97 protein-coding genes and 1 tRNA gene (2 of these 98 only partly in view) are annotated in these 115,343 nt (G+C 71.6%); 47 read left to right on the top strand and 51 right to left on the bottom strand.

Annotated elements, in window-relative coordinates:
• From AC21LY_RS11750 to AC21LY_RS11830, 17 genes are all read right to left on the bottom strand, one after another.
• Positions 1–566 carry the 5' portion of a protein kinase family protein gene (locus AC21LY_RS11750; RefSeq protein WP_489046650.1) on the bottom strand. 55 nt of this gene lie to the left of the window's left edge, so 566 of the gene's 621 nt are visible here — the first part of the coding sequence; its start codon is at positions 564–566; its stop codon lies off the left edge, out of view.
• Positions 567–582: 16 nt separating this feature from the next.
• Positions 583–1,254, bottom strand: coding sequence for a serine/threonine-protein kinase (locus tag AC21LY_RS11755; protein ID WP_489046651.1), 672 nt, complete (start codon positions 1,252–1,254; stop codon positions 583–585).
• Between the two features lie 44 nt (positions 1,255–1,298).
• The gene (nirD, locus tag AC21LY_RS11760) at positions 1,299–1,706 is read right to left on the bottom strand and encodes a nitrite reductase small subunit NirD (RefSeq protein WP_489046652.1); all 408 of its coding nucleotides are present in this window, start codon (positions 1,704–1,706) and stop codon (positions 1,299–1,301) included.
• Positions 1,703–4,234, bottom strand: a complete 2,532-nt coding sequence (gene nirB, locus AC21LY_RS11765) for a nitrite reductase large subunit NirB (RefSeq protein WP_489046653.1) — start codon at positions 4,232–4,234, stop codon at positions 1,703–1,705. The genes nirD and nirB overlap by 4 nt, the downstream gene beginning before the upstream one ends.
• Before the next feature lie 124 nt (positions 4,235–4,358).
• A complete protein-coding gene (locus AC21LY_RS11770; protein ID WP_489046654.1) occupies positions 4,359–6,038 on the bottom strand; it encodes an NTP transferase domain-containing protein in 1,680 nt (559 codons plus the stop codon).
• A complete protein-coding gene (locus tag AC21LY_RS11775; RefSeq protein ID WP_489046655.1) occupies positions 6,025–9,798 on the bottom strand; it encodes a bifunctional nitrate reductase/sulfite reductase flavoprotein subunit alpha in 3,774 nt (1,257 codons plus the stop codon). Before AC21LY_RS11775 ends, AC21LY_RS11770 begins: the two co-directional genes overlap by 14 nt.
• Before the next feature lie 106 nt (positions 9,799–9,904).
• Positions 9,905–10,780 carry an ABC transporter permease gene (locus tag AC21LY_RS11780; protein ID WP_489046656.1) on the bottom strand — a complete coding sequence of 292 codons (876 nt, stop codon included), beginning with the start codon at positions 10,778–10,780 and terminating at the stop codon, positions 9,905–9,907.
• Positions 10,777–12,087, bottom strand: a complete 1,311-nt coding sequence (locus AC21LY_RS11785; protein ID WP_489046657.1) for an ABC transporter ATP-binding protein — start codon at positions 12,085–12,087, stop codon at positions 10,777–10,779. The genes AC21LY_RS11780 and AC21LY_RS11785 overlap by 4 nt, the downstream gene beginning before the upstream one ends.
• The gene (locus tag AC21LY_RS11790) at positions 12,084–16,547 is read right to left on the bottom strand and encodes a non-ribosomal peptide synthetase family protein (protein ID WP_489046658.1); all 4,464 of its coding nucleotides are present in this window, start codon (positions 16,545–16,547) and stop codon (positions 12,084–12,086) included. The genes AC21LY_RS11785 and AC21LY_RS11790 overlap by 4 nt, the downstream gene beginning before the upstream one ends.
• Positions 16,544–22,036, bottom strand: a complete 5,493-nt coding sequence (locus AC21LY_RS11795; protein ID WP_489046659.1) for a type I polyketide synthase — start codon at positions 22,034–22,036, stop codon at positions 16,544–16,546. Before AC21LY_RS11795 ends, AC21LY_RS11790 begins: the two co-directional genes overlap by 4 nt.
• 220 nt (positions 22,037–22,256) lie before the next feature.
• On the bottom strand, positions 22,257–22,475 hold the full coding sequence (locus tag AC21LY_RS11800; protein WP_489046660.1) for a biotin/lipoyl-binding carrier protein: 219 nt from the start codon (positions 22,473–22,475) through the stop codon (positions 22,257–22,259).
• A gap of 16 nt (positions 22,476–22,491) precedes the next feature.
• Positions 22,492–23,853: an acetyl-CoA carboxylase biotin carboxylase subunit gene (locus AC21LY_RS11805; protein ID WP_489046661.1), complete on the bottom strand. Its 1,362-nt coding sequence runs from the start codon at positions 23,851–23,853 to the stop codon at positions 22,492–22,494.
• An 8-nt stretch (positions 23,854–23,861) separates the two neighbouring features.
• On the bottom strand, positions 23,862–25,436 hold the full coding sequence (locus AC21LY_RS11810; protein ID WP_489046662.1) for an acyl-CoA carboxylase subunit beta: 1,575 nt from the start codon (positions 25,434–25,436) through the stop codon (positions 23,862–23,864).
• Positions 25,433–27,649: an acetate--CoA ligase family protein gene (locus tag AC21LY_RS11815; protein ID WP_489046663.1), complete on the bottom strand. Its 2,217-nt coding sequence runs from the start codon at positions 27,647–27,649 to the stop codon at positions 25,433–25,435. The genes AC21LY_RS11810 and AC21LY_RS11815 overlap by 4 nt, the downstream gene beginning before the upstream one ends.
• Positions 27,650–27,687: 38 nt before the next feature.
• Positions 27,688–28,383, bottom strand: a complete 696-nt coding sequence (locus AC21LY_RS11820; RefSeq protein WP_489046664.1) for an SDR family NAD(P)-dependent oxidoreductase — start codon at positions 28,381–28,383, stop codon at positions 27,688–27,690.
• A complete protein-coding gene (locus AC21LY_RS11825; RefSeq protein WP_489046665.1) occupies positions 28,380–29,258 on the bottom strand; it encodes an ABC transporter permease in 879 nt (292 codons plus the stop codon). Before AC21LY_RS11825 ends, AC21LY_RS11820 begins: the two co-directional genes overlap by 4 nt.
• 29 nt (positions 29,259–29,287) lie before the next feature.
• Positions 29,288–30,112: an SDR family NAD(P)-dependent oxidoreductase gene (locus AC21LY_RS11830; protein ID WP_489046666.1), complete on the bottom strand. Its 825-nt coding sequence runs from the start codon at positions 30,110–30,112 to the stop codon at positions 29,288–29,290.
• Positions 30,113–30,396: 284 nt separating this feature from the next.
• On the opposite strand from AC21LY_RS11830, the gene AC21LY_RS11835 reads away from it, so the two are divergent.
• From AC21LY_RS11835 to AC21LY_RS11855, 5 genes are all read left to right on the top strand, one after another.
• On the top strand, positions 30,397–31,224 hold the full coding sequence (locus AC21LY_RS11835; protein ID WP_489046667.1) for an ABC transporter ATP-binding protein: 828 nt from the start codon (positions 30,397–30,399) through the stop codon (positions 31,222–31,224).
• Positions 31,225–31,226: 2 nt separating this feature from the next.
• Positions 31,227–33,911, top strand: coding sequence for an alpha/beta fold hydrolase (locus AC21LY_RS11840; protein WP_489046668.1), 2,685 nt, complete (start codon positions 31,227–31,229; stop codon positions 33,909–33,911).
• 18 nt (positions 33,912–33,929) lie between these two features.
• Positions 33,930–34,760, top strand: coding sequence for an alpha/beta fold hydrolase (locus tag AC21LY_RS11845; protein WP_489046669.1), 831 nt, complete (start codon positions 33,930–33,932; stop codon positions 34,758–34,760).
• On the top strand, positions 34,757–35,566 hold the full coding sequence (locus AC21LY_RS11850) for an SDR family NAD(P)-dependent oxidoreductase (protein WP_489046670.1): 810 nt from the start codon (positions 34,757–34,759) through the stop codon (positions 35,564–35,566). Before AC21LY_RS11845 ends, AC21LY_RS11850 begins: the two co-directional genes overlap by 4 nt.
• Positions 35,567–35,635: 69 nt before the next feature.
• Positions 35,636–36,547, top strand: a complete 912-nt coding sequence (locus AC21LY_RS11855; protein ID WP_489046671.1) for a LysR family transcriptional regulator — start codon at positions 35,636–35,638, stop codon at positions 36,545–36,547.
• Between the two features lie 128 nt (positions 36,548–36,675).
• On the opposite strand, the gene AC21LY_RS11860 is transcribed toward AC21LY_RS11855, so the two are convergent.
• Positions 36,676–37,806 (bottom strand): ABC transporter substrate-binding protein, encoded by a 1,131-nt coding sequence (locus tag AC21LY_RS11860; RefSeq protein ID WP_489046672.1) that lies wholly within the window; start codon positions 37,804–37,806, stop codon positions 36,676–36,678.
• A gap of 214 nt (positions 37,807–38,020) precedes the next feature.
• On the opposite strand from AC21LY_RS11860, the gene AC21LY_RS11865 reads away from it, so the two are divergent.
• Positions 38,021–38,998, top strand: a complete 978-nt coding sequence (locus tag AC21LY_RS11865) for an NADPH:quinone oxidoreductase family protein (protein ID WP_489046673.1) — start codon at positions 38,021–38,023, stop codon at positions 38,996–38,998.
• 30 nt (positions 38,999–39,028) lie between these two features.
• On the opposite strand, the gene AC21LY_RS11870 is transcribed toward AC21LY_RS11865, so the two are convergent.
• Positions 39,029–40,198: an epoxide hydrolase family protein gene (locus AC21LY_RS11870; protein ID WP_489046674.1), complete on the bottom strand. Its 1,170-nt coding sequence runs from the start codon at positions 40,196–40,198 to the stop codon at positions 39,029–39,031.
• A gap of 270 nt (positions 40,199–40,468) precedes the next feature.
• Here AC21LY_RS11870 and AC21LY_RS11875 point away from each other — a divergent pair, with 270 nt between their 5' ends.
• From AC21LY_RS11875 to AC21LY_RS11885, 3 genes are all read left to right on the top strand, one after another.
• Positions 40,469–41,458: a PDR/VanB family oxidoreductase gene (locus AC21LY_RS11875; protein ID WP_489046675.1), complete on the top strand. Its 990-nt coding sequence runs from the start codon at positions 40,469–40,471 to the stop codon at positions 41,456–41,458.
• A gap of 8 nt (positions 41,459–41,466) precedes the next feature.
• Positions 41,467–42,705 (top strand): cytochrome P450, encoded by a 1,239-nt coding sequence (locus AC21LY_RS11880; protein ID WP_489046676.1) that lies wholly within the window; start codon positions 41,467–41,469, stop codon positions 42,703–42,705.
• Positions 42,706–42,789: 84 nt separating this feature from the next.
• The gene (locus tag AC21LY_RS11885) at positions 42,790–43,515 is read left to right on the top strand and encodes a fibronectin type III domain-containing protein (RefSeq protein ID WP_489046677.1); all 726 of its coding nucleotides are present in this window, start codon (positions 42,790–42,792) and stop codon (positions 43,513–43,515) included.
• Positions 43,516–43,549: 34 nt separating this feature from the next.
• Here the strand turns inward: AC21LY_RS11885 and AC21LY_RS11890 are convergent, their stop codons facing one another.
• Positions 43,550–44,479 (bottom strand): LLM class flavin-dependent oxidoreductase, encoded by a 930-nt coding sequence (locus tag AC21LY_RS11890; RefSeq protein WP_489046784.1) that lies wholly within the window; start codon positions 44,477–44,479, stop codon positions 43,550–43,552.
• A gap of 142 nt (positions 44,480–44,621) precedes the next feature.
• On the opposite strand from AC21LY_RS11890, the gene ettA reads away from it, so the two are divergent.
• The 14 genes from ettA to AC21LY_RS11960 all read left to right on the top strand — a co-directional run bounded on the left by ettA (position 44,622) and on the right by AC21LY_RS11960 (position 67,154).
• Positions 44,622–46,295, top strand: coding sequence for an energy-dependent translational throttle protein EttA (ettA, locus tag AC21LY_RS11895; protein WP_489046678.1), 1,674 nt, complete (start codon positions 44,622–44,624; stop codon positions 46,293–46,295).
• Positions 46,296–46,490: 195 nt separating this feature from the next.
• Positions 46,491–50,711, top strand: coding sequence for an NAD-glutamate dehydrogenase (locus AC21LY_RS11900; protein WP_489046679.1), 4,221 nt, complete (start codon positions 46,491–46,493; stop codon positions 50,709–50,711).
• 177 nt (positions 50,712–50,888) lie between these two features.
• Positions 50,889–51,017, top strand: coding sequence for a thiopeptide-type bacteriocin (locus tag AC21LY_RS11905; protein WP_489046680.1), 129 nt, complete (start codon positions 50,889–50,891; stop codon positions 51,015–51,017).
• A gap of 80 nt (positions 51,018–51,097) precedes the next feature.
• Complete coding sequence (locus AC21LY_RS11910; protein WP_489046681.1) at positions 51,098–52,066, top strand: hypothetical protein; 969 nt, start codon at positions 51,098–51,100, stop codon at positions 52,064–52,066.
• On the top strand, positions 52,063–52,620 hold the full coding sequence (locus AC21LY_RS11915; protein ID WP_489046682.1) for a hypothetical protein: 558 nt from the start codon (positions 52,063–52,065) through the stop codon (positions 52,618–52,620). Before AC21LY_RS11910 ends, AC21LY_RS11915 begins: the two co-directional genes overlap by 4 nt.
• A complete protein-coding gene (locus AC21LY_RS11920; RefSeq protein ID WP_489046683.1) occupies positions 52,620–55,025 on the top strand; it encodes a lantibiotic dehydratase in 2,406 nt (801 codons plus the stop codon). The genes AC21LY_RS11915 and AC21LY_RS11920 overlap by 1 nt, the downstream gene beginning before the upstream one ends.
• Positions 55,022–56,605, top strand: a complete 1,584-nt coding sequence (locus AC21LY_RS11925) for a hypothetical protein (RefSeq protein WP_489046684.1) — start codon at positions 55,022–55,024, stop codon at positions 56,603–56,605. The genes AC21LY_RS11920 and AC21LY_RS11925 overlap by 4 nt, the downstream gene beginning before the upstream one ends.
• Positions 56,602–58,401 (top strand): YcaO-like family protein, encoded by a 1,800-nt coding sequence (locus AC21LY_RS11930; protein WP_489046685.1) that lies wholly within the window; start codon positions 56,602–56,604, stop codon positions 58,399–58,401. The genes AC21LY_RS11925 and AC21LY_RS11930 overlap by 4 nt, the downstream gene beginning before the upstream one ends.
• 14 nt (positions 58,402–58,415) lie before the next feature.
• On the top strand, positions 58,416–59,639 hold the full coding sequence (locus tag AC21LY_RS11935; RefSeq protein WP_489046687.1) for a hypothetical protein: 1,224 nt from the start codon (positions 58,416–58,418) through the stop codon (positions 59,637–59,639).
• Positions 59,639–60,580 (top strand): lantibiotic dehydratase C-terminal domain-containing protein, encoded by a 942-nt coding sequence (locus tag AC21LY_RS11940; protein WP_489046688.1) that lies wholly within the window; start codon positions 59,639–59,641, stop codon positions 60,578–60,580. The genes AC21LY_RS11935 and AC21LY_RS11940 overlap by 1 nt, the downstream gene beginning before the upstream one ends.
• Positions 60,577–61,638 carry an LLM class flavin-dependent oxidoreductase gene (locus AC21LY_RS11945; protein WP_489046689.1) on the top strand — a complete coding sequence of 354 codons (1,062 nt, stop codon included), beginning with the start codon at positions 60,577–60,579 and terminating at the stop codon, positions 61,636–61,638. Before AC21LY_RS11940 ends, AC21LY_RS11945 begins: the two co-directional genes overlap by 4 nt.
• Positions 61,639–61,660: 22 nt before the next feature.
• Positions 61,661–62,572 carry an ABC transporter ATP-binding protein gene (locus AC21LY_RS11950; protein ID WP_489046690.1) on the top strand — a complete coding sequence of 304 codons (912 nt, stop codon included), beginning with the start codon at positions 61,661–61,663 and terminating at the stop codon, positions 62,570–62,572.
• Positions 62,569–63,348, top strand: coding sequence for an ABC transporter permease (locus AC21LY_RS11955; protein ID WP_489046691.1), 780 nt, complete (start codon positions 62,569–62,571; stop codon positions 63,346–63,348). The genes AC21LY_RS11950 and AC21LY_RS11955 overlap by 4 nt, the downstream gene beginning before the upstream one ends.
• Before the next feature lie 71 nt (positions 63,349–63,419).
• Positions 63,420–67,154 (top strand): nSTAND1 domain-containing NTPase, encoded by a 3,735-nt coding sequence (locus AC21LY_RS11960; RefSeq protein WP_489046692.1) that lies wholly within the window; start codon positions 63,420–63,422, stop codon positions 67,152–67,154.
• 53 nt (positions 67,155–67,207) lie between these two features.
• Here AC21LY_RS11960 and AC21LY_RS11965 read toward each other — a convergent pair whose 3' ends face one another.
• Positions 67,208–68,212 (bottom strand): fructose-bisphosphatase class II, encoded by a 1,005-nt coding sequence (locus AC21LY_RS11965; RefSeq protein WP_489046693.1) that lies wholly within the window; start codon positions 68,210–68,212, stop codon positions 67,208–67,210.
• Positions 68,205–69,596 carry a dihydrolipoyl dehydrogenase gene (gene lpdA / locus AC21LY_RS11970; RefSeq protein WP_489046694.1) on the bottom strand — a complete coding sequence of 464 codons (1,392 nt, stop codon included), beginning with the start codon at positions 69,594–69,596 and terminating at the stop codon, positions 68,205–68,207. Before lpdA ends, AC21LY_RS11965 begins: the two co-directional genes overlap by 8 nt.
• 196 nt (positions 69,597–69,792) lie before the next feature.
• On the opposite strand from lpdA, the gene AC21LY_RS11975 reads away from it, so the two are divergent.
• Complete coding sequence (locus tag AC21LY_RS11975) at positions 69,793–70,428, top strand: 2-C-methyl-D-erythritol 4-phosphate cytidylyltransferase (RefSeq protein WP_489046695.1); 636 nt, start codon at positions 69,793–69,795, stop codon at positions 70,426–70,428.
• 305 nt (positions 70,429–70,733) lie between these two features.
• Here the strand turns inward: AC21LY_RS11975 and AC21LY_RS11980 are convergent, their stop codons facing one another.
• The 13 genes from AC21LY_RS11980 to AC21LY_RS12040 all read right to left on the bottom strand — a co-directional run bounded on the left by AC21LY_RS11980 (position 70,734) and on the right by AC21LY_RS12040 (position 81,758).
• On the bottom strand, positions 70,734–71,477 hold the full coding sequence (locus AC21LY_RS11980) for an IspD/TarI family cytidylyltransferase (protein WP_489046696.1): 744 nt from the start codon (positions 71,475–71,477) through the stop codon (positions 70,734–70,736).
• Positions 71,478–71,520: 43 nt separating this feature from the next.
• Positions 71,521–73,173, bottom strand: a complete 1,653-nt coding sequence (gene ptsP, locus AC21LY_RS11985) for a phosphoenolpyruvate--protein phosphotransferase (protein WP_489046697.1) — start codon at positions 73,171–73,173, stop codon at positions 71,521–71,523.
• A gap of 1 nt (position 73,174) precedes the next feature.
• Positions 73,175–73,447 carry an HPr family phosphocarrier protein gene (locus AC21LY_RS11990; RefSeq protein ID WP_489046698.1) on the bottom strand — a complete coding sequence of 91 codons (273 nt, stop codon included), beginning with the start codon at positions 73,445–73,447 and terminating at the stop codon, positions 73,175–73,177.
• A gap of 79 nt (positions 73,448–73,526) precedes the next feature.
• Positions 73,527–74,864, bottom strand: a complete 1,338-nt coding sequence (locus AC21LY_RS11995; RefSeq protein ID WP_489046699.1) for a 2-oxo acid dehydrogenase subunit E2 — start codon at positions 74,862–74,864, stop codon at positions 73,527–73,529.
• Positions 74,864–75,892 carry an alpha-ketoacid dehydrogenase subunit beta gene (locus AC21LY_RS12000; RefSeq protein WP_489046700.1) on the bottom strand — a complete coding sequence of 343 codons (1,029 nt, stop codon included), beginning with the start codon at positions 75,890–75,892 and terminating at the stop codon, positions 74,864–74,866. The genes AC21LY_RS11995 and AC21LY_RS12000 overlap by 1 nt, the downstream gene beginning before the upstream one ends.
• The gene (locus tag AC21LY_RS12005) at positions 75,889–76,899 is read right to left on the bottom strand and encodes a thiamine pyrophosphate-dependent dehydrogenase E1 component subunit alpha (protein WP_489046701.1); all 1,011 of its coding nucleotides are present in this window, start codon (positions 76,897–76,899) and stop codon (positions 75,889–75,891) included. The genes AC21LY_RS12000 and AC21LY_RS12005 overlap by 4 nt, the downstream gene beginning before the upstream one ends.
• Before the next feature lie 28 nt (positions 76,900–76,927).
• Complete coding sequence (locus tag AC21LY_RS12010; protein WP_489046702.1) at positions 76,928–78,220, bottom strand: NAD(P)H-dependent oxidoreductase; 1,293 nt, start codon at positions 78,218–78,220, stop codon at positions 76,928–76,930.
• 80 nt (positions 78,221–78,300) lie between these two features.
• The gene (locus AC21LY_RS12015; protein WP_489046703.1) at positions 78,301–78,702 is read right to left on the bottom strand and encodes a PTS glucitol/sorbitol transporter subunit IIA; all 402 of its coding nucleotides are present in this window, start codon (positions 78,700–78,702) and stop codon (positions 78,301–78,303) included.
• Positions 78,702–79,076 carry a PTS glucitol/sorbitol transporter subunit IIB gene (locus AC21LY_RS12020; protein WP_489046704.1) on the bottom strand — a complete coding sequence of 125 codons (375 nt, stop codon included), beginning with the start codon at positions 79,074–79,076 and terminating at the stop codon, positions 78,702–78,704. The genes AC21LY_RS12015 and AC21LY_RS12020 overlap by 1 nt, the downstream gene beginning before the upstream one ends.
• Before the next feature lie 71 nt (positions 79,077–79,147).
• Positions 79,148–79,714, bottom strand: coding sequence for a PTS glucitol/sorbitol transporter subunit IIB (locus tag AC21LY_RS12025; protein ID WP_489046705.1), 567 nt, complete (start codon positions 79,712–79,714; stop codon positions 79,148–79,150).
• Between the two features lie 10 nt (positions 79,715–79,724).
• Complete coding sequence (srlA, locus tag AC21LY_RS12030) at positions 79,725–80,345, bottom strand: PTS glucitol/sorbitol transporter subunit IIC (protein WP_489046706.1); 621 nt, start codon at positions 80,343–80,345, stop codon at positions 79,725–79,727.
• Positions 80,346–80,382: 37 nt separating this feature from the next.
• Positions 80,383–80,775, bottom strand: coding sequence for a transcriptional regulator GutM (locus AC21LY_RS12035; RefSeq protein ID WP_489046707.1), 393 nt, complete (start codon positions 80,773–80,775; stop codon positions 80,383–80,385).
• A complete protein-coding gene (locus AC21LY_RS12040; RefSeq protein WP_489046708.1) occupies positions 80,775–81,758 on the bottom strand; it encodes a sugar-binding transcriptional regulator in 984 nt (327 codons plus the stop codon). The genes AC21LY_RS12035 and AC21LY_RS12040 overlap by 1 nt, the downstream gene beginning before the upstream one ends.
• 259 nt (positions 81,759–82,017) lie before the next feature.
• Between AC21LY_RS12040 and AC21LY_RS12045 the strand changes: the two genes are divergently transcribed.
• The 5 genes from AC21LY_RS12045 (at position 82,018) to AC21LY_RS12065 (ending at position 88,511) form a co-directional block, all read left to right on the top strand.
• Entirely contained in the window at positions 82,018–82,725 is a 708-nt protein-coding gene (locus AC21LY_RS12045; RefSeq protein WP_489046709.1) for an HAD family hydrolase, read from the top strand.
• 9 nt (positions 82,726–82,734) lie between these two features.
• A complete protein-coding gene (locus AC21LY_RS12050) occupies positions 82,735–86,139 on the top strand; it encodes a pyruvate carboxylase (RefSeq protein ID WP_489046710.1) in 3,405 nt (1,134 codons plus the stop codon).
• On the top strand, positions 86,136–87,239 hold the full coding sequence (lipA, locus tag AC21LY_RS12055; protein ID WP_489046711.1) for a lipoyl synthase: 1,104 nt from the start codon (positions 86,136–86,138) through the stop codon (positions 87,237–87,239). Before AC21LY_RS12050 ends, lipA begins: the two co-directional genes overlap by 4 nt.
• A gap of 202 nt (positions 87,240–87,441) precedes the next feature.
• Entirely contained in the window at positions 87,442–87,870 is a 429-nt protein-coding gene (locus AC21LY_RS12060; RefSeq protein ID WP_489046785.1) for an acyl-CoA thioesterase, read from the top strand.
• Complete coding sequence (locus AC21LY_RS12065; protein ID WP_489046712.1) at positions 87,867–88,511, top strand: DUF8185 domain-containing protein; 645 nt, start codon at positions 87,867–87,869, stop codon at positions 88,509–88,511. The genes AC21LY_RS12060 and AC21LY_RS12065 overlap by 4 nt, the downstream gene beginning before the upstream one ends.
• Here the strand turns inward: AC21LY_RS12065 and AC21LY_RS12070 are convergent, their stop codons facing one another.
• The gene (locus AC21LY_RS12070) at positions 88,512–90,110 is read right to left on the bottom strand and encodes a glycoside hydrolase family 13 protein (RefSeq protein ID WP_489046713.1); all 1,599 of its coding nucleotides are present in this window, start codon (positions 90,108–90,110) and stop codon (positions 88,512–88,514) included.
• A gap of 12 nt (positions 90,111–90,122) precedes the next feature.
• On the bottom strand, positions 90,123–90,527 hold the full coding sequence (locus tag AC21LY_RS12075; protein ID WP_489046714.1) for a globin: 405 nt from the start codon (positions 90,525–90,527) through the stop codon (positions 90,123–90,125).
• Between the two features lie 83 nt (positions 90,528–90,610).
• Here AC21LY_RS12075 and AC21LY_RS12080 point away from each other — a divergent pair, with 83 nt between their 5' ends.
• The 4 genes from AC21LY_RS12080 to AC21LY_RS12095 all read left to right on the top strand — a co-directional run bounded on the left by AC21LY_RS12080 (position 90,611) and on the right by AC21LY_RS12095 (position 93,540).
• Positions 90,611–92,017, top strand: a complete 1,407-nt coding sequence (locus AC21LY_RS12080; protein ID WP_489046715.1) for a sensor domain-containing diguanylate cyclase — start codon at positions 90,611–90,613, stop codon at positions 92,015–92,017.
• Between the two features lie 132 nt (positions 92,018–92,149).
• The gene (locus AC21LY_RS12085; protein ID WP_489046716.1) at positions 92,150–92,740 is read left to right on the top strand and encodes an HNH endonuclease; all 591 of its coding nucleotides are present in this window, start codon (positions 92,150–92,152) and stop codon (positions 92,738–92,740) included.
• A gap of 64 nt (positions 92,741–92,804) precedes the next feature.
• Complete coding sequence (gene ctaJ / locus AC21LY_RS12090; RefSeq protein ID WP_489046717.1) at positions 92,805–93,071, top strand: aa3-type cytochrome oxidase subunit CtaJ; 267 nt, start codon at positions 92,805–92,807, stop codon at positions 93,069–93,071.
• Positions 93,058–93,540, top strand: coding sequence for a DUF5130 domain-containing protein (locus AC21LY_RS12095; protein ID WP_489046718.1), 483 nt, complete (start codon positions 93,058–93,060; stop codon positions 93,538–93,540). Before ctaJ ends, AC21LY_RS12095 begins: the two co-directional genes overlap by 14 nt.
• A gap of 100 nt (positions 93,541–93,640) precedes the next feature.
• Here AC21LY_RS12095 and AC21LY_RS12100 read toward each other — a convergent pair whose 3' ends face one another.
• The 4 genes from AC21LY_RS12100 to AC21LY_RS12115 form a co-directional block, all read right to left on the bottom strand.
• Complete coding sequence (locus tag AC21LY_RS12100; RefSeq protein ID WP_489046719.1) at positions 93,641–95,149, bottom strand: MFS transporter; 1,509 nt, start codon at positions 95,147–95,149, stop codon at positions 93,641–93,643.
• A 97-nt stretch (positions 95,150–95,246) separates the two neighbouring features.
• Positions 95,247–95,672 carry a TA system VapC family ribonuclease toxin gene (locus AC21LY_RS12105; RefSeq protein WP_489046720.1) on the bottom strand — a complete coding sequence of 142 codons (426 nt, stop codon included), beginning with the start codon at positions 95,670–95,672 and terminating at the stop codon, positions 95,247–95,249.
• Positions 95,669–95,902, bottom strand: coding sequence for an antitoxin (locus tag AC21LY_RS12110; RefSeq protein WP_489046721.1), 234 nt, complete (start codon positions 95,900–95,902; stop codon positions 95,669–95,671). Before AC21LY_RS12110 ends, AC21LY_RS12105 begins: the two co-directional genes overlap by 4 nt.
• A gap of 47 nt (positions 95,903–95,949) precedes the next feature.
• Positions 95,950–96,276 carry a YchJ family protein gene (locus tag AC21LY_RS12115; protein ID WP_489046722.1) on the bottom strand — a complete coding sequence of 109 codons (327 nt, stop codon included), beginning with the start codon at positions 96,274–96,276 and terminating at the stop codon, positions 95,950–95,952.
• A gap of 96 nt (positions 96,277–96,372) precedes the next feature.
• Here AC21LY_RS12115 and AC21LY_RS12120 point away from each other — a divergent pair, with 96 nt between their 5' ends.
• Positions 96,373–96,834 (top strand): nuclear transport factor 2 family protein, encoded by a 462-nt coding sequence (locus AC21LY_RS12120; protein WP_489046723.1) that lies wholly within the window; start codon positions 96,373–96,375, stop codon positions 96,832–96,834.
• A 55-nt stretch (positions 96,835–96,889) separates the two neighbouring features.
• Here AC21LY_RS12120 and pepN read toward each other — a convergent pair whose 3' ends face one another.
• Positions 96,890–99,457 carry an aminopeptidase N gene (gene pepN, locus AC21LY_RS12125; RefSeq protein ID WP_489046724.1) on the bottom strand — a complete coding sequence of 856 codons (2,568 nt, stop codon included), beginning with the start codon at positions 99,455–99,457 and terminating at the stop codon, positions 96,890–96,892.
• A 182-nt stretch (positions 99,458–99,639) separates the two neighbouring features.
• On the opposite strand from pepN, the gene AC21LY_RS12130 reads away from it, so the two are divergent.
• Positions 99,640–100,269: a mycothiol-dependent nitroreductase Rv2466c family protein gene (locus tag AC21LY_RS12130; RefSeq protein WP_489046726.1), complete on the top strand. Its 630-nt coding sequence runs from the start codon at positions 99,640–99,642 to the stop codon at positions 100,267–100,269.
• A 25-nt stretch (positions 100,270–100,294) separates the two neighbouring features.
• Here AC21LY_RS12130 and AC21LY_RS12135 read toward each other — a convergent pair whose 3' ends face one another.
• Positions 100,295–101,512 (bottom strand): M48 family metallopeptidase, encoded by a 1,218-nt coding sequence (locus AC21LY_RS12135; protein ID WP_489046786.1) that lies wholly within the window; start codon positions 101,510–101,512, stop codon positions 100,295–100,297.
• Positions 101,513–101,816: 304 nt separating this feature from the next.
• Between AC21LY_RS12135 and AC21LY_RS12140 the strand changes: the two genes are divergently transcribed.
• The 6 genes from AC21LY_RS12140 to AC21LY_RS12165 all read left to right on the top strand — a co-directional run bounded on the left by AC21LY_RS12140 (position 101,817) and on the right by AC21LY_RS12165 (position 105,698).
• Positions 101,817–102,299: a ribose-5-phosphate isomerase gene (locus AC21LY_RS12140; protein WP_489046727.1), complete on the top strand. Its 483-nt coding sequence runs from the start codon at positions 101,817–101,819 to the stop codon at positions 102,297–102,299.
• Positions 102,300–102,322: 23 nt separating this feature from the next.
• Entirely contained in the window at positions 102,323–103,186 is an 864-nt protein-coding gene (locus AC21LY_RS12145; RefSeq protein ID WP_489046728.1) for an Fpg/Nei family DNA glycosylase, read from the top strand.
• 82 nt (positions 103,187–103,268) lie between these two features.
• A complete protein-coding gene (locus AC21LY_RS12150; protein ID WP_489046729.1) occupies positions 103,269–104,288 on the top strand; it encodes a PE-PPE domain-containing protein in 1,020 nt (339 codons plus the stop codon).
• A gap of 17 nt (positions 104,289–104,305) precedes the next feature.
• Complete coding sequence (locus tag AC21LY_RS12155) at positions 104,306–104,581, top strand: DUF3618 domain-containing protein (protein ID WP_489046730.1); 276 nt, start codon at positions 104,306–104,308, stop codon at positions 104,579–104,581.
• Positions 104,582–104,592: 11 nt separating this feature from the next.
• Positions 104,593–104,973: a hypothetical protein gene (locus tag AC21LY_RS12160; RefSeq protein ID WP_489046731.1), complete on the top strand. Its 381-nt coding sequence runs from the start codon at positions 104,593–104,595 to the stop codon at positions 104,971–104,973.
• A 53-nt stretch (positions 104,974–105,026) separates the two neighbouring features.
• Complete coding sequence (locus tag AC21LY_RS12165) at positions 105,027–105,698, top strand: hypothetical protein (protein WP_489046732.1); 672 nt, start codon at positions 105,027–105,029, stop codon at positions 105,696–105,698.
• Here AC21LY_RS12165 and AC21LY_RS12170 read toward each other — a convergent pair.
• Both AC21LY_RS12170 and AC21LY_RS12175 read right to left on the bottom strand, forming a co-directional pair.
• Positions 105,689–106,345, bottom strand: coding sequence for a hypothetical protein (locus AC21LY_RS12170; protein WP_489046733.1), 657 nt, complete (start codon positions 106,343–106,345; stop codon positions 105,689–105,691). The two genes, AC21LY_RS12165 and AC21LY_RS12170, sit on opposite strands and share 10 nt — an antisense overlap.
• Entirely contained in the window at positions 106,342–106,917 is a 576-nt protein-coding gene (locus AC21LY_RS12175) for an HhH-GPD-type base excision DNA repair protein (protein WP_489046734.1), read from the bottom strand. The genes AC21LY_RS12170 and AC21LY_RS12175 overlap by 4 nt, the downstream gene beginning before the upstream one ends.
• A 100-nt stretch (positions 106,918–107,017) precedes the next feature.
• On the opposite strand from AC21LY_RS12175, the gene AC21LY_RS12180 reads away from it, so the two are divergent.
• Complete coding sequence (locus tag AC21LY_RS12180) at positions 107,018–107,809, top strand: crotonase/enoyl-CoA hydratase family protein (RefSeq protein ID WP_489046735.1); 792 nt, start codon at positions 107,018–107,020, stop codon at positions 107,807–107,809.
• Positions 107,810–107,866: 57 nt separating this feature from the next.
• Here AC21LY_RS12180 and AC21LY_RS12185 read toward each other — a convergent pair whose 3' ends face one another.
• Positions 107,867–108,544 carry a response regulator gene (locus AC21LY_RS12185; RefSeq protein ID WP_489046736.1) on the bottom strand — a complete coding sequence of 226 codons (678 nt, stop codon included), beginning with the start codon at positions 108,542–108,544 and terminating at the stop codon, positions 107,867–107,869.
• Positions 108,541–109,731: a sensor histidine kinase gene (locus AC21LY_RS12190; RefSeq protein ID WP_489046737.1), complete on the bottom strand. Its 1,191-nt coding sequence runs from the start codon at positions 109,729–109,731 to the stop codon at positions 108,541–108,543. Before AC21LY_RS12190 ends, AC21LY_RS12185 begins: the two co-directional genes overlap by 4 nt.
• Positions 109,732–109,906: 175 nt before the next feature.
• Between AC21LY_RS12190 and AC21LY_RS12195 the strand changes: the two genes are divergently transcribed.
• Positions 109,907–110,059, top strand: coding sequence for a hypothetical protein (locus tag AC21LY_RS12195; protein WP_489046738.1), 153 nt, complete (start codon positions 109,907–109,909; stop codon positions 110,057–110,059).
• A 64-nt stretch (positions 110,060–110,123) separates the two neighbouring features.
• Positions 110,124–111,620, top strand: a complete 1,497-nt coding sequence (locus AC21LY_RS12200) for a cytochrome P450 (RefSeq protein ID WP_489046739.1) — start codon at positions 110,124–110,126, stop codon at positions 111,618–111,620.
• Between the two features lie 45 nt (positions 111,621–111,665).
• Here AC21LY_RS12200 and AC21LY_RS12205 read toward each other — a convergent pair whose 3' ends face one another.
• Positions 111,666–112,466 (bottom strand): crotonase/enoyl-CoA hydratase family protein, encoded by an 801-nt coding sequence (locus AC21LY_RS12205; protein ID WP_489046740.1) that lies wholly within the window; start codon positions 112,464–112,466, stop codon positions 111,666–111,668.
• Between the two features lie 96 nt (positions 112,467–112,562).
• Here AC21LY_RS12205 and bla point away from each other — a divergent pair, with 96 nt between their 5' ends.
• Together bla and AC21LY_RS12215 are read left to right on the top strand one after the other, a co-directional pair.
• Positions 112,563–113,474 (top strand): class A beta-lactamase, encoded by a 912-nt coding sequence (gene bla / locus AC21LY_RS12210; protein ID WP_489046741.1) that lies wholly within the window; start codon positions 112,563–112,565, stop codon positions 113,472–113,474.
• A gap of 109 nt (positions 113,475–113,583) precedes the next feature.
• Positions 113,584–113,657: transfer RNA gene (locus AC21LY_RS12215), tRNA-Gly, on the top strand.
• 95 nt (positions 113,658–113,752) lie between these two features.
• Here AC21LY_RS12215 and AC21LY_RS12220 read toward each other — a convergent pair.
• From AC21LY_RS12220 to AC21LY_RS12230, 3 genes are all read right to left on the bottom strand, one after another.
• The gene (locus AC21LY_RS12220; protein ID WP_489046742.1) at positions 113,753–114,370 is read right to left on the bottom strand and encodes a hypothetical protein; all 618 of its coding nucleotides are present in this window, start codon (positions 114,368–114,370) and stop codon (positions 113,753–113,755) included.
• Positions 114,367–114,636 (bottom strand): tyrosine-type recombinase/integrase, encoded by a 270-nt coding sequence (locus AC21LY_RS12225; protein WP_489046743.1) that lies wholly within the window; start codon positions 114,634–114,636, stop codon positions 114,367–114,369. Before AC21LY_RS12225 ends, AC21LY_RS12220 begins: the two co-directional genes overlap by 4 nt.
• A gap of 87 nt (positions 114,637–114,723) precedes the next feature.
• Complete coding sequence (locus AC21LY_RS12230; RefSeq protein ID WP_489046744.1) at positions 114,724–114,861, bottom strand: hypothetical protein; 138 nt, start codon at positions 114,859–114,861, stop codon at positions 114,724–114,726.
• A gap of 219 nt (positions 114,862–115,080) precedes the next feature.
• On the opposite strand from AC21LY_RS12230, the gene AC21LY_RS12235 reads away from it, so the two are divergent.
• On the top strand, positions 115,081–115,343 hold the 5' portion of the coding sequence (locus tag AC21LY_RS12235) for a hypothetical protein (RefSeq protein ID WP_489046745.1). The gene runs 199 nt beyond the window's last position; the window shows 263 of its 462 coding nt (coding positions 1–263); its start codon is at positions 115,081–115,083; the stop codon falls past the right edge of the window.

Below are 115,343 nucleotides of genomic sequence, written 5' to 3' on the forward strand. Positions count from 1 at the left end.
GCGAGCGCCGCCCCGAGCGTGACGGCGAGCCTGCCGTGCCCGGCATCGCGTGCGGGTGCGGCGGTGTCCGGTGGGTGGACGACGGGCGCCGGAGCAAGGGCCTCGGCGAGCGCGCGGGCGAAGTCGGCGGCCGACGGGTACCGGAACGCCGGGTCGCGGGAGGTCGCCCGCGTGAGGACCGCCTCCAGCCCCGGGCCGAGATCCGGCCGCGCCTGCCGGGCGTTGGCGATCCCGTAGGAGTTCGGCGCGGCCCCCGTCAGGAGTGTGTACGCAGTGCTGGCCAGCGAGAAGACCTCCGAGCGTGCATCCGGCGCCGCGCCGGCGAAGACCTCGGGGGCGGCGTGCGCGCCCGTGGCCGGGACGCCGCCGAGTGAGGCCGGGGAGAGGAGCACGATCCGGCCGTCCGGGGTCAGCGCGATCGCGGCGGGGCTGAGCCGGCCGTGCGGATGCCCTGCGGCCGCGTTCCGGTCGACCTCGTCCGCCACCGTGGTGACGACCTGCACGACCTGACTCGCCGCGAGCGGACCGGTGTCGCGGATGCGGCCGCCGAGGTCGCCCTCTGTCATCGGGACATCCTCCGGATCAGGAGCCACTGAGGAACAGCGCCATGAAACCGGCGGCGGCCAGCACCACCAGCAGCAGGAAGATGATCGGCAGAGCCGCCTCGGGGATCTCGAATCGCCGGGCCCCGCTCTGCGGTACCGGTGGCGGGGGGACCGCGGCCGCGAGCCGGGCCTGAAGGACCGGTGCGGCGGACCGCACCGGGATCGCCGAGGGCTGCGCGGGCTCGTCGAGCGCGTCCGCCAGCGCCGCGGCGAAGTCCGTCGCCGTCGCGAACCGGAGCTCCGGCGTGCGCGCCGTGGCCTGGAGCAGCACGCCGTCGACGCTCGGCCCGAGGTCGGGCCGGTCGCGCCGCACCGTCGCGAACCCGTACGGGTTCGGGGGATGCCCGGTCAGCAGCGTGTACGTGGTACTGGCGAGGGAGAAGACCTCGGAGCGGGCCGTCGGGGCCGCGCCCGCGCGGACCTCGGGTGCGGCGTACGTCGCCGCCTCGTCCGCGTTCGCCTCGTCCGCGAGGCGGGCGCCGGCAGCGTCGAGGAGCAGCACCGCCGGCCCGAGTCGTCCGTGGGGCGCGCCGGACGCGACGCGGGCGTCGACGACCGGGGCGATCGCGTCCATCAGAAATCGGACGTCGGCCGCCGCGAGCGGCCCGTGATCCCGCAGTCGAACGGAAGAGTCGCCGTGACCGGCCATCGTCTACTCCTTCAGCTGTCAGGAGCAGAGTAGCGGTGCCGGGATCAGCCGGCGCCGGGACCGGGGCGGAAGCCGAACCGGACCTCCGGCGAGTTCGCGACGTGGACCGTCCCGTCGAGGGCGATCCTGGTGCCGTACACCGGGATCGACACACCGGGCACGTCCAGGCAACGGCCGTCGAGCAGGCTGAAGGCCTGCTTCTTCAGCGGCGACTGCACCACCGGGAAGCCGCCCCGGTCGCCGACGATGCCGCGCGAGAGCACCGCGGCCCGCCCGATCGGGTCGATGTTCCCGACCGCGCGGATGCTGTCGTCGGCCAGCCGGAACAGGGCCACCTGGGCACCGTCCGGTAGCAGGACCGCGACCCCGCGCAGGGGCTCGAGCCGGGCCGCGGGGCAGGCCGCGGTCCAGTCGCGCGTCCATCTGTGCAGGTCGAAGGGGGTCGTCGTCATGCCTGCTCCTTCCGCGGGGGCATCGAGGGGGTGGGCGTGCCCAGCAGGATCGGGACCTTGCGGCCGTTCTTCTCGCCGAACTCGACGGTCGGATCCGGGGCGCCGGGGGCGTTGACGAAGGAGACGAAGCGGGCGAGCTTGTCCGGATCGTCGAGGACGCCCTTCCACTCGCAGCCGTAGCCGTCGACGTGCCGCTCGACGGCCGCTTCGAAGTCGGCGTTCAGGCCGAGGGCGTCGTCGACCACCACCTCCCGCAGGCGGTCCATGCCGAGGGCCTCCAGCCAGGGCGCCGTCCGCTGCAGCCGGTCCGCGGTGCGGATGTAATACATGAGGAACCGGTCGACGTACCTGACCAGGGTCTCCCGGTCGAGATCGCCGGCGAGGAGCTGCGCGTGCTTTGGAGTCATACCGCCGTTGCCGCCCACGTAGAGGTTCCAGCCCGACTCGGTGGCGATCACACCCACGTCCTTGCCGCGCGCCTCCGCGCACTCGCGCGCACAGCCCGAGACGCCCATCTTGATCTTGTGCGGTGAGCGCAGGCCGCGGTACCGCAGCTCCAGGTCGATGGCCATCTGCACGGAGTCCTGCTGGCCGTAGCGGCACCAGTCGCTGCCCACACAGCTCTTCACCGTGCGCAGCGACTTGCCGTAGGCCTGACCGGATTCCATGCCCGCGTCCACCAGGCGCCGCCAGATCAGCGGCAGCTGGTCGACGGTGGCGCCGAACATGTCGATCCGCTGGCCGCCGGTGATCTTGGTGTACAGCCCGAAGTCGCGGGCGATCTCACCGATCGCGATCAGTTGCTCGGCCGTCACGTCGCCGCCCGGCATCCGGGGTACGACCGAATACGTGCCGTTGCGCTGGATGTTCGCGAGGAAGTGGTCGTTGCTGTCCTGCAGCGACGCCTGCTCGCCGTCGAGGATGTGATCCGAGCTCGTGGACGCGAGGATCGAGGCCACCGTCGGCTTGCAGATGTCGCACCCGGTGCCGGAGCCGAACCGCTCGATCAGCCCGGAGAAGGTACGGATGCCGCTGGCTTGGACCAGCTCGAAGAGCTCGGCCCGGGACTGGGAGAAGTGCTCGCACAGCGACTTCGAGACGGCGACCCCCTCCGCCTCGAGCAGCTGCGAGAGCAGCGGCACACACGAGCCGCAGGAGGTGCCCGCGCCCGTGCAGCCCTTGAGCTCCGCGACGGTGCAGGCACCGTCGGCGATGGCGGAGCAGAGCGCGCCCTTGCTGACGTCGTTGCACGAGCACACCTGTGCCGTATCGGGGAGCGCGCCCACGCCGATCCCGGGCGAGCCGTCGCCGGCCGGTGCGATCAGGGAGACCGGGTCGCCCGGCAGGGCGGACCCGACGAGCGGCCGGAGGACGCCGTACTGCGAGGCGTCGCCGACGAGCACACCGCCGAGCAGCGTCGACGCGTCGTCGGAGAGGACCAGCTTGGCGTAGGTCCCGCCGATCGGGTCGCTGACGACGACGTCGAGGGCGCCGGGCGTGATGCCGAGCGCGTCGCCGAAGGAGGCCACGTCGACGCCGAGGAGCTTGAGCTTGGTGGACGTGTCCGCGCCGGGGAAGAGCGCGTCGCCGCCGAGCAGACGGTCGGCGACCACCTCGGCGCTCGCGTACCCGGGGCCGACGAGGCCGTAGCAGCGGCCCTCGATGGCCGCGACCTCGCCGATCGCGTGGACGGCGGGATCGGAGGTGACGCAGGACAGGTCGGTGCGGACGCCGCCGCGCTCGGCGATCTCCAGGCCCGCATCGCGGGCGAGCTCGTCGCGCGGGCGGACGCCGGCGGCGAAGACCACGGCGGCCGCTTCGACGACGCTCCCGTCCTTGAGCGTGACCGCGAGGCCGCCGTCGGTCGGGGCGATGTCGGTGGTGCCGGAGCCGAGCGAGACGTCGATGCCGAGCGCCGAGATCATGCGCGCCAGGTGCTCGCCGCCGCCGGCGTCGACCTGCTGCGGCATCAGCCGGGGGTTGACCTCCACCACGTGCGGCCGCAGTCCCAGGGCGCGCAGGGCGTTCGCTGCCTCCAGGCCTAGGAGGCCGCCGCCGACCACCACGCCGACGGGCTCGGCCGAGCCGGCCAGTGCTGCTTCGGCGCAGGCGCGCAGGGCGTCGAGATCGTCGAGGGTGCGGTAGACGTGACATCCCGGCAGGTCGTGTCCGGGGACCGGCGGGACGAAGGCGAAGGAGCCCGTGGCCAGGACCAGCGCGTCGTAGGGGATCGGGCCGCCGTCCGTCGTGACGGTACGCGCGGCGCGGTCGATGCCGGTGACCCGCGTGCCCAGCCGCAGCTCCACCAGCGGATCGCCGGCGTAGTCGTTGCCCGCGAGCGACAGCGCGGAACGGTCCCAGGCCCCGACGTAGGACGAGAGCCCGACGCGGTCGTAGGCACCGTCGGCCTCCTCGCCGAGGATCACGATCCGCCAGGTGCCCGCCTCGTCGCGGGCGCGGAGCGCCTCCACGAACCTGTGGCCGACCATGCCGTGCCCGACCACGACGACGGTGCGCTGCGTGCTCATGGAGCTCTCCTCTCGCCGGAATCCGTTGACACCGAATCTAAGGAGGCGGTGTTGCGGGGCTGTGCCGCCGTGTTGCCCCGCGGTCACGCCTTCCGCACGGCCCACGGCGCGGCGCCGTGAGGATTCAGGCGAGGCGCTCGACGAGGTCGCCCGGGCGCGCGAGCGGGGGGATCAATGCGATCGCGCGGCGTCCGACGGCGTCGCGCAGGTGGGGTGTCGCGATGGTCGCCGGTGCGTGCCACCGCCCGAGCCCGTCGGGTTCGACGGGGAGCATCCGCCACCGGTCGTCCGGATTGGCGTCGGCGAGGACCAGCAGCTCGGTCGCCCGCGGTGCCCGCCGGAGCAGCGCCCCGCGCACCGGTTCCGCGAGGAGCGCGGCTCCCAACACGGCGGCCATGGGATTGCCTCCCAGTCCGAGGACGGTCGGGCCGCCCGGCACCGTCGCGACCAGGAGGGAACCGCCGGGGCGCACGGCCACGCCGTCGACGAGCGGTGTCGCGCCGGCCGCGGCGAGCGCGCCCCGCAACTGGTCCGCCGCGCCGCGGCCCGTGGCGCCGATGATCACGACGACGTCCGCACCGTCCGGCCGGAGCGCGGCGCGGAAGGACCCGGGCTCGTCCCGCAGGTGCGGGCCCCGCGCGACCTCCAGCCCGGCGGCCTCGAAGACCGCGGCCACGGGGGCCCACGCGGTCTCGGGCAGGCCCGCCCGGCCCGAGGCCCCGACCTCGTCGCCCGAGGTGTGCAGGCGGACCCGCACGGGCCCGCGCACGGTCCCCGAGTGCACCCCGGCCGCGGTCGCCAGGGAGATCGCCGCCGGATCCAGGGCGGTGCCGGCGGGGGCGAGCGACGCGCCCGTGGGCCACGCGGAGCCCGCCCGCCGCACGTCGTCACGCGCGGGGTCCGTGCAGTTCAGAAGGCCCTCGACGGTGACGATCTCCTCGTCCCGGACGACCCGGCCGGCCCCGTCGGGCAGGCGCGCGCCGGTGGCGATCCGCACCGCCGTGCCCGCGGTCATCGGTGGCGCGGCGTGACCGGCGAGCGCGGCACCGTCGACGGGGCGCCACGGCGGTGGTCCCGCGACGGCCCAGCCGTCCATCGCGGACTGATCGAACGGTGGGAACGGCGCGGCCGCGACGAGCGGCTCCGCGAGCACCGCACCGGGGACCAGCGGCCCGGGTGTCGCGGGGAGGGCGGGGAGGGCCCCGCGGAGGAGCCGGCGGACGGCGAGGGGAGAGGACTCGGCACGGCGCAGATCGTCCGGGGTGTCCACGTCGGCGAGGGGCAGGCGCAGCCGGGGCGCGTCCGGCGGGACGACCGCCCGCACGGGAGCCCCAGCGGCACTGCCGAGTCCGGCGAGGGCGGTGCGCAGGGCGGCGGCATCCCACACCGCCAGGAGGTACTGGGGGCGCCCGTGCGCGTCCTCGGCGAGCGCCACCGGTGCGCCGGTGGCGGCGCGGTGTGCGGCGAGCCGGGCGAGGCTCGACGGTTCCACCTCGGGGAGGTCGGCCGCCACCACGGCCACGGTGCGCGCTGCGGCCGGGACGGCGGCCAGCCCCGCGGCGATCGCCGCGAGCGGGCCGCCGCCGGGCGGATCCTCGCGGACGACGGTGACGTGCTCGGGGACCGCACGGGGAGGTCCGACCATGACCGTCGGCGCCCCGGCGGCCGCGTCGATCGCGGCGTCCAGCAGCCGCCTGTTGCCGACCACGAGCTCGGGCTTGTCCCGCCCGAGGCGCCGGGCCCCGCCGCCGGCGACGACGATCACCGCGTCAGTGGACGCGGTGGGATCGTCAGTAGACGTCACGCACGTATCTCCGTTCGGCGGACAGCGCGGCCACGTAGGCGTCCGCGCTGTGCGGAGCCATCTGGCCCTGCTCCGCGACGATACCGCGCAGGGCCTCGTCGACGTCGCGGGCCATCCGCGCGGCGTCGCCGCAGATGTAGACGTGCGCGCCACGCCGGATCCACTCCCAGACCTCGGCGGCGCGCTCGCGCAGGCGATCCTGCACGTAGACCTTCCGGTCGGTGTCGCGGGAGAAGGCGGTGTCGAGCCGGGTGAGCACGCCGCCGGCGCGGAGGGCGCCGAACTCGGACCGGTAGTAGAAGTCGGTGTCCTCGTGCTGTTCGCCGAAGAACAGCCAGTTCGGTCCCGTCGCGCCGCTGCGACCCCGGTCGTGCAGGAAGGCGCGGAAGGGAGCCACGCCCGTGCCCGGGCCGATCATGATCGCCGGCGCGGCTCCGTCCTCCGGAGGGAGGAAGGCGCGGGTCGGCTGGACGAAGAGGTCGATCTCGTCGCCCGGCTCGAGGCTCGCAAGGTGCGACGAGCAGGTGCCGCCGCGGCGCCGCCCGGCGTGCTCGAAGGAGACCACCGAGACCGTGATCGAGACGCGGTCCGGGTGCTCCCGTGGGCTCGACGAGATCGAGTACAGCCGCGGGGTCAGGGGCCGCAGCAGGGTCTCCCACTCGTGCGGCGCCGCGCGCACCGGGTGTTCGGCGAGCAGGTCGAGCAGTTGCCGGCCCCAGGCCCAGCGCGCGAACGCCGTGGGGTCGTCGAGGATGCCGCGCAGCTCGGCGCAGTTCCCGTGGTGGCGCCCGAACGTCGCGGGCCCGTCGAGGAGGTGCCCGGGCGGGTCGCAGCGGTCCGCGACGAAGCGCAGCAGGTCGGGGGTGATCCGGGTGAGGTCCCTGCGCTCCAGGTCGACGGTGCCGCGGTCGATCCCGGTCCGGGCGCAGAACTCCTCGATCACGGCGCCCGTGTTGCGCGGCCACACGCCGAGGGCATCGCCGGCGCGGTAGGGCAGCGCCGCCGCGGGAAGCTCGAAGGTGAAGCGGCGCACGTCCTTCGCCGAACCCGCGCCGGAGAGACGCTCGGATTCCAGCAGCCGCGTGCGTAGCGGCGTCGCCCGCGACGGTCCCGAGGCCGTCGGCGGGCGCTGCGGTGGGGCCGCATCGGGATCGAGCGCGGAGAGCACGGTGCCCAGCCACGCGGTGGCGGTCGCCGCGTAGTCCGGCTCGCACGAGGCGCGGGGCGCGAGCCGGGAGGCGCCGAGGTGCTCCAGGCGGGCGTCGAGCTTGCGGGCGAAGCCGCAGAAGTCGGCGTACGACGGGTCGCCGAAGCCCAGAACGGAGAACCGCAGGCCGTCGAGGTCGCCGGGTTCGGCGGCGGCCAGGGCGTCCCACAGCGCGACGCCGTTGTCGGGCGCGTCGCCGTCGCCGGTGGTGGCCACCAGGAAGAGGACGGTGCCGGTCAGGTGCGCGGGCGTCACCCGCTCGCCGCCGGCAACCGACGCCGTCATGCCGGCGGCGCGCAGCGCGGTGGCGCAATCGTCCGCGTAGGCCTCGGCGGTGCCGGTCTGGGACGCCCAGACGACGGTCACCGTCGTCCCCTGGCCGTCCGGCTCCGGCGCCGCGGTGACCGGGATCCCCGGTTCGCCGGTGGCCTCGGACGGCAGCGCCGGGAGCGGGGCCAGGGCCACGGCGCTGATCTTGAGCTCGGGTTGCAGGGATTCGGGGTCGACGGCGTCGTTGGTGACGGCGTTCACCGCCACCTCCTCGCCGAAGGCATCGCCGAAATGCATGGGGGCGAAGCACACCCCGGGCCGGACCGCGGCGTCCACCGCCACGGGCAGCGTGGCCCTGCCGCGGCGGCTGGAGACGCGCACCCGCGTCCCGTCCGCGAGTCCCATCCGCGCGGCGTCGTCGGGGTGGAGCTGGAGGAAGGGCTGCGGGTTGAGGCGATTGAGCTTCGCGACGCGTCCCGTCTTGGTCATGGTGTGCCACTGGTGCGCGAGGCGGCCGGTGGTGAGGACCATGGGGTACTCGTCGTCGGGCAGTTCCGCGGGCGGCAGGTACGGGCGGGGGAGGAACCGGGCGCGGCCGGACGGGGTGGGGAAGACCGGGCCGCGGGTGGGATCGTCCGTGTCGATGTAGCGGATCGGGTTGCGGTCCGGCCCGCCCGGCGCCGCGGGCCACTGCACCGGGCCCCGCGCGAGCCGCGCGTGGTCGACGCCGCGCACGTCCCAGCCCGTGCGCGGATTGTGGAAGGTCTTGAGCTCGTCGAAGACCGCAGCGGCGTCGGGGTAGTCGAAGTCGGCGCCGTACCCGAGTTCGGCGGCGACCAGGCAGATCAGCTTCCAGTCGGGGAGGGCGTCGCCGGGCGGCGGGGTCGCGGCCGCCGTCCGGGCGAGGGAGCGCTCCGAATTGACCATCACGCCGTCGGTCTCGGCCCAGAGCGCCGCGGGCAGCACCACGTCGGCGTACGCGGACGTCTCGGTGTGTGCGTAGGCGTCCTGCACGACAACCAGTTCGGCGGCTCGGAGCGCGTCGATGACGGTGCCGCGGTTGGCCATCGAGGCGACGGGGTTGCTGCAGACAATCCATGCCGCCTTGATCTCGCCGGCGGCGAGTGCGCGGTACATCTCGACGGTGCCCTCGCCGGCATCGGCGCGGATCGTGCCCTCGGGCAGGCCCCAGAGGGCCTCCGTGCGGGAGCGGTCACCGTCGTCGAGGACGGACCGTTGCCCGGGCAGGCCCGGTCCCATATACCCCATCTCGCGGCCGCCCATCGCGTTCGGCTGGCCGGTGAGGCTGAACGGGCCCGAGCCGGTGCGGCAGATCGCGCCGGTGGCGAGGTGCAGGTTGCACAGCGCGACGGTGTTCCAGGTGCCGTGCGTGGACTGGTTCAGGCCCATCGTCCACAGGCTCGTCCAGTTCGCGGCGCCGCCGATGAGCTCCGCGGCGCGGGCGATATCGGCGGCGGGCAGGCCCGTGATCTGCGCGACGCGCTCCAGCGGGTAGTCCTCGAGGAAGGCGGGCATCGCCTCCCAGCCCTCGGTGTGGGCGGCGATGAAACCCCGGTCCAGGGCACCGTTCTCGGCCAGCACACGGAGCAGTCCGTTGAGCAGCGCGAGGTCGGTACCCGGGCGGATCGGCAGGTGCAGGTCGGCCTTCGCCGCCGTGGCGGTGCGCCGCGGGTCGACCACGATGAGCTTCGCCCCGGCCTTGACGCGGTCCAGCATGCGCAGGAACAGGATCGGGTGGCAGTCGGCGATGTTCGCGCCCATGACGAGGAGGACGTCGGCGTGGTCGAGGTCGTCGTAGCTGCCGGGCGGGCCGTCGGCACCGAGGGACTGTTTGTAGCCCGTGCCCGCGCTGGCCATGCACAGTCGCGAGTTCGACTCCAGCCACCTCGTGCGCAGGAAGCCCTTCGCCAGCTTGGTCGCGAGGTACTGCGCCTCCAGCGTCATCTGCCCGCTGACGTACAGGGCGATCGCGTCGGGTCCGTGCTCGTCCCGGATCGCGCGCAGGCGCCGCCCGGTGGCGGCGATCGCCTCCGCGAGGCCGACGGTGTCCCGGGGCGCGTCGCGGTCCTCACGCAGCTCCGCGTGCGCCTGTCTACCGCCGGCCGTGAGCAGGTCGACGGTGGTGGCGCCCTTCGTGCACAGCCGTCCGCGGTTGGCGGGATGGTGCTTCGTGCCGACGGAGCCCGTCACGGCGCCGCCGCGCACCTGAAGGGTGAGGCCGCACCCCACCCCGCAGTACCCGCACACGGTCTCGACATCCATGCCGCCACCGTGCCCGCGGGGTGTTTCCGCGCGCGGGCCGGGCCGTTACGGCGGTGTCACCGGCTGCGCACCCGGCGGGTCGCGGGGACGTGCGCGCGCTGTCGGACTACCCGATCCGGCGGCCGATCCGCCAGGCGCCGAGCAGCACGAAGACGGCGAACAGAGCGACGAAGACGAGCCACACCACCCACTCCGAGACCTGAGCGGTCCCGAGGTGGGGCAGCAGGCCGTACTCGGCCTGGACGGTCTCCCGCGCCGGGCCGGACCCGCCGGTGAGAGCGTTGAGCGGGCCGGCGGTGAACGGACCGCGCATGAGGGCGGCCGCGGGGTTGAGGGGCAGCACGTTCATGAACGTGACCACGCCGCTGGGCAGCGCTCCGACGGTGATGTACGCGCCGGCCAGGAAGCCGCCGGCCGTTCCGACGATGGTCGCGAGCGAGGTGAACACCGCGTTCGACGTGATGAACGTGACGACGAGGCTCCAGATCGCCGAGTACAGCAGGCAGTAGCCGATCAGCTGCGCCAGCACGTGCACGAGACCGCCGATCGACAGGGCGGCGGAGTACGCGAGCCACAGGTACAGGTCGGCGGCGACCAGGACCACCAGGCTCAGCGCCGTCGAGACCAGGAAGGCGCCGAGCAGGTAACTGAGGATCATCTGGATCCGGCTGATCGGCGAGACCAGGAAATCGCGGAAGACGTTGCCCACGCGGTCGTTGACGAAGACGACGAGAGCCGACAGGCTGGTCGTCATCGTGGTGATCATGACCAGGTTGGCGATCACCCACGCGTAGACGAAGGCGTCGACGTCCCCGGCACTCGCCCCCGGCAGCGACTTCGCCAGCGCGTCGGTCTGCACGCCGCCGAGGAAGGCGGTGAACAGGACGAACAGGATGATCGGCGAGAGCAGCGAGAAGAAGACCGCCGCCGGGTCTCGGAAGAAGACCACGATGTTGCGCCGGGTCAGGTGGTAGAGCGTCATTGTCCGGTACCTCGGGTGATGTTGAGGAAGACGTCGTCCATGGTTCCGTGGCGGAACTCGAAATCGGTGATGTCGGCGTCGAAGTCGCGCAGGATGGCCATGGCCTCCCGGCTCGAGTCGACGGTGATCCGTCGCTCGTCGTCCGTGCGCACCACACCGGTCGGGAACCGTTCGTCGAAGCGCCGCGGGTCCGCCAGGCTGACGCGGAGTTCGTCCCTCGCGTGCGCGCTCCGTAGCTCCATGGGCGTGCCCGTCGTGACGATCCGGCCGTGATCGATGATCGCGATCCGGTCGGCGCGTTCCGCCTCCTCCATGTAGTGCGTCGTGAGGAAGACGGTGAGCTGGAGTCGCTTCTGCAGGTCGAGGATCGTCGACCACACGCGGTCGCGCGAATCCGGATCGAGCCCGGTGGTGGGCTCGTCGAGGAACAGGATGCGGGGCCGGTGGATCAGCGCGCGCGCGATGTCCGCGCGCCGCTTCTGCCCGCCCGAGAGCGCCTTGTAGGGGCGGGTCAGGAACTCCCCGAGGTCGAGGAGGGAGGACAGCTCCGTGATCCGCTCCCGGGCGGCGCCGCCGTCGATCCCGTAGAAGGCGGCGCGCAGCGCGAGGTTCTCGCGGACGCTCAGCGCGGGATCGAGCAGCGACTCCTGGAAGACCACGCCGATCGCGCGGCGGATCTGAAGATCCTGCTCGCCCACCTGCATTCCCGCGACCAGGATCTCGCCGGAGGTCATGGCCTTGAGCGTGGTGATGCAGCTGATGGTGGTCGACTTGCCGGCACCGTTGGTGCCCAGGAAGGCGAACGTGCTGGCGGCCGCGACGTCGAAGGACAGGTCGTCGACGGCGCGGACGTCGCCGTAGGTCTTCACCAGATGGCGCACGCTGATCACGGGCGGTGCCGGGGCTACCGGCGGAGGCGTCGCCCGGACCTGGGCGGGTGCCATCGGCGGGACCACCGGCGGAGCGACCGTCGGTCCCGCGGGAGGAGCCACTGTCGGGACCACGGGCGGGGCCGCCGGCGGCGCCGCGGGCGGCGGCGGGGGTGCCGCGACTGCCCGCGGCGCCGGAGGACGGACGGCCTGCGGCCGGGGGGCGGGGAGGGCCGGGCGTGCGACCGGCCGGCGGATCTGTACGGGCGCCGTCTGCGACCGGCGGGCCGCGGCGAGCCGGGCCGTCCGGGCGGTGATCGGCTGGGCCGTCGAGCGGGCCGACGGTGCCGCCGCGTCCGGCTGCGGGCCGGCGATCCGGCGCCGGCGCAGCGACGGCGCGGGCCGGGCGAGCGGCTCGCGCGATCCGGGCGCGGTCATGACGCGGCGCTCTCGACGAGGTCCCGCGACGGCGGTTCGGGGATGTACCCGCGCTCGATGAACCACTCGAAGTACCGGCGCAGGAGCGCACCGTCGATGGGCGGGCAGGTGATGTCCGTCCTCGCCAGCCCGATGTCGACGTTGGTGGTGTCGAAGCTGGCCTCGGGCATGTTGTCGAGCGGCGTCGCGGAGAGGAACGGAGCGAGCCCGCCCGCCGCCTCGTCGCCGGTGTGCTCCGCCAGGTCGGCGACCCGTTCGCACCACTGGCCGAACGGGATCCGCGCACCGTCGTAGCCGTAGTCCGCCATCCAGCGCACCAGATCCGGCACCGCGACGGTCTCCGGCGAGACGACGTGGAAGGTGCGGCCCGACAGGCCGTCGTCGCGTGCGAGACGCGCGATCGCGCCGACGACGTAGTCGACCGGGGTGATGTCGGTCGACATGTCCATCACCGGCGCCGCCCCCAGGGTGATGCCGATGCGGATCGTCTGCCAGAGGAAGTCCGAGAACTGGCAGGCGCCGGTGACGCTGTGCCCGGAGACCCGGCCCGTGCGGTAGACGTAGGTCGGGACCCCGCGCCGGCGCGCCTCGAAGAGGAGTTGCTCGCCGACCCACTTCGACTGCGTGTACCCGAAGGTGTACTCCAGGTTCTGGATCGGATCCCGGTCCTCCTCGGAGAAGACCGTGCCGTCGGGGTAGGAGAACCGGGAGAAGACGTACGTGGTGGAGACGAAGTGGACGGGCTTGACCGGCCCGTCGCACGCCAGCGCCAGGACCTGGACCGTACCGTCCACGTTGGCCGCCTTGAGCGTCCGGTAGGGACGCAGGAAGTTCACGTCGGCGCCGCAGTGCACGATGCCCTCGACGGTGCCGGCCAGCGTCGCCCAGTCCTCGTCGCGCAGGCCGAACCGCGGCCGGGTCAGGTCGCCGGCCACGGGCACGATCCGGTCGCGGTACCGCTCCGACCAGATGCCGTACCCGGTCATCGCCGCCTCGATCCGGTCCAGGGCCGCCGCGGGATCGGCCGCGCGGACGAGGCAGTGCATCGTGGCGCGGGAGGTCTCGAGCAGTTCCGCGAGCAGGAACGCCCCGACGAAGCCGGTCGCGCCCGTGACGAACAGGTGCCGCGGGTCGGCCGCGCCGTGCACGAACGCCCCGGGGGCGGGACGGATCTCGTCCGGGAGCACGGCCTCGTCGGCGAGCACCAGCGGATTCGCCGGGCCGGCGCCGCCGGTCTCGATGACCGACGCCAGCCGCTCGATCGTGAGCTCGCCCGCGAACAGCGCGGGGAGCGGGACCACCATCCCCAGCTTCTCGCGGACCCGGAAGACCAGCTTGGTGGCGAGGAGGGAGTGACCGCCCAGGAGGAAGAAGTCGTCGCGCACGCCCGGCGGGGCGTCGAGCCCCAGCAGGTCCGTCCACAGCGCTGCCAGGTCCCGTTCGAGATCGGTGCGGGGCGCGACGGATCCGGCACCGCCGGTGGTCGCGACGAGGTCGACCGCGGCGCCGCTGGTGTTGCCGAGCGCCTTCCGGTCGATCTTGCCGTTCGGCGTCTGCGGGAACGCCCCGACGGTGACGAACGCCGTCGGAACCATGTACGCGGGCAGGGCGTCCCGCAGCGTGGTCAGGAGCACCGCCGCGTCGCCCAGGTCCTCGGGCGCGCACTCGAGATAGGCGGTCACCGCGGTCCCGGACGGGTCGACGGCCGCGATGGCCCGGATCCCGGGAAGCGCCGCTTCGAGGGCGCTCTCGATCTCGCCGAGCTCCACCCGGAAACCGCGCACCTTGACCTGGGTGTCGATGCGGCCGCCGAACTCGATCCGCCCGTCCCGGGTGCGCCGGACGAGGTCTCCCGTTCGGTACGCGCGCAGGGCGGTGCCGGGCAGTTCGACGAACCGCTCGGCGGTCAGCTCCGCGCGGTCGTGATAGCCGAGGGTCACGCCGTCTCCGAGGATGCACAGTTCGCCGAAGACACCGTCGGGGACGGGGGAGTGCCCGGGGTCGGTGACGACGATGCGCGTCCCCGCGATCGGGTGACCGATCGGGATGGCGCCGCGGTCGACGTCCTCGCGCCGCACCCGGTGCACCGTCGACCAGATGGTGGTCTCGGTGGGGCCGTACATGTTCCACACCTCGGCAGTACCCGCCAGGAGGCGGCCGGCGAGCGCCGCCGGCATGGCCTCGCCGCCGCACAGGGCGCGCAGTCCCGCGCGTCCGGTCCAGCCGGAATCGAGCAGGAGGTGCCAGGTGGTGGGCGTGGCCTGCATGATCGTGACGGCGTGCCGGTCCATCAGGTCCGCGAGCCGCGCGCCGTCGCGGGCGTCGTCGCCGTCGGCGATGACCACCCGCGCCCCGGTCACGAGCGGGAGCAACAGCTCCAGGACCGCGATGTCGAACGAGGGGCTCGTGACGGCCAGCAGCGTGTCCCGCGCCGTCATACCGGGCTCGTCGCGCATCGCGGCGAGGAAGGTCATCACGTTGCGGTGCGAGACGCGCACGCCCTTCGGCAGGCCCGTCGAACCGGACGTGTACAGCATGTACGCGACCCGCTCGGCCGGTTCCGACGGTGCCGCCGGGAGGTTGTCGACGGTGCCTGCGTCGTCGATGTCGGGGGCCGTCGCGACGTCGATCCACGGCAGCGCCAGGCCGGGCACCGACGCCAGGTCGTCCGCGGTGGTGACCAGCGCGGGGATCCCCGCGTCGGCGCAGATGAAGGCGAGGCGATCGGCGGGGTACGCCGGGTCGAGCGGGACGAAGCAGTACCCGGCGCGCAGGGTGGCCAGCATCGCGATCACCACGTGCGGCGAGCGCGGCAGCAGCAGGCCGACCGGGGTCCCGGCCGGAGCGTCGAGCCGGCCGCGGATGCGGGTCGCCAGCGCATCGGCGCGGCGCACGAGCTCGGCGTAGGTGATCGCCTCCTCGCCCGCGACGAGGGCCACCCGATCGGGTGCGGCCTCCGCGGCGGCGAGGACCATGTCCTCGAGGGCGTCGAACGCGGTGCCCTGCGGATCGGGCGCGGTGACCGGGATAGGCGAGGAAGTCAGGGGCAGGGAATCCACGCGTGGGCCGTACGATTCCGTACTCACCAGCGCGCCGAGAACGGCCAGGAAGGCGTCGATCAGCGCATCGCCGGTCGCCTCGTCGAACAGGGCGGCGGCCACGTCGAGCGTGCCGGTCATCCCCTCGGCGGTCGTGGTGACATTGAGCAGGACCTCGAACTTGGCGCACCCGTTGAACAGGTCCCGCAGCTCCATCTCCTGCGCGCTCCGGTCCTCCTGCACGTTCAGGATCGCCTGGAACAGCGGCGGGCGGGCGGGATCGCGGGGCAGGTCGAGGGCGCCGAGCACCCGGCCGAAGGGCACGCCCTGGTGCCGGAAGCCCTCGCGCACAGTCTCGTTGACGCGGCCGAGGAAGTCGCCGACGGTGTCCTCGGCGCCCGGGGCGAGCGCGAACGCCAGGGTGTTGAGGAACGGGCCGATGACCCGCTCGGTGCCGCTGCGCGATCGCTGCGCCACCGGCACCCCGATCACCACGCCGTCCTGCGCGGCCCAGCGGCTGAGCACGATCGCGTACGCGCCGAGCACCACGACGAAGGGCGTCACGCCCCGCTCGGAGCTGAACGCGCGCACCGCGTTCGACAGCTCGGCGGGGAACTCGAAGGGCGTCCGCCGGCCGCGGAAGTCCTGGCGGGCGGGCCGGGGCCGGTCGGTGGGGAGCGTCAGTGCGGCGGGCGCGCCCGCGAGCGTCTTCGTCCAGTAGGCGAGGTCGGCGTCGTCGGCGTCGGTCGCCGCCCGGTCCGCCTCCCAGAGTGCGACATCGGCGTACTGGAAGGGCACGTCGGGCAGCGCCTGCAACTGACCGATCAGCCGGCCGGTCGCGAGCCGGCCGATCTCGGAGAACAGGATCCCCGTCGAGTAGCCGTCGCCCACCATGTGGTGCAGGGTGATCTGCACCCACGACCGGCCGTGGTCGGTACGGGCCAGGGTGGCCCGCACGAGGGGATCCCGTGCGATGTCGAACGGTGTCCGCGCGTCCTCGTCGAACAGGCGCCACATCTCCGCCTCGGAGACGCCGGACTGGACGCGCAGTACCGGCCGTTCCGGCGGCGCGACCCGCGCCACGGGCTCACCGTAGCGGTTCTCGAATCGGGTGCGCAGCACGGGGTGCCGGTCGATCACCTCGGCCAGGCACTCGGTGAGGACGTCGACCGGGACGTCGATCGGCAGCCGCGCGGCGCCGGACATCACGTGCATCGTCGTCCCCGGGTGGAACTGCTCCAGGAACCACATGTTCTCCTGCGTCGCGGAGAGCGGGGCGTCCTCGCCCTCGCGGACGCGGGCGGTGATGGGTTCCTCGGCCGGCCGGGGCACCCCGTTCGACGGTGCCTTCCCCAGCTTGGCGAGCAGGGCCCGGCGTTGCTCGGGGGAGAGCGCCGCGAGGCGGTCGGAGATGTCGGTCATGAGCGGGCCTCCGGGGCTGAGTCGGACGGTGCGGTCTCCGCGAGAAGCGCGGCCAGCGCGTCCGCATCGAGGTCGGCGAGCATCGACGCCAGGTCGTCGACCTCGTCGTCGCCGGACGGGAGGTCCAGCGAGGCGAGCACGTCGGCGGCGATGGTCGCGACCGTCGCGTTGTCGAGGATGGCGGCGATCGCGGGCGCGGTGCCGAACTGCTGCTCGAGCCGGATCCGCACCTCGGTGGCGAGCATCGAATCCATGCCGAGCCGGTTCAGCGGCTCGTCGTCGGGGACGTGCGCCGCGTCCAGTCGCAGGACGCGCGCGAGCGTCGACCGCACCCCGTCGAGGGTGATGGCGGGCCGGTCCGCGGGGTCCGCGGCGGTCAGGCGTTCCTGGATCGAGACGTCGCCCGCGCCGTCGTCCTCGCCCGCGCCCAGATGCACGATCAGGGTCGGCGTGAGCGCGTAGTTCGCGATCACGGTCGGCCAGTGCGCGGAGACCACGCCCTGTTGCACCTCCGCGGACGCGAGCAGCTCGCGGAGCAACCTCATGCCGGTGCCGGGATCGATCAGGTCGATACCGCGCTGCTCGTAGAGCTCGCGCAGGCCCAGGGTCGCGATCATGCCGGCGTCCCACGGTCCCCAGTTGATCGACAGCGCGGGCAGGTTCTGCGCGCGCCGGTAGTGCGCGAGCGCGTCGAGGAAGGCGTTGCCCGCCGCGTAGTTGCCCTGACCGGGAGAGGGGATCACCGCGGAGATCGACGAGAACAGCACGAAGGAGTCCAACGGGTCCGCGGCCGTCGCCTCGTGCAGCGCCCATCCGCCGAGCACCTTCGGCCGGACCACCCGGTCGACCTGCTCCGGCGTCATCCGAACCAGGATCTGATCGTCGACCGCGCCCGCGGAATGGATGACGCCGCGCAGCCGTGGTGCCCCGGCGCCCCGCACCCGCTCCAGGCATGCGGTCACGGCAGCGGCGTCCGTCACGTCCACGGCCTCGACGTGGACCACCGCACCCGCCGCTTCCGCGGCGCGGACCGCGGCGACCGCGCCCTGCAGCGCATCGTCGGAGAGCGAATCCCAGGTGTCGCGGCCGGGCAGGCCGGAGCGGCTGGTGACCACGATGTGCCCCGCGCCCTGTTCGGCGAGCGAGCGGATCACGAGCCTGCCCAGCGCGCCGAGACCGCCGGTGACGAGGTAGGTTCCGTCGGCCCGCAGCCGAGCCGGAATCCGGCCTCCCGAGCGCGGTGACGGGGTCAGCCGCGCGACCAGCCGCTCACCGCGGAAGGCCACCTGGTCCTCGTCGGTGCCGGCGATACCGAGCTCGCCGACCAGGCGGTCGATTCCGCGCTCCAGAGTGCCAGGGGTGAGGTCGTCCGGGTCGAGGTCCACCAGGCGGGACTGCAGCCCGAGGATCTCGTGGTGCAGGACGCGCCCGACGCCGAGGATCGGGGACTGCAGCAGTCCGGCCTCGGTCATCCCGTCGATCGGCTGGGCGCCCGCGGTCACGAGGAACGTGGGGGCGGCGATCTCGCGCCGGTCCAGCTCGGCGGCGAGGTGCACCACGGAGAGCACGCTGTCGTGCGCGGACCACTGCGGCAGGTCGCCGACGGTCCGGTCCGGGGCGAGCGACCACAGGTGGACGATGCCGCGCAGCCCCTCCTCGGGCACCACCCGATCGAGCAGCGCGCCCAGCGCCCGGCGGTCGGCGGGGTCGAGCGCACCGTCGGACGACCGGCCGGGGGCGGCGAGCGGCACGAGGACGGGGGTGCCGCCCTCGGCGGCGAGGCGCTCCGCGAGGCGGTCCGCGACCCCGGCGCCGTCGGCGAACAGGAGCCAGGTGCCGGCGAGCGAGGAGCGCGGCGCGTCGTCCGCCGGCTGCGGCTCCCAGTGCTGTTCGTACACCCAGTCGGTGCCGACGCGACGGGGCGCCTCGGCGTCGTCGAGCACACGGACCGTGAACCCGGTCACCTCGACCAGCACCCGGCCGTCCTCGGCGGCGAGGGTGACGTCGCCCTGGATCAGGTCCGGAGTGGCGGGATCGGCGGGCCGGGCCGTCGCGACGGCGTGGACGGGGCCGTCGGGCCGGTCGTGGATGACGATCCGGTCGACCCCGACGGGAATGATCCGGGCGTCACCGTCGCGCTGGAGTGCCAGCGGCAGGAGCAGCTGGAAGGCGGCGTCGAGCACGCTGGGCTCGAGGATCGGTGCCCGGTCCGCCACCGGCTCCGCGGCGACCGCGCGGATGCGGGCGCTCGCCGCACCGTCGCCGATGCGGACGTCGTGCAGCAGGCGATAGGCGGGCCCGTAGGCGAAGCCGCCGTCGCGGAACTGCTGGTACAGCCGCTCCTCGTCGACGGGCGACAGCGCCGCCCCGTCCGCGTCGAGGTCGATCCAGGTGGCGACCGCGGGCGCGGGCCGGAGCGTCGCGGTCGCGTGCCGGGTCCAGCGCTGCGCCTCGGGCAGCCGGCCGTGGATCGTGATGCGCCCGGAATCGGCGTCGAGGCTGGTGTCGAGCAGGTAGCTGCCGCCGCCGTGGACGAGCGCGGCCTCGAAGGCGATGTCGACGAGGGTGCAGGTGCGTGCGCCGTACTCGTCGCGGGCCACCTCGGCGGCGATCTCGACGTAGCCCGCACCCGGGAACAGGGTCGCGCCGTGCACCACGTGGTCGCCCAGGGACCGCGGCGCGGTGCCGTCGAGGATCCGCCGCCAGGCGGGCAGCGCACCGTCCGCCCTGTTCCCCAGGTACGGCTCGACGGTCTGCGCCAGCCGGTTCCGCCGGCCGGACGCTCCCTCCGACCAGAACCTGGTGCGCTGCCACGGGTAGGCGGGGAGCTCCCGCATCGGGGCGGGCGGCGCGAGCGGGGTCCAGTCGATGTCGATGCCGCGGACCCAGAGCTCGGCCAGCGCCGCGGCGAAGGAGTCGGCGTCGGCCCCGTCCCGGCGCAGCGAGGCCGTGCTGGTGATATCGCGGTCGAGCGCGGACGCGGCGTCCACGACGGCGCGGCCGAGGACCGGTGCGGGGCCCAGCTCGAGGAAGGTCACGGCCCCGTCGGCGAGCATGGCCTCGGCGGCCGCGCCGAACCGGACTGGGCGGCGGATGTTGCGCCACCAGTACTCGGCGTCGTGCGGCTGCGAGCCGTCGCCGGCGACCCGGGCGCCGGTCACCGTCGAGTAGAGCGGCACGGTGGGGGCGCCGGGCCGCAGGTCCGCGAGGGCGGTGCGGACCTGAGCCTTGAGCGGGTCCATTGCGCTGCTGTGGTAGGGCACGTCGCCGGGGACCAGACGAGCGAAAACGCGCTCGTCCGTGAGTCGTTCGGCGATCGCGTTCAAGACGTCCACGTCGCCCACGAGCGCGACGGACTCCGGGGCGTTGATCGCCGCCAGCTCGACGGTGCCCGCAGCGACCTCAGGAAGTCGCCGCGCCGCGTCCGCACCGAGCGCAACGGCGAGCAGGCGTCCGCCGCCGCTGGCCGTGTGCTGGATGCGCGCGCGGTTCACGATCACCGTGATCGCGTCCTCGAAGGTCAGTGCGCCGGCCGCGAGCGCCGCGGCGACCTCGCCCGCGCTGTGTCCGACGATGAGGTCCGGGCGGACCCCGAAGGAGTCCCACAACTGCGTGAGGGCGTACTGCACCGCGAAGTTCGCGATCTGCGCGACGACCGACTCACCCATCCGCGAGTGCTCCTCGCCCGCAAGCAGTTCCGCGGTCAGCGACCAGCCGGTGAGGGGGGTGATCGCCGCGTCGCAGCGGTCGACGGCGGCGCGGAAGACGGCGTTGTCCTCGATCAGGCCGCGGGCCATGCCCCACCACTGGGGTCCCATGCCGGTGTAGACGAAGGCAAGCGGCCGGGCGTCGTCCTGGGCCTGGCCGGTGCGGATCCGCGCGTGCGGGGTGTCCGCCGCGGCGGCGCGCAGGGCCTCGGAGGTCGACGGGGCGTCGCCCGCGAGCACCGCGAGCCGGACCTGGCGGTGCGCGCTGCGCCGGTGGGCGAGCGCGGATGCGAGCGTGGGTACTCCGTCGTCCAGGCGATCACCGTACGCGCCCGCGAGGGCGCGGATCGCCGGCTCGCTGCGCGCCGCGAGGGGCAGGACGAGCGCGATGCCGCCGTGCGCCGGGCCTGCGGATTCAGGGCCGGCCGCGGCCGGGGTTCCGGAGGGCGCGGTCTCGAGGATGGCGTGGGCGTTGGTGCCGCCGAAGCCGAAGGAGTTCACGCCGGCCCGGAGGGGACCGTCGGCGGGCAGCGGCGTCGGCCGCGTGGCGACCCGGATGTTGAGGGCGTCCAGGTCGATCGCCGGGTTCAGCTCCTCGAGGTGCAGGTGCCGGGGGACCCGCCGGTGGGACAGCGTCAACGCGGACTTGATGAAGCCGACGACGCCCGCGGCGGCCTCGAGGTGGCCGAGGTTGGTCTTCACCGAGCCGATCAACAGGGGCTCCGCGGTGCGGCCGACGCCGCGGTAGATCTCGCCGATGGCGTTCGCCTCGATCGGATCCCCGACCGGGGTGCCCGTGCCGTGCGCCTCGACGTAGGAGACCGACTCGGCCGAGACGCCGGCGTTGACGAGCGCCGCGGCGATGGCGCGCTGCTGGCTCTCGCCGTTGGGCACGGTGATGCCGTTGGTGCGGCCGTCCTGGCTGACGGCGGTCCCGAGGACGCTCGCGTAGATCCGGTCACCGTCGGCGAGCGCCCGAGCGAGGGGCTTGAGCACGACGAGTGCCGCGCCCTCGCCGCGGACGTAGCCGTTCGCGGCGGCGTCGAAGGCGCGCGAGGTGCTCGTCGGGGAGAGGAAGCCACCGGTCGAGGCGGCCACGGTGAAGTTGGGGGAGAGCATGAGGTTGACGCCGCCCGCGAGCGCGAGGTCGCTCTCGCCGTTCCAGATCGACTGGCAGGCAAGGTGGATAGCGACCAGTGAGGACGAGCACGCCGTGTCCACGGACATGCTCGGTCCCAGCAGGTCGAAGGCGTGGGAGAGCCGGTTCGAGAGCATCGTCATGACCACGCCGGTGGCGGTGTGTGCGGCCACCGTGGGCGCCTCGCCGGTGTCCGACGAGAACTGCATCTGGCTGTAGTCGAGGGTGAATCCGCCGGTGAAGACGCTCGTCTGCGATCGTTCGAGGTCTTCGGCGCGCAGGCCCGCGTTCTCGAACGATTCCCATGCCACCTCGAGCAGGAGCCGCTGCTGCGGGTCCATCGAAGTGGCCTCGATCGGGGAGATCCCGAAGAACGCGGGGTCGAACTCGTCGACCGGGTCGGTCAGGAACCCACCGCGACGCACCCGGCTCTTGCCCGGGGCGCGGTCCGGCTCGTAGAAGCGGTCCGTGCTCCAGCGATCCGCGGGAATGTCGACGATGGCGTCGCGCTCCTGCTCGAGCAGCTCCCAGAAGTCGTCCGCGGAGCGGACGCCGCCCGGGAGCCGGCACCCGATCCCGACGATCGCGATCGGCTCGCGCGCGCTCTGCTGCACCGGTTCCCGCTGTTCGATCCGTCCCCGCACGGTGTTCCCCCGAAATCTCCCGATCGTGCTGTTCCTCCGGCCGCTCTCCCCGCGGCTTGAGGTCCTCATGATTCCCATCGGCCCTTAAAGCGGGCTTGTTACCCGCCAGCCTCCGAGTGGCGCTCCGGGCGCGGGTGGGACTGTTCACGGTAGATCCCGCAGCAACGGGGTCGTATCCGGGGGTGGGAATGCAACGACGAGGAGACGATCGGGGGACGGGTCAGCTCGGATCGATGTCGACGAGGGGATCGCCGGCGTTCACCGATCCGCCCTCGGTGACGTGCACGGCCACGACCGTTCCGTCGCACTCGGCGAGCACGGGGATCTCCATCTTCATCGACTCGAGGATCGCGAGGACGGCGTCCTCCTCGACCTGCTGGCCGGGTTCGACGAGCACCTTCCACACGTTGGCGGCCAGGTCGCTGGTGATGTTCTCCATGGGTGTCTTCTCTCTTCTAGCTGGGGACGGGGGCGTTGGCGCGGACGCGGCTGATGATCGCGGTATCGAAACCGCCGGCGCGGAACTCGGGATCCTCGACCAGTTGCTGCAGGAAGGGCAGATTGGTGGTGACCGGCCCGACCCGCACCTGCGAGAGCGCCGACCGTGCGGCGGCGAGAGCGGACTCCCGATCGGCCGCGTGCACGCAGATCTTGGCGATCAGCGGGTCGAAGTGCCGGCTCACCTCCAGCCCCGCGCGGTACCCGGCGTCCACCCGGACGCCGTCGCCGCTCGGCATCGACCACTCGTCGATCGGCCCGGGGCTGGGGAAGAAGCGCACCGGGTCCTCCGCGCACAGCCGGAACTCGATGGCGTGGCCCTGCGGCGCAGGGGCGAAGCCGGGTGTGGTGGTCCCCGTCCATGCGATGCTCAGCTGTTGCTCCACCAGGTCGACGCCGTAGACCAGTTCCGTCACGGGGTGCTCCACCTGGATGCGGGTGTTCATCTCGAGGAAGACGACGTCGCCGGTCGCGGTGTCTAGCAGGAATTCGACGGTGCCGGCGTTGCGGTAGTCCACCGCCGTCGCGGCCGCGACCGCCGCCGCGCGCAGCGCGTCGCGGACCTGCGGCGAGAGCCCCGGCGCGGGGCACTCCTCCGCGATCTTCTGATGTCGCCGTTGCACCGAGCAGTCGCGTTCGCCGAGCGCGACGGTGCCGTCCGCCGTGCCGAGCACCTGCACCTCGACGTGCCGGGCGGACTCGATGAACTTCTCGACGAAGACCCGGTCCGAACCGAAGCTGCGCTCGGCCATCGAGACGGTCCCGTCGTACGCCTTGCGCAGGGCGTCGGCGTCGCGGAGCACCGTCATCCCGATCCCGCCGCCGCCCCCGGAGGCCTTGAGCATCACGGGGTAGCCGAGCCGCTCCGCCGCCTCGACGGCCTCGTCGGCCGAGGTCAGGACGTCGCCGGCGCCGCCGCTGACCGGTACCCCGGCCGCGGCGACGAGGTTGCGGGCACGGACCTTGTCGCCCATGGCGGTGATCGCGTCCGGGCTCGGCCCCACCCAGCGCAGCCCCGCGTCCTCGACCGCGCGCGCGAACTCGGCGTTCTCGGAGAGCAGGCCGTACCCGGGGTGCACGGCGCCGGCGCCCGTGGACAGTGCGGCCTCGATGATCCGCGCGGCGTCGAGGTACGCCTTGATCGGCAGCTCGGCCGGGATCTGCACGGCGACATCGGCTTCGGTGACGAACGGCATCTGCGCGTCGACCTCGTGGTACACGGCGACGCATTCGATGCCGAGGCGCTGCGCGGTGCGCAGGACACGCAGGGCGATCTCGCCGCGATTGGCGATGAGCAGGCGGGAAGGGAAGGTGGACATCGGTACCCCTAGTAACTCGTGGGCCAGGTGCTGAGCAGGTGTTCTCCGACGCCGCCGGTGCGGGTCAGATCGTTGTCCTCGAGGGCGCGTGCGAGGAAGTCGCGGGTATCGGCGGGGTCGATGACGTCCTCGACGCCGTAGACCCGAGCCACGTCGTAGCCGGTGCTCTCCTTCGCCATCCCGGCGAGCTTCTCGGCGTACAGCTCGGGCTCCTGCTCGGGGTCGATCCCGTACACCACCCCGACGGCCGACCGCGGGTCCATGAAGCTGGCCTCAGCGGACCACCACGCGACCGTGCTGTCGGCCGTCCAGGCGCCGCCCATGTTGACGTAGCCCTGCCCGTAGTTCTTGCGCATCATCACGGTGAGTTTCGGGACCGTGGCCAGGGAGAGCGCGTTCATCCAGTTGATGACCTTGCCGACGATGCCGGCGCGCTCGCCCTCGATGCCGATGAGGAAGCCGGGCTGGTCGACGAGGTGGATGATCGGGATGTTGTACGAGTCGCACAGGACGATGAAGCTGGTCGCCTTGAGGCAGGCCTGCGCGTCCATCGCGCCGCCCTTGAACAACGGGTTGTTGGCGATGAATCCCACCGGCCGGCCGCCGATCCGCGCCAGCGCGGTCACCAGTGACTTGCCGTACCGGGCCTTGATCGGGAAGACCGAGTCCAGATCGGCGATGATCTCGATCACCTTGCGCACGTCGTAGACCTTCGAGCGCTCCACCGGGACCAGGTCGTGGAGCGCTGCACCGCGCCCCTCGGAGCCCTCGGGGACGGGGGCGATGGGCGGAGCCTCCCCGTTGTGCCGCGGCAGGTAGCTCAGGAAGCCCTTGACCAGGTCGATAGCCTGCTCGTCCGTATCGGCGACGGCGTCGACGAATCCGGTCACCTCGGAGTGCAGCTTCCAGCCGCCGAGGGTCTGGCCGTCGACCTCCTGGCCGGTGGCCCGGGAGACCAGGCCGGGGCTGGAGACCGCCATCACCGCCCCCTTGCGCATCACGGCGAAGTCGGAGCTCACCGTGTGCCAGGCGGCTGAACCGAAGGAGTAGCCGAAGCAGGCCGAGACCCACGGGCTGCGGCGCTTGCGGAGGAAGCGGGTGCGATCGCTCGCATTGCCCATGCCGGTGCCGCCCATCGCGTCCGGCATCCGCACGCCCGTCGACTCGGCGAGATAGACCAGCGGCATGCCGGACCGGTCCGCGAGGTCCTTCATCGCGCCCATCTTCTTGTTGCTCGAGGACCCCGAGGAGGCGCCCTTCACCGTGAAGTCGTAGGCGATGACGGCCGCGCGCTGACCGTCGACGTCGCCGGTGCCGGTCACCTTGCCGTCCGCGGGGGTCTGGTGCCGATCGGCCTCGTTCGGCGAGGTCGCGAACAGTCCGGTCTCCCGGAACGTGTCGGGGTCGAAGAGCCGCGCCACGCGCTCGCGCGCGTTCAGCTGGCCCTTCTCCGCGCGGGCGGCGAGCTTGCGTTCGCCGCCCATGGCGCGGGCCAGCGCTGTCCGTCGTTCGTGTTCTTCGCGGTAGTCCTGGGACATGCCGTCGTCCTTCTTCGAGTCGGGGTGCGTCGGGGAGTCCGTCACGCGGGGTTGAGTGCTGCAGCCGGGACCGGCTGTGCGGTGCGGAGGTGGTCGAGTACCGCGCGGCCCGCGGTGGCGGCCGCCTCGACGGAGCCGAAGACCGGCAGGCCGAGCGCGACCGAGCGGTCGGTGTACTCCCGGATCAGCTGGTCGATGTCGGCCTTGCCGTCACCCTTGAGCACGAGGTAGTGCAGGCACTCGGGGTGCGCCGCGGCGGCGTCCGCGATGGAGTCGATGACCCGCCCCATCACGTCGCCGTACGTCGCCGACAGGTTGCGGTGCACGATGCCCACGTTGAAGTGGGAGATCACCATCGCGGGGGTCACGGCGGGGATCGCGATCCGAAGGATCGCACCGGCCACACCGCCCTCATCGACCGTCAGGGTCGGAGCGGGGGTGTCCAACGGGTTCGTCAGTCCGTTGCCCGGCGGCAGGCCGATCGCCTCGATGCGCTCCTGCGTCGCGGTGGGGAGCTCCGGAAGGACGACGTCCAGCCGGGCGAGCACGTCGGCGGCGAGAACGTTGGCGCCGCCTCCGTTACCGAAGAGGATCGCACCGTCGCCGCTGGGTGCGGGACGGCCCTCGACGGCCTGGAATGCGGTGAGGGTGTCGAGGAACTCGTCGAGCGAGTCCGTGAGCGACATGCCGCACTGCCGCCCGACCGCCGGCCACAGGCGATGGTTCCCGGTGAGCGCACCGGTGTGGCTGGACGCCGCGCGGGAGCCGTTCGCGGTCCGTCCGCCGGCCAGCAGGACGATCGGCTTGGTGGTGGCTGATCGCCGCACCACCTCGAGGATCTCGCTCGCGTAGCCGAGGGACTCGAGGTAGAGCCCGATCACGCCGATGTCGTCGTCCTCCAACATGGCGGCGACGATCTCGGCGGGCCGCAGATCGGCGCCGTTGCCGATGCTGGTGACGCTGTGGAACCGGACCCCGCGGGCGGCGCCGAGTCGCAGCACGTCCACGCTGAGGCCGCCGCTCTGCGAGACGATCCCCACCCGCCCGGGCTCCAGGGGCGCGTTCGGGATGAAGCTGAACCGGCCGACGGAACTGTGGGTACCCAGGCAGTTGGGGCCGAGGAGCCGGGTCCCCTGCGCGCGCATCCGCTCGACGAGCTCGCGTTCCCGCTCGGCACCGTCGGCGACCTCGGCGAAGCCGCTGCTGATGACCTGCGCGAAGCGGACCTTCCCCGCGGGCGCGGTGAGGGCCTCGGTGACGGCGCCGCCGGGCAGGGCCACGTACGCGTAGTCGACGGTGCCGGCCACGTCGGCGAGGGAGCGCGCCGTCGGGATGCCCTCGATCTCGTCCGCCGTGCGGTGGACGGGGACGACGGTGCCGCGGAACCCGGCGGCGGCCAGGCCCCGGATGAAGGCGTTCGCGGCGTTGGGTCGGTTGCCGCTGGCACCGAGCACGGCGATGATCTGCGGCGAGTAGAGGGCGCGCAGGTCGGGGACGCCGGTCGTGGCGCGGGTGGCCGGGTCTCCGGCGCCGGCGGCCCGGGGCCGGAGGACGAAGCGCGCGTCGACGGCGGTCGCACCGTCGGTGGTCACGATCACCGGGTTGAGATCGATCTCGGTGACCTCCGGGGGGAGGGACGACAGCAGACCGCCGGAGCCGGCGAGCCGCTCGATCAGGTCGGTGAGCGCGTCCAGGTCCGCGGCCGCGGTGCCGCGTGCTCCGCGGAGCAGGGGAAGTGCCCGCAGCTCCCCGAGCATCGCGGCGATATCGGCGCGCGAGAGGGGCGCGACGCCGAAGGAGACGTCCGCGAAGACCTCGACGAAGACGCCGCCCAGACCGACCATCACGGCCCAGCCCACGTCGTCGGAACGGACCGCGCCCACGACGACCTCGTGGCCGGGCGCGGACATCCGCTCCACCAGGAAGCGGTCGACGACGTGCCCGTGCGCCGCGACGGAGGATTCCATCGCCGCCGCCGCCGCGAGGATCTCGTCCGGCGCGAGTCCGACGCGGACGCCGCCCGCGTCGGACTTGTGGATCAGCGTCGGCGCCACGGCCTTGAGCACGAGCCGTGCGTCCGCGGCGGGGTTCAGCGCGGCGACCGCCTCGGCCGCGTTCCGGGCGGCGCGTCCCTCGGGTACTGCGATCCCGTGCGAGCGTAGGGCTGCTTTCGCCTCGGGCTCGCCGAGTACGGGGTGGCCGGCCGCGACCGCGTCGGCGACGGCGAGCGGGAGCGGGGAGTGCGCCTGATCGAGCACTGCGGTCTCCTTCGAATCGGGTGGGTGGTGGTGTGAGGTCAGTGTTTGGTGGCGCCGCCGTCGACGACGAGCGTCTGTCCGGTGACGAAGGACGCGCCGGGGGAGAGGAAGAAGCGCACCGGCCCGACCAGGTCGTCGACGGTGGCCGGGCGCTTGATGGCCCGATCGGCCACGATGTGGTCCTCGCCGGTCATCAGGTCGCCCGTCATCGGCGTGCGCACCAGGCCGGGGGCGATGGTGTTGACCGTGACGCCCCGCGCCCCGAGTTCCATCGCCAGGCTGCGGGCGAAGCCGATCACCGCCGCCTTGGAGGCGGCGTACGCGGCGACCCCGGCCGGGCCCTTGAAGACGGTGCCCGACGAGAACAGCACGATCCGGCCGTCGTCGGCGATGTGCGGGGCGAACGCCTGACACGTGGCCAGCGTGCCGGCCACGTTCACCTCGAGCACCCGCCGCCAGTCCGCGGAGGGCGTGTCGAGGAACGCTCCCGCGATCATCACGCCGGCGCAGTGCACCAGCGCCTCGACGGCGCCGTCGGCCGCCACCCGGGCGGCGACGTCGGCGAGTTGCATCTCATCGGTGAGGTCGGCGGTGAGGTACCGCACGCCGGGAAGCGGCTGCGCCGGTGCTGCCCGGTCGATCACCACGACGGTGCGGTCGACCGCCAGGTCAGCGGCCAGCCGCGCCCCGATGCCCGACGCGCCGCCCGTCACGACGACGGTGCCGCCACTCATGCCGACCGCCGCTTCACGAGGCGCTCGATGCCGGAGATCGCGAAGTCGAGGAACATCGACATCAGGCCCATGAAGAGCAGGACCGCGAAGGAGTCCGCGACCTGGAAGTTGCTGGTGAGCATGACCAGCCGCTGGCCGAGACCGTAGTACGAGCCGACCATCTCGGACAGGACCGCGCCGAGCACCGCGTAGACCGCGGCGAGCCGCAGCGCGCCTGTGATGGTGGGCAGCGCCGAGGGCATCTCGATCTTGAAGAAGCGCTGGACCGGCGACATGTTCAGCGACCGCGTCAGCTGCATGATGTCGTGGTCGATGCTGCGCAGCGCGCCCAGGGTGGTGGTCAGCATCAGGAAGTAGACGACGCTCGCGGCGACCAGCGCCTTCGGTGCGAAGCCGAGCCCGAACCACAGGATGAAGATCGGGGCGAGGGCGGGGCGCGGGAGCGAGTTCATCAGGGTGAGGAACGGCGTGGTCGCGCGCTCGAGGATCTCCGCTCGGGAGAAGACCACACCGGTGACGATGCCGGCGACGCCGCCGATGGCGAGGCCGGTCATGGCGCCGCCGAAGGTGGCCATCACGTCGGTCCAGAACCGCGGCTCCGAGAGCTGGGTCCAGAAGGCCTTCGCGATCGACCACGGTGAGGAGATGAAGAGCGGGTTGATCCAGTCCTTCGCGGACGCGACCGACCAGACGCCGAGGACGACGACGGTGAAGATCAGGCGCAGCGCCCAGACAGTGGTGGTGCGTCGTCGCCGGCGCGCGCGTTGCTCCGCGAACATCGACGCCTCCATCGCGGCGATCGCGGCGGCGGTGTCCGCGTTGTCGGCGTCGTCGGGGGTGTCACCGGGCCGGAGGGCGTCGGGAGTGAGGGACATGTCGTGCCTTCTCGGTGTGGTCGGATGGGTCAGGACGGGACGTGGGCGCGCAGCGTCTCGATGTCGGCGGGGGAGGCGGCGTGGACGCCGCCGCTCGCCACGATGGTCTGCCCGGTGATGTAGGAGGCCCCGTCGGAACAGAGGAACAGGCAGGCGCGTGCGATGTCCTCGGGGGTCCCGAGCCGACCCAGTGCGACGAAGTGCGCCGCGCGTGCGGCCGTCTCGGATGCTGCGAACCGGGAGGCCTCGGTCACGACGGCCCCGGGCTCCAGGCAGTTGACCCGGATCCCGTCGGAGCCCCACTCCCACGCCATCGTGCGGGTCAGCGAGGCCAGGCCCGCCTTCGCGGCGGCGTACGCCCCGCGCAGGGGGTGTGCGAAGCCGGCGGACGCGGACCCGATGTTCACGATCGCGCCGCCCTGCGCCCGGAGGGCGGGCAGGCAGGCCTTCGCGAGATGGAACGGGCCACTGAGATTGGCCTCGATCGTGGCGTTCCAGGCGTTCGGCGACAGGTCCTCGAGCCGCGCCCCGAAGTTGCCGCCGGCGTTGTTGACGAGGACGTCGATGCGACCGTACTCCTCGAGTGCACGCGCGACGATGGCCTCGGCGGTCTGCGGGTCGCGGACGTTGCCGGTCACGGTGACCGCGCGGCTGCCCGCGGCGCGGATCTGCTCGGCGCGTTCGGTGAGGACCTCCTCCTTGCGCCCGTGCAGGACCAGGTCGGCGCCGGCGCTCGCGAACGCGGCGGCGATCGCGCCGCCGATACCGCCCGTGGCGCCCGTGACCACGACGACGCGCCCGGTGAAGTCGAAGGTGATCCCGCCGGATCCGGCGTGGACTGCGGTGGCTGCCATGGGGCCTCTTTCGAATGTGCGTCGGATCCGGGATGTGTGGTGGATCACGTTCTCCATAACGATCAGCCATCGCCGGTGCTGCGGCAATGGCCCGCCGCCTATCGCCGCGATAGGCGTATGCCGGTGCCCGGCGCCTTGACTTCTGTGGCGCAGATCACGCACGATCGGCACATCGACGCACCGCCGAATCGCCCTCCGTGCAACGGATCCGGGAAACTCGAAGCAGCGTCGACCAGATCCCCGGGGCCAGGCGGTGCTCCGCAGCACTACTTCAGGAGGTACGCGTGGCTTCGCCTGTCGTCCATCAGGTCTCGCACGGAGTCGAGGTCGACTTCGCCCACATCAATCACAGCTTCATTCACGGCGACCACGCGGTGCTGGTGCTCAAGGACTTCAATCTCAACATCCGTCCGTCCGAGTTCATCTCGATCGTCGGACCTTCGGGGTGCGGCAAGACGACGGCGTTGTCGATGGCGGGCGGGCTCGTGGAGCCGCGCTCGGGCAGCGTGCGGCTGGGCGAGAAGTCCGTCGCCGGCGCGTCGGGCGACACCGCCTTCCTGTTCGCCCGGGACGCTGTCCTGCCGTGGCGGAAGGTGCGCGGCAACGTGGAACTGGGGATGGAGGTGCGCGGCGTGCCCAAGGCGGACCGCCGCCGGCGCGCCGATGAGTGGCTGCGCCGCGTCCGCCTCGAGGACTTCGCGGAATCGGACGTGCTGCACCTGTCGCAGGGCATGCGCCAGCGCGTCGCGATCGCCCGGACGCTGGTGCAGAGCCCGCGTCTGGTACTCATGGACGAGCCCTTCGCGGCCCTCGACGCCCAGACCCGCGCGCTGCAGCAGCAGGAGTTCATCCGGCTCTGGGAGCAGGAGCGGCCGACGGTGATCTTCGTGACGCACGACCTGGAGGAGGCGATCCTCCTCAGCGACCGGGTGGTCCTGATGGCCGCCCGGCCGGGACGGATCGTCGCGGACCTGCGCATCGAGCTGCCGCGACCGCGGACGCAGGAGATGCGGCGCACGTCCCCGGAGTTCACAGAATACTTCGAAATGCTCTCCAGCAAGCTGCGGCACGAGGTCGACGCCGCTGACGCCAAGCGCGACGAGGAGGACTGACCGTGACCCGAACCGTACGGACCGGCGACGGTGTCGACGTCGCCTACCGAGTGGTGGGCGACGGTCCCACTCCCGTTCTCCTGCTGCACTCCCTCGCCCTCGACGGGACGTGGTTCGTGCCGATGGCGGAGTCCCTCGGCTCCGGCTACCGCTGTGTGATTCCCGACCTGCGTGGACACGGCCGCAGCGGCGGCGCTGCGGTGGACATCGGCTTGGCGGGCTTCGCCGACGACGCGGTCGCCGTCCTCGACGATCTGGGTATCGAGCGGGCAGCCGTCGTCGGAGTGTCCCTGGGCGGCATGGTGGCGCAGGCACTGGCGGCACGGCACCCCGACCGGTGCTCCGCGGTGGTGCTGATCGCGACCACGGGATCCTTCACCGCGGAGGCGGCCGCGGGCAACGCCGTACGCGCCGAGACGGCCGCGGCCGCCGGCGGCCTGGCATCGCTCGCCGAGTCGACACTGGTCCGCTGGTTCGGCGATCCCGCGACGCGCGGAGAGCGCCTCGACGAGCTCGCGGAACGCGGCCTGCGGCAATTCCTCGCGGGGGATCCGGCGGTACACGCGGCGACGCTGCGGGCCATGCCGTCGGTGCGGGGTTTCGCTGTGCCCCCGTCGATTCCGTCCCTGGTCATCGCCGCCGAGGACGATGCGAGCGTGCCGGCGGCGGCCACCACCGCACTCGCGGAGTCGATCCCCGGCGCGCGCACGGCGACCGTCACCGGCGGGCATCTGGCGCCCTTCGTCGAACCGCAGGCCGTCGCGGACGTCGTCTCGGCCTTCCTCGCCGCGCCTGCCCCCGATGATGCCGGGGCGCTCGAGCGGTGGGTCCGGGGGTGCGCAACCCCCGCGCTCCTGATGACGGTGGCCCACCTGACGGACGATCCGACGGTGCTGCGCGACGACTGGCGCCCCGTGACGGAATCGCTGCCCGCGAGCGGACTGCCGTCCGAGGTCGACGAGGAGATCCGCCGGTTCTGCCTCGACGTCCTGGCCCCGCGCATCGCGGACCGCGCGAACTGGCCCGCCCGTCCCGATACCGCACTGCTCAGCGCGATCGGCGAGTGGGCCCTGGGCCGGCCGGGCGACGAGAACCGGACACTCCTCGAGGCCGCCTTCGTGCCGCCCGGGATCGACCTGCGGGCACCCGACTGGACGGTGAGCGACCTCGTGCCGGACCGTCGCGTGCGTGCCGTCGTCGTGGGGGCCGGCCTGTCGGGCCTGCTCATCGCGCTGCGGCTCAAGCAGGCCGGCATCGACTTCACGCTGTACGACAAGGACGACGACCTCGGCGGCGTGTGGCACGAGAACACCTACCCCGATTGCCGGATCGACGTGCACAGCCACATCTACACCTACTCGTTCTTCCCGCACGACTGGCCCTCGTACTTCTGCCGGCAGGGCGTGATCCACGACTACCTGGCCGCCTTCGCCGACGAGTACGGCATCCGCGAGCACATCGTCTTCGAGACGGAGGTGACGGCCGCCTCCTGGAGCGACGAGGACGGCGAGTGGACGGTCGACACGGTCGCGGCGGACGGCACCGAGCGCAGCGAGCGGGCCGACATCGTCATCTCGGCCGTGGGGCAGCTCAACCGGCCGATGATTCCGCGGATCCCGGGACTCGAGACGTTCGCGGGGCCCGCCTTCCACACCTCCCGCTGGGATCACTCGGTGGATTTCGCGGGCAAGCGCGTCGCACTGATCGGCACCGGCGCGAGCGGCGTGCAGGTGGGGCCCGCGCTGGCCCGCGAGGCCGGACGGCTCACCGTCTTCCAGCGGACCGCGCCCTTCCTGCAACCCACCCCGGAGCTGCGCCGCGACCTCCCGCCGGACGAGCGGGAGGCGCTGCGCGAGCTGCCGCTGTACCGCGCCTACCACCGGCTGTCCATCTTCCTTCCCCGGGTGATCGGCAATCTTGCGACCGCGCAGGTCGATTACGACTTCCCGCCCACGGAGAAATCGGTGAACGCGGCCAGCGAGGAGACGCGGATCCTGCTCACCGACTACCTGCTCTCGCAGGTGGCGGACCGGCCCGATCTCGCCGAGGCGATCGTTCCGGACTATCCCCCGGGCGCCAAGCGCATCATCCGCGACGACGGGACCTGGCTGACCACCCTCAAGCGCGACAACGTCGATCTCGTGACGTGCGGAGTCGAGCGCATCGACGAGACCGGCATCTGGACGTCCGACGGCCGGCACATCGACGCGGACGTGATCGTCTTCGGCACCGGCTTCAAGGCCTCCGACTACCTCATGCCGATGAAGATCACCGGGCGCGGGGGCAAGGACCTGCACGAGACCTGGGGGGCGAACGCCTGCGCGTACTACGGGATGACGGTGCCGGGCTTCCCCAACATGTTCTGCATGTACGGGCCGAACACCGGACTGCTGCTGCACGGCAACGTCGCCTTCTTCATCGAGTGCGCGTCGATGTACATCCTGAGCGCGATCCGGTCCCTCGTCGAATCCGGGCACCGGGGAATGGATCTGCGCCCCGACGTCTACGCCGACTACCGGGACGAGGTCTACGAGGCCAGCCGCCACCTCGTGTGGAGCTGGTCGAAGACCCATAGCTGGTACCAGAACGCGGAAGGGCACTCGACGGTCATGTGGCCGCTCTCCGCGCACCGCTACGTCGCGGGTACGCACGCGGTGAACCCCGAAGACTACGAATACATCCGATAGAGAGCGCAGGAGACGCACATGGTCGACGAACAGACGGTCACGATCAACGATCTGCCCACCCGGTACCTCGCCGGCGGCCCGGACGGGGCCCCGGTCGTCGTCTTCATCCATGAGGGCGGTTTCGGTGCCTCGTCGGACGTCAGCTGGCGGGACATGCTCGAACGGGCCGCCGCCGATCATCGCGTGGTCGCGCCGGATCTGCTGGGGTACGGCGGCACCGCGAAGGTCACCCGCTTCGACGAGGCGCCCTTCGGAATGCGGCTGCGGCACGTCTTCGCGCTGCTCGATCACCTCGGGGTCGAGGAACCGGTGCACTTGGTGGGGCACTGCTTCGGCGGGTCCGTGGTCCTGCGCGGCCTCCCCGACGCCGCGCTCGCGCAGCGGATCGCGTCCGCCACGGTCATCAACGGGACGGGCGGCCCCTACCGCACGGCCGTGACCGCCGAGCTCGGGAAGTTCGACGGCACCGTCGAATCGCTCACGCGGATCGAGCTGCTCAGCGCGGGGGAGTTCGACGGATTCGACGAGTACATCGCGCGCCGATTCGAGCGGGCGTGCGCGCCCGGGCATTTCGCGGCTCTGGCGTCGGCTCGTACGCCCGTGCCGGAAGCCTTGGTGACCCCCCGGCCCGCCGACGACTGGCCCGGTGCGCTCCGTGGAACCTCCACGCCGCTGATGCTCGTCGCCGGCAAGCGCGACGAGTTGCTCGAGCCGGACTGGATGGATCACTTCGCCGAGGTGCGCCCCGACGTCAGGACGGAGTGGATCGACGCGAAGCATTCGCCGAACATCACCCATCCGCAGCAGACGTGGGACCTGATCGCCGACTTCGTCGGAACCGTTCGATGACGGACGACCCGCATCGCCCGGTGCCGCCGGGTGGGGTGGACTACGGCGCCCTCTTCCGGGCCGACGGCCGGCGGTACGCCGTGCTCGGCGCGGGCGCCGGTATCGGGGAGCACGTCGCGCGGACGCTCCACGCGCTGGGCGCCGAGGTGCTGTGCGTCGACATCGACGGTGCCGGCGCGGCCCGGGTGGCGGACGAGCTCGGGGGCCTGCACGTGCAGGCTGATGTGAGCACCGAGGAGGGGGTCGACGCCGTCGCGGCCGTTGCGGAGGGTGAGTTCGGTGGCCTGGACGGCTACGTCGACGTCATCGGGCGGATGACCCGCAAGCCCCTCGATCGGTTCACGCGCGAGGACTGGGAGCGGGACATGGCGGTGAATCTGACCCACGCCTTCCTCGCTGGTCGCCGACTGGGGGCGATGATCGCCGCCCGCGGCACCGGCGGCTCCATCGTGCACGTGTCGAGCCTCAGCGCGGAGCGTGCGGGCACGTACGCCCCCGCGTACGGGGTCGCCAAGGCGGCGCTGAACCTGTGGACCAAGACGCTGGCGGCCGAGCTGGGGCCCGCGAACGTGCGGGTGAACGCGGTCGCGCCGGGCCTGTTCCTCTCGCCGCGGGTCGCCGACCTCGATCCGAGCGGCTCGCTCGCACGCAACTTCGGCGCCCACACCATGCTCGGCCGGCTGGGACAGCCCTACGAGGTGGCGGCCACCGTCGGATTCCTGATGACGCCTGCGGCCGCGTACGTGACCGGGACGACGGTGGCGGTCGATGGCGGTACCGGTGCCACGGATCAGATGGGGCTGTAGTCCGGCTCCCGTTCGCATCGGGGCCGGACATAGGATCGATCGGGCAGGTGTCGGTCTCGGAGGTGGTGGATGAGGTTCGAGCAACTCCGCTACTTCGAGGCGGCGGTGCGGACCGGCTCGTTCCGCCAGGCGGCGCGCGAACTGGGAGTCTCTCAGCCGACCATCACCAGCCAGGTGCAGCGGCTCGAGGAGGATCTGGGCCTGGTCCTGCTCCGGCGGGGTGCCAGCGGGGTGCGGGCGACCGACGCCGCGGAGCGCATCCTGCCGCACGCCCGCGCCGCGATCCGGGCGGAGGTGCTCCTGCGGCAGGAGGCCAGCGCGATCGACGGCCTGCACATGGGGACGGCGCGGCTCGCGACGGTGAACACCGGCAGCATGCTCGTGCTGCCGGCCGTCGTGCGCAAGCTGCACGCGGACCATCCGCGGATCTGCTTCGAGGTGACGGAGGACGGTTCGGGCCCGGTCGCCGAGGGCGTGGTCAAGGGCAGCTACGACATGGGCCTCGTCACCCGGCTGGGTGAGGAGCTCTACGAGCCCGATCATCTGCGCCACATCGATCTGATGTTCGGCCGACTGGTGTTGTGCGTGCCGGACGCCCATCCACTCGCGAACAGTACGACCTTCGATCCCGACGCCTTGGACGGGGAGCGCTTCGTCACCTATCGCGAGGGCAGTGCGCTTCGTGAGGCGTTGGCCCGGTTGACCGCCGGCCGGCGGGCCGACATCGTCTACGTCACCGACGGCGCGGAGACCGCGCAGCGCATGGTGCGGGAGGGCATCGGCATCTCGATCGCCAACACCCTCGCGACGTCGACGGTGAGCGGGAACGGCGTCACGCTGATCCCGCTTCCCTACGACTGGGCGTTCGCGCGGCTGTCGGCGGTGGTGCGCGCCGGCGAGCTGCACAGCCCGATCGTGCAGCTGCTCCTGGCCGAGATGAAGGCGATCGTGAAGAACGGCGGCACGCCCGCGGGTCGGTGAGCCTGGAGCCTCGGGTCCGACATCGGTCTCGGGGCCGACGTCCCGCTTCCCCGGAGACGACGGTTCCCGCCACCCTCGTGGGGTGACGGGAACCCGTGGTGCGCCGCCGCACCCTCACCACCGCACCGTCAGGCGCGGGCCCACTCCGGGACGGCTGTCTCGAACGTGACCTGTCCCTGCTTGATGGTGCCGTTACCGATCGCCACGCCGATCAGCCGGTCGATGCCGTCCCGCGAGACCTTGAGGTTCGGCTTGAAGCCCGCCATCTGCACGTTCACGAAATGCTCGATGAAGCCCTCGGCGATCGCCGGGCTCTTCCCGCCCAGGGCCTCCTTGTTGAGGAGCGCAGCGGCCTTGGAACGGTTGTCCTTGATCCAGTTCGCCGCCGCCTCGAGCGCCGCGAGCCACGCGGTCACGGCGTCCTTGTTCTGGGCGAGGAAGGCCTGGTTCGTCACCAGCCCTCCGATGGGCTGCAGGCGCAGCACGTCCGGCACGCCGTCGGCGCCGAAGTCGATCATGATCCTCCCGCCCGTCTGCTCGGCGATCAGCCGGGCCCCGGTCCAGGACATGCCGACGTAGGCGTCGATCTTGCCGGCCTGCATCTGTGCGATCGCGGGGGTGGTCTGGCCGATGGCGAGCGGTGTGACGTCGGTGTACTGCATGCCGGCCTGCGCCAGCGCCAGCTTGAGCACCGTGTCCGCGCCGGCGCCGATGGCGGTCACGCCGATGGTCTTTCCGCGCAGGGAGCGCATCTTCTCCTCGTAGCTCGCCGACTCGGGCGGCCAGCCGTCTCCCTTCTTCACGACGATCGTGTACGGCGACGTGTTCATCCGCATGCCGACGATCTGCGGACGTGAGCCCTCCGCGGTGTTGGCGAACGCGCCGAGGGTGACGGTCGTGTCCTGGCCGGTCAGGTTGACCTGGTTGGCGACCAGCATCTGCAGCCCCTGGACGCTGCTCGTCGGGTAGAGGTACTGGTTCACGTCGAGGTTGTAGGCGGCGAGGATCTTCTCCTCCAGGGCGACCATGTCCATCAGGTAGGTGTCCAGCTTCGCGGAGGAGATCGTGGCCTTCGTGAGCTTGGGCGCGGCGCCCGCGGACGTCATGCCGCCGGGCGCGCCCGAAGGGCCGGAGCCGCAGGCCGAGAGAACGGTACCCGCGCCGACCGCGACGGCCGAGGCACCGAACATCTGCAGAAGGCCTCGACGCGAGAGGCGCGCAGCGGCGGCGTCCTCGACGAACCGGAAGCGAGCTGACATGGAAGTCCCCTTGATCTTTGACGTTTTCACCCGGCGACCAGCCGGGTGCCCACGAGTGTGCCGTGAGTCACACCGGCCGGGAAGATTCACGGACGTGGCACTGTGATCAGCCGCGGCTATCACCGGCGACTCCGCCTGCCCGGGCGCCCGGGCTTTCACGGCGATAGCCGCCCGAGGGTTCGCCGGGACCGGGCGGCCACCTAGTGTGCACCTCATGAAAGCAGTGCAGATCACAACCCTCGACGGTCCCGGTTCGCTTCGGACGCGCGAGGTTCCGGCCCCGTCGGCGGGCGCGCAGAAGGTCCTCATCGACGTGCACGCCGCGGGGATCTCGTTCCCCGAGGTGCTCCAGTCCCGTGGCCTGTACCAGGTCAAGCCCGACCTCCCGTTCACCCCCGGGGCCGAGGTGGCGGGGGTGGTCGCGGAGGCGCCGGACGGTGCCGGCGTGGCGGTGGGGGACCGGGTGGCGGCCCTGCCCTTCCTCGGTGGGTTCGCCGAGCAGGTCGCCTGCCCCGTGGACGCGGTCTTCCGGATCCCCGATGCGCTCTCCTTCGAGGCGGCGGCCGCCGTTCCGTTCAACTACTTGACGGCGCACTTCGCGCTGCTGCGGCGCGGCCGGATGACGCCCGGTGAATCGGTGCTGGTGCACGGTGCGGCCGGCGGGGTCGGTACCGCCGCGGTCCAGGTGGCGAAGGGCTTCGGTGCGGGCCGCGTCATCGCGGTCACCTCGACCGCGGAGAAGGGCGCGGCCGCGATCGCCGCGGGCAGCGACGACTACGTCCTCGCCGACGGCTTCCGCGACGCGGTGAAGGAACTCACCGGGGGCCGGGGTGTGGACCTCGTCGTCGACACCGTCGGCGGAGACCGTTTCACCGACTCGCTGCGGTCGCTGGCCGCGGACGGCCGGATGCTGGTGGTCGGCTTCACCGGCGGTTCCATCCCGGAGGTGAAGGTCAACCGTCTGCTCCTCAACAATCTCGACGTCGTGGGCGTGGGCTGGGGCGCGTACGCACTGGCCCGTCCGGGCTACCTGCAGGGCCAGTGGGCGGAGATGCTGCCGAAGCTCGAATCGGGCGCGATCGCGCCGGCGATCGGCGAGGTCTACTCCATGGACCGGATCACCGACGCGCTCACCGCCATCGACGAGCGACGGGCCGTCGGCAAGCTCGTCCTGCGCGTCCGGGAGGGATAGCCCGCGGCCGGGCTCCGAGCCGGTGCGCCGTCAGCGCATCGGACGGAGCCCGGCGCGGACCTCCGCGACGAACGTCTCCGGTCGTTCCAGCGCGGCGAAGTGGCCGCCGTGCGCGGGTTCGTTCCAGTAGACGATGTTGGGGAAGCGGCGCCGTGCCCAGTGCTCCGGCGGCCGGACGATGTCGCGGGGGAAGACGCTGCACGCGACCGGCAGGTCCGTGCTGATCCCCGGCGCCTTCCCCCAGCTCTCCCAGTAGAGGCGCGCCGAGGACGCCGCCGTGGCGGGGAGCCAGTACAGCATGATGGTGTCGATCAGCGCGTCCGGCGTGATGACGGTGAACGGATCCCCGTCGCAGTCGCTCCACTGGCGGAACTTCTCGAAGATCCACATCGCCTGCCCCACTGGGGAATCGGTCAGCGCGTAGCCCAGGGTCTGCGGTCGGGTGGCCTGGAGAGCCGAGTAGCCGTGTTCCGTCGTCGCGTACTCCTGCATGGCCGCGAGGGCGTCCCGCTCGCGGGGCGTCGGATCGGCGAGCTCCGCGTCAGTGGGCCGAGCGTTGACCATGGTCAGGTGGATGCCCACGACCGCCGGGTCCCCGGTCGCCGCGATCGCAGCGGAGACGGTCGCTCCCCAGTCGCCTCCCTGGGCGGCGAAGCGTTCGTACCCCAGCCGCTTCATCAGGGTGATCCACGCCGCGGCGATGCGCTCGACGGGCCAGCCCTGCCGTGGTCGCTCGGAGAAGCCGAATCCCGGGAGGGACGGGACGACGACGTGCATGGCGTCCCGGGGGTCGCCCCCGTGCGCGCGGGGATCGCGCAGCGGGTCGATGACCTCGAGGAACTCGGTCACCGATCCCGGCCAGCCGTGCGTCATGATCACCGGGAGCGCGTCCGGCTCGGGCGAGCGTGCGTGCAGGAAATGGATCCCGGCACCGTCGACCTCGGTCCAGTACTGCCCGATCGCGTTGAGCCGGGCCTCGCACGCGCGCCAGTCGTAGTGCCGGCGCCAGTGGTCGACGAGGTGCATCGCCTGATCGAGGGGAACGCCCTGGTCCCAGCCGGGGGCGGTCGCCGCGTCGGGCCAGCGGGTGCGCGCGAGTCGCGACTGCAGGTCGTCGAGATCGGCCTGCGGGACATGCAGTTCCGCACGCAGGACGGCACCGTCGTCGGACGGGCCGGTGCCGGGGGACAGGACGAGCATCGGGGCCCCTTTCACGGGTGACACGTATCCGGCCAGTCTGGCGACGCGGCACCGGGCCGCCAACGTCTTCGTGCCTATCACGCCGATAGCGCGACCGAGCCGCGGACGGGTTCCGGGCCGATAGCCGTCGTCGATCACTGTGCCAAGCCCGGTCGTCTTCCCCGGGGAACCGGCGGTGCCGCAGACTCGTGACGACGGGCGGTCCGACGGTTTCCGCCCTTCCTGCGGAGGTGAATGGCGCGTGAACGTGCACAGCTCGAAGGCCGGTCGATGACGGGCGGCGAAGGTGCGGGCGCGGCGTCGCCGCCGGTCGGCACCCGCATGGCGAGAGTGGTCGGCAAGGACGTCGTCGCCGACGGTGTGGTCCGGCTCCGCCTGAGCGACCCCGAGGGGCAACGCCTGCCGGACTGGAATCCGGGTGCGCACATCGACCTCGTGCTGCCGGTCCGCGAGGGTGAGACGATCGCGCGCCAGTACTCGCTCTGCGGTGATCGCTGGAACGCCGGCACCTACGAGGTGGCGGTCCTGCGGGAGCGGGAGTCGCGGGGAGGATCGCACTACGTCCACGACCGGCTCGCGGTCGGCGACCTGCTGGGCATCAGCTCGCCCCGGAACAACTTCGGGCTCGCCCCCGCCCGCGGTTACACGTTCGTCGCCGGCGGCATCGGCATCACGCCGATCGTCACCATGATCGCCGCGGCGGAACAGCAGGGTATTCCGTGGCGGCTGCTCTACGGTGGACGATCGCGCCGGTCGATGGCCTTCCTCGACCGGTTGGCGGCGTACGGGGACCGGGTCACCGTCTGGCCCGAGGACGAACGGGGCCTGCTCGACCTGACCGTTCTCGACGAGCCCGCGGAACTGTCGAAGGTGTACTGCTGTGGGCCGGGCCCGCTCCTGGACGCCGTCCGCGCCGCGACGGTGCGCTGGCCCGAGCAGGACGTGCGGTTCGAACGGTTCGTGGCGGCGGTGGCCGAGCCGCCGGTCCGCTCGGGGCCGTTCACGATCGAACTGCGGCAGTCCGGCAGGACGCTCACCGTACGGCCCCAGGAATCGATTCTCGATGTGCTCAGCGGCGCGGGGGTCACCGTCGTCTCGTCCTGTCAGGCGGGCGTCTGCGGGACGTGCGAGGTCCCCGTCCTCGCCGGCGTCCCGGACCACCGCGACTCACTGCTCACCGACGCCGAACGAGCCCGGGGCGACCGGATCTTCGCCTGCGTGTCCCGTTCCGCCAGCGACACGCTCGTACTCGACCTCTAGGGGAAATCATGTCGAACTGCCCAGTGACCGGCGCACCGGCCGGCGTCGCCGTTCTCGACGACGACCCGTTCTCGTCCGACTCGCTCGCGGACCCGCAACGCTTCCAGGAACGACTCCGCGAGGCCGGGCCGGTCGCCTATCTGTCGAAGTACGGCGTGTACGCGATCGGCCGGTACCGGGAGGCGCGGGAGGCACTGGCGAACTGGCAGGACCTGATCTCCGGCCGGGGCGTCGGCCTCTACGAGGCGGAGGAGATCCGCGGCGGCATCCTCCAGCTCGATCCGCCGCAGCACGACGCCCCGCGCGAGGTCCTGCAGTCGGTGATGTCCGCGCGGGTGCTGAAGGCGATGACGGAAGACTGCCGGATGATCGCCGAGACCCTGGTGGACGGGCTCTGCGAGCGCGTCGACGAGGACGGCTGCATCGACGTCGACGGATACGCGGAGGTCGCGAAGGTCTTCCCGGTCGACTTCTTCCCGAAGGCCGCCGGCATCGGTGAGGAGGGACGCGAGAACCTCCTGCCCTACGCGGACCACACCTTCAACACGACGGGGCCGCGCAACGAGCTCACCCGGCGGGGTGAGGAGGGCGCCGCGGAGCGCCTCGCCTGGGCCGTGAGCAAGTGCCAGCGCGACGCCCTGGAGCCGCAGGGCTTCGGTGCCGACATCTGGGCCGCCGTCGACCGCGGTGACCTGCTGCCCGAGCAGGCCCCGTCGATCGTCATCACTCAGCTCAACGCGGGCGTCGACACCACCGTGTACGGCATCGCGGGCCTGCTCTACGCGTTGGCGACGAATCCCGATCAATGGGCGCGCCTGCGGGCCGAGCCGCGACTGGCGCGGGTCGCCTTCGAGGAGGCCCTCCGCTGGGAGTCGCCGGTGCAGTTCCTGTTCCGCAAGGCCGAGCGGGACATCGACGTCTCGGGCGTCACCGTTCCCGCCGGCGCGCGGGTCATGATCGCGTACGGCGCCGCGAACCGCGATCCCCGCCGCTGGGACGACCCCGATCGGTTCGATCTCGGGCGGGACCCGTCGGGGCATCTCGCCTTCGGCATGGGCATCCACCAGTGCGTGGGCCAGCACGCGGCGCGGCTGCAGGCCGAGGTCCTGCTCGAAGTACTGACGGAGCGCGTCGAGAGCCTGGCGGTGACCGGCCCGCTCGGTCGGCACCACAACAACGCTCTGCGCGGCTGGGGCGCGATTCCGATGCGGTGGCGTCTGTCCGGATCGAGTAGCGCGGCCCGCTGAGTCGAGTAGTCCGCCACGCTATCGGCGTGGCCGCGGCGTCGGTTGACTGAGGGGACCAGCAGCCGCTCGTCGAAGGACGCCATCATGAGCACTCGGTCAGCCCGGAGCAGTCGTCGTCCCCACGGTGCGCGCGTCCACGTCGCGGCCGCGGCGTTCGGAGCCGTCGTCGTCTGCGGCACGCTCGGCGTCGCGTCGCCCGCGGCGGCCGTGCCGTCGGGCGGTGATCAGGTGCTGTGCGCGGTGGGACAGCCGTGCATCTACAACCTCTACCAAACGGGGACCACCATCGTGATCGAGTGGCGAGGCGATCAGGACTGGGACGGCTACAACTTCCGGTGGAGCCGCTCGGGACGAGCGGAGACGCAGTTCGCGCTGTCCGGTGGCCGTTCCGGGAGTTTTCGGATCAACAACGTGAACCCGGGCATGAGGTACACGGTGAAGGTCCAGGGCTGCGAGACGCACTTCCTGAGCAGTTCGACGTGCTCGCCGTGGGAGGTCGCCTCGATCACCACCCGGCCCGACCTGCCGTACGGCCCCGACACCTGTAAGCAGGGCTTCGTCTGGCGCGAGGCGCGGCCCTCCGATCACGTCTGCGTGACACCGTCGACCCGGAGTGCGACGGCCGAGGAGAACCGGCTCGCGTCGTCCCGCAGGCAGCCGGGCGGCGGCGCCTACGGGCCCGACACCTGTCGGCAGGGCTTCGTCTGGCGGGAGGCGTACACCGGCGACGTCGTCTGCGTGAGCCCGGCGTCGCGTGCGCAGGCCCGTGCGGACAACGCGGCGGCGCCCAGCCGCCGGGTGCTCGGTTGACCCGCTCCCGCGGCCGCTCCCGATCTCCGAGGGATCAGGGTAGGAGGGGCAGGACCTCGGCGTGCAGGCGCTCCATCTGCTCCCGGTCCTCCGCCACGCCGGCACCCATCGGGTTGAGCAGCACCGTCTGTGCGCCCGCGGAGACCACCTCGGCCAGCCCGTCCGCGACCTGCTCGGGCGTGCCGGTCACCGCGACGTCGCCGAACCGCTCGGCGAGCCCGCCGTAGATCCGGCGCAACCCCTCGCCGGCCAGACGGTGCGCCCGGTCGGGATCGTCGTCGACGACGAGGTAGACGCGCTTGCCGATGCGGAATCGGGCCTCGTCCCGTTCCTGGCGGGCGAGCTCGTCCCGGATGGTGGCGACCGCCCCGCGGAAGTGCGCTGTGGTCGACGACCCGGCGCCCATGAAGCCGTCGCCGAGACGCACGGCGCGGGCGAGGGCCTTCGCGGCACCCCCGCCGAACCACAGGGGCGGGTGCGGCCGCTGCACGGGCTTCAACGGGATCGAGATCCCGTCCGCGTCGCGGAAGCGCCCGTGGAAGGTGACCGTCGGGTCGTCCGCCCACGCCGCCTTCATGAGCTCGATGCCCTCGGTGTACGAGGCGATGAAGGTCTCGCGGGCGACGCCGAAGGCGGCGAACGGCCGGAAGTCGCCGCCCGAACCCACTCCGAGGTCGAGGCGCCCGTGGCTGATCCGGTCGACCGAGGTGGCCGCGGAGGCCAGCTGCAACGGATCGTGCAGGGAGGAGACGATCACCGCCACCCCGAGGCGCAACCGGCTCGTGCACGCGGCGGCCCACGACAGCAGTTCGAGTGGAGCGAGCATCGCGGCGCCGCCCACCGTCTGCTCGGACGTCCACGCCGCGTCGAAGCCGAGCTCCTCCGCGCGGACCAGATAGTCGCGGACACCGTCGGAATCGAAGGCGCCGTCGAGGATCTGCGGAATCGAGACGGAGTAGGTCACGGAAGTCATGGCGTCAGGCTACGACCGACGGGGCGATCGCGCGCCCGGTCCGGTGCCCGGCCGTGGAGACAGGTCGGTAGGCTGGTCACGTTTGCCCCCGGCACACCGGTGGGTCGTTTTCGCGTGAGAGCAGGCAGGGACTGTGGCTGAGTTCATCTACACTATGAAGAAGGTGCGTAAGGCGCACGGCGACAAGGTCATTCTCGACGATGTCACGATGTCGTTCTACCCGGGCGCGAAGATCGGCGTCGTCGGTCCGAACGGTGCGGGTAAGTCGTCGATCCTCAAGATCATGGCCGGTCTGGACCAGCCGTCGAACGGTGAGGCCTTCCTGGACCCGGAGGCCACCGTCGGCATCCTGATGCAGGAGCCGCAGCTCGACGAGACCAAGACGGTCAAGGAGAACGTCGAGGACGGACTCGGCCAGACCATGGTCAACCTGCGCCGCTACAACGAGGTCGCCGAGCTCATGGCCACCGATTACAGCGACGAGCTGATGGAGGAGATGGGCAAGCTGCAGGAGCAGCTGGACGCCGTCGACGCCTGGGACGTGGACTCGCAGATCGAGCAGGCCATGGACGCGCTGCGCTGCCCGCCGGGGGACTCGACCGTCGAGCACCTCTCCGGCGGTGAGAAGCGCCGCGTCGCGCTGTGCAAGCTCCTGCTCAGCAAGCCCGACCTGCTGCTGCTCGACGAGCCCACCAACCACCTCGACGCCGAGTCGGTGCTGTGGCTCGAGCAGCACCTCGCGAACTACCCGGGCGCCGTGCTGGCCGTGACCCACGACCGGTATTTCCTCGATCACGTCGCGCAGTGGATCTGCGAGGTCGACCGCGGCAAGCTGCACCCGTACGAGGGCAACTACTCCACCTACCTGGAGAAGAAGGCCGAGCGCCTCGAGGTGCAGGGCAAGAAGGACCAGAAGCTGCAGAAGCGCCTCAAGGAGGAGCTCGCCTGGGTGCGCTCGGGCGCGAAGGCCCGGCAGACCAAGAACAAGGCCCGTCTTGAGCGCTACGAGGAGATGGCGGCCGAGGCCGAGAAGCACCGCAAGCTGGACTTCGAGGAGATCCAGATCCCGACGCCGCCGCGGCTGGGCAACGTCGTCGTCGAGGTCAAGAACCTGGACAAGGGCTTCGACGGCCGCGTGCTGATCAAGGACCTGAGCTTCACGCTGCCGCGCAACGGCATCGTCGGCGTGATCGGACCGAACGGCGTCGGTAAGACGACCCTGTTCAAGACCATCGTCGGCCTCGAGGACCCGGACTCGGGCGAGGTGAAGGTGGGCGACACCGTCAAGCTGAGCTACGTCGACCAGAACCGCGCCAACATCGACCCGAAGAAGACCGTCTTCCAGGTGGTCTCGGACGGGCTCGACTACATCACCGTCGGCCAGAACGAGATGCCGGCCCGCGCATACGTGAGCGCCTTCGGGTTCAAGGGCCCGGACCAGCAGAAGCCCTCCGAGGTCCTCTCCGGCGGTGAGCGCAACCGCCTGAACCTGGCGCTGACCCTCAAGGAGGGCGGCAACCTGATCCTCCTCGACGAGCCGACCAACGACCTCGACGTGGAGACCCTCTCCAGCCTGGAGAACGCCCTGCAGCAGTTCCCCGGCTGCGCCGTGGTGATCTCCCACGACCGCTGGTTCCTCGACCGGACCTGCACTCACATCCTGGCGTGGGAGGGCAATGTCGAAGAGGGCCAGTGGTTCTGGTTCGAGGGCAACTTCGAGGCCTACGAGGCCAACAAGATCGAGCGGCTCGGTGCTGAGGCGGCCCGTCCCCACGCGGTGACGCACCGCAAGCTCACCCGCGACTGATCGCCGCCGCGGAACGACGACGCCCCCGGCCCGCGCCGGGGGCGTCGTCGCGCATTACCCGCCCGTAGGCATCGTCCCGGTCGTAGTGTGGTGCCCGGAGCTCACCGGCTCCGTCACACCTTGGCAACGGCGCCGCGTGCTGACCCCGGCATTTGGCGTGCCCGCTGCCACGATCCCCGCAGGAGGAGCACGCCCGTGGCCCAGTCCGGACAAGATCCGTCCGTCTTCACTCGCGTCGCGTCGGTGGTGTCCGCGCAGCCGCCCGGAAGGTCACCGTCGGACTTCGTGACCTGGTTGTCCGAGGACAACGCCAGGATCCTCGGAGCGCGGGTCGACGGTGCCGGGACCGGCGTGCTCGCCGACCCGGAACCGAACCTGCAGGCCGTGATCGACGTGATGCCCGCACCCGAGCCGGGCGCCGTCTCCGTGGTGGAGCTCGCGCAGCCGCTCGGCGACGCGGCGGGATCCCCCTTCCTGCTGGCCGCAGCACCCGCGGACGGTGGCCCGGTGGAGCTGTTCGCGATGGCGCTGACCGTACTCGGCCTGCACCACAACGTCTTCGGCATCCCCATGGTCGGGGCGAAGATCGAGCGCGTGCTCGCGCGGATCGGCGTGGACCGGACCGACTCGGTGAACCAGCGGCTCATGGAGTACATCCAGACCTACCCGCGCCTGCGCCTCATCGTCGCCGACGAGGACGAGCTGGCCCGCGTCTTCGGCACTCTGCGCGACCTCGGCGACGACGACCTCGCGCTGTTCCTCCGCACCGACAAGCTGGCCCGGTTCGCGCGCGCCCTCGTCTACCTGCCGCGCGACCGGTACACCTCGCGGGCGCGGGGCGTCCTGATCGACGTTCTCGAGGACGAGACCGGCATGCACGTCGACCGGTTCACCGCCCGGGTGACCGAGTCGGCGATCGCGCGCATCCAGTTCGTGCTGCTCCCGCGCGGGGAGGACGCCGTCCCCGTCTTCCGGTCGTCCGACGAGGCCCGGATCCGGGCCCGGCTCGGCGACGTCAGTCGTACCTGGGACGAGGACGTCCTGTCGGCCGCCGCTGCCGCGGGCGTCGACGCCGCCGTCGTCTCCGCCTACCTTCCGGGCATCTCGCCCAATTACAAGGAGGACCAGACCCCCGAGACGGCGCTGCTCGACATCCACCGGATCGCCGCGCTGCCCGAGAAGGGCAGCGACCTCGTCTTCTACGACCCGCCGGCCGGCCGCGGCGCGAACCTCGGGTTCAGCATGTACATGACCGGCGGCCAGGTCACCCTGTCCCAGGTCCTGCCGGTGCTGCAGTCCCTCGGTGTCGACGTGCTGGACGAGCGGCCCTACACCGTCCGGCGGCCCGACGGTGCCCTGTGCTCCGTCTACGACTTCGGCCTCCGGGTCTCGCCGGTGCTGCGTGCGGCGGCCACCGAGGGCGTCGCGGACGCCGATCTGCCCGCGCACCTCGACCGGTTGCGCGGCCTGGCGAGCGCCGGCGCGGCCGCGGTGTGGCGCGGCGAGGCCGAGGTGGACAAGTTCAACGAGTTGATCTTCGCCTTCGGCCTGGACTGGCGCCGGGTGGCGCTGCTGCGCGCCATCGGGCAGTACCTGCGGCAGTGCGGGTTCCCGTACAGCCCCGGCCACATGGCGCAGGTGCTCCTCGAGCACCGCGACGCCGTGCTCGCCCTCATCCGGCTGTGGACCGCCACCTTCGACCCGATCGCCGCCGACACGGACGCGGCGGACGCCGCCGAGGCCGACCTGGCCACCGCCTTCGCCGCGGTCACGAGCCTCGACGCGGACCGCATCCTGCAGGCCTACCTGCACGTCGTCCAGGCCACCGTCCGCACGAACTTCTACGCGGACAAGCCCGTCATCGCCATCAAGCTGGAGCCGGGCCGCATCCCCGAGGCCCCCAAGCCCCGCCCGCGGTTCGAGATCTTCGTCTACTCGCCGCGCGTGGAGGGCGTGCACCTGCGCTTCGGCATGGTGGCCCGCGGCGGCCTGCGCTGGTCGGACCGCCGGGAGGACTTCCGCACCGAGATCCTCGGCCTGGTCAAGGCCCAGGCCGTGAAGAACGCAGTGATCGTGCCCGTCGGTGCCAAGGGCGGCTTCGTCGTCAAGCAGCCGCCCGAGGTCACGGGGGACGCGGCCGCCGACCGGGACGCGCAGCGCGCCGAGGGGGTCGCCTGCTACCGCATGTTCATCTCCGGGCTCCTCGACGTGACCGACAATCTCGGGCCCGACGGTGCCGTGCTCCCGCCCGAGCGGGTCGTGCGGCGCGATGGCGACGACACCTACCTCGTCGTCGCCGCGGACAAGGGCACCGCGTCCTTCTCCGACATCGCCAACGACGTCGCGGCGGGGTACGGCTTCTGGCTCGGCGACGCCTTCGCCTCCGGCGGGTCCGAGGGCTACGACCACAAGGGCATGGGGATCACCGCCCGCGGCGCGTGGGAGTCGGTGAAGATGCACTTCCGCGAGATGGGCGTCGACACCCAGTCCGAGGACTTCACCGCGGTCGGCGTGGGCGACATGAGCGGCGACGTCTTCGGCAACGGCATGCTGCTCTCCGAGCACATCCGGCTGGTCGCCGCGTTCGACCACCGCGACATCTTCCTCGACCCGAACCCCGACGCCGCGGTGGGCTTCGCCGAGCGGCGACGCCTGTTCGACCTGCCGCGCTCGTCCTGGAAGGACTACGACACGAGCAGGATCAGCGAGGGCGGCGGCGTCTTCAGTCGCGAGGCCAAGTCGGTGCCGATCAGCCCGCAGGTCCGCGCAGCCCTCGGCCTGGCCGACGACGTCACGGAGCTGACCCCGCCCGAGCTCATGCGGGCGGTGCTGCTGGCCCCCGTCGACCTGCTGTGGAACGGCGGCATCGGCACGTACATCAAGGCCTCGTCCGAGACGAACCTCGACGTCGGCGACCGCGCCAACGACGCGATCCGCGTCGACGGGAACGAGGTGCGCGCCAAGGTGGTCGGCGAGGGCGGCAACCTGGGCGTCACGCCGCTCGGGCGGATCGAGTTCGACCGCAGCGGCGGCCGGATCAACACCGACGCCATGGACAACTCGGCGGGCGTGGACTGCTCGGACCACGAGGTGAACATCAAGATCCTGCTGGACCAGCAGATCGCGGCCGGCGCCATCGAGGCCGGCGAGCGGCACGATCTGCTGGTCTCGATGACCGACGACGTCTCGCGCCTGGTGCTGGCGGACAACGTCTCGCAGAACACCGCGCTCTCGGTCGAGCGGTCGCTCGCCCCGAAGATGGTGGACGTGCACGCGCGCATCCTGGCGGACCTGTCCCGCAACCGCGGCGTGGACCTGCGGCTGGAGGCCCTGCCGACCCGCAAGGAGACCGACCGGCTGCAGGCCGCGGGTCTGGGGCTCAGCTCGCCGGAGCTGGCGAACCTCATGGCGCACGTCAAGCTCGCCGTCAAGGACGACGTCCTCTCCGGGGACCTGCCGGACAACGACGTGCTCGTCGCACAGCTGCCCGAGTACTTCCCGGACCGGCTGCGCGAGCGCGCCGGCGATGCGGTCTTCGCGCACCCCCTGCGCCGCGAGATCGTCGCGACCCAGACGGTCAACGAGATGGTCGACAACGCGGGCGTCAGCTACGTCTACCGGCTCGCGGAGGAGACGGGCGCCGTCGCCTCCGACGCCGTGCGCGCCTTCGTGGCGGTGAGCCGGGTGTTCGACCTGCCCCGGACGTGGGCGGCGCTCAAGGAGCTGCCCGTCTCGGCGCGGGAGACCGCCGCGCTGCTCTCGGAGAGCCGCCGGGTCCTCGACCGCGGCGCCCGGTGGATGCTCACCAACCGGCCGCAGCCCCTCGCGATCGGCGCCGAGGTCAACCGGTACGCCGACCGGATCGCGGCGATGACCGCGGCGATGGGCGACTGGGAGATCCGCTACGACGCGCAGGCGAGTGCCACCGCGGCCGATGCGATCGCGGCGGGCGTGCCGGAGGAGTTGGCGCAGTCGGTGAGCCGGGCTCTGTACCGGTTCAGCCTCCTCGACGTGGTCGACATCGCCGACATCAGCGAGCGCGAGGACGACGAGGTGGGCCGGCTGTACTTCGCGATCATGCAGCACCTGCGGATCGACGAGATGCTGGGCGCGGTGGCCGGCCTGCCCCGCGGCGACCGGTGGAGCGAGATGGCGCGGCTCGCGCTCCGGGACGATCTGTACGGCGCCCTGCGCGGGCTCACCGTCGAGGTGCTCAACTTCACCGATCCCGCGCAGCCGGCCACGCAGAAGATCGGCGACTGGGCCTCGCACAACGCGCGGCGGCTCGAACGCGTCGGAGCGCTGCTCGGCGAGATCCTCGACCCGGCCGACGGGAAGAGCCCGATCGCCAATGACGAGTCGCGGCTGTCGGTGGCGACCCGCGCCCTGCGGTCGCTGCTGCGCCACGTGGGCTGAGCCCACCGCGACATCCGGACCGGGCGCGCACAGCGTCCGGTCCGGACACCTTTTCACACCCATCTACCTGCGGCGACGCGATCCAGTGATTGCCGGTGCCCCCGAGGCGACGTTGACTTCGTTTCCGGGTACCGGACGGTGCCCGCGCACCGATCACCATCACAGGAAGGCTTCACCATGCAGGATCTGATCGACTTCGATGCCGTCGAGATCATCGACTTCGAGTCCGCTGCCGAGGTGCCCACCCTCGGCGCCTCGCAGGGCTGGATCTGCTGTTCCTCCTCGAGCTCGTCGTCCTGCTGCTGACCCACGGCGGCAGCGCGCGGCCGCGAGTCCGCACCGCGTCCGGCGGCCGCGCGCACCCGAGGACCATCGATGGAGTCGTGATGCATTCCGTGACCGTCCGCCTCGAGGCGGAGGCGCCGCCGGCCGCCCTGGCGCGCCTGTTCGCCCCGATCTCGCAGTGGCTCGCCGCCGAGTACGGCGCCTTCGACCACCAGATCGCGACCGCGCGGCCGGGCCGCGAGGTGCGCCTCGATCTCGTGCCACCCGCGGCGCACGCCGGCACCGTCGTCCCCGCCGTCGAAGCCTTCCTGCGCGCCGAGACGGCCGGCGGGACGGACGGCGCCGTCGAGGTCACCGAGTCCGGGCGCGCGCTCGACCCGCTCGCCGTGCGCTGCACCGCGCCGCTGCTCGCCGCCGCGGCCGAGCGCCCCGGCGAGTCACCGTTGGCGCACGCCGTGCGCGCGCTCCTCGCCGCCACCGACCTGCACCCGGCGGGTGCGGAGCGCGGCCTGGTGTCGCTGCTGTCGCACTACGAGGGCCTGCGGCACGCCGTGCTGTCGGCCGCCGAGCTGACCACCGGGGTCGAGCGCTGGACGGACTCGCACACCGAGTGGCTCGACGCGCTGGCGGGCGACCCGCTCACCGGAGCCTGGCGGTCCGCCCTGCACTGGTGCGCGGGGCACGCCCACCCGGACGGGACCGGGGCGGACGGCGCGAGCACCGACGGCGGAACCGCCGCCGATCCCGCCGCGGGTGCGATCAGCGACTTCCACCACCGGGTGCTGCCCCTGGTGGGGGACTACCGCGAGCCCTGGTTCGAGGGCTACCGCGCCGTGCTGGGCGGCCTGTACGAGCGGGTGCTCCCGCCGCTGGGCGTCGGAGTGCGGCTGCGCGCCGCCGCGGCCGGCGTCGTGGTCGAGCACGCTCGCCGTCGCGGCTGGACCGACCGCGGCCTGTTCGACGTCTTCGACCCCGGCCGGCGGAGACGCACGATCGAGTCGTACCGCGGGCACGTCCACGACGCCTCCGTGCTCGTGGCCCGCATACCGGAGGAAGGGAGAACCGCATGAAGCACGAGGTGGCCGTCGCCTACACCGTGGCACTGGCCGTGATGCTGTTCCTGCTCAACACCGCCTACCTGAGCCTGCAGGGGGCCGGGACGGCCTGGTTCGTGCTGGCCGTGCTCGCGACGATCGTCGTCGCCGCCGCGACGCTGGCGCAGTGGCTGCGGCCCACCCGGCGCCGCGCGGTGCCCGCAGGCGCCGGGGACCGCGTGAACCTGGTCTGGATCGTGGTCTTCGAGGCCGCCGCGATGGGCGCGGGCAACTCGTACGTACTGCGCCACGACGCCGACCCCGGCTGGATGGTCGTGTGGTCCACGGCGGTGGTCGCCGTGCACTTCGTGGCGATGGCCTGGTCCAAGAGCAATCCCGGGTACGGCGCGATCGCGGCGCTGATCGGCCTGGGCGCGCTCGGCGGCGTCGTCGCGGGGTCCGGCCCGGCGCTCAGCGCCATCCCGATCACCGTCCTGTTCCTCGCGCTGGCCGTCTCGATCGCGGTGTCCGACCTGCGCAGCCGGGGCGCCGCCCGCAGGGCGCCCGCACCGGTCTCCGGGGCGCGGTGATGCGGACACCGTTCCCCGGGATCGTCGTCGCGCGGTGGAACACCGTCGCGCCGTGGACCCCTGCGGCCACGGGCGTCGCCCAGTGGACCCTCCGCCGCCGGACCGCGGCGCACACCGTCGACGCTGCCCGCCGGCGCGTCTCGGACCTGCTGTTCGAGGCCGCCGGCGCGCTGCCCGCCGGTGATCCGGAGCGGGACCGCCTCATCGGGGTGCGCCGCCGCGTCCGCGCCGGCCGGGCACTTCCCGACGGTGCGCCCCTCCCGGAATCCGTGCGAGCCGCGGCGGCCGCGCTCGCGGGCGCCGAGGCGCTCCTGCGCGAGCTCGACGACCGGCTCGCCGGGCTCATCGTCCCCGCCCTGGCCGCCGAGCGCGACGTGCTGCTGCAGACGCTCGCGCATCCCGCGCTCCGCGAATCCGCGGTGCTGCAGTCCCCGGACCTCGCCGCGGCGGTGACCGCGTACGTCGACGAGGGGGGTGCCGCCTCCGGCTCGCGCCGCAGGTCCGAGCGCCGGCTGCTCGATTACGCCTACCGCAGCATGCTGCGCACCACGCCCCACGGGCGGCTGACCGCGGTGTCCGTGATCCCGGAGGGGCATTCGTCTGCCGCGGGCGGGGACGACGGTGTCGACCAAGAGCCGCGCACCGTCGCACACCTCGACTTCCACCTGCAGGACGAGCTGCGCGCGGCGGCGCGCGCCGACCGGACCTCGACGGTGCGCGCGGCCGCCAGCTGCCACCGCCTGCCGGACAGCGGCGTGGTGCGCTTCACCCGCGTGGTGGGCGGCCGACCGCAGCGCGTCACCGTCGCCGAGACGGCCCTCGTACGGGACCTGCTCGCGCTCGCCGAGCTCGGGCCGGTCCGCCCCGCGACCCTCGTCGAGCACCTCGCCGCCGCGGGCCACGGCGAGCCCGCGGCGCTGTCCGCGACCGTCGCGTCGAGCGTGCGCAACGGGCTGCTGGTGCCCGCCGCCGACTCGGCCGCGGAGCCCTTCGCCGACTCGTTCGCGCCCGGAACGCCGCTCGGCGAGCTCTGTGCCCGCGTCGCCGCATCGTCCGGCGAGGCCCGCTGCGCGGCGCTGCGCGAGGCGAGCACCGCGGTCTCCGACCGGGCCGCCGCCCTCGGCCAACCGCTGCGTCCGGTGTTCTACGAGGACGCGCTCGGGACCCCCGCCCAGGCCCCCACCGTGCCGGACGACCTGCACGACCGGCTGCGTCCCGCCCTGCGGGCCTGCGCGGTCTTCGACCGCAACCTCGACCTGCGGCTGATCTCGGCCGCGCTGGTCGCGGCCCGCGCCGGCGACGGCCCGATGCGCGTCGTGGGCGGCGCCCGTGCGGTGGTCGAGCAGGCGTACACGGTGCTCAGCCTCGTGACCTCGCGCGCGCTGCCCGAGCGGGAGCTGCGCCGGCTGGTCTCCGCGGACTACGCCGAGCTGGTGCGTTTCCGCCGGCGGATCGAGCAGGAGGTGGCGGCCGCCGCCGAGGGCGACCCCGACGAGATCGTCTTCGAGGCAGGGTGGATCGACGACCTGCTCGCCGCGGCACCGCCCGCCGCGCGCACGGTGACGGACGCGGGGTACGCCGCGTACGCCCAGGTCGACGGCGCTCGGCTCGTGCTGGGCGATGCCTACGCGGGCTCGGGCGCGATGCTGGCGCGGTTCCTGCACCCGGAGATCGAGGAGCACGCCGTCGCGATCGGCCAGTTGCGGGAGGCGATCGCCGGCTGGACACCACGGGTGATCCAGGACGCCGACCTGCACGGTCTGTCCGTGAACCGGGTACCGCGCCTCACCGGCGGATTGATGACCGCCGAGACCTGGCGTGGGCTCACTGCGCGGGTGCGGGCGGACGGGCTCGGGCTGGAATTCCGCGCGGCCGACGGCGAGCCCGTTGCGCCGCTGGTCTTCGGCGCGGGCATGCCGGAGCGGCACCCGCACTGCGCCCGTCTCGTCTCGTGGAACCTGCTGGGCGGGCGGCTGGTGCGGACGCCTCTGCACGCCGTGCACGCGGCGCACCGCGCCGAGCCCGGCCACCGGCGCAGCCCGCGCCTGGTGATCGGCGACGTCGTCGTCGCGCGGCAGCGGTGGACCGGGGTCGCGGAGCTGCGCGACACGGTGCGCGACGCCGGGCGCGACGCCGCGTCGAGGTTCCGCGCCTACACCGCGCTGGCCGATCGCGAGGGGCTGCCCCGGGCGGCCTTCGTCAAACGCGACCCCCTCGTGCGTCCCCTCGAGGCGGGCGCGAAACCGCTGTTCGTGGACGGTGCGAGCGTGCTGTCGGTGACCAGCCTGCCCGAGCGGCTCGGCGACGTCGGCCGCTACACCCACATCGAGGAGTGCCTGCCGCTTGCGGAGCCGGGGCACCGCGTCGCCGAGTTCGTCGCGCACGTGGGTCTGGAGGAGTCATGAGCGCCGCGCGGTACCTGCTCCGCCCCGGCGTGCACGCCGCGGCGGTGCCCGGGCGCGGCGTCTACTTCGGGGGCGGCACCCGCAGGTTCTTTCTCGACGTGCCGCATGGGGTGGTCGAGCTCTTCCGCCGCCACGAGCCGGCGCTTCTCGCGGGCGCGACCGAGGCCGAGCTGGCGGCGCGCGCCGAGGCGGAGGGCGACCGCCCGGAGACGCTGCTGGGCCTGGTCCGCGCCCTGACGGGCCAGGACCTGGCGCGCAGAGTGTCCGTCGCGACCGCGCGCCTGCACGACGAACTGGCCCCGTTCACCGAGCGGCATCCGGGGATCGCCGCCGAGCTGCGCTCCGGGCACCGGCGTCCCGAGGAGGAGCTGGCCTGGCTGCGCGATGCCGCGCGGGCCCGGATCTCCGCCGCCGATCGGGCGGGCGAGGTCGTCGCGCGCACCCTCGCCGAGTGCGGCATCGCGGCCGACCGCATCCGCAGCCTGCCCGCGGCGGACGGTGCGGAGCGGATCGTCGTGGAGGTCTTCGACGACGCCGGTGGCCGGATCGGCCACGGCGTCGCCGATCTCGCCGGAGTCCCCGTCGTGGTGCACGGCGCCGTGGGCGCCGCCGCCGGTCCCGCGGCCGCACGCCGCGCGCGGGGGCGGCACCTCGCCGAACGGCCGGAGCGGGACGGCGAGCACGACCACATCACCGAGCCCGTGCGCCGGGCCGCCGGCGGGCTCGCCGCGGCCGCCGCGATCCGCGCCGCCACCGGTCTGCAGGTGCGGTCGCTCGGCCTGCTCACCCCCGTGCCGCTCACGTACCAGCGGGTCGACCTGACCGCGCCCGACGGCACCGTCGAGGGCCTCGTTGCCGGCCATGCGCCGGCCCGCCCCGACGGCGCCGATCCGCTGCTCGTGCCCGTCCGGCTGGCCGACGGGGCCGACCTGCCGCAGCTGCCGTATCACTGCGCCGCCGCCCGACCGCTGGACGCCGACCGGCACGCGCTCGTGGGCTTCGGCGGGGAGCCCGCGCAGGCCGCCGTCGACGCGCTGCTGGCCGCGTACCGTCGCCACGCCGAACACGGCGCGGGGGAGTCGGAGGGCCGGGGCTACGCGGGACGCACCGGAGCCCACGCCCGGCTCGACGGCTATCTGCGCGCCCTGCCGTACCGCCCGGCCGAGCGCGTCGGGTACGCGGGCCTCGACCTGCCTACGCGCAGGCTTTGGCTCGACGCCGAGCACCGCGCCGGTGCGGCGCCCCGGATCGCGGTCGGGGAGGCCGCGCCGGGCTGGTTCCTGGCGGAGGCCGCGCCGGGCGACGGTCCGCGGGAGGGCGCGTACGGGCGCACCGCGGCCGAGGCGGTGTACTGCCTGCTCGCCGCGGCGCGGCTGCGGGCCCTGGTGGGCGATCTCGCCGCGCGCTACCGGGTGCCCGGACTCGCCACCACCCCGGTCTCGGCGCTGGCGCCCGAGGACGCGGACCGCGCGGCCGACGCCCTGGCAGCGCTCCCGGCGCTCGCGAGGATCGAGCTCGTTCCCGCGCAGGACGATCCGCTGTACGGGCCGCTCCCGATCGCCTGCGGGACGATGCGATGAGCGCGCCGGCGGTGACGCGCACGCGCGTGCCGGACACGATCGTCGGCACCGCAGCGGCCGAGCTGGACGCCCGCTGCCGGGCCGCGGGCGGGCCGGTGCTCCCCGTGCTGCGGGACGGCGGGACGACGGTGATCGGCCCCCTGTACGACGGCACCGACGGCCCGTGCCTGCTCTGCTTCGAGTACCGCCGCCGGCTGCGTTCGGATGCGCCGCACCTCACCCACCCGGCGGTGCGGCTCGGGGGAGGCGTGCCCGGGTCCGACGAGGCCGCGCTGCGCGAGCTCGTGCTGCGCACCTGGGACGGCGAACCGGCCGCCGACGCCTCGCGCACCGTCGTGGTCATCGACGGGGCGGGCGTCCACCGGCACCGGCTGTGGCGGTCGGTGGGCTGCTACCGCGGCCACGACGACGGCGCGCCCGCTGCGGTGCCGGCCACCGACGGTCCGGACCTGACCCTCCTGCGCGGTGACCGGTTCTCCGGCACGGCCGCCCGCAGCGCCTTCGTGCGCAGCCTGGTGGACCCGCTGGTCGGCCCCGTCACGGGCGTCGGCCGGGTCACCGACGCGGCTGCGGCGATGTCGGCGGCCGTGCTGCCGCAGTCGCGGAACGTGGGCTACGGGCGCGGCGCGCGTTACGGCGACGCCGACTTCATCGCCGTGATGGAGGCGTGGGAGCGCATGTGCGGCCACCCCTTCGACGGTGCGCGCGTCCTGACCGGCGCGCAGCTCCCGGCGGGCGCGAGGGTCTTCGGCGAGGCCGAACTGGGCGGCTACCACCCGGAGCAGCTGGCCGATGCGGGCAGCCGGATCGACCCGGGCGCGGAGGAGCTGTGGGTGGCCGCGCACACTCTCGACGGTACCGAGACCGCCTACGTCCCGGCGGAGGTGGCGTTCTACAACTTCACGCCGCGGTACGGGGCGGACTACCACGGCGCGCGGCGCGGCGCGGCCGGAGCGGGCCCCGCGCGGACGGTGCGCTACGACGAGTCGTCGAGCGGGACGGCGCTGGGCTCGACCTTCGAGGAGGCGGCGGTGCACGCGCTGTGCGAGGTGCTCGAACGCGACGCCTTCCTGCGCTTCTGGTACGGGAGCGCCGAATGCGAACGGCTGCTGGCCGATCCGGCGGACGACGAATCGGCGCTGCTGCGCGAGCGGATCGCGCTGGCCGGCTTCCGCTGCGAGCTGGTGCGGCTGCCCGGCCCGACGGCGCTGCCGACGGTGGGGGCGTTCGCCTTCCACCGCACCGGCGGATACCCCTTCGTGCTGTGCGCCGCGGGCAGCGGGCCGCGCTGGGCGGACGCCGTGCGCTCGGCGCTGTGGGAACTGGTGAACCTCGCCGCCGCGCCGCGGCCGCGGTCCGCGGCCGAGACCGCACGCCGGCTCCCGGACCGCTGGGCGGTCCGCACGATCGAGGATCACGTGGACTTCGCCGCCCTGCCCGAGAACGGGCGCGCCGTCGCGGCCAAGTGCCGCGGGCCGCGCGTGGCGGCCGCCCGGCTGCCGGACCTGGACGCGGGGGTCCCCGCGGCCCGCCGCGGCCCCGCCGGCCACGTGATCGCCGCGCTCGCCGCGCAGCTGGCGGAAGCCGGTCTCGGCGCGCCCCACTTCGTGGACCAGTCCAACCTCGAGCTGCGCGACCAGGGTCTGCACGCCGCCAAGTGCGTGGTGCCGGGCGCGCTGTCCATGACCTTCGGGACCGCGCACCAGCGCGTACGCGGCCTCGAGACCCTGCGCGGCCTGGGCCGCGCCGACCTGCTGGAGGGGTGCGCGAGGCTCGCGCCCCACCCGTTCCCGTGAGGAGGACAGATCCCGTGACGACAGCCCTGTACCCCGATCTGGACCGGCTGTGGCGGCTGGGCCCGGGGAAGTCGGCCGCGGTCGCGCCGGTGACGCCCGGACCCGAGACGGACTCGTCGGGCGGCCTCGGCCTGCGCCCCGCCGGGCCGGCCGACGCGGCGCCGATGGACGCCGTCAGCGCGGTGCTCGCGGACCTGCCCTACCCCTCGCGGGCGGCAGCGGTGGCAGGTGACGCGGCCGCGGTGATCGGCGCCGCGCTGCGCGTGCACCGTCTGGAGCCCTCGGGCGAGTACGCCTTCCACGCCGCGCACCCGTCCGTGCGCGCGAAGTACCCGGTGGTGGTGCGCGACCGGCACCGCGGGCTCGTCTTCGATCCGTGGTCGTGGCAGTGGTGCACCGATCCGGCCGGTGCGACCGGCGGCGGCCCCCGGTTCCGGCTGCAGGTGCGCACCGGGCACCTCCCGCAGTTCTACGGCGACCTGCGCCCGATCCTCGCCGATCTCGAGCAGGGCGTCACGCTGCGTCACCTCGCGACGGTGGCCGGCGCCGTCGGCCTGCGCCTCACCGTCGGCACCGACCCCGCGGACGCCGACGGATCCGGCCTCGGCTTCGACCTGGCCCCCGACGTCGCCGGCCCCGACCGGACGGACGGCTGCGCGCGCGATGCACCCACGTGGGGCCGGGTGCTAGGCCGGCGCAGCGCCGGGCGCATGCCGCGCGGCCTGCCGGGCGCCTACCTGGCGGCCTCGCCCGGCCTCCCCGCCGCGGCCCTCGCCGCGCTCCGCGCCGCCCCCGGCGCCGCAGGATCCGGCCCGGGTCCGGCCGACGTCGCGGTCCACGTACTGCACCGGCGGGGCGAGCTCTGGTACCGCGCCGACGGTGCCCCGCTCGCGCCCGCGGCGATGGCGGAGGTCCTCGCCTCGCACGGGCTGCCCAACGCGCCGCGCAACGGCGCCTACCTGGAGCGGGCCGAGCTGCTCGCGTTCGCGACGGCCGACCCCGCTGCCGTCGCCGCCGACCATGGGCCGGACGCGGTACGGCTGTCCCTGGTCCGGGCGGGGTGGCTCGTCCAGGGACTGTCGTACCCCGCCGCCGCGTGCGGGCGGGTGTGCCGGCCCACGCGCAGCTTCGACGATCCCGCCGTCACCTCGCTGCTGGGGCGGCCCCGCCGGGAGCACGTGCTGCTCGCCGCGGTCGTCGGCGTCTCGCCCGTCGCCGGGATCGAGGTGCCGCTGTGATGCGCTCACGTCCGGCGGTCGCGGTCGATGACCGCGGGCCCGACTCCGGGACCGACCTCGGGATCACTGCCGTGCACCTGCACCTGCGCTACTTCGACCCCGTGCTCGAGGACCGTGCCGTGGCGGTGCTGGCGCGCGAGCTGCCGGTCGCCGAGTGGTTCTACCTCCGGTACTGGCAGCGGGGTCCGCACCTGCGGGTGCGCGCGCTCACCCCGGCCGCGGACGAGCGGCTGTGGCCCGCCGCGGTGCGGGCCGCGGCCGTCGCCGAGCGGGCGGCCCGCCCCGGCCACGCGCTCGACCAGGCCGGGTACGCGCGCGCCGTCGCCGAGACCGCCGCGGCGGGCGAGGCCGGGCGGTCGCTCGACGTGCTCCCGCTCCTGGCACCGGGCTGCTACCCGCGGACCTACGTCCCCGAGTTCGACAGGTACGGCGGACCGTCCGCCTATCCGGCCGTTCTCGCGTACTTCGCGATCTCCACGGGCCGTGCCGCGGCGATGATCGGCCGCGGCGTCTCGGGCGTGGCCGCCACGGGCGTCTCCGCGAACCACCGGCTCAGCGCCTCGCTCGACGAGGTGCTCCGGTTCGCCATGGACGTGACGTCCGAGTGGGGGAGCGACGAGGCGCTGCGGATGCTCGAGGAGGGGCACCGCTTCTGGTCCGGCCGGACGGCGTCGCCGGGCGCCCCGGGGCCGCAGGTGGTGGCCCGGGCCCGCGGTGTGCTGGAGCGGCTGGCGCGCGAGCGCATCGCGGGCCCCGTCCGCCGCGGGTATCGCGGGGCGCCGTCACTGGCGCGCGCACTCGGCGGCCTGCCCCCGCTGCGGCGCGCGCGGGTCCTGGTATCGGCGCTGCACACCCACGCCAACCGGCTCGGATGCGGGGGACCCGGAGAGGCCCTCGTCTACGCGATCGCCCTGGAGGCGATGAAGGAGTGGGACCGATGAAGTACGGCGTGTCCTTCCTGCCTGACGTCGGGCCGGACGCGGTGTCCGGCGCCGAGTACTACCGCCGGGCGCTCGCGCTGAGTGAGGAGGCGGAGCGCCGCGGTCTCGAGTACGTGAAGATGACCGAGCACTACCTGCACCCCTACGGCGGGTACTGCCCAAGCCCCCTCGGCTTCCTCTCCGCAGTGGCCGCGCGCACCCACCGGATCCGCCTCATGACCGGGTGCGTTCTGCCCGTCTTCCACCACCCCGTGCAGCTGGCCTCCGAGGCGGCGCAGCTCGACGCGATCAGCGGCGGCCGGGCCGAGGTGGGCTTCGCCCGCGCCTACCTGCCGTACGAGTTCGACTGCTTCGGCGTCGATCTCACCGGCAGCCGGGCCCGCTTCGACGAGACCGTGGCCGCCGTGATCGACCTGTGGGAGCACACCGGGGTCACCCGCCGCAGCGAGTTCTTCGACCTGCAGGACGCCACGGTCCTGCCCCGCCCGACCGCGGAGCGCGGCATCCCGTCGTTGATCGCGGCCGTGCGCACCCCCGAGAGCTTCCGCCGGATCGGGGAGAACGGGCACGGTCTGCTGGTGACGCCGGGCGGCCTGGAGGCGCCGGCCGAGCTGGTGCGGCTCTACCGGGAGGCCTTCACGCCGCGGCGCGCGGCCGTGCCCGAACCGCGTGTGGTGGTGAGCCTGCCGCTGCTGGTGAGCGACCGGGAGGAGGACGTCGACGCGGCGGACGCCGCGCTCGCGCGGTACCTGCGGGTGTGGACGGACGCCGTCTCGGCGTGGGACCGCCGCTCGTCGGCGGACTACCCGAGCTACACCGGCATGGCGCGCTACCTCGAGATGATGAGCGGCACCCAGCTGCGGCTGTCGGGGTCGGCGGTCGTCGGCACCCCCGACGAGGTGGCGGCCCAGATCGTCGAGACCGACGAGCGGTTCGGCGGCCTCGACGGGATCCTCTGGCAGCTCGACTACGGCGACCTGCCGGAGCCGCTCGCCCTGCGCAGCCTCGAGCTGTTCGCCGAGCGGGTTCGGCCGCGCCTTCCCGAACACCTGCGATGAACCACCTGCGATGAACCGACCGATGAGGGAGACAGAGATGGACGATCCGCTGATCATCACCGGGGTCTCGATGGACCGCGGCGGCCGCACCGTGATCGACGGCGTGGGTTTCCGGGTGCGTCCCGGCGAGGTGGTGGCCCTGCTCGGCTCGAACGGTGCCGGCAAGACCACGCTGGTCGACGGGATCCTCGGGGTCACCCCGCTCGCCGCCGGCACCGTCGCGATCCACGGTGAGCCGCCCGCCCGGGCGCGGGAGCGGCGCACCGTCGCCGCCTGCCTGCAGGACGGCGGGCTCCCGCACGACCTGTCGGTGTCCGACGCGGTGCGGTACTACGCGGCCGTCGCGGGCACGGACTTCGACGGTCCCCGGCTGCTCGCCCGGTTCGGGCTGGCCGCGGTGGCGGACCGGAAGGTCGCGGTGCTCTCGGGCGGCGAGCGGCGCCGGCTGCAGGTGGCGCTCGCGACCGCCTCCGATGCGGGGCTGCTGATCCTCGACGAGCCGACGGCCGCGCTGGACGTGGACGCGCGCGCCGTGATCTGGACCGAGCTGGTGCAGCACGTCGCCTTCGGCACCGGGGCGCTGCTGTTCACCACCCACCTGGTGGAGGAGGCGGAGCGGTACGCCGACCGGGTCGTCTTCCTGCAGGACGGCACCGTCGCGCACGACGAGGCGACGGGCGCGCTGCGCGAGCGCGTCGCGGGGCTCGTGGTGGTGCGGGCGCGCAGCGTCGTCGGCGCGACGGAACTCCCGGACCTGCCCGCCGCGGAGCTCACCCGGATGCGCGGTGGCATGCTCGAGTGCCACACCCGGGCGGGTGCTGCGGCGGCGTCCGTGCTGGCCGCCGACCCGCGGTTCACCGCCGTGCAGGCGGCCCCCGCCACGCTCGAGGACGTGCTCTTCGGACGGCACCGCACGGAAGGAGCAGCGGCATGACCGACTCGACCATCGGCGCGCCGGCGCGCCCGGCCCCCCGCGGCCGGTTCACCACCTGGGTCCGGCTGGACCTGCTGCGGGCGGCCCGCGATGCGCGGTTCCTCGCGTTCTCCGTGGCGCTGCCGGTGCTGATGTTCCTGGTCTTCGGCCTGCGCGACGACGTGCGCGAGTACCGCTACCCGGGCGGCAACGCGACGGCCTACGTGATGATCTCCATGGCGGTGTTCGCCGCGGCGATGTCGGCCACGGCGGCCGCGGCGCGGATCGCCACCGAGCGGTGGCAGGGATGGGTGCGCCAGCTGCAGGTGCTGCAGCCCTCGCTGCACCGGTACGTCGCGGTGCGGGTCACGGTCGCGATGGTCCAGTCGCTGGCCGCGGTGGTGGCGATGTTCGTCGTGGGCGCCGGGCTCGGGGCACGGGGCGACGTGGCGATGTGGGTGCTCTCGCCGCTGCTCGCCTGGGCGTCCTCGGCGGTCTTCGCCGCGGCCGGCATCGCGATCGGCCTGCGCATGCGCTCGCAGAACGCCATGCAGATCGCCGGCCCGGGGCTCGCGCTGCTCGCGGCCGCCGGCGGCCTGTTCGTGCCCATCGACTCGGGCCCGTTCGCGGTCTTCTCCCGGTTCACGCCCATGTACGGGATGGGGGCGCTCGCGCACCTGCCGCTCACGCACGGCGATGCGACGGTGCCGCTGATCAACACCGCCGTGTGGGCGGCGGTCGCGGCCGGGGCAGCGCTGTGGTCGGCGCGGGGCCTGGACAGCCGCGCCGTCGTCTGACCGGGCGATGTCCCGTCGCGGCGTCACAGGGACTTGCCCGTCGTGGCCGGCGGCTCCTACCCTGCTTACCTGTGCGAACGAGCGATGCGGCGGCGCCGTGCGGGACGTCGTTCTCCGCCGCGCTACGGGAGCTGTTCGTACTCGCGGGGAGCCCGTCGCTGCGGACCACGGCCGAGAAGATCGGCACCGTCCGCGGCACCCGCATCTCCGCGCAGCGGATCTCCGACTGGCGCAACGCCAACCACCTGCCGAGGGACTTCGCCACGATCGAGCCGCTGCTGCTGTGGCTGACCGTGCGGGCCCGTGACGCCGGTGGCGACGGCCCCGTCCTCTCCATCGCCGACTGGCGCAGGCTGTGGGCCGCGGCCCGCGACGGCGCCGCTGCCGACGACCCGATCACCGAGCCGTACCCCGGCGCGGCGCCGATGACGTCCGCCGCGGCGGGCCGGTTCCGGGGTCGCGGCGCGGAGACCGAGGCCCTCGCGCGGATGGTCGAGGAGTGCCGCGACGCGCCGCCGGCCGAGCGCATCGTGCTCGTCACGGGCCCGTCGGGGGCGGGCAAGTCGTCGCTGCTGGCCGCGGGGCTCGGCGCGGACCCGGAGCGGATCGAGGTGCTCGACGACGCCGGCGCCCTCCTGGCGGCGGGGGCGGACGAGGCGGCGGCGGCGCTCGCGGAGCTCGTCGACCGGCTGTCCGCGACGGACTCCACGGCGGTCCTCGCGGTGCGGTCGGACCAGCGCGCGCTCCTCGAGCGCCACGCGGTCCTCGCCGCCGCGCTCGAGGACCGCGAACTGCGGCTCGGCCCGCCCACGACCACCGGCCTGCGCGAGGCCTGCACCGAACCCGCCCGCCTGGCCGGCGCGCGGACCGACCCCGGGCTCGCGGACCTCCTCATCGCCGACACCGGGCTGGCTGCGGCCGCCGGGGCCGGCGGTGAGCCCGAGGCGGGCGATGCGGCGGGCGCCGACGACCTCCGCGCGGGCCGGCTGCCGCTGTTCGCGTACTGCCTGCGCGAGCTGTGGGACCGGCACGACGGCAGCAGGATCACGCTGCAGGACTACCGCGAGGCCGGGGGAGCGGCGGCCATGATCGCGGGCCTCGCCGAATCGGCGTGGGCGGACCTTCCGCCCGCCCGGGCCGAGGCGGCCCGCGGCGTGCTCCTGTCGATGGTCGCCATCGCGGTCGGCGACGGCGAGTGCGGCGCGGCCGGGGGCTTCCTCCGGCGCCGGCGCCGCTACGACGACGTGGTCGAGGCGGCCGGCGGGGCAGAGGTCGTCGAGGAGCTGGTGCGGCGTCGCATCCTGGTGGCGGGGCTCGCCGACGGGCGCCGGGTGCTGGAGATCGCGCACGACGCGGTGATCACGAGCTGGCCGCGGATGACCGGCTGGCTTGCGGAGGGCGCCGTCGCGATCGGGCAGCGCGACATCGTGATCCACGCCGCGCAGCGCTGGGCGGCGGCGGGACGCGCACCGGGGCTGCTGTACTCGGCCGCGCAGCTCGCGGCGTCGGGCCAGGAGGAGGGCGGCGCGGGCGAGGCGATCCTGCCGGGCGCGGCGCGCGAGTTCCTCGCGCGGTCCCGGCGCGCGGCGCGGCACACCCGACGCCGTCGCCGGGCCGTCGCCGCCGTCGCGGTGGCGCTGGTCGCGGGCCTCGCCGCGCTCACGGCCCTCGCCGTGGACGACCGCAACGAGCTGCTGGCCGACCGGAGGGCCGCGGACTACACCCGGATCTCCGGCGTGAGTGGCGGGCTCCTCGAGGCCGATCCCGCTGTGGCGGGGCGCCTGGCCGTGGCGGCGCGCGGGCTCGCCCCCGGCGACCCCGCGGGGGCCGGGCGCGTGCTGACGGCCACCCTTCGCCCGCTCACCGGCGTGACCGAAGCGCACACCGGCCCCGTCTACGGCGTCGCTTTCGCCCCCGACGGCCGCACGCTGGCCACCGCCGGCAACGACGGCACCGTCCGGCTGTTCGCGCGCGCCGGCGACACCGGGCTGCGCCCGCTCGGCGTGCTCGCCGGGTTCGGCGGCTTCGTCACCGCGGTCTCTTTCCCGGCCCCCGGCGTGCTGCTGGCCGCGGACGGGACGGGGACCGTCAGCAGGTGGGACGTGCACGATCCGGGGAGCCCGCGCCGGACCGGCGGCGTCACGGTCGGACGTGGCGCCGCGTACGACGTCGCACCCACCGCCGACGGTGTGCTGGTGGCGGCACCGTCGGACGACGGCACCGTCACCCTGCTCGACCCCCGCGGCCCCGATCTGCACCCCGCCGGGATCGCCCGGGTCGACGGCGAGCCCCTGCGCGCGGTCGCCGTCTCGCCCGTCGCGCCGCTGATCGCCACCGGGGGCGAGCGCGGCGCCGTGACCCTGTGGGACATCGCCGATCCCGCGGCGCCCCGAAAGATTGGTACGCCCGTACCGGAGCTGGGGGCGACGGTGCATGCGCTCGCCTTCAGCCCCGACGGCACGCGGCTCGCGGTGACCGGCGACGGCGGCGACACCCTGCTCGTGGATCTCACCGGTCCGGCGGGGGCGCCCGCTCGCACGGTGCGTCTGGCCGCCAGCGCCGGGGTGTCGTGGTCGGTGCGGTTCGCGCGCGAGGGGGACCGCCTGCTGCTGGTCCGCGCGGCGGAGGGACAGTTGCAGCGCTGGGACGTGACCGCGCCCGGCGACCCGGTTCCGCGTGAGCCCCTGCCGCAGGGCACGGGCGCGGACCGCCGCGTGGTGGCGGCCGCGGTCGCGCCGGACGGCGCGGTCGCCGCAGGGGCGGCCGACGGCACCGTCCGGTTGTGGCCGGCCGCCGAACCGGGCCCGCGCCAGGAGGGCGGGATCGCCCGCGCCGCCGTCGCCGACGCGCCGTCGGGCTGGGTGGCGGCCACCTCCGGCCGCGCGGATCCCGTGGTGCGGCTGTGGCGCGCCGACGGCGCGGGCCGCCCGCGGGAGGCCGGCGCCGTGCCGCTCGACCGGCCCGGGGCGCGCGTCGCCCTGCGCCCCGACGGTTCCGTGCTCGCGACCGCGCGCGCCGGTTCCGGCCGGATCGACCTGTGGGACACCACGGATCTGCACCGGCTGGCGTCGATCCCCGTCGGGACGCGGTACACCGACGCGCTGGCCTTCACTCCGGACGGCCGGTGGCTGGTGAGCGGTGCCACCGACAGCTCGCTCGGTGCGTGGCGCGTGCCGGACCCGGGCCGGCCTCCGGGCGGCGAGCCCGAGCGCCGGGACCTCGGCGGCTGGCCGTCCGCGCTGATCACCTCGCTGGCCGTCTCCGCCGACCGCATCGCGGTGGGCACCGACGACGGACGGGTGCGGCTCGCCGCCCTCGACGGCGGGGCGCCGGTGGACATCGGCCGGGCGGGCGGCCCGGTGGCGGCGCTCGCCTTCGCGGGTCCCGATCGACTGCTGGTGGGTGCCGAGAACGCCGAGCTCTGGCGGGCCGACGGCGCCGCGTCCCGCCGCACGGACACGCTGCTGGGCGGCCCCGTCCTGGCCGCGGCGCTGCGCGCCGACGGCACCGTCGTGCTGACGACCGAGCGCGACGGCGTGACCATCGGGCAGGTGCGCGGCGACAGCCTGCGGCCCGTGACGACGGGGATCGGGGCGGGGATCAGGCTGCGCCCGTGGGCCGCGGAGGTCGACGGTGCCGCCGGCCCGCGGCTGCTGGTCTTCGACCGGGCGTCCGGCGCGCCCCGGCTGGTCGACCCCGATCCCGGTGCGGCGGCCGCAGTGGTGTGCGCGCGAACGCCCGGCGCGCTCGAGCCGCACCGCTGGGAGCGGCTGCTGCCCGGTGTGGCACCGGTCCCCGGCTGCTGAGCCCGCGGGCCCCGCCGTCGGCTAGTTCCGGGCGAGCCGGTGGATGAGGGCCCCTACGCCGTTGCGCTACCCCGATTCGGGCCGCCATCGGGCGCTTTTCGTAGGCGGTGGACGGCACGAACCATTCGCACCGTTCCGGTACTCGACCGCGACATGATCGAGTGTGTATGTGCGTTCTCGCCATGGACGCGCACGCCGTTGCATACGGTTCCGTCGGTCACGCCGGTGGCGGCGAAATGGACCTCGTCGCCATCGATCAAGTCGCGGGTGGTGAGGACGTCGCCGAACCGGCGGACTGCACCATTCGCGGGAGCCGACACCACTTGGGCGTGGACCTCGCCACCCATGCACCGCGCTGCGGCGGCCGCGAGCACTCCTTCGGATGCGCCTCCGATACCTGCCAGGAGGTCGAAGTCGGGTGTCGGCCGGACGACGCCTACAGCCGCGGCGAGGTCGCCGTCCGGGATGAGGATGATCTCCGCGCCGGTCGTGTAGGCGTCCTCGATGAGCTCGCGGTGGTGTGCCCGCTCGAGAATCGCGCAGGTGACATCACGTGTCGGCATGCCTCGGGCGCGTGCGATCGCGCGGATGTTCGTCGAGATCGGTGCAGTGAGGTCGACGACACCGGCGGCGTCTTTGCCGACGACCAGCTTGTGCATGTAGGTTCCCGGCCAGACCCGAAGCGACCTGCCGCGCTCGATGACCGCCACGACCGCCATCGCTCCGGACATCTGGACGGCCATTCGATGGCTACCATCGATGGGATCGATGAGCACCTCGGTGGTTGGGCCGATGCCCGTGCCGACATGGGGGCTGCCTTCGGTCGAGCCGTATGCGTGGCCCGGGTGCCCGCTCACTACGACGCCGGCCATGTTGACCGAGTCGAGAGTGGCCAGCATCGCCTCCGATGACGCCGCCAGCCCGGCTTCGGATCGCCCGCGGCCGATCCATGAGGCCGTGGCGAGCGCACCCGCCTCGGTGACCCGGACCAGATCCATCGTCAGGTCGCGGGTCGCCGATTCGGCGTGTTGTGCCGTACGGGGTTGTGCGCTAGTCATGAACGTGCAGGGGCTTTCCGGCGAGCGCCAGGTGGGCTTCACCGACTGCCTCGGACAGCGTGGGGTGCGGGTGGATGTGCAGAGCGACCTCGTCCGGGCGCGCGTCCCAGTTGACGATCAGTTGGGCCTCCGCCAGAAGCTCGCCGACGCGGTCGCCCACCATGTGGATTCCGAGCACGGGCCCGTTCTTGGCGGCGACCACCTTGACGGTCCCCGAAGTACCCAGGATGCGTGCCTTTCCGTTCCCGGCGAGGTCGTAGGTGACCTCGGCGATATCGTGTCCGGCCTCGACGGCCTGGTCAGATGTCAGGCCGACGGACGCGACTTCGGGGTGCGAGTAGGTGATTCGAGGGATCCCGGTGTAGTCGATCCGCGTGGGGGCGAGACCGGCGATGTGTTCGGCGACGAAGATGCCCTCGGCGAAGCCCACGTGGGCCAACTGGAGGGTTGGGATCACGTCGCCGACCGCGTAGACCCCGGCAGCGCCGGTTCGGTAGTCCTTGTCGACGACGATGTAGCCGCGGTCGAGGGTCACGCCGATCTCCTCGAGTCCGATTCCGGCCGTCGACGGCGCCCGCCCGATGGCGACGAGGAGCACCTCGGAGGTGAGGATCGACCCGTTGTCCAGGGTCACGGTCACGCCGTCGGCGTCGGCCACGGCGCTCTGGACCTGCGCGGACAATACCGCCTTGATCCCCTCCTTCTTGAATGCACGCTCGAGGGCCTTGCTCGACGAAGGGTCCTCGGCGGGAACCAACCGCGGCTGTGCTTCGACGATGGTGACATCGGCACCGAACGACCTCCACACCGTCGCGAACTCACAGCCGATCGCGCCGCCGCCCAGGACGATCGCGCTCTTCGGCACGCTCTGCCGCTCCAGTGCATGGTCGCTGTCGATGATCCGTGTGCCGTCGACTTCGATTCCCGGAATATGGCGCGGTACCGACCCGGTCGCGATCAGGAGATCACGCCCGGAGACGGTCGTCTCGGGCTGGTCGTCGGCGGAAACCGTCACCTGTCCCGGTGCGGTCACTGTGCCGCGGCCCGCGAAGACGTCGATCCCGCGGCTACGGATGAGACCCGAGAGGCCGCGGAACAGCCCGGTGATCACTGATCGCTTGTACTTGTCGACGGCTCCTATGTCGATGCCCTCGAGGGTTGCGGCGATGCCGAACTTTCCTGCGTTGCGGACCGAATCCGCGATCTCCGCAGAGCGGAGCAGCGCCTTCGTGGGGATGCACCCGCGATGAAGGCAGGTGCCTCCGAGCTCCGCCTGCTCGACGAGTGCTACTCGCTTGCCGAGTTCGGAGGCGCGGAGTGCGGCGGCGTAACCGCCGCTGCCGCCGCCGAGGATTACGAGGTCGTACGCGGGATTCGTGGTCATGACTCACTCTCGTGTCACATATGTGATTCTTCTGCACTTATGTTCAATGGTAGCTCCTGGGACCGCCGAGCGATAGAGCCTTGGTGAATTGCCTGTGGCGAACGGGCGGCTTTGTCCTCGGATAGCATCTGAGGGATGAACGGGGGTGGTCAGCGGTGTGCTCGCCACCCACTGCGGTAGGAATCGAGGTCCGGTGATGACGGTCGGCAGAGGCGGCGTGGCATTGCTGCCGGTCGCCGGTACGAGCACGCCGGCACAGGGCCGTGGTATCGGTGGCCGGTATCCGTTGGTCGAGGCGATTCGTCGGGCACAGAGCGTCGACGCGCGAGTGGTGGTCCCAGTGGCGGCACGCTATCGCGGTGCGGTGGCCGATCTTCTGGTGCGCCACGGTCTGACGGCCGTGTCTCTCCTCGAAGTGCCGGGAGGTGCGTCGTGGGGCGCCTGTGTCGCGCGCGGCGTCGATTGGATCGACCGATACTGCGGCCGCGACGTTGTGGTCTTTCTCCACGACCCGCATCGACCGCTCGCCGGCACACAGCTATGGAGGGCCCTCGGTTCGGCGGTGCGGGACGGCGCGGCGGCGGCGGTTCCGGCCACGACGGTCGTGGACAGCGTCAAGTCGGTGGGCGACGACGGCCGGGTCAGCCGAACGGTCGACCGGTCTCTGCTGAGGTCCGTCGAGTATCCGCGGGCCCTGGGGGCCGAGGTTCTGAGGCGGGCCCTGCTCATGACTGGCCGGGACGAGTTCGACGAGTTCCGGTACGTGTTCGACGCCGTGCAGGTTGAGGTGATCGTCGCGGACCGCGGAGTGTACGAGGCTACTTTCGCCTGAGTCGTGCTCAGCTCCGTGCGATCGTGATCGCTTCGCGAATCAGCTTGACCGGGAGCAGTGCTACCGAGACCGCGACCTCGCGAACGGTTCGTAGGGGCCGTCGCCTGAACCGACGATAGACGGCATGGGGTTTGCTGGTCACCCTCGACGGTAGGTCTCGGAGGTAGGCACGGCCCACCGAGCCATCGGAGTGCTGCTGTGCGTAGCCGCATTCGGTGCAGGTCGTCGACACGAGGATGTGACCGGCATAGAGCAGCCGATGCTCTGCCTCCTGCCCGCAGGCGTCGCACACGAGTATCGCCTGTTCATGCCCTTCCATTCGTTCCTCCAGAATCTGGTGAGCCCGCTGCCAGCAAGTGCTCGATCATGAACAGGTCGTGGGCGAAGGTCACCTTCAGGTTGCGCTCACTGCCCGGAAAAGTCTGTACGGGGGTATCGCTGAATTGTTCGACGCTCGACGACGTGTCCGTGCCCTCGAACCCTGCACGCGCGGCGGCGCGGTAGGCGTCGAGGAGTGGGCGCGCGCGGAACGCCTGCGGTGTCTGGACGCGAACCAGCCGGCCCGAGGTAGGGACGGCGGCGCCGTCAGGCAGGACTTCAACCGCGTGGTCGAAATCGAGGGCGGGCACCGCTCCGCCGACCTCGCGAGCGATGGTCACGGCCTCGCGGAGCATCGCGGCCCCGGCCAGCGGGCGTGCGGCATCGTGGATGAGGACGACGTCGATGGTGCCATTCTCGATCTCCGGAGCAAGGTACTCCAATGCCTTGAATTCGGACTCGTGGCGAGAGGCGCCCCCCGCGATCACTTCGACATCGAGTTCAGGGACGTCGTGCTCGACCGTCAGCGAGGCACGGTGGAAGTCGACCTCCCGCGTGACCAACAGCGTTCGGGTCAGGGCGGGAACATCGAGGACCGCCTGCAGGGTCCACGAGACCATGCGCAGCCCCGCCACCGGAAGGTAGGCCTTGTTGCTGTCGATCTTCATTCGGCTGCCGTTTCCGGCGGCGAGGACGACGGCTGCGGCGCCGGCGGCGTGTTCGAACTCCATGGGTTCAGCCTAATCTTCTGTGGCGGGACTGGCGGTCTCGATCTCAACACCGCAGGAGCGCACACACCTTTTCGCGTGCTTCCGCTCCGTCCCCGGCGTTCAGGGCTGCATCAGCCGCGGCGGTCACCTCCTCGATCGTGTTCGACAGGAGCGCGGCTCGCACCGCTGGGATCGCCGACGGGGCCATCGAAAGGCTCCGTACGCCCAATCCGACGAGGACCTGCGCCAGTACCGGGTCGCTCGCGGCTTCGCCACAGACGCCGACCGGCTTCTCGCAGTCCTTCGCGGCGGCAGCGGTGATACCGATGAGTTGCAGAAGAGCAGGGTGCCACGGGTCGAGCAGGTCTCCGAGCTCGCCCAGCATGCGATCCGCCGCGAACGTGTACTGAGCCAGGTCGTTGGTACCGATGCTGATGAAGTCGCAGTGTTCGAGTATCGATGCTGAGCGCAGTGCCGCAGCCGGAACCTCGATCATCGATCCGGCGACCGGTAGTCCCACGCTCCGCACCCGTTCGGTGAACGCGTGTGCCTCCGCGCCGACGGACACCATCGGCGCCATCACATAGACCTCCAGGTCGACGCCCTCGGCCGCCGCGGCGATCGCAGCGAGCTGATCATCGAGTAGCTCCGGTGCGAAGCGCGTCGTGCGCAGACCCCGGACGCCGAGGGCCGGATTCGGCTCGGCGCCGTGGTGAACGAAGCCGAGCGGCTTATCGGCGCCCGCATCGAGCGTACGGACCACCACACGTCGGCCGGCGAAGGCGGAGAACACCTCTCGGTACGCCGCGGCCTGTTCTTCGACCGTTGGGGCGGTCTCCCGGTCGAGGAAGAGGAACTCGGTGCGGAACAGTCCCACTCCCTCGGAATCCGCCGCGGAAGCGGACTCAAGGTCTCGGGTGGCACCGATGTTCACCATGAGCCGGACCGGAGTGCCATCGGCAGTACGGCCGGGACCCGTAGCTCGCGCTGCGAACTCCGCGTCTCGGCGGAAGCGGCGAACGGCGGCATCGGCCTCTGACGCGTCCGGACGCACCGTTACCGTTCCAGCGATTCCATCGACGAGGACGAGGTCGTCGTCAAGGAGGCCCGTCGTATCGCCCACCGAGACCACGGCAGGGATCCCCAACGACTTGGCCAGGATGGCTGTGTGACTACTGGGGCCGCCCTGCTCGGTGACGATCGCCAGAACCTTCTCGGGGTCGAGGGTCGCAGTATCGGCTGGTGCGAGGTCGGTCGCGACGAGTACGAAGGGATGATTCCGCTCCGGGATGCCAGGCATCGGTAACCCGAGCACCTCAGCCACCGCGCGATCGCGAAGGTCGTCGAGGTCCGCGACGCGCTCAGCGAAGTACGGACCTGCCGACTCCAGCATTGTGCGGAACGAGTTGAAAGCGAGGGAGATCGCTTGTGCGGGAGCACTTCCTTCTTTGAGTGCCTGCTCGATGGCAGACCGCAGCACCGGGTCGCGAACCATCATCGACAGAGCATCGAGTACTTCGCGCGCGTCGGGATGGGTGGTCGCGGCGCGCTCTTCCAGAGTCGATGCGACTGCTTCGAGAGCACGCCGGGTTTCGGCGAGGTTCTGCTCCGGCGTGCCCGACCCGCCGGGCGGCTCCGGTGGAATGGCGAGGGGGAGCCCCATGCGCGCTACCGGTCCGGCAACGACCCCTCGACTCACGCCGAAACCGGAGTACATGTCATTCCTCGCCATCGTGGTCGATCGACAGCATCGCAACCAGCTCGTCGAGGGCCGCCGCGGCGTCGGGCGACTCGGAACGGAGGACGACGGTGTCGTTATGGCTGAAGTTCTGGCCGATGACCAGCATGATGCTGCTGGCGTCGACGCCCTCGGCGCCTTCGTGGGCGATCGTGATGGGCACATCCAGGTCCTTCACGTGGCGGACGAACTTGGCTGCAGGACGAGCATGCAAGCCGTTCGTGGATGCGATGGTGACGTTGCGTTCGATCATGTGTGCTCCGATGTGGGCTGCGCCCCGCCGGATCGGTGCTTCCGGCGGGGCGCGGTTGCTGTGGACTGGGTTGTCTGGGTCAGAGGACGAGTCGGCGTACGTCGGACAGGAGGTAGCTCAGGCGTGCTGCGAAGCGCGCCGCCAGGGCGCCGTCGATGATCCGGTGGTCGTACGACAGGCTCAGCGGAAGCTGTAGGCGAGGCTGGAATTCTTCGCCGTCCCATACTGGTTCGATGCGACCTCGCGAGACGCCGAGGATGGCTGCCTCGGGGCTGTTGACGATCGGCGTGAACGATGTGCCCCCGATTCCGCCGAGGCTGGAGACCGTGAACGTGGCCCCCGAAACGTCGTCGGCAGTGAGCTTTCCGGCCCGCGCACGGGACGACAGCTCTCCGAGTTCCACGCTGAGGGCGGTGATGCCCTTGCGGTCGACATCGCGAATCACCGGCACCACCAAGCCCTGATCGGTGTCGACTGCCACGCCGATGTGGTAGTACCGCTTGAGTGCGAGCGACTTCCCGTCTTCGGTCAGACTGCTGTTGACCTTCGGGAAGTCCTTCAGTGCGGACACGACTGCCTTGAGGACGAACGCCAGCAGCGTCACCCGGTAACCGTCGGCCTTCGCAGAGGTATCGAGCTCGCGACGGTAGGCGTCGAGGTCGGTGATATCTGCTGAGTCATTGTGCGTCACATGTGGAATCGTGTTCCATGATGAGGCGAGAGCGGGACCTGAGACGCGGCTGATGCGGGAGAGCGGCTCGATGTCGACGGTACCGAACAGTTCGTGGCTGGTCCTCCCGGAGGTAGCCTCGGCCGCCGCTGGGCTTGCGGCCGCGGTCGCGGCCGGTGCTGCGGCCGCCGGCGTCGTGGCGGTCGCTGTCCGGGTCGCGACTTGCGTTGTGGTGGTCGCAGTCGCAGCCGCAGCCGCTGCCGCCGCGGCTTCGACATCGGCGACCGTGACCAGGCCGTTGTTCCCGCTGCCGGTCACCTCGTCGATGTTGACTCCCAGTTCGCTGGCGCGTCGACGGGCAAACGGGACCGCCGGCTTGGGTCCGCGCCGCGACGGGGGCGATGCCTGTGAGGTCGCCTCGGAGGTAGCATCCGCATCCGGCGCTGACGGGTTTGCTCCCGGGCCGGGATCGGGGTCGTCGAACAGCCCCTCAAGCATGTCGTCCGCGTCCGACGTGATGAAGGCCAGCGGCGCGCCGACGGCGATGACCTGGTCGGGTTCGGCCTCCAGTCGCGTCAGAGTCCCGTCGACCGTGGACTCGACCTCCATGTCGACCTTGTCACTGGCGACCTCGCACACGACGTCACCGGACTTGATCTGGTCGCCCACCTGCTTATGCCAGATGATGAACGTGCCCTCGGTCATCGTCATGGACATCTTGGGCATGACGAGTGGTACTTCGCGCATCAGCTCTCCTTCACCAGGGCTGTGGCGGCCGCGACGATGTCGTCGACCTGGGGGACACTCGCGCGCTCAAGGTCCGGCGCGTAGGGGATGGGGGCATCGAGTCCGCACAACCGCTTGATCGGTGCCAACAGGCTGTAGACCGCATCCGAGCCGGCGATGCGGGCACTGAGCTCCGACGCGAATCCGCCGGTGAGCGGCGCCTCCTGGACGAGCAGCACCCTTCCGGTCGCTTTGACCGCGTCGAGAATCGTGGACTCGTCGAGTGGCACGAGGGTGCGCGGGTCGACGACCCGGACGGAGATGCCCGCCTCGGCGAGGCGCGCTGCGGCTTCGAGGGACCGACTGACCATGATCCCGGTCGCGATGATCGTGAGGTCGTCCCCGTCCCCGTGCACCGCGGCCTTGCCGAGCGGGACTCGTGCGTTGCCGGACGGGACCTCACCGTTGGTGCGGTACAGCAGCTTGTGCTCCAGAACGATCACCGGATTGGGGTCGTCGATCGCCGATAGGAGGAGGCCCTTGGCGTCCGCCGCCGTAGCAGGGAGCACCACCTTCAGACCGGGCACGTGCGCGAACCACGCCTCCAGGCTTTGCGAGTGCTGCGCCGCCGCGCCGGTGCCGGAGCCCGACGGCGCGCGCAGCACCATGGGCACGGTCAGCGCCCCGCCCAGCATGAAGTGGATCTTCGCCGCCTGATTCACGATCTGGTCCATCGCCTGATTCGTGAAGTCCGAGAACTGGATCTCGACGACGGGCCGCATGCCACACAGTGCGGCGCCCACTGCGGCACCGACGATTCCCAGCTCGGAGATCGGCGTATCCCGAATCCGCTCGGGACCGAAGGTCTCGTACATCCCCTTGGTCACACCGAATGCTCCGCCGTAGATACCGATGTCCTCGCCCAGGACGAAGACCTCGTCACGCTCGTTCATTGCGATCGTCAGCGCCTCGCGCACTGCATCCGAATATGACATCTCGACCAGTTCGACATCGCTGGGTGCGTTGTCGGTCAGGACTACGGTGCTCATGCGGGGACCTCCACGGGGGCGAATACGGCGGACATGATCTCGTCGGCGCGCGAAGCCGGTGCCGCGTTTCCGGTGCGAATGGCGTCGCGAATGGCGTCGCGGACCTCGTTGCGGATCGACTCCAGGTCCGCTTCGGTGAGGCCACCGGCGGCGAGTGCGGCGTTCTCGAACTTGCCGATCGGGTCCTTCGCGCGCCACTCGTCGATCTCCGCGCGGGTGCGGTACAGGTTCTGGTCGCTCTTCGAGTGCCCCTTGTGGCGGTATGTCAGGGCTTCGATCAGGGTCGGCCCGTCGCCGGCCCGGGCCCGCGCGACAGCCTCTGCCATGACGTCGGCGACGGCCTGGACATCGTTGCCGTCGACCGTGACACCCGGGATTCCGTAGGCCGCTGCGCGATCGGAGACCCGAGGCACCGCCATGGACAGGGAACTCGACATCGACATTCCGTAGCCGTTGTTCTCGCAGATGAAGATCGCCGGCAGTTTCCACACCGCGGCCAGATTCACGCCTTCGTGGAAGGCGCCCTCGTTGGTCGCACCGTCGCCGAAGAAGCTCACGGCGACGTTACTGGTGCCCTTGAGCTTCTGGGCGAGGGCGGCGCCTGCAGCGATCGGAATGCCACCGCCGACAATGCCGTTCGCCCCGAGATTGCCGGTATCGACATCGGCGATGTGCATGGACCCGCCGCGGCCTCGGCAGTAGCCCGTCTCCTTTGCGAGGAGCTCCGCCATCATGCGGTCGAGGTGTGCACCCTTCGCGATGCAATGACCGTGACCGCGGTGTGTCGACGTGATCAGGTCGTCTCGGGTCAGGGACAGGCACGCGCCGGTGGGAACGGCTTCTTGGCCGATCGACAGGTGCATGGTGCCGTGCATGAGGCCGCGAGCGAACAGATCGTCGACGGCTTCCTCGAACCGGCGGATCTTCCACATCGTGGTGAGAATCGCGCGCGCCTTCGCAGGGTCGGCGGCGAGCGGCCGCGCGGACTTCGTGTCTTGTGTCTTCATAGCGTGATTCCCTTCGGGATCGGATTCCTCAGACGTGCACCAGTACGGGCGAGATCGCCTGACCCTGCAGGAGCTTGTCCTGGAGGAGTCGGAGAGCCTCGATCGTGGTGCCGGGGCGGAGTTCGACGTCGTCCGCGCTGATCACCGCGTCGGCCGGAACGTCGCGGACCAGCCGCGCCCCAGCGAGCAGGCCGAGCGGCACGAGGCGCTCCTCGCGTGTGACGGAGGCGGATTCGATGACCCCGTACACGGTCTCGCCGCCGATGCCGTCGATCGATTCGCCGGCCTTGAGGTCCCGCTTGGCACCCGCGAGCACTTCGGCGTTCCACGCTTCGGGTGCGAGGCTCGAGGTCCTGTCGAGGACCGCCTCGGCGATGGTCAGCGGCGCCTCGATGCTCGCCAGGTGGTAGGGGCGGTACAGGGTGAAGTACGGCCCCGGGCCCATCTTGAGGTACGACATCTCCGCGGCCACCACCGGATCGTCGGTGGTGACGATGGCGAAGACTCCCGGCGCTACGTCACCGGTGCAGTAGTCGACGACGCCGGGACGATCGAGCACGCCGCCGTCGGCCTGCGGACGGAAGGTCTCGGCGAGCGTGGCGATCGACGACGGAGGACCGTACATTCCACGCTTGCTCACCTCGAGGCCGGTCGTGTTGGCGAGGGAGGCCATCTCGATCATGGCCTTGGAACCATCGACGAAGCTGCACAGCATCTTCGGATTCATGTGCTTGTCCGCAGCCTCGGCGGCGAGAGAGCCCGGGGTGGCGTGGGGATTCAGCGGATTGTTCTTGCCCTTGCCCGCAGCGACGACCGTGAAGGACAGGTCTCGGGCGTAATCGACGAGGCGCTTCGCCTCGGCCGGCTCGTCGCCGCGGCACACGGAGTAGACCCGCCCCATCTGCTTCGCGATCGCCGACAGGACGAATCCCACCGTCACGTCGCACTCGACGTTGAGGAGGGCGATGTCCTTGCCCGCCAGCAGCCCGCTCAGTGCGACCTGGGCCCCCACTTCGGGGACGCCGCTGGCATCGACGATGACATCGACGGGGAGCGAGTTGAGGAGCGCGGCGTCCTCCAGTGCCACGGAGGAGCCCGCCTCGACAGCCTCGGCCAGGACACCGAGGTCGGTCGATACGACGGCCTCGACGCCGGCCTGGCTCAGAGCCTCAGCCGCACGCCCCGGGAGGACGTCGGCAACGGCGGCGATCTGCATGCCGGCGATCCTGTTGACCTGCGCGATGAACCCCAGGCCCATCTGGCCGGCACCGACGAGGCCGACGCGAATCGGTCGGCCGAGTTCCTGCTGGCGTGCCTTCAAACGTTCTGTGTAGCCCATGACTGATGTACCCCTTAATTGTGTGAAGAATGGATCGAAACGTGAAGTGTTTTGTTTTGGTGTCAGGAAGACGGTGCTGCGATGATCCGGAACGTGCTGCCCGGAGTCAGTGTCGGAATCGATTCGCGCGGGAGGCAGACATCGCCGGGGAGTTTGGCCGAATGCTCTCCGGAGAACTTGAGGTCGATATGCCCCAGATTCACCAGATTCTGATTCGCGACCTTCCCGACCGCGAGAATGGGAAAGCGGTGCTTGTCGAGTTCGACGATATCTCCGACCTCGATCCCACCGGACGTGACGCTCGGGGTGTGGAGCAGGCTGAAATCATGCAGCTCGAGGGGGGCGTCGTCGCCGAAGAAGACAAGGATGCCCTTGCTGGCGAAGTCGGGAACCATCTCGCCGACACGCGTGATCTCGGTGGCGTAGCGCACCTGGTCAGCGGTGTTGTCCGCAGAGTCGCTCATCACGCGCCCTCGACGATCTGTCCGACGCCGACGCCGGACACGAAGAGCTCCTCGGTGATGAAGGAGGCCAGGGGGCCCGACGGCGTGGCCGCGTTCACGTCCACCGTGAGCACCTTCTTCATCGGGTACACGCCGACGCGTGCGGTGCCGCCGCAATCGATCACTGCGACGGCGATCTTGTCGAAGGGGGCGCTGCTCTTGAATCCGTCGAACACCTCGCCTCCGGTCAAGTCGGCGATCTTCTGGGCGACGGGATGGATTCCGCCGCCCGTCACCGAGTAGATCAGCGGTCGCTCTGCAGTGGGATGAACGACGAGGGGGCCGCCCCATCCCCCGTTGCCCTTGCTGACGGTGACCGGCTTGAAATCGGACATGTGAGTCTCCTGTGTACGTTGTGCTGATGATGCTGAGGTAGTGGTGCCGCAGGGGCGATGTGGCCGCGGCTCTACGAGTAGAGGCCGAAGCTGAAGAAGTAGGCGATCACGACGGCGAGCGGCCCCGTGATGAGTCGGGAGAAGAGCACGGCGGGAACGCCGATCTCAACGGTCTCGGGCTCGGCCTCCGCAAGCGAGAGTCCGACGGGAACGAAGTCGCAGCCGACCTGGCCGTCGATGGCGAACAGTGCGGGGAGTGCGAACTGGGGTGGGATCGATCCCATCCCGATCTGGACGCCGAGCAGCGTGCCGATCACCTGCGCGATCACCGCACCGGGGCCGAGGACCGGCGATAGGAACGGCAGGCAGACGATCAAGGAGATCACCAGGAGCCCCGGGAGGGATCCGGCGAACGGTGCGAGGTGGTCCGCGATGAACTGGCCGATCCCGGTTGCTTGAATGAAACCGATGAGAAAGGCGATGAAAGCCAGGAAAGGAAGGACGTTCTTGATGACCGTGTCGATGGTCTCGCGGCCGGACTGGTAGAAGACGTTGACGATTCCGCCGACTTTGCGCCCCAGTGTCGTGAGCGCGCCGGCAATCCTGTCGAAGACGCCATGGTTGGTGGTAGATGCCATTGTTCAGTCCTTAGGCGAGGGTCGGGCTGGCGGGAGAGGCGTTGGCCTTGCGCCGGAGGAGGAATCCGGTGATGACATCGGTGACGATCCCCCGGATGAAGATCACGATCAATCCGACGTAGAAGTAGCGAACAGCGAGGTCGGCGAGGGGTAGATCGAGCTTGGTAATTCCCGCAGCGATTCCGGCGTACACGAAGAGCTCGCCGGGGTTCGCGTGAGGGAAGATTCCGAGGATCGGATGTACGAAGCTCACGGCAGAATCGTAGAACGCCGGCTTCCGTCGCTCCGGAAGGAATCGTCCCATCGTGTAGCACATGGGGTTGGTCAGGAAGAACACTGAGAGGAAGGGGAGAACCAGATACCGGAGCGGATAGTAGATTATTCCGTCGCGCCCGGCGATTTCGCCGAGCTTCTCGATCCGCTCGGCCCCGATCAGTCGGATCAGCGCATTGACTGCAGTCAGCAGGACCACGAGCAGCGGGAGGATCCCTGATGCCATCGTGGTGAGGGTCTTGGCGCCCTCTTCGAAGACATGGATGAAAGCCTCTGCGCCGTGCGCGAGAATGCCATTGATTCCTGAGGGCTCCTCGTTGGGTGTTCCGGCGAGTAGGTCGGTGGATAGTGGGTGCATGATCAGGGGATCCTGTCGTGATGTGGGGTACAGGCGGTCAGGCGTGGGCGGGGGCCGTGCGGCGCGAACGCCGCGCGGTCTCGGTGACGTACAGCGACGCGGCGTGAGTTGCGGCGGCCGCTGTCCGTGTGGGGAGTCCCCGAGGGGGCTGTGCTGCGATGCCGGCGACGGACATGCCGATCAGTGCAGGGCACGTGGACGGTCGAGCGAAGACGGTGAATCCGCGCAGCACTCGAGCGTCCGACACGACTCCGTCGCGGACCGCTATGGCCACGTATGTCCGGAGCCCGCGCCGCCGATGCACTCCCGTGGAGAGAACTCCGGAGGTCCGCATCTCGGCGACGGCACGCCGGAATCCTTTGATCTGCCGCAACATGAGGACCACCTGAGTCATCCAGAGGCCGGCGAAGAGCAGGGCGAATGCGAGCATTAGGGGGTTTCCTCTCGGGCGGTGGGGGTGGCGGAGTCGAGGGCGATCGCAGCCCGGGCGGCGCTTTCGTCGCAGATCAGGACATCGAGATGGTTCCCGCGGAGTGCTCCGACCAGACCGGGGGCTTTGACACGGCCCGAAGTGACACCGACGACCATGGGGATCCTGGCGAGGTCTTCAAGAGTCACGGCGATCACCTGATCGGTCACGGACGCGAAATCGATGGGATTGCCATCGATTTCGTAGTACCGCGCGCAGATGTCCCCCGCGGGGTGCAAGGAGTCGAAGGCGGCACGGTCCTCGGGACTCAGCGCCATCGAGTTGATGATTGCGGCCGACGAACTGTCGCCATACGTACCGACGCCGACGAGCGCGATATCCGCCGCCTTGGCGGCGTCGAGGGCCGTGCTGACCGACTTCTCGCCGAGGAACGCGTCCAGTGCCGCGGAGCTCGCGACGAGCGCGGGAGCGTGGAGGTATCGATAGCTCGCTCCCATCCGGGAGGCTAGTTCTCGCACGAGTTCTTGTCCGGTGACCTCGTTGTTCACGGATGACAAGCCGCCGACGAGCTGGACCACCTCGACGTCGTAGCGGCGGCTCGCTGTGACTTCCCAGACCATCGCCTGCAGAGCGGTACCCCACGACAAGGCGATACGTTCGCCCTCTTTGATGTTGTCCAGCAGCCACTGAGATGACAGTTTCGCGACGGCGCTCGCCGGTGCCGTCCCCGGCTCGTAAGCCGACACCAGGCAGTCATGCAGGCCGAATCGCGTCTTCATCGCCGCTTCCAGATCAGGCCTGCGCTGAGCGGTGTCGACGATGCGGATCTGGACGATCCCCAACTGCCGCGCCGCGGTCAGCATCCGTGAAACGTTGGATCGGCTCGTCCCGAGTGCGGTGGCGACTTCCTGCTGGGAGGATCCGTCGACGAAGTACATCCGGGCAGCCTTGATGAGCTGCTCCCGGTCTCGCTCTGCGGCCATCTGTCACATCCGTCCATATTTCTCACATCTGACCAATGAGTTCTAGCATGTGATCTGCGTCATGCGCAATAGCCGATGTGACGACGATCTAGATCGCTCGCCGAAGCAATGATGCACATATGTGATACAGAGTCACGTTTGACATCAGACGTGGTGTAGCTCACGATGGGGGGCATCACATCGCCGTCGACGCCGGCGACCTCGCAGGGCGTGCCGGTCTGGCAGCCCGGAAATCGAACGATCTCGTACAGGAGTGCCCATGCCGACCCCATCCGACATCCCGACAGCGAGCGAAGAGGCCGGTATCGAGGCCGTGATCTTCGATTGCGACGGTGTCCTGGTCGATTCGGAACCCATTCACGATGAGGCGACGCGCGCCGAACTTCTGGCGCAGGGCTTCGTCGTGCCGGAGTCGCACTTCACCGACCACATAGGTATGCGCGTCGCGGACCAGATCGAGCTGCTGGCCGACCGCTTCGGGGTCGATGCGGACCCCCTGTACGCGGCGCGGGAGGACCGGTTCTGGCGCATGATCGAGGCGGGCGGGCCGCCGCAGGTCCCGGGAAGCGTCGACACCGTCTTCGCGCTGGCCGCCGCGGGTGTACCCATCGCAGTCGCCACGTCGGGTACCCGTCGCTGGATCGATTGCGTTCTCGAGCGCCTCGGGCTCGGCGCGGTGGTCGCCGTCTCGATCTCGAGCGACGATGTGACCCAGCCGAAGCCGGCCCCTGAGCCGTATCTGAAGGCCGCAGCTGCGCTCGGCGTCGATCCCACGCGGTGTGGCGTGGTCGAGGATTCGCCGATCGGTGTCCGGAGCGCGGTGGCGGCGGGGTGTCGAGTCGTACGTCTCGACCGGCACGGCATCGGCGGCGCAGACCTGCACGGTGCCGCCGCGACCGCATCCGACTTCGCCGCCGCACGCGACATCCTGGCCAGCGACCTCAACGTCGATCTCCGTCAACCGTAAGGAAACAGCATGTTCTCGAAGGTTCTCGTCGCCAATCGCGGCGAAATCGCCATCCGGGCGTTCCGCGCCGCCGTCGAGCTGGGGGCGGTCACGGTCGCTTTGTATCCGTACGAGGATCGCAACTCCGAACACCGGCTCAAGGCGGACGAGTCCTACCAGATCGGCGAGGTCGGGCATCCGGTCCGCGCGTATCTGTCGGTCTCCGAGATCATCCACGCCGCCAAACGGGCAGGTGCCGACGCGATCTACCCGGGATACGGGTTCCTGTCGGAGAACCCCGATCTGGCGGCGGCGTGTACTCGTGAAGGCATCACGTTCGTCGGCCCCGGTGCGCACGTTCTCGAGCTGGCGGGGGACAAATCGCGTGCGATCGCCGCGGCTCGCGCCGCGGGGCTGCCGGTGCTGGGATCGTCGGCACCGTCGGCAGATGTCGACGCGCTCCTGGTCGCCGCGCAGTCCATGGCGTTCCCGCTGTTCGTCAAGGCGGTCGCCGGCGGTGGCGGTCGTGGAATGCGTCGGGTGGACGACCCGGGTCAGCTCCGAGAAGCCATCGAATCCGCAGCCCGCGAAGCGGAATCGGCGTTCGGGGATCCCACCGTCTTCCTCGAGCAGGCGGTGGTGAATCCGCGTCACATCGAGGTCCAGATCCTCGCGGACTCCACTGGCGAGGTCATTCACCTCTACGAACGGGACTGTTCTCTGCAGAGGCGCCACCAGAAGGTCGTGGAGATCGCGCCCGCGCCCGGCCTGGCTCCCGAGCTCAGAGACCGGATCTGCGCCGACGCGGTCGCGTTCGCCCGGGCGATCGGCTACACCTGCGCAGGCACCGTCGAATTCCTTCTGGATGAGCAGGGCCGCCACTTCTTCATCGAGATGAATCCACGGATCCAGGTCGAACACACCGTGACGGAGGAGGTCACGGACGTCGACCTGGTGCAGGCCCAGTTGAGGATCGCGTCCGGGGAGACGCTCGCCGACCTCGGGCTGAACCAGGAGTCGATCACGATTCGAGGGGCGGCCCTGCAGTGCCGCATTACCACGGAGGACCCGGCCAACGGGTTCCGCCCGGATACGGGCCGAATCACGGCGTACCGTGCGCCCGGCGGCGCGGGAGTGCGCCTCGATGGCGGGGCGATGCTCGGCGCAGAGATCGGTGGGCACTTCGATTCCATGCTGGTCAAGCTCACATGCCGCGGCCAGGACCTCGCCGCCGCGATCGCGCGGGCACGTCGTGCCGTCGCCGAGTTCCGTATTCGCGGCGTGACCACGAACATCCCATTCCTTCGCGCAGTGCTGGCAGACCCGGACTTCTGTGCTGGGCGCGTCACCACCTCGTTCATCGAGAACAGGCCGGACCTGCTCGGCGTTCGGGCGTCCGCCGACCGCGGTACGAAGATCCTCAACTACCTCGCCGATATCACGGTGAATCGCCCGCATGGTGAGCGGCCGTCCACCGTCTATCCACACACGAAGCTGCCCGAGATCGATATGTCGGCCGCTCCGCGACCAGGATCTCGACAGCGGTTGCAGCAGTTGGGGCCCAGTGGTTTTGCCGCAGCCCTTCGGCAGCAGCCGCAGGTGGCGGTGACCGATACGACGTTCCGCGACGCGCACCAGTCCCTCCTGGCTACGCGAGTGCGGACCCGGGATCTGTTGGGCGTCGCCGGGCACGTCGCCCGGCTGACGCCGGAGCTGCTTTCGATCGAGGCGTGGGGCGGCGCGACCTACGATGTGGCACTGCGCTTTCTGCACGAGGACCCGTGGGACAGGCTCGCCGCGCTCCGCGAGGCAGTGCCCAACATCTGCCTGCAAATGCTCCTCCGCGGACGCAACACCGTGGGATACGAACCGTATCCCGACTCCGTGTCCGCGGCATTCGTGCGGGAGGCGGCGGCTACCGGGGTCGACATCTTCCGGGTCTTCGACGCCCTGAACGATGTCGATCAGATGATTCCGGCGATCGACTCCGTGCTGGAGACCGGCACCGCGGTCGCCGAGGTCGCGATGAGTTACACCGGCGACCTGATGAATCCCGGCGAGCGCATCTACACGTTGGACTACTACCTCCGGCTCGCAGAGCGAATCGTCGACAGCGGGGCTCACGTACTCGCCATCAAGGACATGGCGGGGTTGCTGCGTGCTCCGGCGGCGAAACGGCTTGTGGGCGCGCTCCGTTCTCGGTTCGACCTGCCGATCCATGTCCACACCCACGACACCCCTGGTGGACAGCTGGCGACGTACCTCGCCGCGATCGAGGCGGGCGCGGACGCCGTCGACGGTGCCAGCGCGCCACTGGCGGGCACCACGAGTCAGCCGGCGCTCTCGGCGATCGTCGCCGCGACCGCCCACACCGAGCGGGACACGGGCATCGATCTTCAGGCGGTGTGTGATCTCGAGCCGTACTGGGAGGCGGTTCGGAAGATGTACGCCCCGTTCGATTCGAGTGTTCCTGCGCCGACCGGCCGCGTGTATCGCCACGAGATACCGGGGGGACAGCTGTCGAACCTTCGCCAGCAGGCGGTTGCGTTGGGCCTGGGCGACCGATTCGAAGAGATCGAGTCGAAGTACGCCGATGCGGATCGGGCCCTGGGCCGGTTGGTGAAAGTGACCCCCAGTTCCAAGGTCGTCGGCGACCTCGCACTCGCGATGGTGGGTGGCGGTGTCTCGATCGACGAGTTCACAGCGGATCCCGCCTGCCTGGATATCCCGGATTCCGTCATCGGGTTCCTGCAGGGCGATCTGGGGGTCCCGCCGGCCGGATGGCCCGAGCCGCTGCGCACCCGTGCCCTGGCAGGGCGCGGGCCCGGGAAAGCCGCGATCGAGCTCTCCACCGAGGATTCCGCGATGCTGGCCGGCGGATCGGAGGCCCGGCGGGCGACCCTCAACCGCCTGTTGTTCCCCGCGCCCGCGCGCGCTTTCGAGGCGCACCGTGAACAGTTCGGCGACACGTCTCAGTTGTCCACGAACCAGTTCTTCTACGGCCTGCGGCCGGACGAGGAACACCGTGTGGTCCTCGCCCCGGGGGTTACTCTCCTCATCGGTCTGGAGGCGATCTCCGAGCCGGACGAGCGGGGCATGCGCACGGTGATGTGCATTCTGAACGGTCAGCTACGGCCGGTGAAGGTTCGCGACAATTCGATCGTGTCGGACCACCCGGCCGCCGAGCGCGCGGACAAGAACAATCCTGCGCATGTCGGGGCGCCGTTCGCCGGGGCGGTCGTTACGACTGTCGCGGTCGGTGATCGGGTCGCCGCCGGTGACACCGTCGCGACGATCGAGGCGATGAAGATGGAGGCGTCGATCACCGCGCCGCGCGCGGGCAGAGTCGCACGACTGGCATTCTCGGGAGTTCAGCAAGTGGAGGCCGGGGACCTCATCGCAGAGATCACCCCGATCGAATCGGACGCGCAATGAGTGGAGTCTCGAACGGCCCCGGGGTGCGAAGGCCGCTCCGCCTGGAGGTCCGCAACGCCGAAGTTCCCATCGAGACGAAGCCGGACTGGATCCGCGCTCGCGCCTCGAACGGCCCCGCATACCGCGAACTGCGCGAGCTCGTCCGCCACGAAGGACTCCACACGGTGTGCGAGGAAGCGGGTTGCCCGAACATCTTCGAGTGCTGGGAGGATCGCGAAGCGACGTTTCTCATCGGTGGCGAGCAGTGCACCCGTCGCTGCGACTTCTGCCAGATCGACACCGGTAGGCCTGCGGAGCTGGATCGCGACGAGCCTCGACGCGTCGCCGAGTCCGTGCGAGCGATGCAACTCCAGTACTCGACGATCACTGGTGTGGCGCGAGACGACCTGCCCGATGGTGGCGCGTGGCTCTACGCCGAGACGGTGAGACGGATCCACGCCCTGAATCCTGGTACGGGCGTCGAGAATCTCATTCCTGACTTCAACGGCCGGTCGGACCTGCTCGAGGAGGTGTTCGAGTCCCGGCCGGAGGTTCTGGCGCATAACCTCGAGACCGTTCCTCGGGTCTTCCGGCGGATCCGCCCGGCGTTTCGGTACGACCGTAGTCTGGGAGTGCTGACCGCGGCACGTGCTGCGGGCCTCGTGACGAAGTCGAACCTGATCCTCGGGATGGGGGAGAAGGACGAGGAGATCCGTCAGGCTCTCACTGATCTCCACGACGCGGGCACGGACATCGTCACGATCACGCAGTACCTTCGCCCGTCCCCGCGGCACCTGCCGGTCCACAGGTGGGTGCGCCCCGAAGTCTTCGTCGAACTCTCCGAATTCGCTCGGGGGCTGGGCTTCGCGGCTGTGATGGCCGGCCCTCTCGTCCGGTCGTCGTACCGAGCGGGGCGACTGTATGCCCAGGCTCTTGCGCGCACGGGCCGTCCGCTGCCGGACGGGCTCGCCGGCCTGACGACCGCTGGGACGGCCGCGCAGGAGGCGATCGAAGTCGTCGCGCGAGGTCGGTCGGCCGCGTCGCCGAGCCATGAGGCCCAGCCCGGAGTCCTGCAGGCCGGCCGGGACAAGGCCGCCGGGCGGTGTCATCCGAACAGATGAGTCCGCCCGGATCGGCGGGTACGTGTGGCTCGCGTCGATTGCTCGTGCGTCACCGCACCGAGGCCGGCAGTCGAAATCGGGTGCACCGCGGACGTCGCCCTCGCGCGTCACCCGGGTGGCACGTACGGCGGGCCGTGGTACTAGCGTCGGAGGAGTGACCGACTACAGCTTCACCGCAGCGGGTGTCACCGGCGTGCGCACCGTGACCGACGACGGGGCGGCCCTCCTGACCGTGCCGGTGGACGTGCGCTGGTCCGATATGGACGTCTACCAGCACATCAACAACGCGCGCATGGTGACGCTGCTGGAGGAGGCACGGATCCCGCTTCTCTTCGCGCCGGACGCACCCACCCGCGACCTGCTCGACGGTCTCCTGCTCGCCACGCTCGAGGTCGAGTACCGGGGCCAACTGCGGCACCAGGATTCGCCACTGCAGATCACACTCTGGACCTCCGCGGTGCGGGCCGCGGACTTCGTGGTGCACCACGAGGTCCGGCCCGCCGGTGCCGCCGGCGACAGCGCGCCCGCCGTGGTGGCCCAGGTACGGCTCGCCGCCTTCGACGTGGCCGAGCAGCGGGTGCGCCGCCTGTCGGGCGAGCAGCGCGACTACCTGAAATCGTTCTCGCGGTGAGTGATCGACGCCTGACGGTGGCGGGCGCGGGGCCGCGCTCGAACCTCGCGGCCTTCGTCACGCGGCTGCTGCGCACCGACGATTCGGCCGTGCTCCGGGTGCGCCGGCGCGACGACGAGCACGTCGAGGTCTGGGGACGCACCGGTTTCGGGGTGCTCGCCGTCCGGGTGCTGACGGGGGCCGTCGCGCCCGACTCGCTGGTCTGCAGCGCCGTCACCGTCCTCGATTCGCTCCGCGAGGCACCGTCGGACGAGGGCGGCTACGTGGACACGGGCTTCGCCCTGGACTCGGCGTGGCGCGGGGCCCTGCCGCCCGCGAGCGGCTTCACCCACCTCGATGACGTCCCCGCGCGGGCGCTGCGGGAGGTCGCGGCGCGGGGTGTCGAGGTGGGGCGCGAGACGGGCGGCCCCGCGGGGCCGCCCGCGTCCCTCCTCGATTCCGACGTGGTGAGCGTCAGTTCGGAGGCGATCACCGTGCCGATCAGCCTGCGGACCGCGTTCGCGCTCGAGGCCATGGGTTTCGCCGCCGACGGTGCCGACGAGCCCGTCCGGGTGTCGGCGTCCGCGACCTGGGTCCGGGTCGATGCGCGCTACGGCTCGCTCTACCAGCGGCGCGGGGCCGGCCCGGGCCTGCTGGTCTGATCAGGCCAGCCAGCAGGCGGTGTTCGGCGGCAGCTGCCCGTCGACGAGCGGAGCGCTGGAGAGGATCAGCTCCCCGCCCGGCAGGTTGACGGGCTCGTCCGAGGCGTTGAGCACGCAGGTCAGGCGTCCGCCCACCCGGCGGAAGGCGAGCAGCCCCGTCCGCGGCGCGCCGAACCACTCGATCGCGTCGCCGCGGAACTCCGGGCGCATGCGGCGCAGCTCGATCGCGGTGCGGTACAGCGTCAGCGTCGAGTCGAGGTCCTCGAGCTCCGCCTCGGCGGTGAGGTTCTTCCAGTCGCCCGGCATGGGGAGCCAGGTGTCCGGGTTCGTCGAGAAGCCGTACGGCGGTTCCGTGCCCTGCCAGGGCATCGGCACGCGGCACCCGTCCCGGCCGCGCTCGGTGTGGCCGGACCGCTCCCACATCGGGTCCTGCAGCGCCTCGTCGGGCAGGTCCACGTTGGGCAGGCCCAGTTCGGAGCCGTTGTAGAGGAAGACGGTGCCCGGCAGCGCCAGCTCCACCAGGATCATCGCCCGGGCGCGGGCCACCCCGAGCTCGCCGCCGCCGAAGCGGGTCACCTCGCGCGGCACGTCGTGGTTCGACAACGTCCAGGTCGGGATGCCGCTCACCGATTCGACGGCGATCAGCGAGTTGTCGATCGCCTCGCGGATCTCACGCGAATCCCACTCCGCCTCGGCGAGCCGGAAGTTGAAGCCCAGGTGCAGCTCGTCGGGCCGGATGTACTCCGCGAACCGGTCGTTGTCCTTGCACCAGACCTCGCCGACGGTGACCCGGCCCGGGAACTCGTCCATCACCTGCCGGATGCGCCGGTGGATGGCGTGCACGCCCGGGTTGTTGAAGCGCAGGTCGTTCTCGTCGTTGTCCATGATCCGGTTGTTCTCCAGATCCATGTCCGGCAGGCCCGGCGGCTTCGCCATGCCGTGCGCCACGTCGATCCGGAAGCCGTCCACGCCGCGGCCCAGCCAGAATCGCAGCGTCTGCGCCAGGTCCTGGAAGACGTCCTCGTTCTCCCAGTTCAGGTCGGGCTGCTCCGGCGCGAAGATGTGCAGGTACCACTGCCCGGGGCTGCCGTCGGCCTCGGTCACCCGGTGCCATGCCGGGCCGCCGAAGATGCTGGGCCAGTTGTTGGGCGGCTCGTCGCCGTTCGGGCCGCGACCGTCCCGGAAGATGTAGCGGGCGCGCTCCGGGCTGCCGGGACCGGCGGCCAGCGCGGCCCGGAACCACGGGTGCTGATCGGAGGTGTGGTTCGGGACGAGGTCCATCGTCACCCGGATGCGGTGCGCGTGGGCGGCCGCGATCAGCTCGTCCATGTCCGCGACGGTGCCGAACAACGGGTCGATGTCGCGGGGGTCGGAGACGTCGTAGCCGTGGTCGGCCATGGGGGAGCGCATCACCGGCGAGAGCCACAGCGCGTCGACCCCGAGCAGCTCGAGGTAGCCGAGCCGGTCGATCACGCCGCGCAGATCTCCGACCCCGTCGCCGTTCGAGTCCGAGAACGAGCGGGGGTACACCTGGTAGAAGATCGCGTCCTTCCACCACGGGGCATCGGTGTAGTGGGGCGTGCGGACGGGTGGCGTCATCTCACTCCTGTATCAAGCGCCCATGGGGGTGTTCACGAGCATCTGTGCGGCCATCTCACAGTAGGCCCTCAGCTGCTGCTTGTGATCGGGGCTCATCCGCGCGTCGTCGATCGAGGCGATCGCGACGTCCATGCACCGCAGCCAGGCGTCCCGCTCGAGTTCGGTGATCCGGAAGGGGACGTGCCGCATCCGCAGGCGCGGATGTCCGCGCTGCTCGGAGTACGTGCGCGGGCCGCCCCAGTACTGCTCGAAGAACATGCGCAGCCGCTCCTCGGCGGGGCCCAGGTCCTCCTCCGGGTACAGGGGGCGCAGCAGCACGTCGCGCGCGACCTCCTGGTAGAAGCGGTGGATCAACGCCGCGAAGGTGTCCGCACCGCCGATGGCGTCGTAGAAGCTCTGTTGGTCGGGCGTGCTCACCGCTCCAGTCTCGCACGGTCGCTCGAGCGGGACTCCAGGCCGATGCTTTTGCGGAACCACGTGTTGGCGATACTGTATCGTGCGTGAACACCATCGCGGCCCTGAGCGGGGAACGGCACCCGGTGTCCCTCGGTCTCGGCGACACCGCCGCAGGGATCGGGCGGCTGCACGGGATCGGCGAGGCGCTGGCCCTCGCGACCGGGGACGGCGGTTGCGGGGCCCTGCAGATGCTGCAGGCGATCGCCGATGCGGCGCCCGATCTGGTGTTCGTCAAGGACCGCGAGGGCAGGTACCTGTTCCTCAACGCTGCTGCGGCGAAGGTGAAGGGCGCTCCGGTCGCGGAGGTGCTCGGCAAGGACGACAGGTCGTTCTTCGATGCGGACTTCGCCGCCCGGCTCATGGCGACCGACCGCGAGATCATGGCGAGCGGGGTGGCGCGTGAGGTCGAGGAGTCGCCGATCGTCGATGGCGAGCGCCGTGTCTTCCTCTCGCTCAAGGCGCCGTATCGCGACGATGCCGGCACCGTCGTCGGGATCATCGGCATCTCCCGGGACATCACCGACGCCCAGCGATCCGCCGCTCAGCTGGCGCGCGCGGAAGCCCGCTGGCAGGTCGCGGTGGACTGCTCGGGCGACGGCATCTGGGACTGGGACCTGCGCTCCGGCGAGGTGTTCTACTCCAGCGGGTGGAAGTCGATGCTGGGTCACTCCGACGACGAGATCGGCGACAGCCCGCTGGAGTGGCAGGACCGGGTGCACCCGGAGGACCTGCCGAACGCGCTCGCCGGGCTCCGTCGGCACCTGGAGGGTGACACCGCCGATTACGACAACGATCACCGGATGCGGACGCGTTCGGGCGAATGGCTGTGGATCCGGTGCCGGGCGCGGGTCATCGAGCGGGATGCCGCGGGCGAGGCGCTGCGTGTGGTGGGCATCCTCGTGGACATCTCCGCGGAGGTCGCCGAGCGGCAGCGCGCGGAACAGGTGGCCCACGAGCTGGCGCTGCTCGCGGAGATCGACGAGCTGACGGAGGTCGCGAATCGGCGGGGGTTCAACCGTGCGCTGACCTCGGTGTGGCAGAACGCCCCGGAGACGGGGGTGCCCGTCCACCTCGCATTGGTCGACGTCGACCGCTTCAAGTCGTACAACGACGGTCTCGGGCACGGAGCGGGTGACGAGGCGCTGCGCGCGCTGGCGAGTGTGGTCGCCGGGCTGGCGACCGGAGAAGGGGACATCGCCGCGCGGTACGGCGGAGACGAGTTCGCCCTGCTCCTCACCGGCGACGTCGATCTCGCCGCCGTCCTCGACACCGTGCGCCGCGAGATGTCGGCGCGGAGCCTCACCCACGGCGACGGCACCGTGCTCACGGTCAGTTGTGGCGGGTCGTCGGGGAGCACCGCGTCGGTCACCGCGGGGCGGTTGCTGCGGGAGGCGGACCGTCGGCTCTACGAGGCCAAGGCCACCGGCCGGAACCGGGTGATCGCGGACTGAGTCACCGCGCGTTCACCCGATGGCCCGTCGAAATACGCCGAAATCACCGTGCGGATCGCGGGCGTACGTGGTGCACTACTACAGGCGGCCCGCGCCGAGTCCGGCGGGCCGGTCCGAACGCGAGGAGATTCGATGAAGCGAACGCACGCCGCGGGAACCCCCGCGACCACGGCGCTCGCCGGCGAGTCCCGTTCCCCGGGCGCCGTCTGGGGCAAGCGGCGGGTCCTGCTCCTCAACGCCACCTACGAGCCGCTGACCGCGATCTCGATGCGCAGGGCGATAGTCCTGATGCTCAGGGATAGGGCCGATGTGGTCCACGACGATCCGAACGGTCCGCTGGTGCATTCAGCGGACCGTTCTCTGTCTGTGCCCTCGGTGATCCGGCTGCGCACCTATGTCCGGGTCCCGTACCGGGCCCAGGTGCCCATGACCCGGGCGGCGTTGATGCACCGGGACCGCTTCCGGTGCGGGTACTGCGGCGGCAAGGCCGACACCATCGACCACGTCCAGCCGCGCTCGCGCGGCGGGGCGCACGGCTGGGAGAACTGCGTCGCGTGTTGCGCGTCCTGCAACCACCGGAAGGCCGATCGGCTGCTGTCCGAAATCGGGTGGACGCTGCGGACCGAGCCGCGGGCGCCGCAGGGCCGGCACTGGCGGCTGCTGTCGACGCTCAAGGAGGTCGACCCGATGTGGAGTCGGTATCTCGACCTCGATGCGGCATAGGCTAAGTTGTTCCAAGACTGACCAGCGCCGTCGGGCGTTCGACAGAGAAGGAAAGGGGCCCACAGTGAGCTTGCTCAACATCGTCGGCGGGATCACGGTGATCGCCACGATCGTCGTCGTCGTCCTGTGCGTCATCGGCATGGCCACCGGCCGCAACGAGAAGTACCAGCAGCCGGGCCAGTACAAGCTCGGTGAGCCGTGGACCCGCGAGCCGATGCTGTTCAGCGCGGTCGACGAGGCCCCCGTGGGCCCGCACGGCGCACATCACGGCGACGACCACGCCGCCGACAACGAGAACCTGATCGGGGGTGCCGCTCGTGGCAAGTGGTGATCACACGCAGACCGTCGTCGTCCCGCAGGGCGATCTGCCCATCGGTACGGCCATCACGTCGAGCGGCCGGATCTCCGCCGCGCGCCAGGCGAGCGACAGCCCCTCGAACCCGCCGTTCTCCCGCGAGGAGCTGATCGGCCTCGACGAGGCGCTGATCCGCGCCACGCGCGATGCCCGTGCCCGGTTCTCGGTGTACATCGGCGACCTGGGTGACGATGCGCACGCCGGCGCCGAGGCCGTGCTCCGTCAGGCCCCCGAGCCCGAGTACGCGGCTCTCATCGCCGTCTCGCCGAACACGCGCGACATCGTGGTCCTCACCGGCAGCGGCGTGGCCGACCGCCTGGGCGACAAGGTCGCGCAGCTCGGCGTCACCGCCGCGATCCCGCCCTTCCAGGCCGGCGATCTCATCGACGGCATCATCGCCGCGCTGCGCGTCATGGCCTCGGCCGTGAAGCCGCCCACCGCGTAGCACAAGCACGAGGAACGGCCCACCGGATCCGATCCGGTGGGCCGTTCCTCGTCCAGGGATTTTCCCCAGGGGGCTGCGGCCCCGTCAGCGCTCGGTGGCGTCAGCGTTCGGCGGCCGCCAGGTCCCGTCCCTCCGCGTACAGCTCCGTCGCCTCCTCCGGAGTGTCCACCTGTGGCGCGGATCCGAGGAGGGGCTGCGTCGCGGTCTCGCGCATCGCCACGACGGCGATCAGGCCGACGATGCCGCTGACGATCAGGTAGAAGCCGGGCACCAGGTCGTTCTTGGTGGCGTCGACGAGTGCGGAGGTGATCAGCGGCGTCGTGCCGCCGAACGCCGAGACGGCCACGTTGAACCCGAGGCCCAGCGCGCCGTAGCGGACGGCCGTGGGGAACAGGGCCGGCAGCGTCGACGCCGTGGGCGCCGCGAAGCAGGCGAGGACGGCGCCGAAGACGATGCAGGCCACGACGGGACCCCACAGCGAGCCGTGGCGCAGGAGCCAGAACGCGGGTACCGCGACGACGATCTGCACGACGGCCGCGGTGGCGAAGACGGCCCTGCGGCCGACGATGTCGCTCAGGTGCCCCACGAGCAGGATCAGGGCGACCACGACCAGCATCGCGAGGAGCACCAGCATGTCGGCCGACAGCTGGCTGCGGTGCGCCACCTCGGTGAGATAGGTCGGTAGGTACGCCGTGATCATGTAGTTGGTCACGTTGTAGAGGATCACCAGGCCCATGCACACCAGCAGCGGGCGCCACAGCTTGGTGACGATCACCAGGAGCTCGTGCTGGGGCGTCTCGGCCGACTTCATGGCGGTCTCGTGCGCGTCCAGCTGCGCCTGGAAGGCGGGGGTGTCCTCGAGCTTGAGCCGCAGGTACAGGCCGATCAGGCCCATCGGCCCGGCGATGAAGAACGGGATCCGCCAGCCCCAGGAGAGCATGTCCGCCTCGGACAGTGACGCGTTGAGGATCGTGACCACCAGCGAGGCGCATGAATAGCCGATGAACGTGCCGAAGTCGAGCCAGCTGCCCAGGAATCCGCGGCGCTTGTCGGGGGAGTACTCGGCGATGAAGGTGGTCGCGCCGCCGTACTCGCCGCCGGTGGAGAAGCCCTGTACCAGCCGCGCGCACAGCAGCAGGATCGGCGCCCACATCCCGATCGCGGCGTACGAGGGGATCAGGCCCACGGCGAAGGTGCCGATCGACATCATGATCATCGTGGCCGCGAGCACCTTCTGCCGGCCGACGCGGTCGCCCATGAGGCCGAAGACGATCCCGCCCAGCGGGCGCACGAAGAAGGCGGCGGCGAAGGTGCCGAAGGTGGCGAGCAACTGGCCGGTGTGCGAGAGGCCCTCGAAGAAGACCTTGCCGAGCGTGGTGGCGAGGTAGGCGTACACGCCGAAGTCGAACCACTCCATCATGTTCCCCAGCGCCGCCGCGGTGATCGCCCGCTTGAGCATCGGCCGGTCGACGACGGTGATGGACTCCTTCGTCAGCGGTGGCTTCCGCCGGAAGAGCCGTGCCAGCGTGCGGCGGCGCGAGGTGCGTACGTTCTCCGCGCCCCAGCCGACTATGTGCAGTTCGCCCGATTCTGTTCGCGTCCTGTCCATTTCTTCACGCTAACAAGATTTCCTAACGATATGGCAGTGGGCCCGTGAGCTCGGACCTTTTGTGCCGATATACGGTGATAACACGTCGGGGCGGGGTTCACGCCTCGGCGGCTCCGGTCCGAACGTCGGGGACCAGGTGAATCGTGTGTGTGGGATGCGCCAGTGCCGATCCGTTGTCGAACGTCACCACGCGGGACTCGTGCGCCACGGCCAGCGCGACCAGATAGGAATCGGTCACTTGGCGGTGGCCGCGAACGGCCGTGAGGTCCATCTCGCGGTACGAGACCGAGTCCGGCCAGAACTCGACACCGTCGAGTCGGTGAAGATGCGCGAGGATCGTCGCGATGGTGCCTGTGCCCTCGCCGACCCGCACTAGGAAACGCACTAACGCACCCTCGGTTATCGGGCAGAGCGCGACGGAGGGGTTGGCGGCCAGCCATGCTTCCGCGACGGCGTGGTGCGGATGATCGGTCGAGACGGCGGCGATCAGCACGCTCGCATCCAACAGCGTTGCCCGGCTCACTCGTCCTCGTCGATCAGGTCGGCGATCTCTTCGGACGTGAACGTGCGCCCGGAGGAGATCGTCGGGAATCCGGTGATCGGGCTCGGGACGACGCGATGCGGATCGTCCAGCGAGGCGAGGCCGCGGCGGGCCAGGTCGCTGATGACGCTCGACAGCGATTCGTGGCGTTCCTCGGCGATCTCCTTCGCTCGCCGGTGTAGAGCGGGCGGTAGATCGACGGTGGTCCTCATGGGTGCATCGTAGGTGATGAAGCTATGATGCACCAGGTCGGAGCGGGTTACCGGTCGGGGAATTCCCCGTCCACGTAGAGCCACCGTCCGTCCTCCCGGACGAACCGGGAGCGCTCGTGCAGCACGCCGTGCCCGTCCGGCCCGACGTACGTGGCCCGGAACTCCACGATGCCGGAATCATCGGCCGCGGCACCGTCGACGGTGTCGACGATCTGCAGGCCGCGCCAGCGCAGTCCCGCGTCGAGGGTGAGGTCCGCCGGGCGGGTGCTGGGATGCCACGACGCGAGGAGCCACGCCGTGTCGCCGTCGCGGAAGGCGGCGAATCGGGAACGCATCAATGCCTCGGCGGTCTCAGGGGTGTGGTCCGTGTCCATCCGTGCAGCGTACGGCGATGGCGATCACATTGTGTACACCCGATATTCATGTTCTGATCTAAACAAAGTATTGATATCTCAATGATTGGACACGGTATGAACCTCACCCGGACGATCCGTAACTCCATCGCGACAGCGCTCACCGTCGGCACCCTGGTACTGAGCATCGCGGCGCAGGTGAGCGCGGCACCGTCGACCCCCAAACAGGTCGTGACGGCCTTCTACACCGAGGGATTCGTGCAGCGCGACATCGCCGGAGCGGCGCAGCGCTACATCGGCGAGCACTACATCCAGCACAATCCCGAGGTCGCCGACGGTCGCGAGGCCTTCGTCGCGGCACTCGCGCCCGTCGTGAAGGATCCGAAGAACCGCACGTCCATCGTGCGCGTCGTCGCCGAGGGCGACATCGTGGTCGTCTACGCGAAGTCGGTCTACGACGGCAAGGCGCGGGCCGTGGTCGACATCTTCCGCGTGGCCCACGGCAAGATCGTCGAGCACTGGGACGTCATCCAGGACGACCCCGGCCGGACCGTCAGCGGTCACCCGTTCATCGGCTGACCGACGTGCAACGGCCCCGGGATCACCCGATCCCGGGGCCGTTCTCGGTACGTCGTCAGCTGCGGTCGAAGGCCCGCGCGGCCAGCGAGCGGACGATGCCCGCGCGACCCTCGAGCACGAGGCGGCGCAGCGCCGGCGGATGCTCGCCCGCGAGCCAGGCGTCCGCCGCGGCCACGGCCTCGTCGGAGACGTCCCAGGACGGGTAGAGGCCCACGACGACCGTCTGCGCGACCTCGGAGGAGCGGCGGCCCCACACCTCGTCGATCGAGGCGAAGTACCGGGAGGTGAAGGGCGCCAGGAGCTCGCCCTGGCCCGGTGCGACGATGCCGGCGGCGATCGCGCGGGTCAGCGTGTTCGACAGTGAGTCGTCGCCGAAGACCTTCTCCCAGGCCTCCTCCTTGACCCGGATGTCCGGGCGGGCGGCCAGCGCGGCGGCGGCGGACCGCTCGCCCGCGGCCGTGGGATCGCGCAGCACCTCGGCGTCGATCTCGTCGGCGCCGACCGCTCCGGCGCGGGCCAGGGCCGTCAGGAGCCGCCAGCGCAGGTCGGTGTCGACGGTCAGCCCCGCCAGCCCGACGGAGGCGGGTTCGGCACCGTCGTACAGCGCCCGGAGCGTCTCGACCTCGGCCAGGCCCAGGGCCGACGCGGCCAGCGCGTTGACGAAGGCCAGCTGGAAGTCCGAGCCGTCCTCGGCCTCCCGGGCCAGGCGCAGCAGGCCGGAGGCGAGCCGCTCGCGGCCCTCGGCGGCGGCCCACGCGGGGTCGGCGTAGGACTCGACGGCGGTCTGCGCCTGCAGCACGACGCGCTGCACCACGCCCACCTCGGTCTCGGCGCCGATCCCGCCGAGCACCAGCTCGACGAAGTCGCGGGCCTTCATCTCTGCCTGTCGCGTCATCTCCCACGCGGCCGACCAGCCGAGGGTGCGGGGGAGCGAGTCGGCGATGTCGGCGATCCGGTTCGTCACGGTCGCCAGCGACACCGGGTCCAGGCGCACGGAGCAGTAGGTCAGGTCGTCGTCGTTGATCAGCACGAGCTCGCCGCGGTGCACGCCGACGAGCTCGGGCACGTCGGTGCGCTCCCCGGCGACGTCGAGTTCGACGCGCTCGGTGCGCACCAGCTTGCCGTCCTGGTCGGCGTAGACACCGACGGCGAGGCGGTGCGTGCGCAGCTCACCCGCTCCCGGCTGCGCGCCCTCCTGGACGATGGTGAACCGGGTGAAGTTCCCGGCGTCGTCGACCTCGAAGTCCGGCCGCAGGATGTTGATGCCGGTGGTCTTGAGCCACTGGGCGCCCCAGTCCGAGAGGTCGCGGCCCGACGAGGCCTCCAGCGCCCGCAGCAGGTCGTCGAAGGTGGCGTTGCCGAACTTGTGCTCCACGAAGTAGGTGCGCAGGCCGGCGAGGAAGGGTTCGAGTCCCACGTAGGCGACCAACTGCTTGAGCACCGAGGCGCCCTTGGCGTAGGTGATCCCGTCGAAGTTGACCTCGACGGCCTGCAGGTCCGGGATGTCGGCCGCGACGGGGTGCGTCGACGGCAGCTGGTCCTGCCGGTACGCCCAGGACTTCTCGACGTTGGCGAAGGTGGTCCACGCCGAGGTGTACTCGGTGGCCTCGGCCTGGCTGAGCACCGAGGCGAAGGTCGCGAAGGACTCGTTCAGCCACAGGTCGTCCCACCAGCGCATGGTCACCAGGTCGCCGAACCACATGTGCGCCATCTCGTGCAGCACGGTCTCGCAGCGCCGCTCGTAGAGGTACCGAGTGACCTTCGACCGGAAGACGTAGTCCTCGAGGAAGGTGACGGCGCCCGCGTTCTCCATGGCGCCCGCGTTGAACTCCGGCACGAACAGCTGGTCGTACTTGCCGAAGGCGTAGGGGATGCCGAAGTTCTTGTGGTAGAAGCCGAAACCCTGCTTGGTCTCGGTGAACAGCCGGTCGGCGTCCATGTATTCGGCGAGGCTCGCGCGGCAGAACAGGCGCAGGTCGATCGTGCCGTGCTCGTCGGTGTAGGCGTCGCTCCACACCGCGTACGGGCCGGCGATGAGCGCGACGAGGTAGGTCGACATCGGCTCCGTCGTGACGAAGGTCCAGCGGTGTGCGCCGGTCGGCAGCGGCTCCCGGGTCGCCTCGGCGCCGCCCGTCACCACGGTCCAGGCCGACGGTGCCGTGACGCTCACGTCGAAGACGGCCTTGAGGTCCGGCTGGTCGAAGCATGCGAACATGCGCTTGGCGTCGGCCGTCTCGAACTGGGAGTACAGGTACACCGCGCCGTCGGCGGGGTCGACGAAGCGGTGCAGGCCCTCGCCGGTGTTGGAGTAGAAGAACCGGCCGGAGATCACCAGCTCGTTCTCGGCCGCGAGGCCGTGCAGGGCGAGGCCGCCCTCCTCGGTGTAGCCGGAGGTGTCGACGGGCCGCCCGTTGAGCGTCGCCGTGATGCTGCTGGCGATGAGGTCGACGAAGGTCTCCGCACCCGGCGTCGCCGTGAAGGTGATCGTCGTGGTCGACCCGAAGGTCTTCTCGCCGGGCGCATCCGCCCCGTCGGTGAGGTCGAGGTCGATGGCGTAGCGCGAGACGGAGACCGTTGCGGCGCGCTCGGCGGCCTGGACCCGGGTGAGATTGGGCGCGGACAAGGGGGACGCTCCTTCGCGATGCGGCGGACTCATGTCGGTCGCGGGCCGGGCGGACCGGCGCGACCCGTCCCACAATGCCATCCACGCGCGGCGTGCGCCCGGGCGGGAAGCAGAACGCGCCGCGGGGTGTTGCAACGAGAAGCACGACCGTGCCAGTGACCCTCCCACGAGCAGGAGCCGCAGTGACCGACACCGCCCCGTCCACCGCCAAGGATCGCGTCGAATTCTGGTTCGACCCGCTGTGTCCGTGGTGCTGGATCACCTCGCGCTGGATCCTCGAGGTCGAGAAGGTCCGCGACATCGACATCCAGTTCCACGTGATGAGCCTCGCCGTCCTCAACGAGGGCCGTGAGGACCTGCCGGAGGTCTACCAGGAGCTGATGAAGACGGCGTGGGATCCGGTCCGCGTGCTCATCGCCGCCGCGCAGCGCCACGGTGACGAGGTGCTGCCGAAGCTGTACACCGCCATGGGCACCCGGATCCACAACGAGCAGAACAAGGACTTCGCGGTGGTGATCGCCGAGTCTCTCGCCGAGACCGGGCTCGAATCCGATCTCGCCGCCGCCGCGAACAGCACGGACTTCGACGAGGCGCTGCGCGCGAGCCACCACGCCGGCATGGACAAGGTGGGTCCGGACGTCGGCACCCCCACCATCCACGTCAACGGCGTCGCCTTCTTCGGCCCCGTCCTCTCCCGCATCCCGCGCGGCGAGGATGCCGGACGGGTCTGGGACGGCACCGTACTCCTGGCGAGCTACCCGCACTTCTTCGAACTCAAGCGCACGCGCACCGAGGAACCCGAGTTCGACTGAGCACGTCTCCCGGGCCGCGTCGGGTTCAGGCGCCGAACGGTCCGTTCGGGGGAGTGCCGGGGAACTGCGGAGGGCCGTACGGGCCCGTCGGACCGGAGTGCACGTGACCCGGTCCGACGATGCCCGACGGTGCCTGCCCGGGAGCGGGGGCCAGGACCTCCTGGTGCGTGTACGACGGGACCGGACCTGCAGGAACGACGGCGCCGCCACCGACGCCGCGCATCGGGCCGGTCGGCGGGAACCACAGGGAGCCGGCCTTCGTACGGTTGCGCAGCGCGGCCGCACGCCAGGTCAGGACGGGGTGCGAGGCCATGAGGTTCACGAGCCAGGTGAAGAAGCCCTTGTCGGTGGAGGCGCGGTCGGCCAGCTGGTCGAAATCGACCTCCTTGCCGAGGTACTTGCCCGCGCCCATCAGGCCCATCCCGCCGGGAATCCCGGCCGGCGCGTTGAAGTAGCCGTAGTTGTCCGCCGTGTACTCCTGCGCCCGCGAGAGCGCGGGGCCGAGCACCGGGACGTAGCTCATCGCGAACGAGCCGATCTGCCGCCAGTAGGAGACGTGGCCCGCGGCGATGTGCCCGACCTCGTGCCCGATGATGTACGCCAGCGCCTCGGGATCGCGGGCCTTGCCGCCGATCTCGAAGAGATCGCTGTAGACCACCACGAACCGGCGGAAGCCGTGCCCGGAGGCGAAGGCGTTGATCTGGCCGTTGCCGAGCACGACGAAGGCGTCCGGAACCTCGCGCAGGCCGTACCGCGCGGCCGCCTCGCGCACCATCCGGTAGCCCTCGGGGAACTGCGTGGGCGTCATCTGCACGCCCTGTACGCGAGGCGCCGCCCAGGTCGTGCCTCGGGCGAACCAGATCACCACCGGCACCGCGAGCAGGATCAGCAGGTAGGAGTCGATGCTCCCGCGCATCGCGAGCGTCAGCGCGCCCGCGTAGATCAGGACGGTCACGAGGATCACCACCACCAGCAGCGGGATCTCCCACGGATGGCGCCGCGGCGCGCCGGCGTAGGCCGGGGGCTGGGGCACGGGCGGGATCGGGCCCGCGGGGCCGCCGGGGAACCCGCCGGCCGGGAAGGCCGGGAAGCCGCTGCCCGAGAAACTCCCGCCCGGGACCTGCCCGCTCGGGACGTGCGAGCCGTGGAACCGGCCGGTGGGGAACTGCGGGCCCTCGCCCGAGCCGGCGGAAGCGCCGAGGCCCGCAGTGACCGACGGTGCGTGGGCGCCCAGCTCGGGCAGCTCCTGGTGGGCGCCCGGCCGGTGCTGCTCGGTAGGGAAGTCCGTGGCCGGGAAGGCGGACGTGGCGGCGGCGGACGGCGACTCGGCGCAGGTCTCCCCGGGCTGCACGACGGGGAAGAAGCCCGTGCTTGGCATCGTCGACTCGTCGGGCTCGGCGCTGAAGGCCCCGCTGCGGGCGGACTCGGTGGGGGAGGAGTCGCCCTGCGGCTCCTGGCCCCGGGTCTGCTCGGTGCTGTCATCCATGCCAACGAATGTAGGCTGTGCCGCCTTCGGATGTGCGCGCGACGCGTGTCAGACTGTGCTCATGCGCGTTTACCTCGGCGGCGACCATGCCGGTTTCGAACTGAAGTCCCAGATCATCGAGCACCTGACGGCAGCCGGCCACGAGGTCGTGGACTGCGGGGCACACACCTACGACGCCCTCGACGACTACCCGGCGTTCTGCATCGACGCCGCAACCCGCGTCGTCGCCGACCCGGGCAGCCTCGGCATCGTGCTCGGCGGTAGCGGCAACGGCGAGCAGATCGCCGCGAACAAGGTGCCCGGCGCCCGGTGCGCCCTCGCGTGGAGCGTCGAGACGGCGAAGCTGGCCCGCGAGCACAACAACGCGCAGCTCATCGGCATCGGCGGCCGCATGCACAGCACGGAGGAGGCGCTCGCGATCGTCGATGCCTTCCTCGCGCAGCCCTGGTCGGAGGAGCCCCGGCACCAGCGCCGCATCGACATCCTCTCGGAGTACGAGCGCACGGGCGTCGCGCCCGCCGTTCCCGGCGCCCCCGAGGCCTGACCGGCCCGGCACCGCCACCGTCCATGCCCGAAGGGCACACACTCCACCGGCTCGCCCTCGCCCACGACGCACTGTTCGCGGGCGAGGGCGTCCGTGTCTCCAGCCCGCAGGGGCGGTTCGGCCCGGAGGCGCGGCGCCTCGACGGCCGGGTCTTCGAGCGCGCCGACTCCTGGGGCAAGCACCTGTGGCACCGCTACGAGGGCGGGCTGATCGTCCACGTGCATCTGGGCCTCTACGGTGCCTTCACCGACTTCGGCCTGTCCGACGGTGCGCCGCCGCCCGAGGGAGGGCAAGAGGGACGGCACTCGCCGGACTCGGATGACCGGAGCCGGGTACCGCCCGTGGTGGGTCAGGTACGGTACCGCATCGTCGGACCGCGTGGCGGCACCGACCTGCGCGGCCCCACCGCGTGTGAGCTGGTCACGGAGGAGCAGGTCGACGGTGTCCTCGCCCGCCTCGGGCCCGACCCCCTGCGTCCCGACTCCGATCCCGACGACGCCTGGCGGCGCATCGAGCGTTCCCGCCGCCCGATCGGCGCCCTGCTGATGGACCAGAAGGTGATGGCGGGCGTCGGCAACGTCTATCGCGCCGAGGTCCTCTTCCGCGCCGGGATCGATCCGCATCGCGAGGGCCGCGACCTCGCGCGGCCGGAGTTCGATGCGATCTGGGCGGACCTCGTCGCGCTCATGCCGATCGGCGTCGAGCGCGGCCGCATGCACGTGGTCCGTCCCGAACACGACCACGGCGCACCGTCGTACGCCGAGGACCGGCCTCGCACCTACGTCTACCGGCGCACCGGTGAACCCTGCCGCGTCTGCGGTACGCCCGTGCGCACCGAGGTGATGGAGGCGCGGAACCTGTACTGGTGCCCCACCTGCCAGCGCTGACCGCCTGTTAGCTCGGACACATCACCGGTTTCTTAACATGGATTTCAGCTCGTTCACACGTACGGCCGGTTAAGTCGCGGGCATGAACACGCTGACCGTCCACAGCAGGGCGGCCCGGCGACCGGCGGACGCCGGCCGGGCCCGGATCACCGTGCTCGCCGTCGGGGGCACGGGCGAATCCTGGATCGACGACCCCCGCACCGAGGTCACCGGCATGCTCAGCCACGTGGTGGGCGAGCTCGACGATCGCTTCGCCGCGCGCTGGGTCGGCTACCCCGCCTCCTACGGCCCCGTCCCGGCGCGCGACGGGATCTCCTTCGCGGAGTCCGTCGCGATCGGCGTCGAGCGACTGCTGGCCGCGATCGCGGATACCGACGGTCCTGTCGTCCTCATCGGGTACTCGCAGGGGTGCACGGTGGTCCGCCGGGTGCTCGGTGCCATGGCCGACGGTCCCGTGCTCGCGCCGCACGTGCTCGCCGTCGGGCTGATCTCCGACCCCGAGCGCCCGCAGGGCAGCGATCCCGCGCTGTGCGGTTCCGGCGTCGCGGGCGACGGCCCGTCCGTGCCCGACGGGCTGCCGCTGCAGTGGATCTCGCACCCGCAGGACGTGATCTGCAACGCCAGTGTGGACTCGTTCGTCCGGGACATCGCCGACGCCACCGCCTACCTGACCCTGCGCGACCTCGCGACCTGGGCGCCCCGCGCTGCCGGGGAGTACCTGGGCAACCGCTTCCAGAACGCGACCCGCACCGCCTTCGGCTCCCGGCAGTGGCGGCGCGACGTGGAGCGGCTGCGGACCGCGGGACGGGAGATCCTGGGATACCTGCCGCGGGTCAACTACCGCGGGCGGGAGTACAACCTGCGCGGGAACCGGCACACGGCCTACGCGACCGAGCCGCTGGCCCGGTTGCGGCACGAGGACTACGAGCTGACCGGGTGCCAGATCCTGGCGCAGTGGCTGCAGGTCCAGGCGACCTTCGCGCTCGCGGCGGCGCCGGATCGCGACGGGTCAGCGGCGCCGGATCACGACCTCCCGGCCACGCCGAGCGGTGCGCAGGCGGCGGCTGGTCTAGAGTCGGGGACGTATCTCCAAGCAGGTTGACCCGGAGGAAGAGCGAAGTGGCACGTGACACCGAGAGCATCGAGCGCGACATCGAACGCGCCCGGGAGCAGCTGGCGGCGACGCTGGACCAGCTGGGGGAGCGGGCCGATCCGCGCAAGCTCGCCGAGCAGGCGCAGCGGTCGGTGGTCGCCACCGTGACCAAGCCCCCGGTGCTGGCCGCGGCCGCGGGCGTCGCCGTGGTGGTGGCCCTCGTCGTGGTCTCCCGGTTCAAGCGCGGCCGCCGCGAGAAGGAGATCATCCGCGCGCTGGCCGAGGGCAGGATCTCGCTCTGACGGATGTGAACGTGACGAACAAGGGCGGCGCCGCTACCGGCGCCGCCCTTGTCGTCTCGGCGGTCCTGCTGGCCGGGTGCGATGCGCCGGCCCCGAGCGCGGTGCCCCTGCCGGCGGCCTTCCCGGCCCAGCAGGTCCCCGTCGTGGGGGAGATCCGCAGCGCCGAGACCATCGAGGTGGGGCACCCGGTGTGGCGGGTCGCCGTCGAGGGCCGCGACACCGTGGCCGCCGCCCGCGCCCTGCTCGCGGCCGGCCTGGTCCCCGTCGCGCCGGACGTTCCGCTGGACGCCGGGCGGGTCGGGGCGGTGTACCGCGGCCGGGGCTTCACCGTCGGGATCTCCTCCAACGACGGTGACGTGACCTACGTCGTCAGCCCCACGCCGGGTGCCTGAGGTCAGGGTTTCACCTGATTCTTCCGATAGCGGATCGGCGCTACGCTGGATCCATGGAGTTTCCGAAAGTACTGCTCGGCCCGGCCCGCGTGGGACTGGCCGCGACGGGCCTGGGGCTCGCCGTCGCCCAGACCTCGGTGGCGGTCGCGCGGGACGTGGTGTCGATGGCCGCGGACCGGCTCGACCCGGAGGCCGCCGGCGACGTCCGCCACGAGAACCTGGTCACCGCCGCGGCGCGGGTGCCCTCGATCGTGCACCGAGTGGCCGACCTGCTCGGTGACGACGGTGCGATCCATCGCGTCGTGGGCCCCGGCGGCGCGGCCGACCGGGTGGCCGACCTGTTCGAGGAGGGCGGCCCCGTCGACCGGGTGATCCGGACCGACGGCCCGCTCGACCGCGCGACCCGGGAGGGCGGCATCGTCGACGTGCTGACCGCGGAGGACGGGGTAGTCGCGCAACTCGCCGCGATGACCGACGCGCTCAACCGGCTCACGCCCACCGTCTCCGCGATGAATCAGCGGATCAGCGATATCGAGAGCGTGGTGGGAGCGGCCAACACCGTCGCCGAGCCGGTGACGGACCTGTTGTCGAGCCTGCCCAAATTCGCGCTGCGCACCGCGAGCGAGGTCGCGAGGGCGGCGCAGCCCCGTCCGCCTCGGCCCGCCCGCATCGCCGGCGCCGCGCCGGTGATCGTGGTGCCCGCCGAGGACGATCCTCAGGTGTAGGACTTCGCGCAGATCGTGTAGACGGGATCGTCGAAGAAGTAGCTGCGATCCCACTCGCCGGAGCACCGCGCGGAGTCCTTGAGGCCGCCCACCACGGAGACCACGGTGATCGTGCCCGGCACGCCGCAGTTCGCTGCGGCCTTGATCCAGGTGCCCGGTACCGGTGCCGTGTAGCAGTAGTTCACGTTGAGGTTGGGCGTCAGGCAGTACCAGCGGCCCCGTGCGATGGAGGTCTGCTCGGCGCGGCACTTCTCACCGGCCGGCATCACCTGGGTGACCTTGTACGGCGAGCCCCCGTCGTCGCAGTTGCCGACCTTCGGCGCCTCGGGGACGTCGTAGAGGCAGTCGTTGACGCGGAAGACGGAGATCGCCCCCGCGGTCGAGGACGAGGCGCTCTTGCCGGGGTCGGCGCCCCGGGAGTCGCTGAGCAGCGCCGCCACGACGATCGCCGCGATGAGCGCGACGACGGAGGCCACCGCCACGAGCGCGACGATCACGTTCCGGCCCGAGTTGGGCTTCTGCGGCGGGGGCGGGGGCGCGCCGGGAACGGGACCGGGCGCGACGGGGCCGCGGGGCGGCGGCGGGAGTGGAATCGCCTGGGAGTAGGCCTGGCCCGGCTGGTGCGGGTTCTGGCCGGGTCCGGTCATGCGCCCGCCTTCTTCCCGGCCGCCTTCATCTCCTTCTTGTAGGCGCGCACCTTCTGCAGCGACTCCCCGTCGACGACATCGGCGACGGACCGGTACCCGGGCTTGCCGTAGTCGCCCACCGCGGTGGCCCAGCCGCGCGGCTTGACGCCGAGCTGCTTGCCGACGAGGGCGGCGAAGATCTTCGCCTTCTGCGCGCCGAAGCCGGGCAGCGCCTCGATCCGCTTCACCAGGTCGGCGCCGGAGGCGGCCTCGGTCCAGATCCGCTCGGCGTGCCCGTCGTACTCGTCCACGACGATCTGCGCGAGCGTCTGCAGGCGCGCGGCCATGGCGCGGCCGTACCGGTGGATCGCGGGCGGAGTGGTGCATAGTTCCTCGAACCGGGCCGGGTCCGCGACCGCGATGTCGCGCGGGTCGATGCTGCCGAACCGGTCGAGGACCTTCCACGGCCCCGCGAACGCGCGTTCCATCGGGAACTGCTGGTCGAGAAGCATGCCCGCGAGCAGCGCGAACGGATGCTCGGAGAGCACAGCGTCCGACTCGGGTTCCCCCGTGATGTGCAACGTGACCGCCATGCGCGCCACTTTACTTCAGCCGTGCCCTTCCCTACGGGGACCGGCGCGACGGTTAGGGTTGCAGAGAACGGCCAAGGCGAGGCGAAACGAGGAGAAGCGGATGTCGAACATCGACTACGAGGTGCGCGACGAGGTCGCCCACGTCCGGATCAATCGTCCCGAGAAGCACAACGGGCTCACGCTGGACATGATCGACGACCTCGCGAAGGCCGCCGACCGCGCCAAGAACGACCGCTCGTTGCGCGCCGTGATCCTCACCGGCGACGGCCCCTCGTTCTGCTCGGGCCTCGACTTCGGGTCGGTCGGCAAGGAACAGCGCCGCATGATGATGAACTTCGTGCCCAAGCGCATCTCGGCGGCCAACAACTTCCAGGCCGCCGGGTGGGCGTGGCGCAGCGTGCCGGCGCCCGTCATCGCGGTGGTGCACGGCCACTGCTACGGCGGCGGTCTGCAGATCGCGCTCGGCGCGGACTTCCGCTACGCCTCCACCGAGGCCGACTTCTCGATCCTCGAGGCCAAGTGGGGCCTCATCCCGGACATGTCGATCTCCGCGTCCATCGCGCAGCTCACCACGATCGATGTCGCCAAGCGGCTCACGATGACCGGCGAGATGTTCAGCGCGAAGCAGGCGCTCGACTGGGGCCTCGTCACGGGCGTCTCCGCCGATCCGATGAAGGACGCGCTGGAGCTGGTCGAGAAGCTCAAGGAGCGCTCGCCGGACGCCGTCGCCGCGTCGAAGGCGCTGTTCGAGAACACCTGGTACAGCGGCTCGCGCCTGTCCTTCCCCGTCGAGCAGGCGCTGCAGCTGGGCCTGATCCGCGGCCGCAACCACGTCATCGCCCGCACCGCCGCGATGAACAAGGAGAAGCCGGCCTTCATCGAGCGCCAGTAGCCGATTGAACACCGTTATGGAGACGCTGACCTGCGGGTTTTCCCTCCGTAACGGTGTTCAATTCGGGTGGCCGCCGGGGTGCACGACGCCGGTGTCGAAGGCGTACACGATCGCCTCCGCGCGGTTGCGCACGCCGAGTTTGGTGAAGATCGAGCCGATGTGGCTCTTGACGGTGACGATCGAGATCACCAGCTCGGCGGCGATCTCGTCGTTCGTCAGCCCGCGCCCGACGAGCGCGAGCACGTCCACTTCCCGGGAGGTCAGTCGCGTCACCGCGCCCGACGGTGCCGGCGTCGCCGGGGCGGAGGACCGGTAGGTCTCGAGGACGCGCGCCGTGACCGCCGGATCCAGCACCGCCTCGCCGGCCGCGACCAGCCGGACGGCGCGGATCAGCTCCTCCGCCGGCGAGTCCTTGAGGACGAAGCCCGACGCGCCCGCCCGAAGCGCCTCCGACAGCAGGTCGTCGTCGCGAAAAGTGGTCAGCACCAGCACCGGCGGCGCGTCGGCGGACGTTGTGAGCCGGCGCGTCGCCTCCATCCCGCTGACCCGCTTCATCCGCAGATCCATGAGCACCACGTCCGGGGAGGCCTCGGCGACCGCGGCGGGCACCTCGTCGCCGTCGGCGCACTCGCCGACCACGTCGAAGCCGTCGCGCCGGCGCAGGATGCGGCGCAGCCCGAGGCGCACCAGGTCCTGATCGTCCACGAGGAGCAGGCGGATCGGTCGGTCGGTCACGGGCGTTCTCCTTCGATCGGCAGGGCGGTGTCGGCGGCCTCGGACGGGAAGTCGGCGTGCACGATCCACGTGCCGTCGACGGGGCCCGCCGACAGCTCGCCGCCCGCGCTCTGAACGCGGGCCCGCATCCCCTCCAGCCCGGAGCCGCCGGGGGCGCGCCGCGCACCGTCGGGCACGGGGCACGAGACCCGGACGCCCAGCCGGCCCCGCGTGCTCGGCCCGACGTGCACGGCGACCCGCGCCCCGGGCGCGTGCTTGACGGCGTTGGCGAGCGACTCCTGGACCACGCGGAACGCCGCGAGGCCCGCGGTGCCGGTCAGCGCGGTCGACGGTGCCCGATGGTCCAGTTCGACGGCGAGGCCGGCGCGCTGGAAGGACGCGACGAGTTCGGGGATGTCGGCGAGCCCCGGTTGAGCGGAGCCGGCACCGTCGGAGCGGAGCAGTTCGATGGTGGTCCGGATGTCCTTCATCGCGGCGCGCCCCTGGGTCTCGGCGTCACGGAGCGCGTCGACGGCCTCCGCCCGGTCGTCGTCGGATTCGAGCGCCCGCCGCGCGGCGGTCACGTTGAGCAGCACCACTGCCAGGGAGTGTGCCACCACGTCGTGCACCTCGCCGGCGATGGTGGCCCGGTCGAGGGCGAGGCGCGAGGCGTGCGCGTCGCGTTCGGCGCGGAGCAGGAGCAGCTGGTTCTGCAGCAGCTGGCCGACGGCCGCGCCGAAGCAGACGGTGAGCGCGATGAGCCACGCCTGGTGGATCGCGCCGAGGAGCCCGGCGGCGATGACGGTGGCCTCGTAGGCGACGAGATGGATCACCGTCACGCGCAGCGGGGTGACCGCGGCGACCTGCGTGATCGCGAGCACCAGGATCACCGGGACCACGTCGAGAGTCGTGGGCACCGTCCAGAACAGCGCGGCCGAGGCGAGGGTCGTGACGGAGTGCGCGGTGAGCGAGAGGCGGTCGGCGTGCAGGATAGTGGCGAACGAGTGGCTCAATGACAACGCGGCAGCGGCCGTCAGGAGCGCCCACTGGAATCCCTCCGGCCTCGCCAGGACGCGCGGCAGCACCGCCTCGACAACGAGCGCGAGCATGGCCGCCTCGGTGATCGCCATGTAGTAGGGCGGGTACTCGTAACCGATCGCGGCGAAGGCGCGTGCGTACCGCGCCTCCAACCACCGCAGCCAGCGCATGGGCCCGATCGTAGTCCGGTCGGCCCGTCCGGTCGTCCACCCTGGGGCGGAGGTGAGTGCCCGCCCCCGGGCGGGCACCGATTCCCGTCCTGGGGACGCTGACCTGGGCCGATGTTCTTCGTAGCGTCGAGAGTGACCCGGAACACACACCGGGCAGTGGGAGAAGGAGAAGGACATGATCACCGTTCTCATCATCACGGCCCTCGTCGTCGGCCTCGCGTGGCTCACCCACGACCGCGACGGCCTCGATTTCGGGGCGCGGGACGCCCATCGCGCGATGGCGGCGCGCGACCGCCGGATCGGGGCGCTCGGCACCGTCGTTCCCTGAAGCCGGGAGGTTCGCCCGTCCGCTCGTCGCGTCCGGCGGGCACAATCGTCACCAGGAGGACGATATGACCACGATCACACGCGCCGTCCGGACCGGATTCCGCAGCGGGCTGGGCGGCACCGTCGCACGCACCCTGTCCATTCCGGAACCGGCGTGGCACCTGCGCGACCCCGCGCGCCCTGGCGTCGTCGGGCGTAACGCCGACGATGCCGGCCCGCTCGACGATGCCGGCGCAGCCGGCTTGAGCGCCGCGCCGACGCTGCCGATGGGGACGCTGCGCGCGTCGCTCACCTTCACCCTGCGGGAGGGTGACTCGGTCTTCGCCGCCGTGGACCGGTACGGCGACGTCTTCCGGACCGAGTTCGCGGGCGGCCCCGGCCGGATCGTCGTGCTGTCCAACCCCGCGCACATCGCCTCGCTGATGTCGCGGCCAGACGGTGCGCCGTCGGCCACCCGGTTCTCGCCGTTGCGTCCGATCGTGGGCCCGAACTCGGTGCTCACGGCGCTCGGCGCGCGGCACAAGCAGCAGCGCGGGCTGCTGCTGCCGCAGTTCCACGGTCGCGCCGTCACCGAGTACCAGCGGCGGATCGACGTGGCCACGGCGCGGCGGATCGACGACTGGCGGCCGGGAGAACCGGTGGCACTGGCCGACATCGGCCAGCAGATCACGCTCGACGTCATCATGTCGGCGGTCTTCGGGATCGACGACGAGGCGGGCGCCACCCCCGCCGAGCGCGCCGTCCGCGCGTCGATGATCCGCCTACTGCACCTGTCCACGAACCCGCTCGCGACGGTGGTGCAGCTGGTCAATGCGCGCAGCCGCGAGCCGCGGGGCGCGCTCAAGATGGTGCTGCGGCCGCTGGACACGGCGATCTACGGCGTGATCGCCGAGCGCCGGCGCGAGGGCGCCGATGGGGCCGACGGTGGCGGCCGCTCCGACATCCTCACCGTGCTGATGGCGGCGCGCGGTGACGACGGGGCGCCGCTGGCGGACAGCGAGATCCGGGACGAACTCCTCACCCTGGTGCTCGCCGGGCACGAGACCACGTCGAACTCGGTGGCCTGGACCTTCGAGCGTCTCACCCGCAACCCCGAGGTGTATCGGCGTGCGGTGCTCGCCGCCCGCGACGGCGACGAGGCGTACATCGAGGCGCTGATCAACGAGTCGATGCGCAGCCGCCCGGTGGTGCCCGTGATCGCGCGGGAGTTGCTGTCGGACTGGAGGTTCGGCCCGTACGTCGTGGAACGCGGTGTGGTGGCTCTGATCTCGATCCTGCTGCTGCACCACCGCGAGGAGCTGTACCCGCGCCCCTACGCCTTCGACCCCGAGCGCTTCCTGGGCGTGAAGGTCTCGCCGCAGAAGCTGATGCCCTTCGGTGGCGGCAACCGTCGCTGCCTCGGCGCGGGCCTCGCGATGGCGGAGCTGCGCGCCGTGGTCACGCAGATCCTGCAGCGGGTCGATCTCGCGATGACGGATGCGCCCGCGGAACAGCCGAGACATCGCAACGTGACCCTGATTCCGGGCGACGGCGGTCTCGTCACGGCGCTGGCGCGACGCTGAGTCCGCCTGCTTCCCGGTGAACCCGGCTACTTGCCGGTGAAGCGCCTACTTCCCGGTGAAGCGGGGCGGGCGCTTGTCGAGCATGGCGGCGACCGCCTCGTGGTGGTCGGCCGTGGAGTGCGCGATCGTCTGCATCGCCGCCGAGAGCTCGAGCAGCGCGTCCAGGCTCTGGTGCTGTCCCTCGCGCAGGAGGCGCTTGGTCATGCGCAGCGCCTGCGGCGGGTTCGCGGCGACGCGGTCCGCCAGCGTTCGCGCGGCGGCGAGCAGTTCGTCGGGTTCGACGACGCTCGAGACCATGCCCCAGGCGAGCGCGGTCTCGGCGTCGACGGGTTCGCCCGTGAGCGCCATCTCCGTGGCCCGCGCCATGCCGACGATGCGCGGCAGGAGCCAGGCGCCACCGTCGCCGGGGATCAGGCCCACCTTGACGAAGCTCTCGGCGAAGACCGCCCGGGTGGACGCCACCCGTAGGTCGCACATCATCGCCATGTCGCAGCCGGCGCCGATCGCCGGCCCGTTGACGGCCGCCACCGTCGGGACCTCGCAGTGGTACAGCGCCCGCGGGATGCGCTGGATGCCGTGCCGGTAGCCCTGCCGCTGCTCCGCCGCGGTGCCGCCGAACATGCCCTCCTTGTCGCGCATGTGCTTGACGTTGCCGCCCGAGCTGAACGCCGACCCCGCGCCGGTGAGGATGGCGACCCGCACCTCGTCGTCGCGGTTGACCTCGTCCACCGCGCGCTCGATGGCCTCGATCATCGCCTCGTCCGAGACGGGGTTCCGTGCCGCGGGATCGTTCAGGGTCCAGGTGACGACGGGGCCGTCGCGCTCGATCAGCAGTGGTGCGGTCATGGGGTCGAGACTATGCCCTCAGGTTTGGGCGGTGGGACCTCGGATGCGACGGGCTCCCCGCCTCCTCACGCGCGCCGCGGTAGGAGACACTTGGGCGTGGTATTGCGCACTGGTCTCGTACTCGCCCTGCTCATGTGCGCCGCCGGATGCGCCGCGAACGACGTGTCGACACCATCGTCCTCGTCGGCTGCCCGCAGCGAGGAGATGGCCGCCATGGTGGCGAGCATCCGGACCGAGGCCGACGGTGCCGGTGCCCGCGTCGGCGTCGTCGCTCAGCCGCTGGAGTCCGGTTCGGGCGTCACCGTCCGCGTGAACGACGGTGACCGCTTCGCGCTCCTGTCGACGTTCAAGGTGTACGCCTGCGCGGCGCTGTTGCGGAAGGTAGGGAGCGGTCCTGACCTCGACCGGAGTGTGCCGGTGCTCCCCGCCGAGGTCGTGAACTACTCGCCGGTCACCGGCCCTGCGGTCGGGACTTCGATGAGTCTGCGGCAGCTGTGCGACGCGGCGCTCACGCAGAGTGACAACACCGCGGGGAACCTGATCATGCGGGAGATCGGGGGACCGGCCGCGGTGACCGCGTTCGCGCGTTCGGTAGGGGACGGGGAGACCCGGCTCGACCGCTGGGAGACGGACCTGAACACGGCCTTCCCCGGCGATCCTCGGGACACCACCACAGCGGCCGGGCTCGCCGCGGGATTCGGGCGCCTCCTCAGCGGCGCCGCCCTCGACGATGCCGCCACCCGGACACTGCTCGGCTGGATGCGCGATACCCGGACGTCGGCGGCACGGATGCGGGCCGGACTGCCGCCCGGCTGGACTTCTGCCGACAAGACCGGGGGCGGCGACTACGGCAGCACCAACGACGCGGGCCTCGTGATCGCGCCGAGCGGTCACCGCTACTTGCTGGTGGTGCTCACGCGCGATCGGGCCGACCGGCGCGATGCTCCGGCATTCGGACCGCTGATCGCCGCGATCGCCAAGGCCACCACGCCGATCGCCGAGTGGTGAGTGTGGTCGGAGTCGCCGGCGCCTGCACGGCAGGGCGTGGCGGGGCTGAGGGGGGATTTCCGGCCGGCGGCCGCGTGCAGTAGCATGTTGCGAGCGTCGAGAGACGCACGCGGGCGTAGCTCAATGGTAGAGCCCTAGTCTTCCAAACTAGCTACGCGGGTTCGATTCCCGTCGCCCGCTCCAGCGGAAAACAGTGCCCCACCTGCATGAATGCGGGTGGGGCACTGTGCTGTTTCGGGATCTATGCAACGGGCTATGCAACAAGGGAGCGCTACGTGTCAGCGCAACAGGAAAGTCCCGCCCGCCTCGACCGCTTCTTCCCAGAGCTTCTTTTGCGACTCCTCGTCGGCGCGGAAACGGTGGTACGCCGTGCCCAGGTGGCTGTTCGGACCGACGGTGACAGGCTTGATAGGGCGTCCGCGCCGACGCACCCACCGCCAGACCTGGCGCGGCTTGCTTGGCGGTGGCACGCTGAGCTGGCGGTCGATGTCCTCGGAAAATGCATTCTGTGCAAGCCCCCACCACGCCGCCTCACCTATGCGGAAGTTCCTCATCGAGTAGCCGGAGATCAGAACCCACGGCCTGGGCGAGCGTGTGTCCACAGCCAAGTGGACTGTCTCGCCCCCTGCTAGCACCGACGGCGGTGGGTGCCCGTCAAGATTGGTCATCCAGCAGTCGACCATCACGTAGCTGGAAACATAGAACGGCAGAAGTGTCAGGTTCTTCATCTCGACGAGCGTCACCTCGTTGCCGCGGACCGTACCGTCGCCCCAAACCGTTACGTGGATACTCGCGCCCTTCCAGGAGCCTCGGACCTCCATGACCTTGTTCCAGAGCAGTAAACCGAACGACGCAGCGGAGATGCACAACGCGATGATTGCTACCACCTCGGTCATTTTGCCCCCAGTTTCAGGGCTGCGGTGAACCGGTCGACGGCACCGCGCTGCATCGTGGGCGTGACGTGGGCGTAGACCGTCAGCGTGAACGACACCGAGGCGTGCCCCAGCCGTTCGGACACGACCGTGGGGTTCTCGCCCGCCTCCAGCAAGATCGTCGCGTGCGTGTGCCGGAGGCCATGCAGCTTCATGGTGCGCAGTGCGTAGGCACCGAGCGCCGCGCGAGCCCGCGTGATCCGGCGCGCGAACATCTCGGACGTGCTCACTGGGCAGCGGGCCGCGCCGGTTGCGGTGCCGAATACGAACGCGTCGGCCTTCGTTAGCTCCAGTGTGATGCCGCCGCGCTCGCGCCTCTAGCGACGCAGCACGGTGACGGTGCCGGGGTCGATGTCGACGACTCGCGCCCGGTTCGACTTGGTGCCCTTGACCTCACCGGGCCGCGCGGTATCGAGTGCGCGGCGCACCTGGATGCGCCCCGCCGTGAGATCCACGTCGCTCCAGCGCAGGCCGAGCAGTTCGGACCCTCGAAGAACTTGCTGGCGTGTACGGGCATGCGCGCTAGCGAGGCGCCCGCTGCCACGACACCTCGATGACAGGACGACACCATTACCCCCACGAAGCGCCCACCTGACGCGACCCGCGAGGCGGCGAAGCAGATCAAGGCCGCCCGTGAGCGCGCCCGGATCGCGGTACACGAGAGCGCACACGCGGTGGCGACGGTGCTCCTCGGCGGTACCGTCGAGCTGGCGCAGCTCGACCCTGAAGACCGGCCAGGCCATCGCGGGCTCACCACGGTGGCCGAGAACTCGCTGAGCCCCGACGGGCAGGCCCTCGTCGCACACGCGGGACCGTGGGCTGAGGCACGATTCGACGCTGGCCGGCGTCCGACCCGGCGCGAGATCGACGCCGCAATGGCGCGCAGCGGGCACGGAGACCTCGCGATGATCACCGCGGCGGGTGGACCGGCCCAGCT

Source organism: Tsukamurella sp. II2bb (genome assembly GCF_057815145.1).

Excerpts from the sequence above, each read along its gene's own strand:
- AC21LY_RS11755 (WP_489046651.1), bottom strand. The coding sequence starts at position 1,254 with ATGGCCGGTCACGGCGACTCTTCCGTTCGACTGCGGGATCACGGGCCG.
- nirD (WP_489046652.1), bottom strand. The coding sequence starts at position 1,706 with ATGACGACGACCCCCTTCGACCTGCACAGATGGACGCGCGACTGGACC.
- nirB (WP_489046653.1), bottom strand. The coding sequence starts at position 4,234 with ATGAGCACGCAGCGCACCGTCGTCGTGGTCGGGCACGGCATGGTCGGC.
- AC21LY_RS11775 (WP_489046655.1), bottom strand. The coding sequence starts at position 9,798 with ATGGATGTCGAGACCGTGTGCGGGTACTGCGGGGTGGGGTGCGGCCTC.
- AC21LY_RS11780 (WP_489046656.1), bottom strand. The coding sequence starts at position 10,780 with ATGACGCTCTACCACCTGACCCGGCGCAACATCGTGGTCTTCTTCCGA.
- AC21LY_RS11785 (WP_489046657.1), bottom strand. The coding sequence starts at position 12,087 with ATGACCGCGCCCGGATCGCGCGAGCCGCTCGCCCGGCCCGCGCCGTCG.
- AC21LY_RS11790 (WP_489046658.1), bottom strand. The coding sequence starts at position 16,547 with ATGACCGACATCTCCGACCGCCTCGCGGCGCTCTCCCCCGAGCAACGC.
- AC21LY_RS11800 (WP_489046660.1), bottom strand. The coding sequence starts at position 22,475 with ATGGAGAACATCACCAGCGACCTGGCCGCCAACGTGTGGAAGGTGCTC.
- AC21LY_RS11805 (WP_489046661.1), bottom strand. The coding sequence starts at position 23,853 with ATGTCCACCTTCCCTTCCCGCCTGCTCATCGCCAATCGCGGCGAGATC.
- AC21LY_RS11820 (WP_489046664.1), bottom strand. The coding sequence starts at position 28,383 with ATGAGTGGCGGCACCGTCGTCGTGACGGGCGGCGCGTCGGGCATCGGG.
- AC21LY_RS11825 (WP_489046665.1), bottom strand. The coding sequence starts at position 29,258 with ATGTCCCTCACTCCCGACGCCCTCCGGCCCGGTGACACCCCCGACGAC.
- AC21LY_RS11830 (WP_489046666.1), bottom strand. The coding sequence starts at position 30,112 with ATGGCAGCCACCGCAGTCCACGCCGGATCCGGCGGGATCACCTTCGAC.
- AC21LY_RS11845 (WP_489046669.1), top strand. The coding sequence starts at position 33,930 with ATGGTCGACGAACAGACGGTCACGATCAACGATCTGCCCACCCGGTAC.
- AC21LY_RS11850 (WP_489046670.1), top strand. The coding sequence starts at position 34,757 with ATGACGGACGACCCGCATCGCCCGGTGCCGCCGGGTGGGGTGGACTAC.
- AC21LY_RS11855 (WP_489046671.1), top strand. The coding sequence starts at position 35,636 with ATGAGGTTCGAGCAACTCCGCTACTTCGAGGCGGCGGTGCGGACCGGC.
- AC21LY_RS11860 (WP_489046672.1), bottom strand. The coding sequence starts at position 37,806 with ATGTCAGCTCGCTTCCGGTTCGTCGAGGACGCCGCCGCTGCGCGCCTC.
- AC21LY_RS11865 (WP_489046673.1), top strand. The coding sequence starts at position 38,021 with ATGAAAGCAGTGCAGATCACAACCCTCGACGGTCCCGGTTCGCTTCGG.
- AC21LY_RS11870 (WP_489046674.1), bottom strand. The coding sequence starts at position 40,198 with ATGCTCGTCCTGTCCCCCGGCACCGGCCCGTCCGACGACGGTGCCGTC.
- AC21LY_RS11875 (WP_489046675.1), top strand. The coding sequence starts at position 40,469 with ATGACGGGCGGCGAAGGTGCGGGCGCGGCGTCGCCGCCGGTCGGCACC.
- AC21LY_RS11880 (WP_489046676.1), top strand. The coding sequence starts at position 41,467 with ATGTCGAACTGCCCAGTGACCGGCGCACCGGCCGGCGTCGCCGTTCTC.
- AC21LY_RS11885 (WP_489046677.1), top strand. The coding sequence starts at position 42,790 with ATGAGCACTCGGTCAGCCCGGAGCAGTCGTCGTCCCCACGGTGCGCGC.
- AC21LY_RS11905 (WP_489046680.1), top strand. The coding sequence starts at position 50,889 with ATGCAGGATCTGATCGACTTCGATGCCGTCGAGATCATCGACTTCGAG.
- AC21LY_RS11910 (WP_489046681.1), top strand. The coding sequence starts at position 51,098 with ATGCATTCCGTGACCGTCCGCCTCGAGGCGGAGGCGCCGCCGGCCGCC.
- AC21LY_RS11915 (WP_489046682.1), top strand. The coding sequence starts at position 52,063 with ATGAAGCACGAGGTGGCCGTCGCCTACACCGTGGCACTGGCCGTGATG.
- AC21LY_RS11920 (WP_489046683.1), top strand. The coding sequence starts at position 52,620 with ATGCGGACACCGTTCCCCGGGATCGTCGTCGCGCGGTGGAACACCGTC.
- AC21LY_RS11925 (WP_489046684.1), top strand. The coding sequence starts at position 55,022 with ATGAGCGCCGCGCGGTACCTGCTCCGCCCCGGCGTGCACGCCGCGGCG.
- AC21LY_RS11930 (WP_489046685.1), top strand. The coding sequence starts at position 56,602 with ATGAGCGCGCCGGCGGTGACGCGCACGCGCGTGCCGGACACGATCGTC.
- AC21LY_RS11940 (WP_489046688.1), top strand. The coding sequence starts at position 59,639 with ATGCGCTCACGTCCGGCGGTCGCGGTCGATGACCGCGGGCCCGACTCC.
- AC21LY_RS11945 (WP_489046689.1), top strand. The coding sequence starts at position 60,577 with ATGAAGTACGGCGTGTCCTTCCTGCCTGACGTCGGGCCGGACGCGGTG.
- AC21LY_RS11950 (WP_489046690.1), top strand. The coding sequence starts at position 61,661 with ATGAGGGAGACAGAGATGGACGATCCGCTGATCATCACCGGGGTCTCG.
- AC21LY_RS11955 (WP_489046691.1), top strand. The coding sequence starts at position 62,569 with ATGACCGACTCGACCATCGGCGCGCCGGCGCGCCCGGCCCCCCGCGGC.
- AC21LY_RS11965 (WP_489046693.1), bottom strand. The coding sequence starts at position 68,212 with ATGACTAGCGCACAACCCCGTACGGCACAACACGCCGAATCGGCGACC.
- lpdA (WP_489046694.1), bottom strand. The coding sequence starts at position 69,596 with ATGACCACGAATCCCGCGTACGACCTCGTAATCCTCGGCGGCGGCAGC.
- AC21LY_RS11975 (WP_489046695.1), top strand. The coding sequence starts at position 69,793 with ATGACGGTCGGCAGAGGCGGCGTGGCATTGCTGCCGGTCGCCGGTACG.
- AC21LY_RS11980 (WP_489046696.1), bottom strand. The coding sequence starts at position 71,477 with ATGGAGTTCGAACACGCCGCCGGCGCCGCAGCCGTCGTCCTCGCCGCC.
- ptsP (WP_489046697.1), bottom strand. The coding sequence starts at position 73,173 with ATGTACTCCGGTTTCGGCGTGAGTCGAGGGGTCGTTGCCGGACCGGTA.
- AC21LY_RS11990 (WP_489046698.1), bottom strand. The coding sequence starts at position 73,447 with ATGATCGAACGCAACGTCACCATCGCATCCACGAACGGCTTGCATGCT.
- AC21LY_RS11995 (WP_489046699.1), bottom strand. The coding sequence starts at position 74,864 with ATGCGCGAAGTACCACTCGTCATGCCCAAGATGTCCATGACGATGACC.
- AC21LY_RS12000 (WP_489046700.1), bottom strand. The coding sequence starts at position 75,892 with ATGAGCACCGTAGTCCTGACCGACAACGCACCCAGCGATGTCGAACTG.
- AC21LY_RS12005 (WP_489046701.1), bottom strand. The coding sequence starts at position 76,899 with ATGAAGACACAAGACACGAAGTCCGCGCGGCCGCTCGCCGCCGACCCT.
- AC21LY_RS12015 (WP_489046703.1), bottom strand. The coding sequence starts at position 78,702 with ATGAGCGACTCTGCGGACAACACCGCTGACCAGGTGCGCTACGCCACC.
- AC21LY_RS12020 (WP_489046704.1), bottom strand. The coding sequence starts at position 79,076 with ATGTCCGATTTCAAGCCGGTCACCGTCAGCAAGGGCAACGGGGGATGG.
- AC21LY_RS12025 (WP_489046705.1), bottom strand. The coding sequence starts at position 79,714 with ATGGCATCTACCACCAACCATGGCGTCTTCGACAGGATTGCCGGCGCG.
- srlA (WP_489046706.1), bottom strand. The coding sequence starts at position 80,345 with ATGCACCCACTATCCACCGACCTACTCGCCGGAACACCCAACGAGGAG.
- AC21LY_RS12035 (WP_489046707.1), bottom strand. The coding sequence starts at position 80,775 with ATGCTCGCATTCGCCCTGCTCTTCGCCGGCCTCTGGATGACTCAGGTG.
- AC21LY_RS12040 (WP_489046708.1), bottom strand. The coding sequence starts at position 81,758 with ATGGCCGCAGAGCGAGACCGGGAGCAGCTCATCAAGGCTGCCCGGATG.
- AC21LY_RS12045 (WP_489046709.1), top strand. The coding sequence starts at position 82,018 with ATGCCGACCCCATCCGACATCCCGACAGCGAGCGAAGAGGCCGGTATC.
- AC21LY_RS12050 (WP_489046710.1), top strand. The coding sequence starts at position 82,735 with ATGTTCTCGAAGGTTCTCGTCGCCAATCGCGGCGAAATCGCCATCCGG.
- lipA (WP_489046711.1), top strand. The coding sequence starts at position 86,136 with ATGAGTGGAGTCTCGAACGGCCCCGGGGTGCGAAGGCCGCTCCGCCTG.
- AC21LY_RS12070 (WP_489046713.1), bottom strand. The coding sequence starts at position 90,110 with ATGACGCCACCCGTCCGCACGCCCCACTACACCGATGCCCCGTGGTGG.
- AC21LY_RS12085 (WP_489046716.1), top strand. The coding sequence starts at position 92,150 with ATGAAGCGAACGCACGCCGCGGGAACCCCCGCGACCACGGCGCTCGCC.
- AC21LY_RS12100 (WP_489046719.1), bottom strand. The coding sequence starts at position 95,149 with ATGGACAGGACGCGAACAGAATCGGGCGAACTGCACATAGTCGGCTGG.
- AC21LY_RS12110 (WP_489046721.1), bottom strand. The coding sequence starts at position 95,902 with ATGAGGACCACCGTCGATCTACCGCCCGCTCTACACCGGCGAGCGAAG.
- AC21LY_RS12115 (WP_489046722.1), bottom strand. The coding sequence starts at position 96,276 with ATGGACACGGACCACACCCCTGAGACCGCCGAGGCATTGATGCGTTCC.
- AC21LY_RS12120 (WP_489046723.1), top strand. The coding sequence starts at position 96,373 with ATGAACCTCACCCGGACGATCCGTAACTCCATCGCGACAGCGCTCACC.
- AC21LY_RS12140 (WP_489046727.1), top strand. The coding sequence starts at position 101,817 with ATGCGCGTTTACCTCGGCGGCGACCATGCCGGTTTCGAACTGAAGTCC.
- AC21LY_RS12145 (WP_489046728.1), top strand. The coding sequence starts at position 102,323 with ATGCCCGAAGGGCACACACTCCACCGGCTCGCCCTCGCCCACGACGCA.
- AC21LY_RS12150 (WP_489046729.1), top strand. The coding sequence starts at position 103,269 with ATGAACACGCTGACCGTCCACAGCAGGGCGGCCCGGCGACCGGCGGAC.
- AC21LY_RS12165 (WP_489046732.1), top strand. The coding sequence starts at position 105,027 with ATGGAGTTTCCGAAAGTACTGCTCGGCCCGGCCCGCGTGGGACTGGCC.
- AC21LY_RS12170 (WP_489046733.1), bottom strand. The coding sequence starts at position 106,345 with ATGACCGGACCCGGCCAGAACCCGCACCAGCCGGGCCAGGCCTACTCC.
- AC21LY_RS12175 (WP_489046734.1), bottom strand. The coding sequence starts at position 106,917 with ATGGCGGTCACGTTGCACATCACGGGGGAACCCGAGTCGGACGCTGTG.
- AC21LY_RS12180 (WP_489046735.1), top strand. The coding sequence starts at position 107,018 with ATGTCGAACATCGACTACGAGGTGCGCGACGAGGTCGCCCACGTCCGG.
- AC21LY_RS12190 (WP_489046737.1), bottom strand. The coding sequence starts at position 109,731 with ATGCGCTGGCTGCGGTGGTTGGAGGCGCGGTACGCACGCGCCTTCGCC.
- AC21LY_RS12195 (WP_489046738.1), top strand. The coding sequence starts at position 109,907 with ATGATCACCGTTCTCATCATCACGGCCCTCGTCGTCGGCCTCGCGTGG.
- AC21LY_RS12200 (WP_489046739.1), top strand. The coding sequence starts at position 110,124 with ATGACCACGATCACACGCGCCGTCCGGACCGGATTCCGCAGCGGGCTG.
- AC21LY_RS12205 (WP_489046740.1), bottom strand. The coding sequence starts at position 112,466 with ATGACCGCACCACTGCTGATCGAGCGCGACGGCCCCGTCGTCACCTGG.
- AC21LY_RS12220 (WP_489046742.1), bottom strand. The coding sequence starts at position 114,370 with ATGACCGAGGTGGTAGCAATCATCGCGTTGTGCATCTCCGCTGCGTCG.